Origin of the sequence: Mesorhizobium sp. M0960 (genome assembly GCF_040319055.1) — a bacterium.
In the GTDB taxonomy this organism is placed as follows: Bacteria; Pseudomonadota; Alphaproteobacteria; order Rhizobiales; family Rhizobiaceae; genus Mesorhizobium.
This window is the reverse complement of sequence record NZ_JAMYNN010000014.1, coordinates 55706-161139: the sequence shown is the minus strand read 5'-3', so window position 1 is coordinate 161139 and position 105434 is coordinate 55706. Positions and strand designations below refer to the sequence as shown.

The window sequence follows — 105434 nt, the reverse complement described above, 5'->3', positions numbered from 1 at the left end:
CCGGCAGGCCAGAGGGGGGTGCCTTGGCTCGGCGCTGGCCATTGGAATGGCGCCAATTTCTCAAAGGTCCCTGAATCAATCGCGCCATACGCGCCTATATCAAAATCGCGCGCGCCGTCATTCTCGAAACCCGACAACGCCGCATGCTCGGCGAAGATGTCGGCCGCCGACACATGCGAAAAAGCTTCGGCAAACCCCATCCGCCTGGCGACTTCAGCGATGATCCACCAATCTGGCCTTGCCTCGCCGGGCGTGGCCAAAAAAGCCCGCTGGCGCGAGATGCGGCGCTCCGAATTGGTGACGGTGCCGTCCTTCTCGCCCCATGCCGCCGCCGGCAGCCGGACCTGAGCATGGCGGACCGTGTCGGTCTCGCCCAGCACGTCCGAGACAACGACAAACGGGCAAGCCTTGATCGCCGCCTCGATGGTATCGGCGTCCGGCATCGAATCGACCGGATTGGTCGCCATGATCCACAGCGCCTTGATGCGTCCGTCGGCCACCGCTTGGAACATCTCGACCGCTTTCAGGCCGGGCTTTTCGACGACGGTCGGCGCGTTCCAGAAGCGCTGCACGCGGTTGCGGTGCTCGGGGTTTTCGATCTCCATGTGGGCGGCCAGCATGTTGGCCATGCCGCCGACCTCGCGGCCGCCCATAGCATTGGGCTGGCCGGTCACCGAAAACGGCCCGGCGCCGGGCTTGCCGATGCGGCCGGTGGCGAGATGGCAGTTGATGATGGCGTTGACCTTGTCGGTGCCCGAAGACGACTGGTTTACGCCCTGGCTGTAGACGGTCACCGTCTTCGCCGTCGCGGCAAACAGGCTGTAGAAGCGGGACAGTTCGTCCTCACTGAGACCCGTGGCAGCCGCGATGCCGGCAAGGTCGAGCGCCGAGGCAGCGAAAAGCGCTTGCCCGAATCCGGTCGTGTGCGCCGTGATATAGGTACGGTCCAGCGCGTTATGCTGGCCGAGATAGGCGAGCAGCCCTGTGAACAAAGCGACGTCGCCATCGGGCGCGATCGCCAGATGCATGTCAGCGATATCCGATGTCATGGTGCGGCGTGGGTCGATCAGCACCACCTTCATCTCGGGCCGCTTTTCCCGGGCAGCGGCAATGCGCTGATAGAGCACCGGATGGCACCAGGCGAGATTGGAGCCGACGAGCACGATCAGGTCGGCAAGTTCCAGATCCTCGTAATTTCCCGGAACCGTGTCCGAGCCAAAGGCGCGGCGGTGGCCGGCGACCGACGAGGCCATGCACAGGCGCGAATTGGTGTCGATATTGGCCGAGCCGACAAACCCCTTCATCAGCTTGTTGGCGACGTAGTAGTCCTCGGTCAGCAACTGGCCGGAAACATAAAAGGCGACCGAATCGGGGCCGTGTTCGGCAATGGTTTGCGAGAAGGTCGAAGCGACTAGATTGAGCGCTTGGTCCCAGTCGGTACGGCGACCGTGGATTTCCGGATGAAGCAGCCTGCCGTCGAGATCGATGGTCTCGGCCAGTGCGGAGCCTTTGGAGCAGAGGCGGCCGAAATTCGCCGGGTGGTCCGGGTCGCCACGAACGGTTATTTCACCGTCCGCGGCGACCTTCGCCAGCACGCCGCAACCCACCCCGCAGTAGGGGCAGGTGGTCCTCACCTCGCGCGCTTCATCAATCTGCATGGTTCACGCCGCGCGGCTGGCCAGCGCTTCCAGCGCAATGAACAGCCGCTCGCCGTCGATCCGCACCGGAATGGTGCGCACCACGCCCTCGTCGGCGCCGAGCGCCTTGCCTGTCTCGAGCGAGATCACCCAATTGTGCAAAGGACAGGTCACCGCCGTGCCATGGACGATGCCCTGGCTGAGTGGCCCACCCTTGTGCGGGCAATGGTCGTCGATGGCGAAGACTTGATCGTCGGCCGTGCGAAAGACGGCGATCTTTCCTTCGGGTGTGGCGACGCAGCGCGCACCGCGACGCGGAATGTCCGAGAGCGTGCCGATGGATACCCAATTCATGTGGCTATTCCTCTTTTGCGCGTGTTCTTGTCCGGAAACCGCATTCCACTTTTCGGGAACACGCGCCTACTCCGCCGCCTGCGCAAAGCCGACCGAAGCCATCGGCCGGAATTCATGCTTGTCCTTGCCGGAAGCACGTTCCGACCACGGGTCGACCTGGGCGAATTTCTGCGAGAAGACGAAGCGCGCGAAATAGGCCTTGCGCTTCTCGCCATCGTCCATGATCTGGCGCTTGATCTCGGCGATGCCGACGCGCTTGGCCCATTTGTAGATACGCTCGAGATAGCGGCCCTGCTCGCGATACATCTGCGTCAACGCCACGATATGCTCCAGCGCCTCGTCGTCGGTCTTGACCAGGCCGAGCACTTCGGTGCCCTTGATGTCGAGCCCGGCGGCGCCGGCGAAATGGATCTCGTAGCCGCTATCGACGCAGATCACGCCGACATCCTTGCAGGTCGCCTCGGCACAGTTTCGCGGACAGCCCGATACCGCCATCTTGACCTTGGCAGGGGTCCACGAGCCCCACATGAATTTTTCGATACGGATGCCCAAACCGGTCGAGTCCTGCGTGCCGAAGCGGCACCAGTCGGAACCGACGCAGGTCTTTACGGTGCGCAGCCCCTTGGCATAGGCGTGGCCGGAGACGAAGCCAGCCTGGCCGAGATCGGCCCACACCGCCGGCAGGTCTTCCTTGCGGATGCCGAGCATGTCGATGCGCTGGCCGCCGGTGACCTTGACCATCGGGATCTCGAACTTGTCGACGACGTCGGCGATGGCGCGCAATTCGGCGGCGTTGGTGACGCCGCCCCACATGCGCGGCACCACCGAATAGGTGCCGTCCTTCTGGATGTTGGCGTGAACGCGCTCGTTGATGAAGCGCGACTGGTAGTCGTCGGCGTATTCGTCGGGCCAGTCGCAGACGAGATAATAGTTTAGCGCCGGCCGGCATTTGGCGCAGCCGCAGGAGGTCTTCCATTCCAACTCCTGCATGACGGCGGGAATGGTCTTCAGGCCCTTGGCCTTGATCAGCCGGCGGACCTCGTCATGACCAAGCGCGGTGCAACTGCACATCGGCTGGACCGCCGCGGGGTTGTATTTGTCGCCGATGGTCAGCACCATCAACTTCTCGACCAGTCCGGTGCACGAGCCGCAGGAGGCAGACGCCTTGGTGTGCGCGCGCACGTCGTCGAGCGAGGTCAGGCCCTTGGCCGTGATCGCGCCGGTGATCTTTCCCTTGCATACGCCGTTGCAACCGCAGATTTCCGCATCATCCGGCAAGGCTGCAACGGCCGCCATAGGGTCCAGGGGGGCGCCTCCCTGGTAGGACTGGCCGAAGATGAGCGTATCGCGCATCTCGGATATATCGGTCTGCTTCTTCTTGAGGTCGTTGAACCAGGCGCCGTCGGCCGTCTCGCCGTAGAGCACTGTGCCGATGATGCGGTCGTCCTTGAGCACCAGGCGCTTGTAGACGCCGGCCGCCGCATCGCGCAGCACGATCTCCTGGCGGTCATCGCCCTCGGCGAAGTCGCCGAGCGAGAACAGTTCGATGCCGGTGACCTTGAGCTTGGTCGGCGTGTCCATGTGGACGAAAGCCGCTGCCTCATTGCCGGCCAGATGGCTGGCGGCGACGCGCGCCATCTCGTAGAGCGGCGCGACCAGCCCGTAGACCTGGCCGTTGACCTCGGCGCATTCGCCGATTGCATAGATGTCGGGATCGTTGCTGCGCATGCCGGCGTCGACGACAATGCCGCGATTGACGGCAATGCCGGCTTCCTTCGCCAGGACCGCGTTCGGCCTGATGCCCACGGCCATGACGACGAGCGTTGCGGGAATGACAGTGCCGTCGGCAAGCTCCACCCGCTCGACCTTGCCGTTGCCGGTGATCGCCTGGGTGTTGGCCTTGGTGATGACCTTGATGCCGCGCTGCTCGACGGCGCGCTGCAGGAGATATCCGGCGGCCGGATCGAGCTGACGCTCCATCAGCGTCGGCATGACATGCAGCACGGTGACGTCCATGCCTTGCGCATTTAAGCCCGCTGCTGCCTCGAGCCCGAGCAGGCCGCCGCCAATGACCACAGCCTTGGCCCGCGACTGGGCGGCAAGCATCATGGCCCGGACGTCGTCCAGATCGCGATACGTGAGCACGCCCGGCAGGTCATGGCCCGGCACCGGAATGATAAACGGCACCGAGCCGGTGGCGATGACGAGTTTGTCATAGGGCTCGGTCACGCCATGATCGGAGGTGACGGTCTTTGCCTGCCGGTCGATGGCGACGATCTTGTGGCCCTTGTAGAGGGTGATGCCGTGCTTGATGTACCAGCCGTCGCCATGGATGATGATCTCTTCATAGGCCTTTTCGCCCGACAGAACCGGCGACAGCATGATGCGGTCGTAGTTCACGCGCGGCTCGGCGTTGAAGATGGTGACCTGGTAGCGCCCAGGCGCCTTTTCCAGGAGGTGCTCCAGCATGCGCCCGGGGGCCATGCCGTTGCCAATGATAACGAGTTTCTCGGTCATGTCCTGATCCACTCCGGTCTCACTCAGCCGCGTAGGAAAGGCCTGAAGCTTCGTCAGACGCCGTGCGCTCCATCCGCCTGATGGAAAAATGCATCCAGGCAAAGCAGGTAGCGACGATGACGAAGAGCAGCATGAAGCAGCTCGACCAGACGCCGGTGAGGTCGTTGAGCGCGCCGAAGACGATTGGCAGGATAAAGCCGCCGAGCCCGCCAATCATGCCGACAACGCCGCCGACCGCGCCGACACTCTGCGGATAGTAAGCCGGGATGTGCTTGTAGACGGCAGCCTTGCCAAGGCTCATGAAGAAGCCGAGCACACAGGCAACGGCTATGAAGGCGAGCGGGCCGACCTCGAAATGGAAGGCGATCGGCCCGCTGACACCGCGCACGACGTAGTCTGCCGAGGGGAGAGACAGAACGAGAGTCGCAGCGGCACTGACAGCGAAGGTCCAGTAGAGCACGGTGCGGGCGCCGATCCGGTCGGAAAGCACGCCGCCATAGGCGCGGAAAATACTTGCCGGAATTGAATAGGCCGCGCCGATCATACCGGCGGTCGCAAGCCCGAAGCCGTAGACGCCGATCAGGTAGCGGGGCAGCCACAGCGAGAGCGCCACGAATGCACCGAAGACGAAGAAATAATAGAAGGCGAAGCGCCAGACCTGCAGGTTCTTGAGCGGCGCGAATTCCTGCAAGAAGCTTCTCGCGGGCGCTGCCTTGCCGGCGCGGCGCTCGCGGATGACCGGATCGTCGCCGGTCGTGAACCAGAAGACGGCGGCCATGACGACGAGTGCTGCCGCCCAGATCAGCGCGACCGACTGCCAGCCCCAGGAGAGAAGCACGAACGGTGCCAGGAACTTGGTGACCGCGGCGCCGACATTGCCGACACCGAAAATGCCAAGCGCCGTGCCCTGCTTGCCGGCCGGGAAGAAGCGCGAGACATAGGCGACACCGACGGCGAAGGAACCGCCAGCGAGCCCGACGCCCAGCGCAGCGACCAGCATCTGCCCGTAGGTGTGCGCAAAAGCGAGCAGAAAGGTCGCGACCGCCGCCGCAAGCATGGTCGCGGTGTATACCAGCCGTCCGCCAAAACGGTCGGTCCAGACACCGAGCACCATACGCACGAGCGAGCCGGTGAGGATCGGCGTGCCGACGAGCAGGCCGAACTCCGTCTCGTTCAGCCCCAGCTCCTGCTTTATGCGCACGCCGATGATTGAAAAGATCGTCCACACCGCGAAGCAGACGGTGAAGGCGATGGTGGACATGACAAGCGCCTGCCGGGGAGCACTGTCCTGGCTGGGCGCGGCTGGGAGATTTGCGGTCATTTTCTGGCTCCGGTTTGCGGCGTGGGAAGCACCGCCCTTGTGCTGTTCGTTCGCGACTGTCAGCGGCGCGGCATCGCCCTCAGCGCGCTGACGGCCAGAAAATCGCGGCGCGTGAAGTCCGCGAGGGACGCGCCAGTTCCGATCCGTTTCATCATCGTCGTCTCCGGTTGGGCGCTTGGGACCAGCGCCGTCGATTGCGTCAAAACAAAAAAGCCGCCGGCCAGGTCTTCGCGTCCGGGGTTCCGGGAGCGCGTGTGGACCTGAGCGGCAGCTTTGCCTGTGGCGCCCGCCATTGGACGCCGTGTCACTTGGCCCTTGCGGACCTACATGTTGAAAAGCAGGAAGCGTGCCAATTCGACAGCGCTCTGAATTATCGAATGAAACCAATGTGAACCGCAGCCGCGCGACTTTTGACCAAGCTCGGCAGCGGATCAAAGATTAGTCAGAATGCCTTGCACAGCAGCATAATATTTGTGCAATGCGGTAGATTGCCCATTGCCGATGCAGATTGCCAATGATGATGACGAGTTTTCCGGTTATTGCCTTACTCCGCGGCTTCGACGAAGCGGTGGCGTTCGTAGAGGAATTTCAGCACCGCCTCGCGGCAGCGCAGGAAGGTGCGGTCGGAGGAAAGCTCGATGCGCCGACGCGGCCGGGCCAGCGGCACGGGAAGAACCTCGCCGATGGTGGCCGCCGGGCCGTTGGTCATCATGACGATGCGATCGGACAACAGCACCGCCTCGTCGACATCGTGGGTGATCATGACGGTCGTCGAGCCGAGCCTCGAATGGATATCCATCACCGCGTCCTGAAGATGGGCGCGCGTCAGCGCGTCGAGCGCGCCGAAGGGCTCGTCGAGCAGCAGGATCTTCGGCTCCATGGCCAGCGCCCGGGCGATGCCGACGCGCTGCTTCATGCCACCCGAAATCTCGGCCGGACGTTTGTCCTTGGCATGCGCCATCTGCACGAGATCGAGATTGCGCATGATCCATTCATGCCGCTGGGCCCGGCTCTTGCTCCGGCCAAAGACCTTCGTGACTGCCAAATTGATGTTCTCGTAGACGGTGAGCCAGGGCAGCAGCGAGTGATTCTGGAACACCACGGCGCGTTCCGGGCCAGGGCTGTCGACTTCCGTGTCCTCGAGCAGCACGGCGCCGGCCGAGACCTTGGTCAGGCCAGCGATCAGGTTGAGCAAGGTCGACTTGCCGCAGCCTGAATGGCCGATGATCGAGACGAATTCACCTTTGTCGATGGTCAGCCGGATGTCCTTCAGCACGTCGCTGACCTGGCTGCCGCGGGCGAAGGATTTGTCGATGTGGTCGAGTTTCAGATAGGCCGTCATCGTCCCTCTCCTCACTTTGCCGTTGTGCCGCGGGTGACGAAGACGCCGACCGCCGCGACCAGGCGGTCGAGGCAGAAGCCGGTGACGCCGATATAGGCGAGCGCGACGATGATGTCGGGCAGCCGCGATGAGTTCCACGCGTCCCAGATGAAGAAGCCGATGCCGACGCCGCCGGTCAGCATTTCGGCGGCGACGATGGCGAGCCAGGACAGACCGATGCCGATGCGCAGGCCGGTGAAAATGTAAGGTGCAGCTGCCGGCACCATGATCTTCACGAAGAATTCGAACTGGTTGAGCCTGAGGATGCGGGAGACGTTGCGGTAGTCCTCAGGGATGTTGCGGACGCCGACCGCGGTGTTGATGATGATGGGCCAGATCGAGGTGATGAAGATGACGAAGATCGCCGACGGGCTGGAATCGCGGAACGCCGCCAGCGACAGCGGCAGCCAGGCGAGCGGCGGCACCGTGCGCAGGATCTGGAACACCGGATCGAGGCCGCGCATCGCCCAGATCGACTGACCGACAAGCGCGCCGAGCGCAACGCCGACGATCGCCGCAAGGCCGAAGCCGACGGCGACGCGCTGCAGCGAGATCAGCACCCGCCAGGCGAGCCCGATATCCTGCGGGCCGTTGTCGAAGAACGGATGGGCGATCAGGTCATAGGCCTCGTTCCACACCTGGCTTGGCGGTGGCAGGCTGGCTGTGGGCGACGAACAGGCGACCTGCCAGACGACGAGCATGATGGTGATGACAATGACCGGCGGCACCAGCGTGCTGGCCAGCTTGCCGGCGATCGCGGCCGGGTCGAAGCGGCGCCGCGCCCTGGCGGTGAAAGCGATGACCTCGGCGGGCTTGGCCGGCGCGGGGAACGGCTTCACCTTGCTGTCCTCGATGGCTTGGATAGACATTTCTCGAAAACTCCTTGGCAGCACATGCACAACGGGCGGCGTTGCCAACGCACTGTCGCGCATCTATGTCGGGCTCAGGCCGACGCCTTGATCTTCAGGCTGTCGAGATAGGCCGACGGTTTCTCCGGATCGAAGATCTTGCCGTCGAAGAAGGTTTCGGTGCCGCGCGACGAAGACGCCGGAATATCGGCCGCGGCGACACCAAGATCCTTGGCCGCCTCGCGCCACAGATCCTCACGGTTGACCTGGCCGACCAGTGCTTTGATGTCGGTGGTCGGCGCGAACTTGCCCCAGCGGATGTTCTCGGCGAGGAACCAGCTGTCGTGGCTCTTGAAGGGATAGGACACGCCGCCCTGCCAGAACTTCATGTAGAGATCGGTGCCGTTGGCGACGCGGCCATTGCCGTAGTTGATGTCGCCCTTGAGGCGGCCGATGATGTCGGCGGTCGGCACGTTCATCCACTGCCGCTTGCCGATGATGGCGGCCATCTCGTCCTTGTTTTCTTTTGCCTCGCACCATTGCTGGGCCTCCATCACGGCCATCAGGATCGCCTTGGTGGCGTTCGGATATTTGTCGATGAAGGCGGCGCGCAGGCCGAGCGCCTTTTCCGGATGGCCCTTCCACAGTTCGCCGGTGGTGGCGGCGGTGAAGCCGACGCCCTGATGGACGAGCTGCTCGTTCCATGGCTCGCCGACGCAGAACACATCCATGTTGCCGACCTTCATGTTGGCGACCATCTGCGGCGGCGGCACGACGATGGTCGAGACATCCTTGTCGGGATCGATGCCGCCGGCAGCCAGCCAGTAGCGCAGCCAGAGGTCGTGCGTTCCGCCCGGGAAGGTCATGGCGGCCTTGACCTCCTTGCCCGCGGCCTTCTTGGCGGCGAAGGCTTCCTTCAGCTTTGAGGCATCGAGGCCGACGCCGGTGGCGGCATATTCCTGGGCGACGGAAATGCCCTGGCAGTCGTAGTTGAGCCGGGCCACGATCGCCATCGGCAGCGGCTGTTTGTTCTGCGTCACCTTGCCGGTGTGCATCAAATAGGGCATCGGCGTCAGGATATGGGCACCGTCAATGCCGTTGGCTTCGCCGCCGAGCACCAGATTGTCGCGCGTTGCGCCCCACGAGGCCTGCTTGAGCACCTCGACATCGGGCATGCCGAATTTCTCGAACAGGCCTTTTTCCTTGGCAATCATCAGCGGTGCCGCATCGGTCAGCGCAATGAAGCCGAGCTTGGCGCCGGTGACTTCCGGCGCGGCGGGTGCCGCATAGGCCCCGGAGGGCAGCAGCGCACGCGCCGCCGCCAGCGTTGCCGCGGTGGCCGCGCTGATCCTCAGGAAATCGCGGCGGCTGATCGCCGGTTGGGCGGAATGGCTATTGGTGCGTTTCGTCATCGTCATCTCCGGTTGGGCGCGGCTTGGGATCGGCGCCGTCGATTGCGTGTTCGACCAAAACAAAAAGCCGCCAGCCAGGCCGCGCGCGTCCGTCATCCGGGATCGCGTGTTGACCTGAGCGGCAGCTTTGCCTGTAGCGCCCGCCATTGGACGCGTATTCCGTGACCCCGAGAAGAGTCTGCCTATTGCATTGCAGGAACCGTGCCAGTTTTCGGAATGGATGGCAAACATCAATGAGATCAATGACATACCACAATCGTCGGCGCGCCGGCCCGCTGGGCGCGGAAGCTAAGGATTGTTCATTAGCGCAGTTGCACGCACATTTTTTGTGCAGTGCACAAGAATGGCGCGGAAATGATCAGGCTTCGGCGCGCGCCAATTTCTGGCCGGCAATGTAGGCGTCGATCTCGTCGGGATCGAAGATCTGGCCATCGAAGAACCCGTCGGGACCGAGCACCAGGCTTGCCCCCGCCGAACCAACTGGAGTCGCGGCCTTCAGCGCGCCCTCGACCTTGGCATTAGCACCGGGAAGCGCCACGCCAAGCGGCTTCAACGCCGAGCGGTAGAGATCGGGGCGGTAGCAGTCGCGGGCAACAGCGAGGTTTTCCGGCGTGTGCGCGACATGCCCCCAGCGCACCATCTGCGTGTAGAACCACAGCGCATGGCTCTTCCACGGGAAGTTTGCCGCCTTGTCGAAGGGCAGAAAGAAGTCGCCGACGCTCAGTTCGGCGCCGCCGCCGAGCGCAAGATGACCGCTGAGGATTGGCATCTGCAGCGCTGGCGCGAGGCCGAGGAGGGCCGGCTGCGCCATCAGGGCCGTGAGTTCGCCGCGGTTTGCCGGATCCTGGCACCAGCGCGCCGCATGATGCAGCGCGCGCAGCAGGGCCGAAAGCGCGTCCGGCTGTTTTTCCGCCCATGCCTTGCGCACGCCGATGACTTTCTCCGGGCTGGTCTTCCAGATGGCCGCCTTGACCGTGGCGATATGGCCGGTGCCGGCGACGACAGAGGCGCTGTTCCAGGGTTCGCCGACGCAGTAGCCGTCGATCCTGCCGGCGGCGAGCGCGTCCGCCATGAAGGGGGGCGGCACGATGACGATTTCGATCTCATGCGACGGGTCGATGCCGCAGGCGGCGAGCCAGTAGCGCAGTTCGTAATTGTGCCCGGAGTGCGGATGGACGACGGCGAAGCGAAGCGGATCGCCGCCGGCATTCGCCCGTTTGCGGATCAGCGCCCCCAACGCCCTGCCGGCCCGCGCCGGATCGAGGTCGGGTCGGGCGCCGTGCGCGGCCATGCCCGCCCAGACCGCGTTCGAAACCGTGACGCAATTCCCGCCAAGGCCGAGCGAGAACGGCACGACCGTGTCGGAGGCGAGCGGCGTCAGCCCCAGATTGCAGGCGATCGGCATCGGCCCCAGCATATGCGCGAGATCGAAATGGCCGATGGCGATGCGGTCACGGATGTTGGCCCAGGATGTTTCCCGGTTGAGCGTCAGATCGATGCCTTCGCGCAGCGCGAAGCCGATTTCCTTTGCCGCAACGAGGACAGCGCTGTCGAAGAGCGGCATGAAGCCAGCATTGATCCGGTGCTCGGCCGCCATCGTCAACTCTCCTCGGGATCCAGAAGGCCTGCCGCCGTCACCAGGCTCTGGGCGATTTCGCCGATCTTGCGGTTCTGGTTCATGGCGGTCTTGCGCAGCAGCGTATAGGCCGCGTCCTCCGACAAGCCGCGCGACTTCATCAATATGCCCTTGGCGCGATCGATCACCTTGCGGCTTTCCAATTCGCTGCGGGCCTCCTCCAGTTCGCGCGCCATGCGCGAAAACGCGTTAAAGCGGCTGATCGCCATGTCGAGGATCGGCTTGACCCGCTCCTGGCGCAGGCCGTCGACGACATAGGCTGAGACCCCCGCCTCCACCGCTGCCTCGATCGAAGCCTGATCCGAGCGATCGACGAACATGGCGATCGGCCGCTTCACCACGCGCGACAGCTGGAACATGTTTTCGAGCATGTCGCGGTTGGGATTTTCGAGGTCGATGACGATCACGTCGGGTTCGATCTCGGCGATCCGCCGCGCTATGCCGGCGACGTCATGGATGACCGTGACCTGCTGATGCCCGGCCTCCCGCAGTCCTGCCTCGATTATCGAAGCGCGGATGTGGTTTTCATCGATCACCAGGACAGTGAGGGATTTGCGGATCATGCCGCATTTTGCGCAGGCGAGGCGATTGTGCAATGCGGCATGGCGAGATTCACGCAAACAAAGCCAGCGTTCAGGCGCCGCCTGAGGCATTGGACGCGACGGCCGTGGCGACGAACTTGACGTCGCGGGCTCGGCACCGGCCTTCACCTTGAGCCGCACCGGCTTTGACCGCCTTCTCTATGCCGTCGGCGACAACGAGGCGGATCGCCAGGGAAGCGAGGCAAGCGAGGGAAGGCAGCGTCACGTCGAGCCAGAGATTAAGAAGAACGGAGCCATCGCGGCATAGGCGTCTGCCTCCGTGGGTATGGACGGATTCACTCATGCGCAATATGGATGGGGAGGCCTGCCGTGGCGTTCACATTTTCGCCGCGTCGCTAAGGCAGGTGACGATCGTTCAATGACGCTACGCAGGGCGGGTTGCCGCCCGCAGAAGTGTCGATATCAGGGGATCTGGTCGATGACCGACAACAAGCCAGACGTTACCAAGGATTGGCAAGCGACGCAGGGCCAGAAGTCCTCCGCCACGCGTCTTCGCCTTTTCGCCGCACTCTCGTGGATCGTCGCCATTGGCGGCGAGATCTACGGGGTTATTCTGCTTCGCCAGAACAAGTTCGACCAGGGACACCTGCCGCTGATCATCGGCCTTCTGGTCGGCATCGCGATTTTCGCAATCGCCGGCAACTTGCTGTGGAAGGCGGCCAACAGGCACGATCCGGCCCGTGCATCCGACGCGGCCAGGTTCTTCTTCCAAAACCAGCTCGGCGCAATCATCACGCTGATTGCCTTCCTTCCGCTGGTTTTCCTGATCCTCACCGACAAAAACATGGATCCGCAAACCAAGAAGGTTGCCGGCGGCCTCGGCGCTGCGCTGGCCGTGCTCGCGACGGTCATGGGGATCAGTTTCAAACCCCCATCGGTCGAACAGTACACCCAGGATATGAACGCATGCGCAGCTCAGATCAAGTCGGGGCAGCCCACCACCGCCTGTTCGCCCGATGTCGCCGCTCAGGCGCAGGCGATCGCGACGGACACCGCCGCGGTGGCGGCGGCGACGCGGGACGCGAGCCACCCCGCCGGTCAGGATGTCGTCTACTGGATCGCGCCCGAAAACGGAGCCGCGAAGTCCACCGAGCCGCATGTTTTCCACCTCTGCGCAGGCGTGAGTCCGCTGAAGGACAAGACCGTGAATAGTGGCTCCGTGACGGAGGCCTACGCACAGAACGCCGTCCGCATCACGAAGCAGATCGATATGGAACAGAAGCAGTGCGGGTTCACCCCCACAACCAGCACCAACTGAACCCGCCTGCGCTCGATCGCGTCCAGCCGTTGGTCTTGTCGAGAGGGATGACGCGTAAGCGCAGGCTCAGTATTGACTCGCCGAAGCAACGCTAAATACCGGGATCGCCCCGGCTGGCCATTATTGTCCAGCTGCAAACTTATCCGCTGCGGGCAATGACTGGGCGTCCTTCCGCACGGCAGCTTCCGGCCTGAGCGCTTCGAATGGAGAATGACGTTAATGCGGCGCAAAGCAGACTTCACCCCGGCCTGATCCAGCGGCGCTTTCTCAGCGCGCCTGCCCCGCCGCTTCACCCCACGGCACGCCCCTGCTCCGCCTCCGCCGCATTCGGATCGCCCGGTGCCGTCGCCCAGGCGAGCTCCACCAGCGTCACCGTCCGCCGCCCGACCCCGTCGAGCTGGCACACGATCAGCCCCTGCTCCTCGATGTAGGTCAGCAGGCGCCGGGCGCGGCGTAGCGAGTGCGAGCCGTAGGCACGGGCGATCGCGGCATCGCTTGGGCAGGGCCAGCCCTCCTTGGCGGCGCGGGCGATCATCATGAACACGCCTTGCATGTCCTCGGGCAGCAGCGAGGCGCGCGCCGAGACGTCCTGCCAGGCGTCGTTGCCTGCCATGTCGGAGCCGAGCCCGGCGCGGGCGCGGGTCAGCATGCGGCGAAACTCCGGCAGGTCCGGCACGACCGCGGCGAGGCCCTCGATGCGGCAGCGGACCACGAACTCCTGATAGAGCACGCCGATGACGCGGAAGCCGGCATCGGGTTGCGCCAAGAGGCGGCTGATGGTGTCGGGACTGCGAGCAGCGCGGCATTCGCGGTCGGCTACGAAAGCGGGATGCCGAAGAGGCGAGAGGCAGAACCTTGGCCGCAGCATGAGCAGGCTGTGAGCAGCGATGAAGCCGGCAAAGGTCATCCTCAGGAGGCTAAGCGGTCGGCCGGAAATAGCCGATGTCGCGCTTGCCTTGCCGGAAATATACCGTCCGTCAGGTCCCTCCATAGCGCCAATCATCGCGCACGTCCTCCCGATCAGCGCGAAAATCAGCGTGGAGCGATCTCTGCGACGAGATCGTTCGTCGTCTTGACCCCAGCCATGAAGCCGGCGGCATTGAATTCGTTCATGACGAAGAAAGCGCCGACGCCGCGTGTCGGTGCAATCGCAACATAGAGAAACATCCCTTGCAGGCCGCCGCTCTTCTGGAGGATGAGCGGGCGATGCTCGTTAGGGAGCATGATGACCCATCCGAGACCCATGGCGTCCATCGGCCCGCCGTCATCCAGCCCCATCACCGACGCGAGCCCGTCCCGGTACAAAAAAGCCGCGTGGTTCAAAAGGCGCAACTCGGCGTCGGCCGCGGAAGGCTTGTTGTCGACATGCCAGTTCATCCAGCGCAGCAGGTCGTCCGCGGTCGAGTACAATCCACCGGCGCACTCCATGGCTGTGCTCGTCGGCACGATTGGCATGGGGCTGCCGTCGAAGTTATGGCCCTGCATCAGGGCTCGTCCTCCGGTCTTGGGTTGAAAACCGTGTCTTTCATGCCGAGGGGATCGAGGACACGCTCTCGAAGGACCTCGGCATAAGGCTTTCCAGAGACATTCGCGAGCGCCGCTCCGAGGAGGTCGTATCCGAAGTTCGAATAGAGAACGGCGGCGCCCGGCGCGAACAGCAGCGGATTGTCCTTGAGGGCGGCAATCTGCGCCTCTTTGGTGTTCGTAGAGAAAGGGTCTGAGGGGGGCGCCTCGGCCACTGGCACCTCCCGCGGAAGGCCGGAAGCTTGCGCGACGAGATCGATCAGGCGGAGGGCGCGGCCGTCCTTCTCCGGGAGCGTGACGTCCCAGCCAAGGCGATCCTGCAGCCGGTCGGTGAGTTGTACCTTGCCGTCGATCGCCAGCGAGGAAAGCACACCGCCGCAGAACACTTTGCTCACGGACGCGATGCGGAACATTGTGTCGCCGTCGGGCACTTTTTCACTCCCGTCGGCAATCTTGCCGAAACCGGCCAAGGCCGTCTCGCCGTTGCGCACGGCGCCGAAGATCAGGCCAGGCACCTTGGTGGAGAGATACAGGATCGTACCGTTGAACTGCACCGCTTCCGTCAGCAGCTTGTCCTCGGCATGTCCATAAGAGGGAAGCGTGACGGCTGCGATTGCCGTCAAAGCGATGGCCATAAGTCGGCGCGATCGAGACAAACGCATTGCCAAAATCCTTTGATAAAGCTGCAGAATAAAATCTTCGGAAAAAGGGCCGCCGCGTAGTATCTTACCATCTCTCCAGAAGCAGGAGATGTCAACAGAATGAACCGAAGGGGTAATCGGCGGAGGTAGCGTAGGTTCGGCGGATATTTGCGCTACAGTCCTGCCGTATTTCTTGTCTTCGTCAGTTGATCGGGGCTGATCTCTTCATTGGCAAACCGACCCGCTGGTAGTTTAGAAGATATGTAAAGCGCCGTCGGCAGGAGGGAGTGCTGTAGCGTCGAACAACTTACAATAGCGGATCTGCGTCGCGCCAATCGTCGTCGTATGATGAAGACCGCGCTCGGCCGCCGCCTCACCCCACCGCACTCCGCTGCTCCGCCTCCACCGCATTCGGATCGCCCGGCGCCGTCGCCCAGGCCAGCTCCACGAGCGTCACCGTCCGCCTTCCAACCCCGTCAAGCTGGCAGACGATCAGCCCCTGCTCCTCGATATAGGTCAGCAGGCGCCGGGCGCGGCGCAGCGAGTGCGAGCCGTAGGCGCGGGCGATCGCCGCGTCGCTCGGGCAGGGCCAGCCCTCCTTGGCGGCGCGGGCGATCATCATGAACACGCCTTGCATATCCTCGGGCAGCAGCAAGGCGCGCGCCGAGACATCCTGCCAGGCGTCGTCGCCTGCCATATCGGAGCCGAGCCCGGCGCGGGCGCGCGTCAGCATGCGGCGGAACTCCGGCAGGTCCGGCACGACCGAGGCGAGGCCCTCGATGCGGCAGCGGACGACGAACTCCTGATAGAGCACGCCGATGACACGGAAGCCGGCGTCGGGCTGCGCCAGCACGGCGCGCAGCACCCGGTCGACGCGCTCGCGCCGCTCCGCCAAGTCCTCGGCGCTGATCGGCGGCTCCACCGGTTCGGGGCGGATTTCCAGTGCCGCCGATTTCGCCGCCATCAGCTGGTCGAGCAGGTCCGGCGACGAGCGGCGCTGCGGCCGAATGGTTTCGGGCGGCGGGGCCGCCAGGATGATGGCGCGGGCATCCTCCAACCCAGCTTCCGGCAGCGGCATCAGGCGCGGGGTCGCGTTGCGCGGACTTGTATCGGTCGGGCCGATGCGCAAGCCGAGCGGACGGCGCGACAGCGCCGGGCCGAGCGCCATGAATTGCCCGCGCTCGAGGTCGCGAAAAGCCTCCGCCTGGCGCCGCTCCATGCCGAGAAGATCGGCGGCGCGCGCCATGTCGATGTCCAGAAAAGTCCGGCCCATGAGGAAATTGGAAGCCTCGGCGGCGACGTTCTTGGCGAGCTTGGCCAGCCGCTGGGTGGCGATGATGCCGGCCAGCCCGCGCTTGCGGCCACGGCACATCAAATTGGTCATGGCGCCGAGCGAGAGTTTGCGCGCCTCGTCGGAAACCTCGCCGGCAACCGCCGGCGCGAACAGCTGCGCCTCGTCTACCACCACCAGCATCGGATACCAGTGGTCGCGGGCGACCTCGAACAGCCCGCCGAGAAAGGCGGCGGCGCGCCGCATCTGGTTCTCGGCGTCGAGCCCTTCGAGATTGAGCACCGTGGAGACGCGGTGGATGCGCGCCCGCTCGCCGGCGCTCTGCAGGCCGCGCTCGGTATGCTCCTCGGCATCGATCACCAGATGGCCGAAACGGTCGCCAAGCGTGACGAAGTCGCCTTCGGGATCGATGATGGTCTGCTGTACCCAGGGCGCACTCTGCTCCAAGAGCCGGCGCAGCAGATGGGATTTGCCGGAACCCGAATTGCCCTGCACCAGAAGCCGCGTCGCCAGCAGTTCCTCAAGATCCAGCGCCGCCGGGGCGCCTGCGCTCGTCTGGCCCATCTCGATCGCAACGGTCATATCTTCGACTCTCCTTGGGGAGAGGGCTTATCAACCGCATCACAGCCCGTCGAGCGCGCCATGGCCGGCGCTCCGTGTTGCGCACAGGCTGGATGCTGCTAGGGTCAAAGATACGAAACGTACCGTTTCGATTCGAGACTGCCGCTAAGGAGTGGATTCTTGTCCATCGCATCGGCTACCGGATCGAACCGATCGCCCAAAGCGCTCATTGGCGCGATGGAGATCGAGCGGCCGAAGCCGGTTTTTTGCGGACATTTGCCCGCTCCCCCAGGTCTCGCCAGAAGCCAAGCACTGTCGCCACGATCGCTTCCGGCGCGTCCTCCTGCATAAGATGCTTCGCGTTCGGCACGACATGGAAGGAAGCACTCGAAATGCGGCGCGCGAGCTCGCGACCGTCATCGATGGGAATTCACTGGTCGTCCTCGCCCCACAGGATGGCAACGGGGCAACGAATCTCGCCGTAGCGCCACTCGACCTCTTGCGAGTATTTGTCATCCATCTGAGCGACCTGGCGCCAGAAGGCTTTTTGGCCTTCAGCTCCCAGCCGGTGCGAGGTAGAGCGCCATCTCTTCCTCGCGCAGCGCATTCGCTACGGCGCCGCCGATGTAGGCGCGCAGGATTGTTTCATGAATGTAGTGCGGAAGGCCGGAAAAGACCGCCTCGTGTTTCTTGGCGGCCTGAACAAGTGGTGAGCCTTGCGGGCTGATTGCGACCGGATCGATCAGCACCAGCGACCGATAGTCGAGCCCATTGAGCAAATGACCGCGTAACGCTGTTGAGCCGCCGAAATCATGCGCGACGACATCGGGGGCACGCAGGCCCCAATGATCGTAAAGGGCCGCGAAAAGCTCGTTCTGAATGCCACGAGACACGTCGCTATCGGGTTTATCAGATCGACCATAGCCGAGCATGTCAAAGCAATAGATTCGCCTCTGTTGGCCGAGCAAAGGCGCAATTCTACGCCATGCCGACGATGAGAAAGGCGTGCCATGCAGCAATACCGCGGGTGAGCCCTCGCCCGTCGCGCCCCAGGCGATCGAGTTCCCTTGAAAGGTGAAGCGTTCAGGAAGAGGCCAGTCCGCTGTCGCCATCAGTCTCTCCTCCGATCCTAGCGCAGCCAGAGACCTACCCAACGGCAACCCATGGATCAGGTTCCAATGGTCCGCCTTTCACCGGCTGGCCTGCTTGGCCCTCGGCGATCCGGCGCGCGCAGCCGCTGCAAGAATGCTCTCCATCAGGTCCTTTTCGCGCAGCGGTTTGCCGAGCAGCGGCACGTCGGGGGGCCGGTCGGCGATCGCGTCGGCGTCGGCATATCCGGTTATCATCACCGCCGGCCAATCGGACCGCAGATTGCGGGCGAACCGGATGACCTCGAGCCCCGAGACGAGCGGCATGGCAAAATCGGTGACGATGACATCGAAATCGTACGGCGCCCGCTCGATCATCGCCAGCGCTTCCGCACCGCCCCCGGCGCAGGTAACCGCAAAGCCATGTTGGCGAAGCGATTGCGCCGTCAGTTCCCGCAGTACATTGCTGTCGTCAATCAGCAGGACCGACGGATAGTCCTCGCCGGCATTCACGACGGTGTTGTCGGCATCGGACTTGTCGGCGATTTCCACCGGGCGCTCGATTGAACGCGGCAGCCAGAGCTGGACGGATGTTCCACTGCCGACGGTGCTCTCAATGCGGAGCGTGCCGCCCGATTGCTTGACGAAGCCATGCACCGTGCTCAGACCGAGGCCAGTGCCCTTGCCGACCGGTTTTGTGGTGAAGAACGGTTCGACGACCTTGGCGAGAATGTCGGCCGGTATGCCCGACCCCGTATCCTTGACGGTGACCACGACATAGTCGCCCGCCGAAATATCCTCGGCTGCACTGCCTAGCGTTCGATTTTGCGCCTCCACGATTATCGTGCCGCCGGACGGCATGGCATCGCGCGCGTTGAAGACCAGGTTCATCAGCGCGAGCTCCAGCTGGCTGGCGTCGACATGCGCCAGCCACACAGTGTCGTCGACAAGCCAATCGAAACGGATCAGGCCTCCCAGGACCGGGGCCACCAACCCGTTCATGGTGTCGCCGAGCGCGGCGAGGCGCACGGCTTGCGGCCTTAGTGTCTGGCGGCGCGAGAAGGCAAGCATGCGGTTGACGAGCTCGGCGCCTTGTTTTGCCGACCGGCGCGTCAGTTCCAGAACTTGCCTGGCCTGTCCGTCGAACTCGGCGTGGCGCTCGAGCAATCCCAATCCGCTGAGAATGGCGGCAAGCAGATTGTTGAAATCATGCGCCAGGCCGCCGGTAAGCTTGCCGATCGCGTCGAGGCGCTGCGATTGCAGCAGCTGGTTCTCAAGCTCGCGCCGCTCGGTAATGTCCAGCAATGTGCCGAGGATCTCGGGCTTTGGGCCGTCGGAGCCGTTCGACAGGACGCCCTGGTCGAGAAAAATCCGGTAATTGCCGTCGGCGCATTGCCAGCGGAATTCGCAGGTGTAGGAGCCGGTGGCCTTGGCCGCGAGCAGGGCTTGCCTCACTCTCGGCAGATCGTCGGGATGAACGCGGCTCAGGCCGAAGCCCGGATCGGAGGTCAGCCGTTCGGCAGGAAAGCCGGTCAGGCGTTCGACCCCTTCGGTGACAAAGCTGGCGCCGAACGGCGGCTCCGCCGCCCGCGCATGAAAGCAGACCGGAAGAGAGCTCAAAATTGCATGCTGCCGCTCCTGGGCGCTGCGCAGCGCCCGCTCGGCCTCGAGCTTCCCCTTCTGCGCCTGCAGTGCCTGGGCCAGCAGCCCTTGCTCGGCAGCCGCCTTTTGCTGGATTTCGAGCGTCTTCTCATGAAGTTCGACGAACACGGCGACCTTGGAACGCAGCATGGCCGGGTCGAAGGGCTTGAACACGTAATCCACCGCGCCTGCGTCATAGCCACGCAGCATGTGGGCGTCTTCCTTGTTGATAGCGGTGAGAAAGATTATCGGCGTTCGCCTGGATTGCTCGCGCTGGCGGATCAATCCCGCCGTCTCGTAGCCATCCAGCCGGGGCATCAGCACATCCAGCAGGATGACGGCGAAATCCTCCTTCAGCAGAGCGCGCAGCGCCTCTTCGCCCGACTGCACGCAGACGACATCGCCGATAGGGGCCAGAACCTCGCCGATCGCCAGCAGATTGCGCTCGTCGTCATCCACGGCCAGGATGCGCGCCTTTGCCGGCCCCACGGCCGGGGCCACAACCTCCGGCTTCCTTGCTCCGTGCCTCGACAGTTTCTGCATCGAGCGGCCGTCAGTTCACTGCCATGAGCGTCTTTTCCGGACCATGGACACGGGATCGCGAGCGGCCGATCCAGACACGCAGCAACGCCAGCAGCAGATCGAGGTCGACAGGCTTGGCGATATAGTCGGAGGCGCCGGCGTCGAGGCACTTCTGCCGGTCGCCCTTCATTGCCTTGGCGGTAACCGAGATCAGCGGGATATGGGCGATCGCCGACATGCCGCGGATCTGCCGCATCGTCTCGTAGCCATCCATCTCCGGCATCATGATGTCGATCAATGCGGCGTCGATATCCGGGCTCTGCTCCAGAAGCGCAATACCTTCCCTACCGCGCTCCGCGTGCAGCACCTGGATGTCATAGGTCTCGAGAACGCTGGTGAGCGAATAGATGTTGCGGATGTCGTCGTCGACGATGAGGACCTTTGCGCCGGCGAGGTCGAATTTGTCCGGCTGTTCGGCTGCCGAACTTTCGTGGCCTCGCCCCGGGAGCGTTGCGGATATCAGGAGAGCCAGCTGCGCGAAATTCTCCGCCCGCGGAACATCCGCCAATGCCGGATGCAAGGCGAGCGACTGTTGCAGCGCTTCCGGATGCGGCGCGAAGAACAACAGTCGCGACACGGACTGCCCGAACAGGACGGCAATCTCATCCAGCATCTGGGCGTTGTCTTTGGCCGAGCGGCCAAAGCCGAGCACAACGGCATCATAGCCGGCGATGCCGATGTCGTCGGCATTCGCCGCGACGCGGCCGATCGCGGTGACCGAGGTGACGCCGTCGCGGATCGCCTCGATCAACGAGAGACGGCGCTCGGGATCGGTATCGGCAATGAGGACGCGGCGCTGGACGCGGAGCTTTCTGGAGTGAATGTCCTGGAAGACCTTCATCAGTTCGTCCGACGACACGGGCTTGGTTGAAATGCTGGATGCACCCTTGCGGGCAAGCACCTCGATATCTTCGGCGCCCGAAATGACGTGGACGGGAATGTCCTTGGTTTTCGGGTCATGGCGAAGCAGATCGAACAACACCCAGCCGTCGATATCCGACAGTCCGAGATCCAGCGTGATCGCGTCGGGAACCAGCTTGCGCGCCAAAGCCAGCGTGCCGGAGCCAGCGGTCGACAGGACGCCCTTCAGCCCGGCCGAACGCGCGAGGCCGAGCAGCAAACCGCCGAAGGTCGGGTCGTCCTCGACGATCAGCACGACCCGATCTTCCGGTGAGATCGTATCGCGATCATCGAGCAATTCGGAAGATGGCGGGCTCGGCTGCGCCGTCGATGCGGCCACTTCGGTCGCCGGCAGCAACGCCGATTGCGTTGCCAAGGCCATCCGAGGTCCGTCGAACGGGATGACCAGCGTGAACGTCGAACCCGTGCCCGGCGTGCTCTCGACCCGCAATTCGCCGCCGATCAGCCGGGCGATCTCCCGGCTGATCGAGAGCCCAAGCCCGGTGCCGCCATATTTGCGACTGGTGGTGCCGTCGGCCTGCTGGAAGGCCTCGAAAATCAGCTTCTGCTTGTCTTGCGGAATACCGATGCCCGTATCGGTAACCGCGATCGCGAGCGCTTCCATCGGTTGCACCGAGCCGTTGTGACGGCCAGTCTTTTCGGCCCAGAAATTCAAGCTGACTTCGCCTTCGGAGGTGAATTTGAACGCGTTCGACAAAAGGTTGAGCACGATCTGCTGCAAGCGCTTCTCGTCGGTGCGGACCGTCTCCGGAAGCTCGGGGTCGACATTGATGGTGAAGCCAAGTCCCTTGTCGGTCGCCAGTTGCCGGAAGGTTCGCTCCATATGCTGGCGAAGATGCACCACCGGCATGTCGTTGATGTCGATCGAGACGGTGCCCGATTCGATCTTCGACAGATCGAGGATATCGTTGATGAGGCTCAGAAGGTCGGTGCCGGCCGAGTTGATGGTGCGCGCGAACTCGACCTGCTTGTCGTTGAGATTGCCTTGCTGGTTGGTTGCGAGCAGGTTTGAAAGGATGAGCAGCGAGTTCAGCGGCGTACGCAGTTCGTGGCTCATATTGGCGAGGAATTCCGACTTGTATTTCGAGGTAAGCGCCAGCTGCTCGGCCTTCTCCTCCAGCGCACGGCGCGCCATCTCGATTTCGAGGTTCTTGTTCTCCACCTGCTTCTTTTCGTTCTCGAGCAGCTGCGCCTTTTCCTGCAGCTCCTCGTTGGTGGCGTGCAGCTCTTCCTGCTTTTTGGTCAGCTCGGTCTGACGCGCCTGCAGCTCCGAGGTCAGCAGCTGCGACTGCTTGAGCAGGCCTTCGGTGCGCATGGTGGCGGCGATGGTGTTGAGAACGATGCCGACGGATTCCATCAGCTGGTTGAGGAATGACTGGTGCGTGTCGCGGAATTCGCTGAACGAGGCGAGTTCGATGACGGCCTTCACCTCGTCCTCGAACAGAGCCGGAAGAATGATCACGTTGGCCGGCGCGGCATTGCCAAGGCCCGACGTGACGCGCAGGAAATTCGGCGGCACATTGTCCAGCATGATGGCGCGCTTGTCGGCGGCACTTTGCCCGACAAGGCCTTCGCGCAGATCGAGGCGTTGCTTGATCTCCGCCTTGCTTTCGGCGCCATAGGAGGCGGCGAGTTCCAGATAGAATTCATCCTCGTCGCGGTTGGTCACGTAGAACACGCCATATTGCGCATTCACCAGCGGCGCGAGTTCGGACATGATGAGACGCGAGACCGTGGCCAGGTCGCGCTCGCCCTGCAGCATGCGCGAGAACCGGGCGAGATTGGTCTTCAGCCAGTCCTGCTCGGCATTCTTCAGCGTCTGGTCCTTCAGATTGCGGATCATCTCGTTGATGTTGTCCTTCAGCGCCGCGACCTCGCCGGAGGCCTGGACGCTGATCGAGCGGGTCAAATCGCCCTTGGTCACCGCCGTCGACACCTCGGCAATCGCGCGCACCTGCGTGGTCAGATTGGCGGCGAGCTGATTGACGTTGTCGGTCAGGTCGCGCCAAAGGCCGGCAGCGCCGGGCACACGGGCTTGGCCGCCGAGCTTGCCTTCGATGCCCACTTCGCGGGCGACGTTGGTGACCTGGTCGGCGAAGGTCGCAAGCGTCTCGATCATGCCGTTGATGGTGTCGGCGAGCGAGGCGATCTCGCCCTTGGCATCGACCGTCAGCTTGCGCTTGAGATTGCCTTGCGCGACCGCGGTCACGACATCGGCGATGCCGCGCACCTGGTTGGTCAGGTTCGTCGCCATCAGATTGACGTTGTCGGTCAGGTCCTTCCAGGTGCCGGCGACGCCCTCCACCCGTGCCTGGCCGCCAAGTTTGCCCTCGGTGCCGACCTCGCGGGCGACACGCGTCACTTCGCCGGCAAAGGAGTTCAACTGGTCGACCATGGTGTTGATGGTCGATTTCAGCTCCAGGATCTCGCCCTTGACGTCGACGGTGATCTTCTTCGATAGGTCGCCGCGCGCCACTGCGGTGGTGACCTCGGCGATGTTGCGAACCTGGCCGGTCAGGTTCTCGGCCATCGAATTCACATTGTCGGTCAGATCTTTCCAGGTGCCGGCAACGCCGCGCACCTGCGCCTGGCCGCCGAGCTTGCCCTCGGTGCCGACCTCGCGCGCCACGCGCGTCACTTCCGAGGCAAAGGAATTCAGCTGGTCGACCATCGTATTGATGGTGTCCTTCAGCTCGAGGATCTCGCCGCGCACGTCGACCGTGATCTTCTTCGACAGATCGCCAAGCGCCACCGCAGTCGTCACCTCGGCGATGTTGCGCACCTGCCCGGTCAGGTTGGCGGCCATCGCATTGACGTTGTCGGTCAGGTCCTTCCAGGTGCCGGCAACGCCGCGCACCTGCGCCTGGCCGCCGAGCTTGCCGTCGGAACCGACTTCGCGCGCCACGCGCGTCACCTCGGAGGCGAAGGAATTCAGCTGGTCGACCATCGTGTTGATGACGTCCTTGATCTGCAGGATCTCGCCCAATGCATCGACCGTGATCTTCTGGGTGAGGTCGCCGGTCGCAATTGCCGTCGCCACCTTGGACACGTCGCGCAACTGCACGGTCAGATTGCCGGCCATGGCATTGACGTTGTCGGTCAAATCTTTCCAGGTGCCGCCGACACCCTCGACATGCGCCTGGCCGCCGAGCTTGCCTTCCGATCCCACTTCGCGCGCCACACGCGTCACTTCCGAGGCGAAGGAATTGAGCTGGTCGACCATCGTGTTGACGGTGTCCTTGAGCTCCAGGATTTCGCCCTTGACGTCGACGGTGATCTTCTTCGACAGGTCGCCGCGGGCCACGGCGGTCGTCACCTCGGCAATGTTGCGCACCTGGCCGGTCAGGTTGGCGGCCATCAGGTTGACGTTGTCGGTCAGATCCTTCCAGGTGCCGCCGACGCCCTTCACCTCGGCCTGGCCGCCGAGCTTGCCTTCGGTGCCGACCTCGCGCGCCACACGCGTCACTTCCGAGGCGAAGGAGTTCAATTGGTCGACCATCGTGTTGATGGTGTCCTTGAGCTCGAGGATTTCGCCTTGCACGGCGACGGTAATCTTCTTCGACAAGTCGCCCGAAGCAACCGCGGTCGTCACCTCGGCGATGTTGCGGACCTGGCCGGTCAGGTTCTCGGCCATCGAATTGACGTTGTCGGTCAAGTCCTTCCAGGTGCCGGCAACGCCGCGCACCTGCGCCTGGCCGCCGAGCTTGCCCTCGGTGCCGACTTCGCGGGCGACGCGCGTCACTTCGCCGGCAAATGAGTTCAGCTGGTCGACCATGGTGTTGATGGTTGATTTCAGCTCGAGGATCTCGCCCTTGACGTCGACCGTGATCTTCTTCGACAGGTCGCCAAGCGCCACAGCAGTGGTCACCTCGGCGATATTGCGCACCTGGCCGGTCAGGTTCTCTGCCATCAGGTTGACGTTGTCGGTCAGGTCCTTCCAGGTGCCGCCGACACCTTCGACGCGCGCCTGGCCGCCGAGCTTGCCTTCTGTACCGACCTCGCGCGCAACGCGCGTCACTTCCGAGGCGAAGGAATTGAGCTGGTCGACCATCGTGTTGATGGTGTTCTTGAGCTCGAGGATTTCGCCCTTCACATCGACGGTGATCTTCTTCGACAGGTCGCCGGAAGCGACGGCGGTCGTCACCTCGGCGATGTTGCGCACCTGCCCGGTCAGGTTCGTCGCCATGGCGTTGACGTTGTCGGTCAGGTCCTTCCAGGTCCCGGCCACACCTTTCACGCGGGCCTGGCCGCCGAGCTTGCCTTCGGTGCCGACCTCGCGCGCCACGCGCGTCACCTCCGAGGCGAAGGAGGCCAGTTGCCCGACCATGGTGTTGACGATCTTGCCGATGCGCAGGAATTCGCCGCGCAACTGCCGGCCGTCGATTTCGACCATCATCGTCTGCGACAGGTCGCCTTTGGCGACCGCGCCGATGACGCGCGCCACTTCGGCCGTCGGCTGAACCATGTCCTCGATCAGATCGTTGACGGAACGGACGCTCGATTCCCAACTGCCGGTAGCGTTGCGGACACGGCCGCGTTCGCCGATCCGGCCATCCTTGCCGACGACCTTGCTGAGGCGTTCGAACTCGCGCGTGACCTGATCGTTGAGTTCTACGATTTCGTTGAAGGTGTCGGCGATCTCGGAATCGAGGCCGGTGTAGACATTATCGATGCGAACGGAGAAATCACCGCTCCGAAAAGCCTTCAGCGCGTTCAGTATTTGACGGTGGTCCAATTGCCTTGTGGATGCAAGCACGCTCACAGCGCCCCTCCCAGCTCACGGATTTCTTGAATGTCCTGGTGAAACTGTCCCCTGCGGCCGACACAACTCCCCGCAAGCGCCATAACGCGGCATGCTCGATTTGGTTCCAGACGAAATTGCCGCTATGCGGCAGGAATTTCGCAGCCGCATTCACGAAACGACGAGCAACAAAGATCCATAATGGTTGTATCGATCACTATTTATGCCAAACGGAACATCTCGAAAAAACTCTCGTTGGGTATAGATCGCGATAGAGCGATGCAACTCGATGGAGACACTAAGATGATGAAAATTCTCTCTGCATTCCTACTTGCTATCGGCCTGGCCACATCTGCCATGGCACAATCGATGGGCTCCGGGACCGGTAGCGCCGATGGCAATACCGGCGTCAACACAGGCACTTCCGGCGGCAACATCGGGACCGGCAGCGCAACTACCCCGAACACGATCGATCCGAACGCAACGAACGCCACCACGCCGCAGACAAACGGTATGGAGGACCGCTGCAAGGATACGGCGGGCAGCGATACCGACAACAATACCCCCAGCGGCGCCATGACGTCGGATATGCAGAACTGCAACAAGTAACGGAGTTTTGCTCAGCGGTCATTTCAGCCCGCTGCCTAGTTCAGACCCGGCGCTCGCGGTTCAAACCACAGCCAGAAAAATGCACTGACCGGGCACGGGCTCACTACTTTTGGACCGGCGAGCCCAAGCCGGGCGGCCGACTACACTAGTCTCAGCTAGGTTCCGCGATAGGCGGCGGGCAGCCCGGGAGCGCAAAGAGTGGGGGAGTCATTTCCAAGCCAGTTATATGCGACGATGGCTTAGTCCAATTTAATGGACGATTTCGGTTAAGCGCTGCAACTGATAAAACAGTTAGGAAACAGTTGGCACTCTCGCTGAAAACAGCGGCGGAACAGTGTCCGATGCGCACTGAAAACAGTGAAGGAACAGCGACCCGGGCAAGGGAATTTCATGCCTGAAAACAGACCGGAAACAGACGGGACGCGACCCTGGATTCTGGCGCACTATATCCAGACTCCAATAGCGCGCGACGAATGGGATTCGCGACCAGTACGCGCGCCAGGGGGAGTTAGCTCAAAGAACCTGTATTAGGTGGCAGTTAGATAGTGTCTCAGTTTGAAATTTTGCCGCTCGCCGCTCGCCTGTCGCACCGCGCACGGCGCACGACCGGCCGAACCAAAGAAGAGGCGCGCTCCCTTGTTTCGCGCCGTATCCCCATCTAGCCTGCACTACTTTCAGTTGTGGGGATCGGGTATGAAACAGAATCAGGTTGGCACTCGGCGATCATTCGCAGGCAACGCATTGGCCATCGGGCTTTTGATGTCGAGCATATCTCTGGCAGGGTGCACTACAGTTTCGACTAGCGGCGCGGATGGATGGCTTACGAAGCGAACTGCTTACGGGGTTTCCGACGCAATGGCTAAGAAGGGCATGATGCCCGTAGCCGTCGACTGCCGGTTCGATAGAACAGATCCGGACAATGCGGCCTTTGGATCCAAGGTTACGTGGAAACCTGCCCCACCAAACTTCCTCTGGCAGTGGCATGTCGGCTATCCCGATTACGTTGCGACGAAGGAAGCTAGATCACGCGCAATGGGCCTCCATCGCGTGTTTTCGAAAAGGGTTCGTGATCAGGCAACGGGTCAAGTGGTTCAGTGTTCGATCTGGACGAATTGAAGCCGCTCGGCCTCGGCCCAAAAGGGAATCGATTCCGGCTTGGGGGTGACTACCGATAAACGCGATTATCGCTGGCGTCCGTCACAGCTGAAGAGGGAACCGATGGCAGAAGCTCAGCACATCACGAAGATCGTCGACGGCGTGGCAGCCTACGGCTCGGAGAAAGCGAAATGAGCCACCAAGCTGCAATAATGCGAGCACTTCTCGTTGGCATCCCTTTCCTGATTCTTATGGCGTTTCTGCTTTGGATGGCAAACCGCTCAAGGATCGTCATGGCAAACGCCGCGAAAGAGATCGCCAAAGAAATTCGGGAAAATACGGCAGCGGTGAAGGCTCTTAGCGAGCGTATCGACAAAATGAAGCGTTAGTCCAAAAGACCGATTTTCATGTGGCGATACCGGGCGCCGTCGAGCCACCGCATCCAATTGGCCGGTATAATTAGCGGTATCCCGGTCGACCGCTGCAGCTGAAAACAGTTGGGGAACAGTAGCTTCGGACCTCAGTCTTGGCTCGGCTTACCAGACATGCGGTTGTCGATATCAGTCAACTTGGTCAAGATGCCTTCTTGCGCCTGCACCATCGCTTGCTGAACGTGGATGAGTTTGAACGTGAGCCAGATAGAAACCCAAAGGCTTGCTGCGAGATAAATCAGCATCGGCATCCAGGAGATGAAGATCCCGAGCAGCGAGTTTTCCGATTCCATATTGCCCCCACATACGATGTTGCCGCGATATCCTTGCCGCCGGGCGTGCATGAACGCAAGCTACTGGCGCCAAGATCGATATCTCGTCCACCGCTGTCAGGCATTGCTGCTTCGGACCTGAAAAATGTTTTGTGCGGTGCGCTGGCGGTGCCCCGGACCTTTCCAAGGCAAGGCCCCTGAGGGGGTGGAAACTAATTTTCTGAAAACGTGAAAGAACTTTTGGTGGAGCCAATCGGAATCGAACCGACGACCTCTTGAATGCCATTCAAGCGCTCTCCCAACTGAGCTATGGCCCCACTCCGGCAGTTCGCCGGCGCCGTTTCCGGCGAAGAGATCCGGCGCGGGTTGAGACCGCGTCGTTAGTGCAGGCGGCTTCTAACCCCGCCTTCAGTCAATATCAAGCCTTCAAGAACCGCTTTTTCTAGGCAGCGCCGCGAAAGCCGGCGAATGCGGTTCGCTCAGACTTCGTCGTCGTCTTCGCCGACGCCGATCATGTCGGCAACGTCGTCGTCTTCTTCCTCCTCGTCGGCAAGGAACGTGTCATCCTCGTCATCGCCAAGGTCAACGTCGTCCTCGTCATCGCCGAGATCGGGAAGCTCGTCGGCCTTCGCGTCCTCGTCCGCCTCTTCGAGAGAGACGACCTCGACGCCCTCTTCCTCTTCGGCGTCCACTTCCTTCTCGGCAACTTCCTCTTCCTCCTCGAGGGCGGCTATCTTGCCTTCCTCGAAATAGGAGCGCGGATAGCTCTTGCCCGTGTAAGGCGAGACGATCGGGTCCTTGTTCAAGTCATAGAATTTTCGACCCGTCTCCGGGTCGATGCGTTTGGTGCCAAGTTCGGGTTTTGCCACAGCAAGCCTCGTCGATGAAAGTTTGGTCCCCTTAACCAGAGTTTACGGCGCTGTCAAAGCGAAAAGCCGGCGTCCCAAAAAGCTTGAATTCGAAGGCCTTCGTACCAAGGGGATGACCATCTCGATCCGCCATGATAGGAGACCGCGCAAACCACAAGAAAATGGCCGGCCGCCGGCGTTTCCAGGAAAGAACCATGTCGCACACTGCCGCCCCGAAGCAGGCCACCGCCCGAAAATCATCTGGTCTTTCCGGCGCGGCACGGGTGCCGGGCGACAAGTCGATCTCGCACCGTTCCTTCATGTTTGGCGGGTTGGCCTCCGGCGAAACCCGCATCACCGGACTACTGGAAGGCGAGGACGTGATGCGTACGGGCGCTGCCATGAAGGCGATGGGCGCTCATATCGAGAAGCATGGCACTGAGTGGGTGATCCGCGGAACCGGCAATGGCGCGCTGCTGCAACCGGAGTGCCCGCTCGATTTCGGCAATGCCGGCACGGGCTCCCGCCTCACCATGGGCCTGGTCGGCACCTATGACATGGAAACCACCTTCATCGGCGACGCCTCGCTGTCCGGCCGGCCGATGGGCCGCGTGCTCGAACCGCTTCGCCAGATGGGCGTGCAGGTGCTGAAGGCGACACCCGGCGACCGCATGCCGATCACGCTGCGCGGGCCCAAGCACGCCGCGCCGATCACCTACCGCGTGCCGATGGCCTCGGCGCAGGTCAAGTCGGCGGTGCTGCTGGCCGGGCTGAACACGCCGGGCATCACCACGGTCATCGAGCCGGTGATGACGCGCGACCACACCGAAAAGATGCTCAAGGGATTCGGCGCCAATCTGTCGGTCGAGACCGACGAGCGCGGCGTGCGCCACATTTTCATCGAAGGCCAGGGCAAGCTCACCGGCCAGACCATCGCGGTGCCTGGCGACCCCTCCTCGGCCGGCTTTCCTCTGGTGGCCGCGCTGATCGTGCCGGGCTCGGACATCACCATCGAAAACGTGCTGATGAACCCGACGCGCACGGGCCTTCTTTTGACGCTGCAGGAAATGGGCGCCTGGATCGACATAATCGATCCGCGCAACGAAGGCGGCGAGGACGTCGCCGACCTGCGCGTACGCTATTCCGAACTGAAAGGCGTCACCGTGCCGCCCGAACGGGCGCCGACTATGATCGACGAGTATCCGGTGCTTGCCGTGGCGGCGAGCTTTGCCGAGGGCGAAACGCTCATGCTCGGGCTTGAAGAGCTGCGGGTGAAGGAATCCGACCGGCTGTCGGCGGTCGCCAACGGGCTGAAGCTCAACGGCGTCGATTGCAGCGAGGGCGAGGCCACGCTGGCCGTGCGCGGAAAACCTGGCGGCAAGGGCCTCGGCCAACACCCCAACGGACAGGGCACCATCGTCCAGACCCATCTCGACCACCGCATAGCCATGAGTTTTCTGGTTATGGGGCTGGCGACGGAAAAACCCGTGACCATCGATGATCAAGCGATGATCGCGACAAGTTTTCCGGAATTCATGGGCCTGATGAAGGGGCTCGGTGCGGCGATCGAGTGAGATACTTTTACGTTCATTGGAAACATAGCATACCGGAGGAGCCGTCCCATCTCTGGTATGAAGTTGCCGACGACAATTTCCAGAACCGGACTATAGAGTTCTATGCCGATGGCTCCGTGGGTTTTGCAATTCGCGGCGCTGCCCTCGACGGGTCGGAGGATATTGAGATCGGGGGCACCAGAAATTCCGTATGAGGCTTTCCCGATCTCACAGAAATCAACTCCGACAATCAGTTCGAGGCCTCGGAGGTCAACGCGGTTGACTTCGAGCGCCGATGGAGTGAGGCACTTGCATCGAGGTTTCGAATGACGACAGGCTTCACCATCGCCATCGACGGACCTGCAGGCGCTGGAAAGGGCACCCTTGCCCGACGGCTCGCCGATCACTACCGGCTGAACCTGCTCGACACCGGCCTTACCTATCGCGCGGTAGCGCATTCGCTGCTTCGGCTGGGCCTGCCGCTCGACAATGTCTCGGCCGCTGAAACCGCGGCTCGCCAGGTCGATCTGGCAAAACTCGACCGCGCCGTGCTTTCGGCACATGCCGTTGGCGAGGCGGCGTCGAAAGTGGCTGTCATCCCGTCAGTGCGGCGCATACTGGTCGACAAGCAGCGCGACTTTGCAAAAGCCCCGCCGGGCGCGGTGCTCGACGGTCGCGACATCGGCACCGTCGTCTGTCCCGATGCCGACGTAAAACTCTATGTCACGGCCAGTGCCGAGGTGCGGGCAAAGCGGCGGCTGGATGAAATCGAGAGCATTGGCGGCACTGCCAATTTCGAGGAAATCCTTGCCGATATCGTGCGCCGCGACGAGCGCGACATGGGCCGCATGGACTCGCCCTTGAAACCGGCAGCCGATGCGCACTTGCTCGACACGTCGGAAATGGCTATAGAAGCCGCGTTTCTGGCAGCTCGGGCGATCATCGATGACGTCCTGGCCAAGAGAAACGAAGCCTGAGCCGGGTTTTCCTGCCGCCGCCGATTGCCGGCGACAAAAAGAATTCCCATATCGGGCATGAACCAGCCTGCCAGCATTCTTCATGCGCCGGAATTGCCGCCCAAAGGCGGCCAGGGCTTTTTGCCCGGAACGCCGGCAGGCCAACGCAACGCTAACCCACGGCGCCCGCCCCGCGACAGATTGCGGGGCATTCCAGGAGAAACTATGTCAGTTGCAAATCCCACTCGCGATGATTTCGCGAGCCTGCTCGAAGAATCATTTTCCGCCGGCCATTCCGGCGAAGGCCAGGTCGTCAAGGGCATCATCACTGCCATTGAGAAGGACATGGCCATCATCGACGTCGGCCTCAAGGTCGAAGGCCGCGTGCCGCTGAAGGAATTTGGCGTCAAGGGTAAGGACACGACGCTCAAGGTCGGCGACACGGTCGAGGTCTATGTCGAGCGTATCGAGAACGCGCTTGGCGAAGCCATGCTGTCGCGTGAAAAGGCCCGCCGCGAAGAGAGCTGGGTCCGTCTCGAAGAGAAGTTCACCAAGGGCGAACGCGTCGAAGGCGTCATCTTCAACCAGGTCAAGGGCGGCTTCACCGTCGACCTCGACGGTGCCGTGGCTTTCCTGCCGCGCAGCCAGGTCGATATCCGCCCGATCCGCGACGTCTCGCCGCTGATGCACAACCCGCAGCCCTTCGAGATCCTCAAGATGGATCGCCGCCGCGGCAACATCGTGGTGTCGCGCCGCACCGTACTCGAGGAAAGCCGCGCCGAACAGCGTTCGGAAATCGTGCAGAACCTCGAAGAAGGCCAGGTGGTCGAAGGCGTCGTCAAGAACATCACCGACTATGGTGCGTTCGTCGACCTCGGCGGCATCGACGGCCTGCTGCACGTCACCGACATGGCATGGCGCCGCGTCAACCATCCGACCGAAATCCTCAATATCGGCCAGACGGTCAAGGTGCAGATCATCCGCATCAACCAGGAAACCCACCGCATCTCGCTCGGCATGAAGCAGCTCGAGAGCGATCCGTGGTCCGAGATCGGCACCAAGTTCCCGATCGGCAAGAAGATCAAGGGTACCGTTACCAACATCACCGACTACGGCGCATTCGTCGAGCTGGAGCCGGGCATCGAAGGCCTCATCCACGTTTCGGAAATGTCGTGGACCAAGAAGAACGTGCATCCCGGCAAGATCCTGTCGACGACGCAGGAAGTCGACGTGGTGGTGCTCGAAGTCGATCCGGCCAAGCGCCGCATCTCGCTCGGCCTCAAGCAGACGCTGGAGAACCCGTGGGAGGCCTTCGCGCGCAGCCATCCGGTCGGCAGCCAGGTTGAGGGCGAGGTCAAGAACAAGACCGAGTTCGGCCTGTTCATCGGCCTCGAAGGCGATGTCGACGGCATGGTCCACCTTTCCGACCTCGACTGGACCCGTCCGGGCGAGCAGGTGATCGAGGAGTACAATCGCGGCGACATGGTCAAGGCGCAGGTGCTCGACGTCGACATCGACAAGGAGCGCATCTCGCTCGGCATCAAGCAGCTGGCCAAGGACACGGTCGGCGAAGCGGCGACGTCAGGCGAACTGCGCAAGAACGCAGTCGTCACCTGCGAGGTTATCGGCGTGAAGGATGGCGGTCTGGAAGTGCGGCTGGTCGACAGCGGCATCGAGACCTTCATCAAGCGCTCCGACCTCAGCCGTGACCGCGACGAGCAGCGCCCCGAGCGCTTCACTGTCGGCCAGAAGGTCGACGCCCGCGTCATCGCCTTCGACAAGAAGACCCGCAAGCTGCAGGTCTCGATCAAGGCGCTGGAAATCGCCGAAGAGAAGGAAGCGGTCGCCCAGTACGGTTCGACTGACTCCGGCGCTTCGCTGGGCGACATCCTGGGTGCCGCGCTGAAGAAGCAGGGCAGCTAAGCCAACACTGCGCCTCGCGCAGGTTGTAAACGAAACAAAAAGCCCCGCCGGAGCGATCCGGCGGGGCTTTTTTTGCACCCGACCTGAATTTCAGGCCCTGCCGTAAAGCGGCACCAGCGTGCCGCTCATCGCCAGATTGGCCGGCGAAGCGAGGTAGGCAATGGCCTCCGCGGCTGCTTCCAAGCTGACCCATTTGCTGAAATCGGCGCCCGGCATGTCAGCCCGGGTGGCCGGCGTGTCTAGGGTCGAGGGCGCCACGGCGTTGACCAGTATGCCCTTGCCCTTCAGCTCTTCGGCCATCGCCACGGTCATCGCGGCGACCGCCGCCTTGGCGGCAGCGTAAGCCACCTTGCCGGAGCCGCGCCGCGGATCGAGCCCGGCTCGCGCGGTGACATTGACGATGCGGCCCGATACGGAAGATTCCAGCATCGAGCGTATCGCCGCGCGGCAGCACAGGAAGGTGGTGCGGGCGTTGGTGTCCATCATCTCGGCAAAGGAGGCGGGCTCGATCTTCTCGACCGGTGCGGCGGTGAAGCCGCCGGCCAGATGCACCGATGCCCACAAATCCGGAACGCTAGCATAGAAGGCATCGACCTTGGCAGCGTCGGCGAGGTCGACATTGTGCGCCAGCCTGACGCGGTCATGTGCCGGGAAGGGAAAATGGGCAGGCGCGGCAGCGTGGGCATTGGGCACATGGCAAATCGCGCCCTGCTCCAGCAGTTTCCCTACGACCGCGCCGCCAAGCGCCCCGGTGCCGCCGGTCACCACGATATGTCTGCCGTCCAGTGTTTCCGTCATATTCGACCGCTCCGTCGTTGCGCGCCGCCGATGCGGAAGGTCGCGCCTTTCGCGCGATCACTCAACCGAAATCTCGATGACGTAGGGTCGTCCAGCCGCCCGCGCGCGCCGTAGCGCGTCCGCCAAGCCGCCGGCGCCGGAAATCCGCTCGGCGGCAATGCCATAGGCTTCGGCCAATTTGCAGAAATCCGGCGGTGCCGGGGAGACGCCGACCGGCTCGACGCCGACATCGAGCATCGAGGTTTCGATCTCGCGGTAGCCGCGATTGTTCCAGACGGCGAAGATCACCGGCGCCGCCGCGTCGAGCGCGGCGCCCAGTTCCGGCAGGGTGAACTGGAAGCCGCCGTCGCCGGTGAGACAAACGACCGGCGCCTCAGGCCTGGCAAGGGCAGCACCGATCGCCGCCGGCGGGCCATAGCCGAGCGCGCCGAAGCCGGTAGCGGCGTTGAACCAGCCGCCCGGCCGGTCGTGATCGTAATAGAGGTTGGCGGCGTAGACCGGCTGGGTCGAATCGCCGACGATGATCGAGCCAGGCAGCGCATCACGGATCGTCTCGACGGCGCGCAATTGCGCCTGCATAGCTGGGCCAATCTCGGCAAAGGCCGCTTGCCGCGTCGCGGCCGCGCGAGCGGCGCCGTCGCCTGATTGCGCCTGGCCCATGCCGAGTTCGGCATGCAGCGCCTCGAGCGCTGCGCCACAATCGGCCTGGATCGAAATCCGGGCCGGCCGCCTGGTAAGTTGGTCGGCGCCGATGTCGATGCGGATCAGATTGGCGGGTAGGACAAAACCGCCGTCGCCATAGCCGTCATAATCGGTCGGACCGAATTCGGTACCGGCGGCGATGACCAGGTCGGCATCGGCCATCAGCGCACGCACCGCCTTCAGGCTGGGGCTGGCCGGCACGCCAAGCGGATGGCGATAGAGCAGGCCGCGCGCATTGGCGGTCTGGACGACCGGCGCTCCCAACCTCTCGGCCAGGCGCTGCAACGGCGCTTCGGCAGCTTTGGCGCCGCCGCCGGCCAGGATAAGCGGCCGGCGGGCGGCAGCGCAAAGCCTGGCTGCCTCAGCGATCACCGCGGCGCCCGGCTCGGGCGGGGCCGAATTCCGCAGCAGCGCCACGATGCCGGTGGCGGGCATGGTCATGACATCGGTCGGGATCTCGATATGCACTGGCCCCGGACGCGAGGATGAAAAAAGTGCAAAAGCGCGGGCGAGCACGCCGGGCAATTCGCCGGCCTCGGTGACACGGTGCGAAAACAGCGCCACCTTCTCCATCATGCCGCGCTGGTCCGGCAGTTCATGCAGATGGCCAAGGCCCTTGCCCAGCGTCGGCGTGGCGTTGACGCCCGAGATTACCAGCATCGGCACCGAATCGGCGCGCGCCTGGCCCATGGCGGTGATGGTGTTGGTCAGCCCCGGCCCGGTGATGACGAAGGCGACACCCGGCTTGCCGCTGGCGCGCGCATAGCCGTCAGCCATGAAGCCGGCGCCCTGCTCGTGGCGCGGCGTGACGTGACGGATCTTCGACCGCGCAAGCCCGCGGTAGAGCTCGACCGTGTGCACGCCGGGAATGCCGAAGACGGTGTCGACGCCGTGCGCTTCCAGCAAGGTGATGAGCGCTTCGCCGATCGTCGTCATTGTCTTAGGACCGGGCGCGTGAGGCAGGTTGGGCCGCCCTCGCAGGCAATGCACAGCGCATCGGCCTCGAATGTCGAGACCGTACAGCCGGCGGCCTGCATGGCAGCCGCCGTCTTCGGAAAACCGGCAACGGCGATAACCTGGCGCGGCGCGGTCGGCAGGACGTTCAGGCTGAGCCCGCTCGAGGCGAAGAATTCGTCGGCGTCGCCCTCGACCAGGCGAATGCCATGCGCACGCAGCATCTGGTGGAAGGCGACCGGCAGGAGCGGCCCATAGACCAGCGCCAGATCGTCGGCGAGCGGGCTGATCACCGACATCAGATGCAGGCAGGCGTCCTCGCCTTGCCAGAGCGGCAGGTCGAAGCCATAGACCTGGATGCCTTTGGGTGAAAGCAGGTTGGAGAGCTGCTGGATGCCGTGCTGATTGGTGCGTACGCCGCGGCCGACCGCCAGTGTGTTTGCATCCATCCACACGCAGTCGCCGCCCTCGACCTGGCCGGGAGTCTCGATACGGCCGAGGACAGGTATGCCCATGCGCCCATAAGCTGCCTCGTGCAGGCCGGGCTCGGGCCGGCGCAGCGCCTTGCCCATGGCAAGGATGACCGCGCCATGGTCGGTCATCAGCGAGGGATCGTGGGTAAAGACAGAATCGGCAAGCCCGTCATCGGCGTCGCTCAGCCATTCGATCTCGGCGCCTGAGCCGGAAATCAGCCCGGCCAGCGCTTCATGCTGGGCCGCCGCTTTTTGCGGATCGAAGCCGGGACCGTAGTGCCATTCCAGTGCTTCGGCCCGATGCATGGCGCTGGCGGCGGAGCGCATCAGCACGCGCTGCAGCGGCCCGGCCATCGACTGCGACCCGTATGCTTTGCCCACTAAATTCTCCTGAAACGCGCTCCCTCCTGCCAATAGCCACTCGGCAGGCCGTGATCAATGGTCCAAAAACTGCGGTTGACGGAGGCAAGCGGAACGGTCCATCTTGAGAATCGGAACGCTGTCCAGTGACGGGTAATGGGTAATAAATTCCAGCAAGGACTGCCTCGGCTGCTCCGCGGGGCACCGCGACGATGACAGCGCCGGCCACCGCCCTGAAGCATACGGTGCAGAACGGCGCCGCCGAAGCCATCCACGTCGAGAACCTGCACAAGAATTTCGGCAAGCTGCACGTATTGAAGGGCGTTTCGCTGTCGGCGCGCGATGGCGAGGTGATCGCCATCATCGGCGGCAGCGGCTCGGGCAAGTCGACGCTGCTGCGCTGCATCAATTGCCTGGAGAACCCGACCAGCGGCATCATCCGCGTCAATGGCGAAGAGATAAAGCTGAAGGCCGACAGCCACGGCCACACCGTGCCCGCCGACCGCAAGCAGATCGAACGCATCCGCTCCAAGCTCGGCATGGTCTTCCAGAACTTCAATCTTTGGAGCCACATGACGTTGATCGAGAACGTCATCGAGGTTCCCGTGCATGTGCTCGGCGTCAAGCGCGATGTAGCGATCGGCGAGGCGGAAAAGCTGCTCGCCCGCGTCGGCCTGGCCGAAAAACGCGACGTCTACCCCGCCTATCTGTCGGGTGGCCAACAGCAGCGCGCAGCGATAGCCAGGGCGCTGGCCATCAATCCGCGCGTCATGCTGTTCGATGAGCCGACCTCGGCGCTCGACCCGGAGTTGGTCGGCGAAGTGCTGAAGGTGATCGGCGACCTGGCGCGCGAAGGCCGCACCATGGTGCTGGTCACGCATGAGATGAAGTTTGCCCGCGAGGTGGCGACGCATGTCGTCTATCTCCATAACGGGCTGGTCGAGGAAGAAGGGCCGCCGGAACAGATCTTCGGCGCACCAAAATCCGAAAGGCTGAAGCAGTTTCTGCGCAATGTTGGATGACTTGCGAGAAAAGCAGACGGGAACGTCAAAACCAAAAAACGGGAGAACTGAAAAATGAAACCTTTTCTCAAAACGGCGCTCGCGGCCACGCTGATCGCATTGTCGGGCGCATTTTCGGCAAGCGCCGAACAGATCAAGGTGGGTTTTTCGCCGGAAGCCTATCCGCCGTTTTACTCGCAGGATGCTTCCGGCAAGTGGGGTGGCTGGGAAGTCGACATCGTCAACGCCATTTGCGGCGAAGCCAAGCTGGATTGCGCATTGACGCCAGTCCCGTGGGACGGCCTCATCCCGGCGCTTAAAACCAAGAAGATCGATGCGATCATGAATTCGATGTCCATTACCGACGAGCGCAAGAAGGAAATCGACTTCTCCGACAAATACTATAACACGCCGACTGCGGTGATCGGCGCCAAGGATCAGAAATTCGATGCGACGCCAGAGGGGCTGAAAGCCAAGATAGTCGGCGTTCAGGCGTCTACGGTGCACGCCGCCTACGCCAAGAAGCACTTCACCGACGCTGCGGAAATCAAGGAATACCAGACGCAGGACGAGGCAAATCAGGATCTCGCCGCCGGCCGGATCGATGCCACTCAGGCCGATTCGATCGCGCTCGACGCGTTTTTGAAGTCGGACCAAGGCAAGGCGTGCTGCGACCTCAAGGGTTATGTCGCGCCGGACCTTGAAGTGCTCGGGCCGGGCGTCGGCGCCGGCATGCGCCAAGGCGACACCGAGCTCAAGGACAAGATCAATGCTGCCATCAAGGCCATTCGGGCCAATGGCAAATATGCCGAAATCACCAAGAAGTACTTCGATTTCGACATCTACGGCGAAGCGTCGCAGTCCAACTGACGGCAACGGCGTCAAGCCGGGCATGCCTAGCCGCCGTCGTCGCGGTGGGCATGTCCGGCTTGACGCATCATTGGCGCCTCAACCCGCAAGTCCAGGGGGACATAAGCTGAGCGACGTTCTCGCCACCATGTTCGGAGCCAGTTCGCTGGAATTGCTGTCCTTCGAACCGCCGAACGGCAGGGGTCTCAGCCTTCTGCATGGGCTGGCAAACTCCGTCGGAATTGCTTTCGGTTCCTTTGGGGTTGGTCTTTTGATCGGCGTCGGCGGCGCCTATGGCAAGCTCTATGGCGGGCCGGTGGTCCGTGACCTGCTGGAAGTTTACACCACAGTGGTCCGCGCCGTGCCCGAGCTGGTGCTGATCCTGCTGCTTTATTTCGCTGGTACCGACCTCATCAACCAGTTGCTTACCGCGCTCGGCTATGCCGCGATCGACATCAACGGGGTTGTCGCCGGCATAGGCGTGCTCGGGGTCGTGCAGGGCGCCTACTCCACCGAAGTCTTGCGCGGCGCAATCCGCGCCGTTCCGCAAGGCCAGATCGAAGCCGCGCGGGCCTATGGAATGCCTCCCGGCCTGCTTCTCAGGCGTATAACGCTGCCGGCGATGCTGCCCTTCGCCATTCCGGGGCTGGCAAATTTGTGGCTGATCGCCACCAAGGACACCGCGCTTCTCGCGATCGTCGGCGTCAATGAACTGACCCAAACCACACGGACGGCAGCCGGCGCGACGAAGGCTTATTTCACCTTCTTCATGGCGGCGGGCGCGCTTTATCTCGTTCTGACCCTCGTCTCCAACGTCGTCATCGGGCGGGTTGAGCGCTGGGCGCGACGCGGCATGCCGTCGATCGCGGGATCGCACTGATGGCGACCGAAACCCCGGTCATTGACGCCGTCGCACGGGCCTCGCTCTGGATGCAGCCACACCGCATAGCTCTGATCCTGATCGCGCTGGTTGTCGTACTGGCATCGATTTTCCTCATGCGCTGGGATTGGCTTCCCACCTATCTGCCGCTGGCTTTGCAAGGCATATGGCGGACCATCTGGCTGCTTGTGGTAACGTCGGCTCTGGGCATCGCGCTCGCCATCCCCCTCGGCCTGGCGCAGGTGATCGGCCCGCCGATCTTGAGCGTGCCGGCCAAGATGTTCTGCACGATTGTTCGCGGCACGCCGCTGCTGCTCCAGCTCTGGCTGCTCTACTACGGACTGGGTTCGCTGTTTCCGCAATTTCCGTGGATACGCGAGTCGTTCCTCTGGCCCATTCTAAGGCAGGCATGGCCCTACGCCGTTCTTTCTCTGACGATCTCGTATGTCGGCTATGAAGGTGAAGTGATGCGTGGCGCCTTCGCCGGTGTACCGCACGGCCAACTCGAGGCGGCCCGCGCTTTCGGCATGAGCCGTTGGAAAATCTTCGGGCGAATATGGCTCCCGCAGGCGATCAGCCGGGCGCTGCCGACGCTGGCGGGTGAAACCGTTCTCCAGCTGAAAGCAACACCGCTGGTGGCAACGATAACCATGGTCGACATCTATGCCGTAGCCTCGCGGGTGCGCCAGGATCTCTTCGTCACCTACGAACCCTTGCTGCTTCTGGCGTTGGTCTATATGTCCATCACCGGTATCCTGGTGTTCGGCTTCCGCCGGCTCGAGGCACGGATCCCGAGCAAGCTAGGCTAAAGCTGTTAAAGTCGCGAATTCAGGGCAGCTACCATGCAACTCAGTCTCGACCAGGCGACAGGGCTGTGCCGGATGGCCGCACTTGGCGCCGGCGCCAACGAAGAGGCGGCGCAGTCGCTGGCTGCCTCGATCGTCGCGGCCGAGGCTGAAGGACTATCGACCGTCGGGCTGTCGCATTTCATTGATTATCTCGAAGCGCTGGAAGCCGGCCGTATCGACGGCAATGCCGATCCTGTCATCACCAGGCCAGCGCTCGCGGTTTATCTCTCCGATGCCCGCGGCGGACTGGCGCATACCGGTTTCGACCGCACGATCGATGACCTCGCCAAGGCGGCGCGGCTGTTCGGCGTTGCCATCTTTTCGCAGAAGAATGCCTATACGTGCGGCGCGCTCGGCTATTTCACCGGACGGCTGGCCTCGCAGGGATTGGTATCGTTCGCCGCGACCAACGGCCCGGCCGTGCTTGCCGGCTCGGGCTCGGTCAAGCCGGTCTACTGCACCAACCCGATGTCCTTTGCCGCACCGGCCGCGGACGGGGCGCCGCTGGTCATCGACCAGTCGTCGAGCGCCACCGCCTTCGTCAACATCCGCAAGGCGGCCGAGGACGGCAAGAAGATCCCCGAAGGCTGGGCACTGGACGCCAGCGGCAATCCAACCACGGACCCGGCAGCCGCCATGAAAGGCGCCATGCTTGCCTTCGGCGGCCAGCGCGGCGCCAACATCGCGCTGATGGTCGAGGTGCTGGCTGCCGGCCTGTCGGGCGCCAACTGGTCGCTCGATGCGCCATGGTTCGACGGCGGGCAGGACAGTCCGGGGACCGGCCTGTTCGTGCTCGCCGTCGAGCCCAAGCTGCTCGATCCGGACTTCGAGAAACGGATGAAGGACCAGCTCGACCGGTTGCGGCGGCGCTATGGCGTGCATGTGCCGGGGCGTGCCCGGGCCGAGGCCGCGGAGAAGTCGGCGGCGCGCGGCATAAGCGCGCCGAAAGCTGTGGTGCAACGCATTTCCGAATTCGCCGCGCGCTATTCGTCCTGAAGAAATTCGTTTGTCCGATGAGCGGCTGAGGAGGCCGGCCGATCCGGCAGCGCGAGCCTACTTCCCGCAATAATGATCGTTGATGACGTTCGCCGCATTCGCGTCCGGTCCTACCCTGTTGTAGGAGCAGGGTTCGGCGGCTGTCGTGAACAGGTGGTTGTCATAGTAGCGCGGGCCACCGAACAGGAACTCGATGATGTCGCCGTTGGCGGGAACATAGCGTTCGGGTTGAGCTTGGTGGTGATGCCGGTTTCCGGCGAATGCCGAGGCGCCAATGCTGCAGCCTGCTGCTAATGCCAGAGCGAAGATCGCAACGCGTTTTGTCATTGGCAATATCCTTCATTCGGAATCAAACCATACATCTAAAATCGCCGACCGAACAAAGGTTCCTGTTTCGAATGGAGTTACCGCAAAGCCGGGCCTCGGCGGAGTTTTCTGCCGTTTCGAGCGGATCCGGAAAATCATGCTTCAACAATGCCGGGCGACCTATGGTCGCCCTTTGCCTTTGGCGCGAAACGGACTATGAAACGGCTTCAACCAAGCCATCTGGATAGCCCGCCGGAGCCAGCCATGACCGAAATCCTGCAGACCCCAAAGCTCGTCGTCGTGTTCGGCGGCTCCGGCTTTGTCGGTCGTCATGTCGTGCGGGCGCTGGCCAGGCGCGGCTACCGCATCCGGGTCGCCTGCCGTCGGCCCGATCTCGCCGGCCACCTGCAGCCGCTCGGCAATGTCGGGCAGATCCAGCCGGTGCAGGCCAATGTCCGGGTGCGCTGGTCGGTCGACCGCGCCGTGCAAGGCGCGGACCATGTCGTCAATCTGGTGGCGATCGCGCATGAGGCCGGCCGGCAGAAATTCACTGCCGTCCACGAGTTCGGCGCGCGCGCTGTCGCTGAAGCGGCGCGCGCCGTCGGCGCCGGCCTCACCCACATCTCGGCTCTGGGCGCGGATCTCCACGCACAATCGGACTATGCGCGCACCAAGGCGCTTGGCGAAAAGGCCGTTCTTGAGACGGTCCAGGACGCTGTGATCCTGCGGCCATCGATCAATTTCGGGCCGGAGGACGGTTTCTTCAACCGCTTTGCCAACATGGCCCGCTTTTCCCCAGTCCTGCCGCTGATCGGCGGCGGTCAGACGAAATTCCAGCCGGTCTATGTCGGCGACGTCGCCGAAGCGGTGGCGCACTCGGTCGACGGCAAGGTCCAGGGCGGCCATATCTATGAGCTCGGCGGGCCGCAGGTGCTCACTTTCAAGGAATGCATGCAAGAATTGCTTGTTATCATCGAACGCAAGCGGTTTTTGCTCCCTATGCCGTGGTGGCTGGCGAACCTCCAGGCATCAATTCTCGGGCTGCTGCCCAATCCGTTGTTGACCAAGGACCAGGTCCTGCTGTTGCGCCAGCACAATGTCGTGTCGGATGCCGCCGTCAAGGACAACAGGACGCTCGCCGGCCTCGGAATCCAGCCACGGTCGATCGGAACCATCCTGCCCAGCTATCTCTGGCGCTACCGCGCCGCGGGCCAGTTCCAACGCAAGTCCGCCGCATAATACCGGCGCGAATGGACGTTCAGCCGCTTACGAGGCGCGCCGGGTGACTTGCATCGGCAGCCCGCCTTGCGGTTGCGTCGTCAGCTTCTGCACCGGCCAGGGGCGGGTCTCCGCGGTGGTGTCGAAACGGTAGCGCGACAGCATGATCGCCAACGCAATGATCGCCTCCTGCATGGCGAAGCTGGCACCGATGCAGACGCGGGGGCCGGCGCCGAACGGCAAATACTGGAAACGGTCGATCTTTTCGCGATTCCCCGGATGAAAGCGCTCCGGCATGAAAGCGTCCGGCCGGTCCCATAATTTCCTGTGGCGATGGACGACCCATGGCATCACCAGCACCGCGGCGCGTCGCGGTATATAGAGGCCGTTCCAGGTTTCGGGTTCGATCGGTTCGCGGTTGATCGAGGGCGCCGGCGGATAGAGCCTGAGCGCCTCGTCGAAGGCGGCACGGGTCAGCGGCATGGCGTCGAGCCATTTCGTCGGGTCGGGCTCACGCGCCAGCACAGCATCGATCTCGTGCTCGATCTTTTCGCGCTCCCATGGCGCTTCGGCGAGACAGTAGAGCGTCCAGCCGAGCGCCCTGGCTGTAGTCTCGTGGCCGGCGCCGATGAAGGTGATGATGTTGTCCTCGACCTCGGCCCGGGTCAGCCCGCCCGGTCCTTCCGCCTTCAACAGCAGCGTGAGAAAATCCTGCGGCACCGTGTCCGGAGCGCGCCTCAGCCGCGCCTCGCGCATCTGCACCGTGTCGGTGACGATCTTGCGGAAGTAGGCCATGGTCTTGCGGCCGCGGATGCGGGTCAGGCGCGGCAGCCAATCGGGCGCACGCAAAAGGTCGAGCGGATCGACCCGGCCCATCGTCTCGAACAGGCGGTCGATCTCCTTGGCGAAGCTGCCCGGCTCGCCCGATATCTCGCCCGAAAACAGCGTCTCAGCCAGGATGTCGAAGGTGAGCAGCGTCATGTCGTGGGCGATATCCGACGTGCCACCTTGCTCGTAACGGGTGACGAATTCGAGCGTGCGTTTCAGCATCGGCTCGGCGAAGCCGAAAATGTGACGCGGCGTGAATACCGGCGCCATCGCCTTGCGCGAACGCCGCCACACCTCGCCTTCGGCGGTCAGCAGCCCGTCGCGCAGGATCGGCCGCAGGATCTTCTGGCGCACCGTCGCCATCTTGTAGTTCTTGGCGTTGTCGACCAGCACATGGCGGATGAGGCCGGGATCGTTGGCGATGACCAGCGGCCCACCGACGCCGTTCACCGAAATCCAGGGCTCGTTGTAGGTCGCCTCGCCCCACAGTTCGAGCGGATTGCGATAGACGATGCGGATCATCTCCAGCGTCGAAGGCGGCGCGGTGCGCGGCTTCGGCGCCGGCGGGACGAAGGGGACGGGCTGACTGTCCATGGCTTGCTCCGCTGACCCCTCAATGTAGTGGCTGGCAAGGCAAGCGTCCATGTGGCCGGACGACAAGGCGAAGCATCCGCTCTCTGGAATGTGGCCGGGGCACCGGAAAGTGCCTGCTTGCTGTGTCCGGCTGTGTGTCTTAGGTGGCAGCACCACAGATGCCACTAACCGGCGGGAGCCTGCCTTGAAGCACCAGTTGAACGTCATCATCGGCAGCACGCGGCCAGGCCGCGCCGGACCCGTTTTCGCAAGGTGGTTGGAAAGTTTTGCGCGCGAACACGGCAAATTCGAGCCATTGCTCACCGATATCGCCGCCTTCAACCTGCCGGTGCTGGACGAGCCGCATCATCCTAGACTCGGCAGATACGAAAACAGCCACACGAAAGCCTGGTCGAAAGCAATCGACGCCGCCGACGCGTTCGTCTTCGTAGCGCCGGAATACAATTATTTCGCAGCCCCCGCGATCGTCAACGCGGTCGACTACCTGCTCAGGGAATGGCGATACAAGCCGGCCGCCATCCTCAGCTACGGTGGTGTCTCCGGTGGCTTACGAGCGGCGCAGGCGGTCAAACCGTTGCTGACCGCGGTCGGCGTCATGCCGATTCCGGAAGGCGTGGCGCTCCCGATGTACCAGAAGCTGCTCGACGAGACCGGCGCCTTCCTGCCCAGCGAGCAGGTGCTCGGCGGAGCCAAGACCATGCTGGACGAGCTGTCCCGCTGGAGCGAAGCGCTGAGGCCGATGCGCGCCAGCTAACAACGCGAACGGCCGGGCTTGCCGATGCCATAACTTGCTCATGCCATAAAGAGATGGAATGCTCCGGGAAATGACCGGGCCGGGGCGGTTCGATTTGCGTCTTCTGTTTGCTGTGCTGCTGATCCTCTCGACGGCCTCCGGTGCCATGGCGGAGCGGCGCGTTGCGCTGGTCATCGCCGAGAACGACTACCGGCTGATCCGGCCGCTCGCCAATCCCGTCAATGACGGCGAGGTCATGGAAACGGTGCTGAGGAAGCTCGGTTTCGAGGTCTTCCTCGAAACCAACCGCGACCTGCGGCGCATGCGCCGGGCGCTCGACGATTTCCGCGAGGATGCTAAAGGCGCCGACGTGGCACTGGTGTTCTTCTCCGGCCACGGCGTCGAGATCGCCGGCGAGAATCGGCTCCTGCCGGTGGATGCAGACGCGTCGTCGCTCGCTACGCTGGAAGGGACCAGCCTGCCGCTGGAGGAGATCCGCGCGGCCGTCGCCGCCACCAGCAAGGTCGGACTGATCGTGCTCGATGCCTGCCGCAGCGATCCGTTTGCTGCCACGGGCGGCGAAGGCCGCGGCGCAACGGCGCTGGTAAAAGAGGTCAGCGACAAGGTCCGGCCGGGTCTTGGCCGCATCGGGCGGGCAGAAAACATCCTGTTTGCCTTCTCGGCGGCGCCCGGCGAGACCGCCTCGGATGGGACCGGCCAGAATTCGCCGTTCACCGCGGCGCTGACGAAATACCTCGGCACCGAGGGTCTTGAGATCCGCTCCGTGCTGACGCTCGTGCAGCAGGAGGTCTACGATCTCTCGCGCGGCAGGCAATTGCCCTATGTCGAGAGCGGCCTGCCGCAGTTGTTCTTTGCCACGACAGCCAAGGAGAAACTGCCGGAGCGCGAACGCTTGTTGCTGGCCATGGCCGAGGTGACGCCCGCGACGCGTGGCGAGGTGGAAAAGATCGCCAGCGACGCCGACATGCCGCTGGCACCGCTCTATGGCGCGTTGATCAGTTCCGATGCCGGCCGCCTCTCCGCGGACAGTCTGAACGCCAGGCTGCGTGAGGCAGCCGACGCCTTCGTCAAGGTGCGGAGCGAAATGCAGACGCTTTCCTCCGACGATCTCAGAGTGGCAGCGTTGCGCCGGCAGGCGGAAGAGCAGCTTTCGCTGGGAGCGTTCGATGCCGCGCGGAAAAAGCTTGCCGAAGCAGCCGAGATCGACAATATCTCGCGCAACGCGCTGAAGGCCAATTTCGTCAGTCGCACGCTTTCCGAAGCCGCGACGCGCTATTTGTCCGGCGGGGCAGCGCGCGCCGACCTCGACTACGCCACAGCCATCAAGGATTATGAATCCGTGCTCACGCTTTATGGCGAAGCCGGACAGGTGGTGCTGTCGCTCGACGACGCCGACCGCTTGATCCGCACGCTGGACGAGCTCGGCAAGCTCTATACCACGGTCGGCAACATCGATGCTGCTGGCCGCGCCTTCGAGGCGCTGCAAGCCGATCTCGAGCGGCGGTCGCGCCACGAAACCGATCCCAACGTGAAGCGCGACTTCGCCGTCAGCCACGTCAAGCTCGGCAACGTGCGGATGGCGCAAGGCAATCTGCCGGCAGCGCTGCAAAACTATGAAACGGCCAAGACCATTCTGCAGGACCTGACCGAGGAAGAGCCGGACAATCTGGAGTGGTTCGGCGACCTCGCCATGACCGACGACAAGATCGGTAACGTGCTGGCGACGCAAGGTGATCTGGCCGGCGCCGCACAGGTCTATCAGGAAAGCCTGTCGATCAAGAAACAGCTCGCTGCCGGAGAGCCCGACCGTGCCGAACTGCAGCGCGACCTGACCATCACCTATGATGAGATCGGCCACCTTGCCCATGTCGCAGGTCAACTGGACAACGCACAGGCGGCCTATCAAGAGAGCCTGAAGGTGCGGCTGGCGCTGGCGGCGGACAGACCGGGAGACGCCGATCGGCAGCGTGACGTCTCGGTCAGCCACGATACGATAGGCGACCTGCTGCGCGAACGCGGCGACGCCGCTGGGGCGCTGACGGCCTACAAGGAAGGCCTGGCGATCGTCAAGCAACTGGCGAAACGCGATCCGGACGACACCGAGCTGAAACGCGACCTGTCCGTCGGCAACGCCAAGGTCGGCAACGCGCTGAGCGACCAGCAGAATTGGCCGGCGGCACTTTCGGCTTATCGTCAGGCACTCTCGCAAGCCAGCGCGCTCGCCGCCGGCGACCCGAACAACACCGATTGGCAGCGCGACCTGTCCGTGTGCCTCGAGAAGGTCGCCGGCGTCCTGGCGATACAGGGCGACCACAAAGGCGCACTGAAAGCCTATCTGGACAGCTACGCGATTGCGGAGAGGCTGGCGAAGCTCGATTCCGCCAATTCCGACTGGCAGCGGGACTTGTCGATAACGCTGTCCGAAGTCGCCACGCTCCGCCTCAGGCAGCGCGACGTCAGGGGAGCCCGGCAAGCCCTTCAGGACAGCCTTGCCATTCGCGAGAAACTTGCCCAGTCAGATCCGGACAACGCCACCTGGCAGCGCGACCTGGTGGTTGCCTATATCGACTACGCCCAAGTCGCAAAGGACCCGAAAGCCGTCCTTTCCAAGGCACTCGACATGACGCTGGAGCTCGACCGGACCGGTCGGCTGGCGCCGCGATACAAGTTCATGATCAAGTTTTTGCGTGAGCGGCTGGCCAGGATCGAAGCCAGGCGCCGGTAGCGGGTTCACGCGACGGTCATTCCGTTCGGAAATGCCTGCAAACCTTGGAAAAACCGCCTTTTGCGCCTATATCTACGACACTAGGAATGCGCGATTCGACGCCGATTTTTCGCGCTCTGCACACGGCACCAATCAGACAGGTTTTCATGAGCGACCAGACCGACATCGCCAACGGCGTTGAAGCCGAATACGGCGCCGATTCCATCAAGGTTTTGAAGGGCTTGGACGCCGTTCGCAAGCGGCCGGGCATGTATATCGGCGACACCGACGACGGCTCGGGCCTGCACCACATGGTTTATGAGGTGGTCGACAACGCCATCGACGAAGCACTGGCGGGCCATGCCGACCTGGTGACGGTGACGCTCAATCCGGACGGCTCGGTGACGGTCATCGACAATGGCCGCGGCATTCCGACCGATATCCACACCGGCGAAGGCATTTCGGCGGCCGAAGTGATCATGACGCAGCTGCATGCCGGCGGCAAGTTCGACCAGAACTCCTACAAGGTGTCGGGCGGCCTGCACGGCGTCGGCGTGTCGGTCGTCAACGCACTGTCGGCCTGGCTGAAACTGAAGATCCGCCGCAACGGCCAGATCTACGAGATGAGCTTCACGCATGGCGATGCCGACGCGCCGCTGCGCATCACCGGCAGTTATGAACAAGACAAGGTCCCCGGCACCTATGAAGGGCGCAGCGGCAGCGAAATCACGTTCTTGCCGTCGTCCGAGACCTTCACCATGGTCGAGTTCGACTATGGTACGCTGGAGCACCGGCTGCGCGAGCTCGCCTTCCTGAACTCCGGCGTGCGCATCGTTTTGACCGATGCCCGCCATGCCGACATCGTGCGCCATGAACTGCACTATGATGGCGGGCTGGAAGAGTTCGTCCGATATCTCGACCGAACGAAGAAGCCGTTGCTCGACAAGCCGATTTCGATCCGCGCCGAGCGCGACGGCATCACCGTCGAAGTCGCCATGTGGTGGAACGACAGCTACCACGAGAACGTGCTGGCCTTCACCAACAACATCCCGCAACGTGACGGCGGCACGCATCTCGCCGGTTTCCGGGGTGCGCTGACACGTCAGATAACCGGCTATGGCGACTCCTCGGGCCTGACCAAGAAGGAAAAAGTGTCGCTGATTGGCGACGATTGCCGCGAAGGGCTGACCGCGGTGCTGTCGGTCAAGGTTCCCGACCCGAAATTCTCCTCGCAGACCAAGGACAAGCTGGTGTCGTCCGAGGTTCGCCCGGTGGTGGAAGGCCTCGTCAACGAGGCGCTCGGCACCTGGCTCGAGGAGCACCCGACCGAGGGCAAGGCGGTCATCGAGAAGGTCATCCAGGCCGCTGCCGCGCGCGAGGCCGCGCGCAAGGCACGCGACATCACCCGCAAGAGCTCGCTCGGCGTCACCTCGTTGCCCGGCAAGCTGGCCGATTGCCAGGAGCGCGATCCGGCGAAATCCGAAATCTTCATCGTCGAGGGCGACAGCGCGGGCGGCTCGGCCAAGGGCGGCCGTTCGCGCCAGAACCAGGCCATTCTTCCGCTGCGCGGCAAGATCCTCAATGTCGAGCGCGCCCGCTTCGACCGCATGCTCGGCTCCGACATGATCGGCACGCTGATCACCGCGCTCGGCACCTCGATCGGCAAGGACGAGTTCAATGCCGACAAGCTGCGCTACCACAAGATTATCCTGATGACCGACGCCGATGTCGATGGCGCCCATATCCGCACCTTGCTGCTGACCTTCTTCTTCCGCCAGATGCCGGAACTGATCGAACGCGGTCATCTCTATATCGCGCAGCCGCCGCTCTATAAGGTGACGCGAGGGAAGAGCTCGCAATATATCAAGGATGAAGCCGCCTTCGAGGAATTCCTGATCGGCTCGGGGCTGGAAGAAGCGTCGCTTGCGCTCAGCACGGGCGAGGTGCGGGCCGGACAGGATCTGCGCGGCGCCATCGACGATGCCCTGGCTGTCCGCCAACTCATCAACGGATTGCATACGCGCTATAACAGAGGCGTGGTGGAGCAGGCAGCGATTGCCGGCGCGCTCAACCCCGAAATCTTCACCGACCTCGGTCGCGCCAACGAGATGGCCGAGCGCGTTGCCCGCCGTCTCGACATTATCGCCGAGGACACCGAGCGCGGCTGGACAGGCCGCATGTCGACCTCCAACGAGGGCGTCGGCGGCTATGTATTCGAGCGCACGGTGCGCAGCGTCAAGGAGTTCGCGCATCTCGACCTGGCGCTGATCAATTCCGCCGACGCACGCCAGCTCGACCGCTATGCGCCGCGCCTGGCAGAAATCTATGGCGAGCCGCCGGTGCTGCGCCGCAAGGATGTCTCCGAAACAATTTCGGGGCCGCTGGCACTGCTCAATGCCGTGTTTGCCACCGGCCGCAAGGGTCTGACCATGCAGCGCTACAAGGGCCTTGGCGAAATGAACGCCGAGCAGCTCTGGGAAACGACCCTCGACCCGAATGTGCGCTCGCTCTTACAGGTCAAGGTCAATGACGCGACTGACGCGGACTCACTGTTTTCGCGACTGATGGGCGACGAGGTTGAGCCAAGGCGCGAATTCATCCAGGAAAACGCGCTGTCGGTCGCCAATCTGGACATCTGAGCCGCCATCCAGACTACCCAGCCTGCAGGCATGAAGTGCATTGGTGCATCTTGGCGCACCGACGCCGACTGCTGCACCGCAACAAAGATCACCGAGGATCTCCCGGAACGGAAAGTCTTTCAAGGCATTGTAGTTGATCACAATCGCCGCAGGAGGCATTCATGGGACGTGGCATTTTGCTCTGGCTTCTCGGAGTCCCGATTCCGATCATTATTCTGATTCTGCTTTTTGCAAGGTAGGAGGCTTCCATGCCGTCCACCCTAACGACTACCGAGGTTTCCGCACCGACGGAATCCTCATCCCCCGCCGTCAGCTGGGGACCAATCGTCGCCGGCGCCTTTGCTGCGTCGACGCTTACCTTCATCTTGATGCTGCTCGGCTCCGGGCTTGGACTTAGCATGGTGTCGCCATGGTCCGGCTCGGGTGCGTCAGTCACAACTTTCGCCGTTTCCACCGCCGTCTGGCTGATCGTCGTGCAGTGGCTGTCGTCGGCCCTCGGCGGCTACCTCGCCGGACGCCTGCGCACCAAATGGGTCGGCATCCACACCGATGAAGTCTTCTTCCGCGATACCGCTCACGGCTTCCTGGCCTGGGCGCTGGCGACGCTGCTCGTCGCCGGCGTGCTCGGCACGGCGCTTTCGGCCGCGATAGGTACCGGTGTCCAGGCCGCTTCGACTGTGGCATCCGGCGCGGCAATGGGCGCTTCGGCAGGTGCTGCTGCAAACGCTGGTGGCGCCTCGACTGACAACGCCACATCGTATTTCGTCGATACGCTGTTCCGCCCGGCCGATCCGGCAAGGCTCGCTGCCGCCAATCCGGAGAGCGACGCCGCGGCAACGGCGCAGGCATCGCGCATTCTGATCGCGAGTGCCGCAGCAGGCGAAATATCGGCCGACGACAAGACCTATCTGTCGCGGCTGGTGGCCGCCCGCACAGGCCTGTCCGAAGCCGATGCCACCGCTCGCGTCGATGCGGTAATCGCCAAAGCGCAGGAGGCCAAGGTCAAGGCCCAGCAGGCGGCCGACACCGCCAGAAAGGCAGGCGCCACCTTCTCACTGATTGGCGCGCTGTCGCTGGTCGTCGGGGCTTTCATTGCCAGTGCGGCTGCAGCACTTGGCGGCAGGCAGCGCGACGACGAGGAAGCGATTTTCCTGACCAATCGTTGATCGGCGCCTAAGCGAACTCGGTCCGCTTCGAAGATTACCCCGAAGCGGACCTTGCTTTGAGCTGTCGGCGCAGCATTGTCGTGCGTTGCTCGCCACCGACAGCTCAGTCACCCAGCTTGCGGCCGAGATCGACCGCATCGCGCAGCACGGCAAGGTGCGAGCGCGGCACGCCGGACGGTGCGTTGGCCTCGACGCCGCTCGCCGTCAACGACCAGTAGAGAGTGTGCGTGAAGACGCGGCCGAGCGAGCCGCGCAGCTCGACCTGGATGTTTTCCACGCCCGGACCAAAGTTCTCCGTCATCGGCCCGGAGATCGGGTCGCCGGTCAACCAGCCATTGCCTCTGTCGAAAATGTTGGTCCAGCGCATCGCGGCAAACATCGCGCCATGATGCACCGCCCGCTGTGGCTTGCCCGAATGGCTGCGGCCTTCCTGATAGAGCATAGTCCCGCCCGCCGCCCTGTCGGCGATCGGCGGGCATGCCGAGAACAGCCGCTCGGCGATGCCGCGCCTGAACTCGGCAAGATTGTAGGTCACCAGAAACTCGCTGTGGGTCAGCGGACTGCCCAGCGTGACGAAATCGCTGATCTTCCACGGCAGCGGATGATCGGCGTCACTGTCGCGAAGCTGCCGGTAGAGTTCCCATTGGCCGCGCCGGAATGCGGGGAGGTCATCGAGGCGGTCGGGCCAGGCGGAAGCATCGGCGGCCAGCGTCGCCTTATCGACGGCGTGGATCGCCTTCAGCCTCGCTCTGTCGCGAATGGCTTCCAGCTTTCGAGGCCTGAAATCGGCCCACAATATCTGCAACAGATCATAGGCTATGATCGACCCCAGGCTGTGCGAGACCAGCACGATGCGGTCGTAGGCGTCGTCCACCATAAGGCGCTTCAGCAGCTTGAGGCCACGCTCGCGGACCAGCGCGCGCTTCTCGACCGTCGCCGCTTCGGCCCGCACATAGGCGGCGACATCGCCGAAATAGGGCAGGCCAAACTGGTCCACCGACCAGATAACGAACGACGCCAGGACGGTGACAAGCACGCCGGTCGTCCAGGAGATATAGCCTTGCCAGGCCGACGTTGCGAGCGCCAGCGCCGCGCCAAGGACGACGATGGTGGCCAAAAGCGTGACGACATAGAGTTTGCGCACATCGCGCGGAATATCGGCGGGCTTGCGCCAGAGCAGGGTCGTCACCCAGGCAGCAAGGCGGCTCCGGGTCGTGCCCTGGGTGATGTCGGCCCAGTAAAGCTCGTAGAAATCGGTGCGGCGGCCATCGACATCATACGGTGTGGTGATCCGGCGAAGCTCGTGCGAATTGGTCCGGCTGTCGGGCGTGATCCAGCTCTGGTTGATCTTCGCACCCATTGGGTCGGCCGGATCAGCGACATGGGCATAGAACGGAGCACGGGCCGGATCGTGGCTCCAAACGGCCTGGACAAATCCCCTCAACGTGTCCATGGGCCGCTGTTCGCCCATACCGTGCACGACCACCACCGCCTGGCTGCGCTTGCGCGGCACCTTCTCTGCTGCGGTCAGATCGGCGGCCGGCGACGCGGCAGAACCAGGGTCGGGCACCAGCACCTCCACCGATGACGCCGTTAGACAAGACGACGGGTCGCTATCGTAGCTTCAGAACCGGTAACAGCCAAGAAAAAGCCCGGCGCGGAGCCAGGGCTGTATTTCGACGACCGGCAGTGAGTTGGCAACGACGCCGTTTCAGTGATCAATCGCCTTGACGATCTCCTCGGTCATCTTCTTGGCGTCGCCGAGCAGCATCATGGTGCCGTCCTTGTAGAACAGCGTGTTGTCGATGCCGGCATAGCCGGACCCGAGCGAGCGCTTGACGAACAGGCAGGTGCGCGCCTTGTCGACGTCGAGGATCGGCATGCCATAGATCGGCGACGATTTGTCGTCGCGGGCGGACGGATTGGTGACGTCGTTGGCGCCGATGACATAGGCGACATCGGCCTGCGCGAACTCAGAGTTGATGTCCTCCAGCTCGAACACTTCGTCGTAAGGCACGTTGGCTTCCGCCAAGAGCACATTCATGTGGCCGGGCATGCGGCCGGCCACCGGATGGATGGCGTATTTGACGTCGACGCCGTTGGCCTTGAGCTTGTCGGCCATTTCGCGCAGCGCGTGCTGCGCCTGGGCGACGGCCATGCCGTAACCCGGCACGATGATGACCTTTTGCGCATTCATCATCAGATAGGCGGCATCCTCGGCAGAGCCCTGCTTGACGGTGCGCTCGATGCCGTCGTCGGCAGCGGCTGATGTCTCGCCGCCGAATCCGCCGAGGATGACCGAGATGAAGCTTCGGTTCATGCCTTTGCACATGATGTAGGACAGGATGGCGCCCGATGAGCCGACCAGCGCGCCGGTGATGATCAGCGCCAGATTGCCGAGCGTGAAACCGAGTGCCGCCGCTGCCCAGCCCGAATAGGAATTGAGCATCGATACGACCACCGGCATGTCGGCGCCGCCGATCGGGATGATGAGAAGGACGCCGAGCACGAGCGAGGCGGCAACGATCAGCCAGAACACCAGCTTGGACTCGGTGGTGACGAGCAGCATGATCAGCACAATGAGCGCTATGCCCAGGGCTGCGTTGATGAAGTGACGGCCGCCGATCATGATCGGCTTGCCCGACATGCGGCCGTCGAGCTTCAAGAAGGCGATGACCGAGCCGGTGAAGGTGATGGCGCCGATGGCAACGCCGAGGCTCATCTCGATCAGCGCCTGGGCATGGATATCGGCGACGGTGCCGATGCCGAAACTTTCCGGCGCATAGATGGCGGCGGCCGCCACCATGACCGCGGCAAGACCGACCAGCGAGTGGAAGGCGGCGACCAGCTGCGGCATCGAGGTCATGGCAATGCGCCGTGCCGTGACCGCACCGACCGAGCCGCCGATGGCGAGGCCGAGCACGATCAGCGCAAAGCGGCCGGCGGAAGGGGTGGCCAGCGCCAGCGTCGTGACAATGGCGATGCCCATGCCGATCATGCCGTACATGTTGCCCTGGCGGCTGGTGGTCGGATGCGACAGGCCGCGCAATGCCAGGATGAACAGGATGCCGGAGACCAGATAGAGGAAGGAGGCGAAGTTGGCGTTCATAGCGGCCTACTTTTCCTTCTTCTTGTACATGGCCAGCATGCGCTGGGTGACGAGGAAGCCGCCGAAGATGTTGACCGATACCAGCATCAGCGCAACAAAGCCGAAGCCGGTGGCGATGCCCGAGGCCGAGATGCCGACGGCAAGCAACGCGCCGACGACGATGACGGAGGAAATGGCGTTGGTGACCGCCATTAATGGCGTGTGCAGCGCCGGCGTGACCGACCAGACGACGTAGTAGCCGACGAAGATCGCCAGCACGAAGATGGCGAAGCGGAAGACGAAGGGATCGATCGCGCCGCCGGACAGCGCGTGCGCGGCGTCACCAGCGGCCTCGGTGCCGGGCGCGGTGGCCAGGTTCTGTACCGCAAGGCGGACGGCAGCTGTGGCCTGGTCGAGCTGGTCGAGGGCTTTCTGCAGGGTCTGATCCATCACGCGATCCCTCCGGTGGTCTTGGGCTTCCTCGAAGCGGCCGGCCTCTTCGCAGCCGGCTTCGCCGAAGCCTCGGCAACCATCGTCTTGGCCGGAATGGCCGGCGGTTCGACATGTTGGCCCTTTGGCGGCTCCTGCTCAGCCCTGACGAAGGCGGGATGCACGACCTTGCCGGCATCGGTCAGCATGGTTGCCTTGACCAGCTCGTCGTCGCGGTTGATGGCAAGCGTCTTCGTCGCCTTGTCAACCAGCGTCTCGAGGAAGGCATAGAGGTTTCTCGCATAGAGCAGCGAGGCGGAGGCGGCGACGCGACCGGGAACGTTGAGATGGCCGACGATCTTTACCCCGTTGGCGGTGGTCACCACCTGCCCCGGAACGGCGCCCTCGACGTTGCCGCCACGCTCGACCGCAAGGTCGACGATCACCGAGCCGGGTTTCATCGAGGCGACCATCGCCGCCGAAACCAGCTTCGGCGCTGGCCGGCCGGGGATGAGCGCCGTGGTGATGACGATGTCCTGCTTGGCGATGTGCTCGGCGGTCAGCGCCGCCTGCTTGGCCTGATACTCCTTCGACATTTCCTTGGCGTAGCCGCCGGCCGTCTCGGCCGCCTTGAATTCCTCGTCCTCGACCGCCAGGAACTTTGCGCCGAGCGAAGCAACCTGCTCCTTGGCAGCCGGGCGCACATCGGTGGCGGTGACCACGGCGCCGAGGCGGCGCGCGGTGGCGATGGCCTGCAGACCGGCGACGCCGACGCCCATGATGAAGGCCTTCGCCGCCGGTACCGTGCCAGCCGCCGTCATCATCATCGGCAACGCCCGGTCATATTCGGCAGCCGCGTCGATCACCGCCTGATAGCCGGCGAGGTTCGCCTGGCTGGATAGAACGTCCATCGACTGGGCGCGGGTGATGCGCGGCATGAACTCCATGGAAAAAGCAGTAGCACCGGCCCTGGCCAACGCGGCGACGCCGGCATCGTTGCCATAGGGATCCATGATGGCGATCACGGCAGTGCCCGGCCGATAGACTTTCAGCTCGGCATCGCTCGGCCGGCGCACCTTCAGCACGACATCAGCCCTGGAAACATCGCCGGCCTTGCCGATCGCGGCGCCGGCCTTGGCAAACTCCTCGTCGGGAATGCGCGACGCCGCGCCGGCGCCAGCTTCGACGACCACGTCGAAACCCAGCGCCGCCAGCCGCTTCACCGTGTCGGGCGAGGCCGCGACGCGCGGCTCGTTCGCGTCGAGCTCACGAGGGATGAAAACCGTCTGTCCCACCGCATGATCCTTTCGGCCGCAACCCGTTACCGCAAGACGCCGGCCGGCCCCCGGCGGCGTCCTCGACAAAAATTGGAGGAGTTATCGGAGAATAAAGGCGCCGACGGCCAGGATCAGAACGAACAGGATGGTCCCCGAGAAGAAGCCGCCCACAAAGAAGCCGAACGCCATGGCCAGAAGCACTGCGGCGCAAAACAGCGACCCGTATTTGGCCAGCATCAGGAAGCCGGCATAGGTGCGGTCGTGCTCGGCATAGTCCATCTTCGCGCCCAGTTCGACAGGACCGGTCGGCGTGTGTTCAGCCATAGGAATACCCCTTCGAAGACATCTTTCAGGCACATAGCGAAAAGCCGCGTTAAGGGCAATGGCGCTATTGCCGCATCGCCGCAGCGCCGCAGCCAACAGTCTCAAGCGAAACTTGAAATCGCTGCGTCAATGATGTGCCGCAACGTGCGCAGCGGCTATGACTGACCCAACCCCTGAAACGAGGCGGGTCGGAGCGCGGCGATACCAATCACAATGGATGGCAGGTCCGCTATTGCCGATGTCGTTAGCTGGCGAGATGCGGGAACAGCCCGAGCAGGCCGACAACGATCAGATAAAGGGCGACGATATAATTGAGCAGCCGCGGCATCACCAGGATCAGCACGCCTGCAATCAGCGAGATAAGCGGGGTAAGGGCGAGTGTCGAAATGGTCATATCGGTTCCTTGGATCGGATCGCTATCGAAGCGATGCTTGGCGGATGCCAGCCTACCACCAGCACCTTGCCCAGAACGCCGAAGCTACCGGAAGGCTCCATGGGCTCGTTCAGGCGGCTTCGCGAAAATACTTGGCGGTAGGCAGGATGGTCAGCGGAGCGAGTTCGCCGGCACCGGGCGCATTGAATAACATACGCTGCTCCATTGGCGTCGAACGGAAGAATGGAAAGCGCGACAGCGACCGTTCGCGAATAGCGCCAACATCAGCACGGTAGAGCACGACCTTGTTATAGACGCCAGGATAGGCACGAGGCTCACTGATCTTCTCGGCGTAGTAGATCCGCTTGTAGAAGCCGGCGTGATCCTCGCGGATGGTCGAAAGGCAATAGGGCGCGTTGAAGTGAAAACATGCCATGCCGGCGAGCCGCAGCGTGAGATAGGGTATTTGCGGATAGACGCGCGACCATTCCGGGTCGGAGGCGAACCGACTGGGGCAGACGAAGCTCATGCCCTCCTCGAGCATCGGCATGACGATGTCACCGAAAGCTTTGGTGGAAGGCGATCTTGGCGTCGACAGCGTTACGTGATGAATACGCAGTGTGCTGACGAGTTCCTGGTCGATGTAGACACCGAACCGGAAGACGTTAGGCACCTCGTCGAGTTCGTCGTGAATGGTGTGGTTCTCGTTATCGGGAACCATATCGTTGGAACGGTACGACTTGTAGCGCAGGCGATAGATGTCCTCGAGATCCTCGCCCTTGTCGCAACGGCGGTATTCCGTCCGCTCCAGCATCGCCGAAACATTCCTGGCGAAACTAGACATAGTTTCGGACGAATTTTCACCGCCCGCGCTCGCCGCATGGCCGAGCGAACTCAACTGGGCACACATGAACTCTATTCCCCGCGATTACCGCCACCAGCCGACACTACGGACGGGTCATGAGATGTAAAGATGAAAATAAGTACGAGCTCGTTTACCGCTCGTTAAGGTTAACAATTAATAAAATTATACTAAAATACGCGGTTTTCAGCGCAAATCAGCGCCGCGGCGCCTTCCTTGCGGTCTGGATGTCTTTGGCGAATGGCCAGACGGTGCTTGACATCGTCTCGATGCCGGACGCGCTGAGTGCCGACCCGAACAGAAAGCCCTGGACCAGGTCCGGCTTGACCTGCAATGCTAGGATCTTGAGCTGTTCGAAGGTCTCGACACCTTCGACGGTAACCGAAAGTCCCAGCGGCCGTGACAGGTTGACGATGCCCTTGAGCAATTCGAGCGACCGGCTGTTCTGGGTAACGTCGATCAGGAACGAGCGATCGATCTTGATCTTGTCGAGCGGCAGTTTGTGGAGATAGCTCAGGCTCGAATAACCGGTACCGAAATCGTCGAGCGCGATGCGAACGCCGAGCCGCTTCAATTCCTCGATATATTGGCGTGTCAGCGACTTGTCATCGAGCAGCGCCGTCTCGGTGACCTCGATCTCGAGGCGGTCGGCCGGCAGACCGGAACCGGCCAGCGCATCGCGAACCTTCTGGATGACATCACGATTGCGGAAATCCTTGGCCGAGAGATTGACCGACACGCTGGTCTGGGCCGGCCATTTGGCGCATTCCGTGCAGGCCGCATGCAGGACGAAAGTGCTGATGTCGGAAATGATGCCCATTTCCTCCGCAAGAGGAATGAAGATACCGGGGGAGATCGGCCCGAGGTCGGGATGATCCCAGCGGCACAGCGCCTCGCAACTGGCGATCCGCATCGTGTTCATCGCGACGATCGGCTGGTAGACGACTCGCAGCTCCTTGTTTTCCACCGCACTGCGCAGATCCGCCTTCATCAGCTGGCGGCTGCGGAAGGCAGCGTCCATGGAGGCCTCGAACAGCCGCCAGCCGTTCTTGCCAAGCTCCTTTGCCTTGTAGAGTGCAAGGTCGGCCTTGACGATCATGGCATCGACGTCGGTATCCCTGACCCGCGAGAGCGCCGCACCTCCGCTGGCCTGGATGCGCAATCCGTGGCCGGCGACATCGACCTCGCCCTGTAGATTGACAAAGATCTCATCAACCTGGCCGGTCAGATGGCTTTCATCTTCGATGCGTTCGAAGAAGATCATGAACTCGTCGCCGCCGAAGCGGCTGACGGTGATACCTGGCCCGGCGATCGCGGCCAGCCGCTCAGCGACGGCGTAGATCAAACCGTCACCGACCGGATGGCCGAGCGTATCATTTACGCTCTTGAAATCGTCGAGGTCGAGCACGACCAGCCCGCAGAGACGGTCCGGATCGCCCGAGGCCATGGCCTCCACGACCAGCTCATGGAAATAGGCGCGATTGGGCAGACCGGTGAGACTGTCGTAGCGCGCCATGAAGCGGATCTTGTCCTCCGCCTCGACGCGGGCGGTCACATCCTCGAAAGTGATGACGCCCAGTTCCTGGCTGCCTTCCCGGGCAGAAAATTCATAGTGCTGGCCGTTGGCGAGCGAGACCAGAACCTTGCGGTCGCGGCCCTCGCGCAGGGCGCGCGTCAGTTGGGCTTCGATGTAGCGGCAATCCTTCGGCGCCAGCATGCCGCCGGCAACGCCGCGCATCAGCAGACCGTGGATCGACCGTCCGAGCAAGGCATCCGGCGATTTGAGCGACATCAGGTGCGCGGCTTCGGCATTGGCCACCGCTACCCGGCCGTCCGGACCGAGCATGACAAGACCATGCGACATGGTGTTGAGGGCGCGGTTGAAACGCTGTGCGATGCGGTTCGCCTTTTTTTCCTCCGAGACGGCGGCAAAAAGCACGTCGCGGACCGTGTCGGCGAATTTGCGAATAGCAAACAGGAATGGGGCGGACAGGAGCCCGAGAAGGATGTGGTAGATATCGCCACGCAAAAGGAACCCCAACGAGATCGGCCACGTCAAGGCAAGCGTCAGGATGGTGACCATGCGCGGGGAGCCATAGTTGCGCCCGGCAATGGAGGTGGCCGTGGCCAGCGTCAGGCAGACGGAGGCGATCTCAGCGAAATTGTCGCGCGCAAAATAGATGCCAAGCAGGCAGAAGGCGCCAAGCGTGAGCCCGTGCAAGGAGCCATAGAGGATGTAGTCGTTCTCGCGCTTGTGCGCCTCTTCCCAGGTCGCCGGCGGGGGCAAGCTGTTGTATTTGCGGAAGTTTCTCATACGGAAGATGCCGACGAGAACCATCGCGATCGCGACAAGCAGATAAAGCGGGTCGCCGCTTTTCCACCAGACAAGGCCGATCAGGAAGGTCTGCGCGACAATGCCGATCGAAAGCGTAACGCCGTCGCGAAACAGGGTTTCCACGAACGGAATGTAAACGTCGACCGGAATCTCGTTTTTTCGTCTCAGATTCACGCCTGGATCCCAACCCTGGGGAACCCAGCAGTGTCACATTCGCCTTAAGAAAGGTTTAGAGAGGCGGTTCGAGCCCTGCCGGCGTCCATCGTTGACGCTGCGGAAACAGGGAAACTACAGTTCAGGTAAACAACGGGTATCGCAGCGCTGAATCATTCGGCGGCTTGAAGCTGCGGCCGGAGCGGCGCCGTCGAAAGGCGGTCGAGCAGACGCTGGCGTTCGCCGGCGGCTTTTTCGGCACTGGCCCGCTTGACGTGGCCATAGCCGCGGATGAGCGCCGGCACCGCGACAAGCGCGGCAGCGGCCTCGATCTTGCCCGGTGCCAGCGCGCCGGCGACAAGCTCCAGGTCGGCCTCATAGATGGCAAGAAGCTGCCGCTCCATACGCCTCTCGGCGCTGTAGCCGAACAGGTCGAAAGCGGTGCCGCGCAGGCCCTTCATCGCCGCCAGCAGGCGGAACCCGTTCATCATCCACGGACCAAAGCTCGATTTCTTCGGCTTGCCGTCACTGCCGCGCCTGCCCATGATCGGCGGTGCGAGATGGAATTCGAGCCTGTCGTAACTCTGGAACTGCTTTGCGAGATCTGCGGCAAAGGAGCCGTCGGTATAGAGCCGCGCCACCTCGTATTCGTCCTTGATCGCCATCAGCTTGAACAGGTTCTTTGCGGCAGCTTCGGTCACCACGGTCGAACCGGGCACGAGCTTGGTTTCGGCCTTACGCAGCGCTGCCAGTCTGTCGGCATAGCGCTTACCATAGGCGGCGTTCTGATAGGCGGTCAGGAAGGCGACGCGGCGGGCAATGATGTCGTCCAGCGTCTCGGCAATCGCGGCAGGCTGCGTGGCCTTGCCCGGCTGGGTGAGAAGGCCGCGCACGAAATCCGGCTGGTGGGCGGCGCGGCGACCCCAGCGAAATGCCGCGATATTCATCGCCACCGCCTCGCCGTTGAGCTCGATTGCCTTCTCGACCGCCTCGTCCGACAGCGGCAAGCCGCCGTGCTGGAAGGCGAAGCCGAGCATAAACATGTTGGCGCCGAGCGAACTGCCGAACAGCGCGGTGGCGGTGTGGGTCGCGTCGAAGAAATGCGCCTTGTCGTCGCCCGCGGCAGTTCTTATCGCTTTCTTCAGCCGCTCGATAGGCAGCGAGAAATCGGCCGAACGGGCGAACTCGCCCGGCATGATCTCGGCGGTGTTGGCGAGGAAGATGGTATGGCCTTCGCGCACCGCGGCCAGCACCTTCTTTGCACCCGAAACGACGAGATCGCAGCCAAGCACGAGATCGGCCTTGCCGGCCGATACGCGAATGGCGTGGATGTCGTCCGGCGTGCGGGCAATACGGACATGGGTGAACACCGAGCCGCCCTTCTGGGCGAGGCCGGCCATGTCGATCATGCCGCAGCCCTTGCCTTCGAGGTGGGCTGCCATGCCGAGCACCGCGCCTATGGTGACGACGCCGGTGCCGCCGACACCGTCTATGATCGCCGCCCAGCCTTGTTCACCGAGTGTAAATTGCGCCGGCGCCGGCACCCCAGCGAGCGGGTCGGCCGTGCCGGCTATGCCTTCGGCTTTCCTGATTTTGGCGCCGTGGACGGTGACGAAGGACGGGCAGAAACCATTGACGCAAGAGAAGTCCTTGTTGCAGCTCGACTGGTCGATCTTGCGCTTGCGGCCGAATTCGGTCTCGACCGGCTGGATCGAGACGCAATTCGACTGCACGCCGCAATCGCCGCAACCTTCGCAGACCAGCTCGTTGATGAAGATGCGCTTGTCGGGATCGGGGAAGGTGCCGCGTTTGCGGCGGCGGCGCTTCTCGGCGGCGCAGGTCTGGTCGTAGAGCAGCACCGAGACGCCCTTGACCGAACGCAACTCGCGCTGGACGAGATCGAGGTCGTCGCGGTGGTGGATGGTGGCGCCGGCGGGAAATTCCACCTTGCCGGTATATTTGTCCGGCTCGTCGGTGACGATGGCGATGCGCTCGACGCCCTCGGCGCGCACCTGCCTGGCGATCATGTCCACCGTCAGGCCGCCCTCGTGCGGCTGCCCGCCGGTCATCGCGACGGCGTCATTGTAGAGGATTTTGTAGGTGATGTTGGCGTCGGTCGACAGCGCGAAGCGGATCGCCAGCACACCCGAGTGGTTGTAGGTCCCATCGCCCAGATTCTGGAAGATGTGCTCGCGCTTCGAGAACGGCGCCTGGCCGACCCACTGCGCGCCCTCGCCGCCCATGGCAGTGAAGCCGACGGTGTTGCGGTCCATCCACAGCGCCATGAAATGACACCCGATTCCGGCGGCGGCGAGCGAGCCGTCCGGCACCTTGGTCGAGGAATTGTGTGGGCAGCCGGAGCAGAAGAAGGGCGTGCGCGAGGCGATGTCTGACGTGTCGGCCAGCATCGCCTGGAACTGGCGCAATTTCGCCACCCGCGCGGCAATTTCTTCCGACGGGCCGATCGTTAGCAAGATCCTCTCGCCGAGTGCGATGGCAATGTCGTTGGGGTCGAGCGCGCCCTTGGCCGGGAACAGCCAGTCGCCGCGTTCGTTTTTCTTGCCGACGATGACCGGCTGCGTGGCGGTGCCGTAAAGGTTCTCGCGCAGTTGCACCTCGATCAGCGAGCGTTTCTCCTCGACGACAACGATGGTGTCTAGGCCGCGAGCAAAGTCGGCGATGTGCTGCAGGTCGAGCGGCCACGGGCAGCCGACCTTGAACAGCCTGATACCGATACGATTGGCGGCCACTTCGTCGATGCCTATGTCTTCGAGCGCCTGCCGAACGTCGAGATAACTCTTGCCGATGGTGACGATGCCAAGCTTCGGGCTGCTGCCGCCTGAATAGACGATCCGGTTCAGCCCGTTGGCGTGGATGAAGGCCGAAGCAGCGGCGCGCTTGTATTCATGCAACCGCTCCTCCTGGCCGAGCATGTCGATCTCGTTACGGATGTTGAGGCCGCCGGGCGGCATGTCGAAGTCCGGGATGACGATATCTAGCCGGTCGAGCGCGGCATCGACCGAGGCCGTCGATTCGATGTTGTCCTTGACGCATTTGATCGCCGCCCAGGTGCCGGCAAAACGCGACATGGCAAAGCCGTAGAGGCCGTAGTCGATGATCTCCTGGACACCGGCCGGATTGAGGATCGGCACCATGGTGTCGACAAACAGGAACTCGGTGGCATGCGCGTTGGTCGAGGATTCGGCCATGTGGTCGTCACCCATCAGGGCCAGCACGCCGCCATGTTTCGACGAGCCGGCGAGATTGGCGTGACGGAACACGTCGCCGGAGCGGTCGACGCCCGGACCCTTGCCGTACCAGACCGAAAAAACGCCGTCACGAGTGCCCTCGCCCAGCAATTCGGCCTGCTGCGAGCCCCAGCAGGCGGTGGCGGCGAGCTCCTCGTTGAGACCGGGCTGGAAGACGATGTCCGACTGCGCGAGCTGGTCCCGGGCCTTCCACAGCTGCATGTCGAGGCCGCCGAGCGGCGAGCCGCGATAGCCGGAGACGAAACCGGCGGTGTTCAGGCCAGCCCGGCGGTCGCGCTCGCGTTGCATCAGAAGCATGCGGATGACTGCTTGGGCACCCGACAGGAAGATGCGCTCCTTTGCCAGGTCGAACTTGTCGTCGAGCGCGACATTGTGCAGCGTCATCAGGCATTTCCTGTGCGGAAGCCGCACCTGGAGGGTGCGCGGCCAACGTCGGAGTCAAGTACCTATAGTCTTTCTTCCCTTGCCGGGGAGGTCAAACAAAATCGAAGCCGCCAGGCGGTCCGCAACAAATCATCAACGCCGCGCCCGCCGGCGTAAGAAACCGCGCGTCGGCTGTTTTCGACAGCAATAAAATTCCGCGCCATCCGATGCCGTCGAAAAATGCGTCAGAGACCTTTCGAACAGTCGGGCTTAGGTTCGTTCGGCAACTTGCCGTCCGGGTGGCCGGCAAGGTCCGGATTGGGCGTATAAAGCTGATCGATGACCAGCGGCCGGTCGGGCAGGACGGACTGGTCCTCCGTCGACATCAGAGTGGTGTCGATCTTCTGGAGGATCGTGCCGTCAGCGTCCTTGATGCTGATCGCGATCGCGTAAGGCTTGTCCTTGACGACGCATTGAAGCGCCGGACTCTCCAGCGTCACCTTGTCGAGCTTCGGCCAGATTTTCTGCTCGACGGCCAGCGGCTCGCCGCCGGCCGGGTTTTGGAAGCTGGCGACCGCGACCTGCCCCTCCCCCATCGGCCGCAACGGCCGCAGCGTAACGAGGTAGGTCGCCCTGGCGAGGCGATAGTTGAACACGAATATCTTGCCTGAAATCTCGAACAATTTGCCATCGCCGTTGTCGTCCGTGCCCGTCTCGCGACAGGCGCCGAGCGCTGCAGCCACAATCAGCGCAACCCCGACAACGATCGAGCGCGAAAACAGCCTAGCCATTCTGGGCCTCGCCATTGTGGACCTCGTTCGCCGCCGTCCGGCGGCGATAGTGACGGTTTGCCTTCTGGCGGTTGCCGCATACCGCCATGTCGCACCAAAGGCGGCTGGAATTGCGGCTTCGGTCGACAAACAGCCAGCTGCAGTTGGGACAAATCCTCAGCCTGGCGATGGTGTCGCCGCGCAGCAGCGACAGCGCCGAGACCGCCAATGCCGCCTCAAAGGCGATCGGCGTCGCCGGGTCGCCGAACGGTTTTCCAAGCGTCCCGATTTCGGTGCGGCCATGGGCGAGGCCGTCGGCGCAGGCTTCCAGGAATTCAGGCATGTCGGCGGTGGCGATCGCACCTTTCGACACCGCGCGGCGAAACAGCCGATCGGTGGTTTCGCGGATCGACAGTACCACCGGCGCGATCTTGTCCGGCGACGGGGCCTCCAGCCGCCTGCCGCCGAGCTCGGCGGCGCGAAAGCCGCTGGCGGCTTCGGCAAAGCGGGCAATCTCGGCGGGATCGTCGAAACGGTCGAAGGTCTTCTCCGGATGGTGCCGCAGCACAACGGTGTTCGCCGTGTCGAGCGCAAGCATGCCGCCGGTGAAGCGGTGCGGAGTCCAGGATACCGTCATGCGATGAAATCTAACCGATAAATCGCATTTGACAAGTTAGATTCCGAGTGCAACGCTCTTCACGGCTGCGAGCGCCGCGGCTTGTAGCACTTTGATTTTGTGCATGATCCCAGCGAAAGTCGATTTCCGATTATTCGGAGCCATGCACCGAGGATTTTGCATGCTCTATTTCTTCCAGCAGGTTCTGAACGGGCTGCATTCGGGCGCGCTCTACGCACTGCTTGCCTTCGGCTATGTGCTGACTAACGGCATCCTGCACCGCACCAATCTTGCCTATGGCGCGCTGTTCGCCTTTTGCGGGCAAACGATGATCCTCACCGCGGCATTCGGCTATCAGGCACTGTGGCTGACGCTGCTTGCATCGGTCGCGCTCGGCATAGTTGCGGCGTTTCTCTACGCGGCGCTGATCAGCCACGTTCTGTCACGAAGCATCTTCGAACCCTTGGCCGACCGCTCGCCCAATGCGATCGTGGTGACAACGCTCGGTATATTGCTGGTCTTGTCGGAAGCCAGCCGCATCGCCGCCAACACCCACGATCTGTGGTTGCCACCGATGCTGGCCCAGACCATCGTCTTCGCGCAGAGTGCCAGCTTCAAGGCGACGTTGACGCTGATCCAGTTGCTAGATTGCGCTGCCGTGCTGGCGGCCATTGCGCTGGCTGCGTGGGGCTTCACACATTCGAGCTTCGGCCGCAGTTGGCGCGCCGTTTCCGACGATCCCAAGGCTGCTGCGATGTGCGGTGTCGATGTCCGCGCGGTGTTTCGGCGTGCGGTGCTTTTCGGCGGCCTTTGCGCTGCGCTGACCGGCGTGCTCGCCGGCTTCTACTACGGCAACATCAGCTTCGGCACCGGCCTGGTCTACGGGTTGAAGATCCTGTTCGTGACGGCAGTAGGCGGCTATCTTTCGCCGCTGCGGGCGGCACTGGGCGCCGCCGCTTTCGGCATGGCCGAATCGCTATGGGCCGGCTATTTCCCGCTCGAATGGCGCGATGCCTGGATATACCTGTTCCTCGTCGCCATGCTTGTGCTGATCGGCGCCGGCCGCGACCAACAGAAGATCGCCTGAGCCGCACCCGACTTTGGTTGGTGAAAGAGCCGCATGTCCTTGGACATGCAAAGGACGCGGCAGCTTTTTTGCCGGTCGTCACCTCACAACTGTGTTTATGCGGGCAGGCCCGTGTTGACCCGCCGAACCACGCACTGCATACCGTTGGTCCACAGCGGCGCAACGGACAGGGAACCGCCGCGCTCTGACACAAGGGAGGAATGCATGGCAGGGCTTCTCGCTCTTTCCAGAACCATTGACCGTTTGAACGAATTCATCGGCAAATGGGTATCGTGGCTGATCCTGCTCGCAATTCTGGTAAGCGCCGCTAACGCCGTCATCCGCAAGCTGTTCGACATGTCCTCGAACGCCTGGCTGGAATTGCAGTGGTATCTGTTCGGCGCCGCCTTCATGCTGGCCGCCGCCTACACGCTGAAGCAGAACGACCATATCCGCATCGACATCGTCTACGGCATGTTCTCGCGCCGCGTGCAGCACTGGATCGACCTTTTCGGTCACGTCTTCTTCCTGATGCCGTTCGTGACATTGATGGTGGTCTATTTCGTTCCCTATGTGTCGCTGTCGTATCGCAGCGGCGAGATGTCGAACAATTCCGGCGGGCTGATCATCTGGCCGGCGAAGGCGATCCTGCTGGTCGGCTTTTTCCTGCTTGCGCTGCAGGGCATTTCCGAAATCATCAAGAAAATCGCCATCATGCGCGGTCATATGGACGATCCCACTCCATTCATATCGGTGCATGAACAGGCCGAGCTAGAAGCCAAGGCGCTCGTCGAAGAGGTGCGCTCGTGATCGAGTTCATCGCCCAGAACATGGCGCCGATCATGTTCGCCTCGCTGATCTTCTTCCTGCTGATCGGCTACCCCGTCGCCTTCTCGCTTGCCGCCAACGGCCTGATGTTCTTCTTCATCGGCGTGCTGCTGTCGCCCTATTCGGGCGGCTCGATCAACCTCGCCTGGCCGTTGCTGCACGCGTTGCCGGACAATTTCTACGGCAGCCGGGTGATGTCGAACGACACGCTGCTGGCGATCCCGTTCTTCACCTTCATGGGCATCGTGCTCGAACGATCCGGCATGGCCGAAGACCTGCTCGACACGATCGGCCAGTTGTTCGGACCGGTTCGTGGTGGCCTGGCCTATGCCGTGATTTTCGTCGGCGCGCTGCTGGCCGCGACGACCGGCGTGGTGGCGGCTTCCGTCATTGCCATGGGGCTGATTTCGCTGCCGATCATGCTGCGCTACGGCTACGACCGGCGGCTGGCATCCGGCGTCATCGCAGCATCGGGCACGCTCGCCCAGATCATCCCGCCGTCACTGGTGCTGATCGTGCTGGCCGACCAGCTCGGCCGCTCGGTCGGCGATATGTACAAGGGGGCGCTGATCCCCGGGCTCATTTTGACCGGCATCTACATGCTCTACATCCTGCTCATGTCGATCGTCCGGCCGAAGTCGATGCCGGCACTGCCGCTGGAGGCCCGCACGCTCGGTCACGGTGTGCTGTCGCTGCTGGCGGCGCTGCTGGCGGCGGTGGTGGTTTCCTATGCCGCGTATCGCTACCTCGCGCCAAACCATGGCGGCAATGCCGATATCCTCGGCGCCACCATCGGCGTGATCTTCATCTATGTCGTGGCGATCATCGACCAGCGCCTGAAGATCAACCTGATGTCGAGGTTGGCACAGCAGGTGATCATCGTGCTGATCCCGCCGCTGGCGCTGATCTTCCTGGTGCTGGGTACCATTTTCCTCGGCATCGCCACGCCGACGGAGGGCGGCGCCATGGGCGCCGTCGGCGCGCTGGCGATGGCGGCGATGAAGGGGCGGCTGTCGCTCGACGTGGTCAAGCAGGCGCTGGCCTCAACGACGCGGCTGTCGTCCTTCGTGCTGTTCATCCTGATCGGCGCGCGGGTGTTCTCGCTGACCTTCTACGGCGTCAATGGCCACATCTGGGTCGAGCACCTGTTGACGTCGCTGCCGGGCGGTGAAGTCGGTTTCCTGATTGGCGTCAACATCCTCGTCTTCGTGCTCGCCTTCTTCCTCGATTTCTTCGAGCTCGCCTTCATCATCGTGCCGCTTTTGGCGCCGGCGGCCGACAAGCTCGGCATCGACCTGATCTGGTTCGGCGTGCTGCTCGGGGTTAACATGCAGACCAGCTTCATGCATCCACCGTTCGGCTTCGCGCTGTTTTATCTGCGCTCGGTCGCCGCACGCGTGCCCTATCTCGACCGGCTCACCGGCAAACAGATCGCGCCCGTCACCACCGGGCAGATCTATTGGGGCGCAGTGCCGTTCGTCTGTATCCAGGTGATCATGATCGGCCTGACCATCGCCTTCCCGCAGATGGTGATGCACTACAAAGGCGCCGTCGTCGATCCAGCGACGATCGACATCAAGGTGCCGGAGATGCCCAGCCTGTCGCCGCTCGGCACGCCGCCGGCCGGTGGCAGCACGGCACCCGCTGCGCCCGGCGCGCAGGACCTGTCGCAGCCGCCAAGCTTCGACGAAAAGCCGCCCGCGAAACCGGCGGCACCGGCAACCGATCTGTCGCAACCACCGAGTTTCAATTGACGAAGGCCCGGCAGCCATGAAGGCGGTGCGACTGGAGCGAGTGGGCGGCCTCGCCGTGTGCGAGGTCGAGAAACCGACTGCCGGACCGGACGAGCTGCTGGTGCGGATCGAGGCGTGCGGCGTCTGCGGCACCGACCGGCATCTTTTCCATGGCGAATTCCCGTGCACGCCGCCGGTGACTCTCGGCCATGAATTCTCCGGCATCGTCGAGGCGATCGGACCTGCCGTATCCGGCTTTGCCGTCGGCGACCGCGTCACCGGCGATCCCAACATCGCCTGCGGCCGGTGCGCGCATTGCCAGGCCGGCCGGGTCAACCTCTGCGGCAATCTGCGTGCCATCGGCATCCATCGCGATGGCGGCTTTGCCGAATATCTTGCCCTGCCGCAGAAACAGGCTTTCGTCCTGCCAGGCGATCTGACGCCGACGCATGGTGCGTTCTGCGAGCCGCTCGGCTGCTGCCTGCATGGCGTGGACCTTGCCGCGATCAGACCAGGTTCGTCGGTTGCCGTGCTCGGCGGCGGCGTGATCGGCCTGCTCACCGTTCAACTGGCAAAGCTCGCCGGTGCGACGACCATCATCCTGTCGACGCGCCAGGCCTCGCGGCGCGCCCTTGCCGAGGAACTTGGCGCAACGGCGACGGTCGATCCCAGCGCTTCCGACATCACCGACGCGATCGTCGGCCGGTCGGGTTTGATGCCGGGCGGCGTCGACGTGGTGTTCGAATGCGCCGGCGTGAAAGACACCGTCGAGCAGGCGATGCGGCTGGCCAAGGCGGGCGGCACAATTGTCGTCGTCGGCGTCATGCCGCAAGGCATGAAAGCGGCGTTCGAACCGTTCGACCTGCTGTTCCGCGAGTTGAAGGTCCTGGGCTCCTTCCTCAATCCCTTTACCCATCGCCGGGCCGCCGATCTCATCGCCTCGGGTGCGATCGAGGTAGACCGGCTGATATCCCGACAAGTCGACCTCGACGAGGCGGTGGCGATCATTGCCAACCCGTCGGCACCAGGTGAGGTCAAGGTCCTGGTAGTGCCTCAGGGCTGATCGATCGGGCCAGTTGCCACCGGCGGGGCGACCGGTTACAGAAACTACGCCGAAAAAGACATTGCCGGTTCGGTAGTCCGGCTCTTCCCGTCCTGAGCACGATGCTCGGGGAAGCCTGTTCGCCACATTACTTGTGGGAGAACCCGCGGCCGGCAAGCGAGGCGAAACTCGAGAGCCGGTCGGGTCACGTCCGGATTTTCGGATGTAGCGGTCCCGCCGGTTTGCGCTCTTCGGTCGAAGCCTGTCCGCATTCAACCCGTGGCAGGAGACGCATCATGAAACTGAACCACATAAATCTCGTCACCACCGAAGTTGCCGGCCTTGCCCGCTTCTTCACCAGCCATTTCGGCTTTGAATTTGTCGCCGTGCGCGGCAAGGACGCCTTCGCGGTTCTGCGTGGCATCGATGGCTTCATCCTCAATCTGATGAAGCCGGGGAAAGGCGAGCCCGCCAGCTATCCGGACGGCTTTCACGTTGGCTTCTTCGTCGGCAAGCCGGAGTTTGTGCATGCAAAGCGAGCCGGGCTTGCCGATGCCGGCCTGCAACCGGGCGAGGTCCAGCAGCTAATGCGCGGCCGCATCCAGTCGACGACGTTCTATTGCCATGCGCCGGGTGGAGTACTGGTCGAAGTCAGTGCGTCCGAAGGCTGACAGGGAAGGACCGCGGGGCGTGGCTCGCGGTCCTTTGACGAGATCCATCAAACGCCTGGAGCGGAATGCATTCAAACCAAACGGGACATCCGCTTTGTTTTAGCCCTTTTCTGCGACGCCGAGTGGAGCCACTCGGCGTCGCAGAATATTCTAGAGCTTGCCGTTGCGCTGCTGGACCATCATGAAGGTGTCGTAATTGTACTCGGCCACCTGCGCCCAGAGATAATGCTCCTTGCGGAACGCCTTGATCGAGTCCCAGATCTTCTTGAACGGCGCGTTCGAGGCTTCCATCTCGGCATAGACTTCGTTGGCCTTTTCGAAACAGGCGGCCATGATCTCCTGGCTGAACGGGCTCAACTTGGCGCCGCCGGCAACCAGCCGCTTCACCGCCGCCGGGTTGAGGTAGTCGTATTTCTGCAGCATGTTGGCGTCGGCCGCTTGGGCGGCAGTGTGCACCAGCGACTTGTAAGCCGGCGAAAGTTCGTCGTATTTCGCCTTGTTGAACATCAGATGGACGGTCGGTCCACCTTCCCACCAGCCGGGATAGTAGTAATAGGGCGCAACCTTGTAGAAGCCGAGCTTCTCGTCGTCGTAGGGGCCAACCCATTCGGCGGCGTCGATCGTGCCTTTTTCCAGCGCCGGATAAATGTCGCCACCGGCGATCTGCTGCGGAACTACGCCGAGCCTTTGCACCACTTTGCCGGCAAAACCACCGATACGCATCTTGAGGCCGGAAAGGTCGGCGACCGTTTTGATCTCCTTGCGGAACCAGCCGCCCATCTGCACGCCGGTATTGCCGCCCGGCAGCCCGAACAGACCCTGCGTCGCCAGGAACTCGTTGAACAGATCGATGCCGCCGCCATGATAGTGCCAGGCGTTTATGCCGCGCGCGTTGAGCGAAAACGGAACCGCCGCCCCCAGCGCCCAAGTCGGGTCCTTGCCCCAGTAATAGTATGCCACCGTATGGCAGGCCTCGACGGTGCCGGCAGTGGTGGCGTCGGCGGCCTGCAGGCCGGGAACGAGTTCGCCGGCGGCGAAGACCTGGACCTGGAAGTTGCCGTCGGTCGCCTCCGACAGCATCTTGGAAAACACTTCGGCGCCACCATAGATCGTATCGAGCGACTTCGGGAAGGACGACGCCAGCCGCCAGGTCACTTTCGGGTTGGACTGGGCGATGGCCGGCGCAGCAAGTGTCGCGGCAGCGGCCGCGGCGCCGAAACCGGTGGTGCCGGCCTTGCGGATGAACGAACGACGATCCATGAAGTTCCTCCCTTTTGGATCAACTGACCGACATTCGGGACGCTTCGGGGCCCGGATCGGCTTCGAGCCCGACAATACACAGGCAAGGAGTCGAGTCCAGCGTGGCAGCCCGGTTTGAGTGGCGCATTTCGGGGAAATTCACGGCGTTGGGGCAGATCTTGCAACTATAGTCTAAGGTCGATTAACTGGCCTACGCGACACGCCGAAACTTGCCATGGAAATGCGCCTTCGGATCGCCTATTTTGCAGGCAGATAATTCGTTGCACCCGATGGGATCCGGACCAAATGCACCAGCCGCTCGTCGCCATATCGACCGACGTCCGCCAGTTCGACAATTACATCTGGCATGCCGCGCCACAGCAATATCTTGAAGCGGCGCTTTCGGGTGCAGGCGTGTTCCCGCTGCTGGTACCGTCCTTCGGCGACCGGCTCGACTTCGATGAACTGCTTTCCGCCGTCGACGGCGTCATGGTCACCGGTTCGAAGTCCAACGTTCATCCCTCGCTCTATGGCGGTGACGCCAGCGAAGCCAATGGTCCTTACGACTCCGCCCGCGACGCGACGACGTTGCCACTGATCCGCCGGGCGGTGGAGCGCGGGGTACCGCTGCTCGCCATCTGCCGCGGAATCCAGGAGATGAATGTGGCACTGGGCGGCACGCTGGCGACCGAAATCCAGGAACGCGTCGGTTCGCTCGACCATCGTGCGCCGGCAAGCGACAATCAGGACGAACGCTTCGCCATCCGCCAGAGCGTGTCGATAAAACCCGGCAGCTGCCTGGCCGGGGTCTTCGGCGCCGGCGACATCCTGGTCAATTCGGTGCATCGCCAGGCCATCGATCGGCTTGGCCCGAAGCTGCAGGTCGAAGCGGTCGCCGCCGACGGCACTGTCGAGGCGGTTTCGGTCAAGGACGCCCGCGCCTTCGCTGTTGGCGTGCAGTGGCATCCAGAGTACTGGGTCGAATCTGACAACATCTCGGCAAAGATTTTCCGCGCCTTCGGCGACGCTGTACGTCTGCATCAGGCGGCGAAATCGGGCGCGCGCGCAGCGGCAGAATAGCGCTCGTCAGTTGCCGGCCGACGCCAGCGATAGCAGCGGCAGCGCCGGCGCGTAGGATTCGTAACCGTCGCCATCGGCGACTGAGAACATGACGATTGGATCGGTGCCGTTGGCGCTGAATGTGACCGTGCCGTCATTCTGCTCTCGCCAGAACTTCGCCTGCTCGACACCGGGCAACACCCGGCGGCAATTCGCGGCGACCGTCAACAGCGACAAGCCTTGCGAAATCTCGGCGCCACGGCTGACCGCACAAGACGCCTCGTCACCATGGGCTACCAGCCGGTAGTTGCCGGATGAAGGTGGTGACTCACTGGCTGCACGGCTTTCACCGCTACCGGCATAAAACAGCTGGACGCTGCCGAACAGCACAGCAACCGCCATCAATGCAGGAAGCGTTTTCATCCTGTTTCTCCGCGCATTTCAAGCGCGCCGCGTTCGAAGAGATCAGGAGGCGCGCTTCATCTTGCTGTCATGTGCTGTCAGGCGGACAGACACTAGGAAGGGACCAGAATGATTCCGAAGGGTTAAGCTGAAGTTAATAGATATGGCAGCCCGCTTACGGCCTTGCCTTGACATTTGCCGTCTCCGGCACCGGCGTCAGTGCCTTGCGCTGCGAAAACCACGAGACCAGATTGTCGACGCATAGGTCCGCCATGGCGCGGCGGGTGTGCTGCGAGGCGGAGCCGACATGTGGCAAAAGCGAGGTGTTGGGCGCGGCAAGCAACGCCGCTGGCACATTCGGCTCGTCGGCAAAGACGTCTAGCCCGGCAGCGGCGATGCTGCCGCTGGCAAGTGCGGCGGCAAGGGCTGGCTCGTCGACCGTGCTGCCCCGGCCGATATTGACGAAGACGCCGTTCGGCCCAAGAGCCGAGAGGATTTCGGCATTGACTGCCCTTTCCGTCGCGGCCCCGCCGGGCGCCACCGAGATCAGTGTGTCGACCGCCTCGGCGAGACCTTTCAGCGTCGGGTGATAGTCATAGGACAGGCCTTCGACGCGGCGCCGGTTGTGGTAGGCGATGGGCAGCCCGAAAGCGTCGAGCCGGCGGGCAATGGCGAGGCCGATGCGGCCCATGCCAAAGATACCGACATGGCGCCCGCGCAGGGTCAGCCGGCTCAGCGGATAGTTGCCTTTGCGCAGCCAACTTCCGTCGCGCAGCCAGGCCTCGGCGCGCGGCAGTTCGCGGATGGTGTTGATCAGCAAGCCGAGCGCCGTATCGGCGACCTCTTCGGTCAGCACATCCGGGGTGTTGGTGACCATGATGCCGCGCTGTACGGCGTGGCGGACATCGACAGAATCATAGCCGACGCCGAAATTGGCGATGATCTCGAGCTTTGGCAGCGCGTCCATCAACGCGGCGCTTATGCCGCCGAAGGCGGCTATGCCGCGCACCGTACGGCGCATGTCGTCGGTGACCAGCGACGGATCGGCGCCTTCGATCCGGACGCGGCTGAACGCCCCGTCGATGCGGCCGACCGCATGGTCGTTGAACTGGCCCGGCACCAGAATGGCGACAGCTTGCTGTTCGGTTTTTGTCATGCACGTTCCACCGGTTTGCCGGTCGACTGGCGCACATGCAGTTCCGGCTTGATCAGTTCCTGCGACGGCCGCACCGTCTGTCCGTTGAGTTTGTCGAGCAGCGCGCTGGCGGCGCGGCGGCCAACCTCGCGCTGGCCGTTCCAGACCGTGGTCAGTGCCGGCGTCGCGATCGCCGCTTCCTCGAGGTCGTCATAGCCGGTAACGGAGATGTCGATGCCCGGCACCAGCCCCGCGCGCGCAATGCCGTTCATCAGGCCGATGGCGACGAGGTCGTTCCAGCAGCAGGCCGCGGTAGGCCTGTCTTTCAGCGCCAAGAACTGCCCGGCAGCCTCGAAGCCGGCCTGCTTGGTGCGCGGGCCGGCGATACGCCATGACGGCCTGACCTCGAGCCCTGCCGCCTCCATGGCGTTGACATATCCCTGATAACGGTCGCGGCCGGTCGACGTCTGGTCGGTACCGCCGATCATGGCGATGCGCTTGTGGCCAAGCGAGATCAGATGATTGGTAGCAAGCCCGGTGCCATAGGCATCGTCGCCGCGAAACACCGGCACGTCGGCACCTTCGACGGTGCGTGCAATCAGCACTGCCGGGAGACCGTTCTCCTCGGCCATGATTATGTCTTCGGGCGGCGTGCCGATGGCTGGCGACATGATGACGCCGTCAGCGCCGAGCTGCAGAAGCGTGTCGATGAAGGTGCGCTGTTTCTCGAGTTGGTCGTAGTGGTTCGACAGGATGAAGGTCTGCCGGCTGCGGTCGAGTTCGCTCTCGATCGAACGCAGTATCTCGGCAAAGAACGGGTTCATGATGTCGTGGACGACGACGCCGACAATGCCCGAGCGTGAGGTGCGAAGGCTGGCGGCGCGGCGGTTGTAGATATAGCCGATGGCGCGTGCATGTTCCTTGATACGGTCGCGGGTGCCGCCGGCGACCAGCGGGCTGTCGCGCAAGGCCAGCGAGACCGTGGCCGTGGACACGCCGAGCGCATCCGCGATGGTCGAAAGCTTGATCTTCTGTGCCAGCGCCCTGCGCTCCCGAAGCAATTTAAACTGTTTAAAGGCCGGCTCTTATGCCATCGATCCCGAGCAAATCAAAGTTTTTTTGCCAGCGCTTCCGCCTCCGCGTCCAGCGTCGCGCGGTTGTGCAAGCGAAGCCGGTGCTCGCGGTGGACGATGTAGAGGCCGCTGGCGACGATGACGGTGGCACCGACCAGCGTCCAGCGGTCGGGAAACTGGTTGAAGACGATCAGGCCGGAGATGATCATCCAGATCATCTGCGAATAGGGATAGGGAGCCAGGGCCGTGGTGGTGGCAAGGCGATAGGCCTGCACAAGAAGCCAATGGCCGATGGCGCCGAAGACGCCAAGCATCAGCAATATGAACCAGTGCCAGCCATCCTGCGGCAGCGAAAGCGAAAACGGCAGTGTCGGCAGCAGCAGCACGGCCGGCGCCAGCGCCGAAAACAGGATGAGACTTTCCGAGGTTTCCGTCGCCGACATACGGCGCGTCATGATGACGTAGAAACTGTTCGATAGCATCGAGCCGAGCGCAAAGAGATGGCCGATGCCAAAAACCCCGATGCCCGGCCGCGTGATGATGAGGACGCCGACAAAGCCGCTCATGATCGCCAGCCAGCGCCGCCAGCCGGCCCATTCGCCGAGCAACGGACCGGCAAGCGCGGTGATCACCATCGGGCCGAAGAAGTAGATCGAGGTGGTTTCCGCCAGCTGCAGCGTCCGCAGCGCCAGAATGTTGAACATGGTCGATCCGAACAGGAGCAGACCGCGCGTGAGATGCGCCGGCAGGTTGGCGGGACGAAAACGCAACGGCTCACGCCATCCGCGCAGAAAGACGCCGACAAGCAGGACATGGACCGCGAAGCGGGTCCAGGCGACGATCAGCGCCGAGACGCCAGCCAGCACAAGGTACTTGCTGCTGGTGTCGAGGAAGGTGAAAAACACATAAACGGAAAGCATGCACAGGATCGCCGCCGGCGACGTCGCGCTTTCGTCTTGTCTTGGGGGAGCATTCAATTTCAGGCCGGACGGGAAGCAAGGCAGTCCCTCACCAATGCGGGAATTGTCGCCAGCGGGCAAGCCAAAAGAGGCTAGCACACCGACAGGCGACGACAGGCTCAGTTTTGTTCCTGGTGGCCGGAGAGTCAGGTGTGCATGCGGGCACCCTTGGTGATCTTGTCGACGAGCTTCTTTTCGGCGCGAAGCGCGATGCCGACCACCTTGGCATCCTCCGGCGCAAATTCGGCAAAGACGGCACGGTTGGCCAGATCGTACCCAGTCGAAAACATTTCCTCGACATAGAGCGAAACCGTCACACCACGCTCCAGCGCCCGCCGCTGGATCGTTCCGAGCGCCTGGCCGTCTGCCGAAAGCACGATGACCGGCTGGATCGATAGCGGGTTGTAGATATTGCCGGCGCGGTCACGGTAGGGCTCGCCGATGAGGTCGGGAAACTGCGCGACGATGCCGCTGGTCAGAAAGGCGGTGACGTTGAGCTTCTGCCAGACGGGAAGATCGTCCCTGAGCACGATTGCAAATTTCCTATCGAACATGCGACAGTTTCCAATCCGAAAGGGGGCCAATCCGAGGCTGCGAGTGAAGCGATGCCGCACGGTCTAGACGGGGAAGCCTTTCAGGGTCTTGGACGTTTGTGCGTGGATGCAGCCGAGAACTGCATCGTATCGGCACCCGGTACTGCCGGCATGGAACGCATCGAGGCCCGGTTCCACGGCAACGCCTTCGATCTCCATCGCCACGACACCTATGCAATCGGGGTGACGCTTTATGGCATACAGAGCTTCCGCTATCGCGGCGCGACGCATCAGAGCCTGCCTGGCCAGATCATTATCCTTCATCCCGACGAAATGCACGATGGCGGCGCCGGCACAGAAGACGGATTGCGTTACAGAATGCTGTATTTGGAGCCGTCCCTGATGCTCGATTGCCTCGGCGGCGGGTCACTGCCGTTTGTCGGGGATGCCGTGATGACAGACCGCGATTTCCGCGCGACGCTGCTTTCGGCGCTCGGGCCGCTGGATCAGGAACTGGACGAGCTGTTTGTGGTCGATTTCATGACGCAGCTGATGCAAAGCCTGGCCCGGCACGCCGGTCAGCCGGCGAAACCGATAGCGAAAACTGCGTGGCGTGCCGCCAGTCTGGCGCGCGACTATCTGGAGGAAAATGTCGCGCGGATTGTACGTTCGGATGAATTGGAGGCGATCACCGGATTGGACCGTTATGCCCTGTCGCGGCATTTCCGCGCCACCTTCTCCACCAGCCCGCACCGGTTCTTGTTGATGCGCCGGCTTCAGCGAGCCCGTCGGATGATCGAAGCCGACGAGCCGCTGGCGCAAATCGCCATCGCAGCCGGCTTCAGTGACCAAAGCCATTTCAATCGGCATTTCAAGAAGGCGTTCGGCGTCACACCCGGACGCTGGTCGGCACTGACGCGGCGGCCGTCAGCGGCGAACGCGTGACCTATTCAAGGATCTTGTCCTCGATATCCAGTTCGTCATCGGGGAGCACCATTTCGCCGTTCGAAAGATTCGCTTCGACACGTGCAAGCAGCTTGAACAGCGATTTCTGATCCTTCTTGTCGAGACCCTTCAATGCCTGCTTTTCGGTCTTCTTCACCGATTTCTCGATTGCGTGGATGATTTCGCGGCCGGTGTCGGTGAGGAAAATATGAGCCTGGCGGGCATCGGCGGAGGAGGCGCGCTTTTCCAGAAAACCCTGTGCCTGCAGCCGGTTGATGGTCTTGGTGATGGTCGGCGGACGCACGCCGAGGCGGCCGGCAAGATTGCCGGGCGTCTGCCCGTCCTCGCGATCGAGCGCCAGCATGATCTGGTCCTGGCCGGCATAGAAGCCATGCGCCAGAAGCCGGGCGGCGAGCGCCGTGCGCGCCAGCCGCGCCGCCGAATGCAGCCGGCTCATTGTTGCAGTCTTGTCCGCCTTGGCCATGCTCATTCCCTCCTCGGCCGAACCGGTGCGGACAGCATAGAAGCAGGCCGCCGATTGGCAATGACGATCGAAAACATTCCGGCTCGGAAAATAGCTTTGCCGGCAAGCATCGCGGTGTTCGCCGTGGCTAATGCCAGATGTTTATTTCAGTTAGATGACAAACGACTTTCCGCGACGGCTGGATGGCGACGTGACGAGGTGTCCTCAACCGGCCCTCACCGCGACCACCATCAAGGCCTGATAGGCGTCCGCCATTTCCCGCAGCGCTGCCTGCGACGGCGGCCCGGCCTGCCGCGCAATGCTGTCCCGCATGTTCGATGTATCGCGTTTGCCGGGGCGATCGTTATAGGGCGCGACGGTGGCGAATATCTGCTCGCTCAAGCTGTCGGGGAAGAACATCTGGCCGGTCATTGCCGAGCGGTCGTCGGGGAAGATCTTGAAATGGATGTGGGTGGTGCGGCCGCGATACCAGCCGGGATAGATGGTGGCGAAAGAAGCGATGCCGCTTCCATCGCTTCTCTGCCAGCCGCGCAGAAAGCTCTGGCCGGACGTGTCGATATCCTGCCCGTCGCCCTGTCCGGGATAGCCGGAATAGGCGCCCTGGGCGTCGCAATGCCAGATATCGACGCGTGCGCCGGGAAGCGGCCGGCAGGCGGCGTCGACGATTTGCAGCCGCACATTGAGGGCGACGCCCTTCTTGCCCTCGGTGATATCGGCGCGTTCGAGCTTCGGGTCGAAATAGAACGGTCCTTCGGTGACCTCGGGCGTCATGGTGCAGACGCCGGCACCGGCTTCGAACAAAGCAAGCCCGGCATAGGGCGAGACCTGCCCGGCCCTTGCGCCGGCGGGCAGGAATATGCCGCCCGTGGTGACCGCTACAAGACCGAGAGCCTGCCGCCGGCTTAATGGCAAGGACTTGTCGGACATCTGGCGCCTCCTCAGTGCGAACAACCCCTCGCCCTATCTAGGCCCCACCGCCAGCCCGCGCCAATGAACGTTCGGCAATGTGAGGAAAGTTCGGCAATACCGGCCTCTTTGGCCCATCGGTTTGCCTCGTGCAAAAGCCGAGCACACATCCTATATGGAGCCGACAATCCCTATTCGAGGCACAATATGAGCGACGCACAGACGCAGATCCCCGTTACCGTCCTTACCGGCTATCTCGGCGCCGGCAAGACGACACTGCTCAACCGCATCCTTTCGGAAAACCATGGCAAGCGCTACGCCGTCATCGTCAATGAGTTCGGCGAGATCGGCATCGACAACGAGTTGATCGTGGAATCCGACGAGGAAATCTACGAGATGAACAATGGCTGCATCTGCTGCACCGTGCGCGGCGACCTGATCCGCGTCGTCGAAGGTCTGATGCGCAGGCCCGGCCGCTTCGACGCCATCGTCGTCGAGACCACAGGCCTCGCCGATCCCGTGCCGGTAGCGCAAACCTTCTTCATGGACAACGATGTGCGTTCCAAGACCAGGCTCGATGCGGTGGTGGCGCTGGTCGACGCCAAGCACCTGCCGCTGCGCCTCAAGGATTCCCGCGAGGCCGAGGACCAGATCGCCTTTGCCGATGTCGTCGTGCTCAACAAGACCGACCTGGTCACCCCCGAAGAGCTGAGCAAGGTGGAGGCGACGATCCGCGCCATCAACCCGGCGGCACGCATCCATCGCACCACACGCGCCGGCGTGGCGCTGTCCGAGGTGCTCGATCGCGGTGCGTTCGACCTGTCCCGGGCGCTGGAGAACGATCCGCACTTCCTCGAGGCGCATGACGATCACGACCATCATGATCATGATCACCATGATCACGAGGGCCATGATCATCACGATCATGACGGGCATGACCATCATCACGCGCACCCTTCCGACATCCATGATGTGACGGTGCAGTCGGTGTCGCTGCGCGGCGGCGAGATGGACCCGAAAAAGTTCTTCCCGTGGATCGAGAAGGTCACCCAAATGGAAGGCCCGAACATCCTGCGGCTGAAAGGTATCATCGCGCTGAAAGGCGATGACGAGCGCTATGTCATCCAGGGCGTGCACATGATCATCGAAGGCGACCACCAACGCGCCTGGAAGGACGGCGAGAAGCACGAGAGCCGGCTGGTGTTCATCGGCCGCGAACTCGACGCCGAGCGGCTGAAGACAAGCTTCCAGGCCTGCCACGCCGCTTGATTTAGCTGCCCTTTCCCCCTTCTCCCCTTGTGGGAGAAGGGGCGCCCGCAACGCTGGCGCTCTCTCCTCACGACGATCCGAAGCACGGGTTGAGACCCGCAGCTCAACCCCTTAAGGGTGGGGCAGCAGAAATCTCGAACGGAATGGTCTCTCATGCCGACAGTCGCCCCGCTCGATCTCGAAGGCCACTGCCTCGCCGCCGTGTTCCTTGGCGACGTGCCGCATTTCGCGCTGGCCGACGGCACAATCCATCGGCTCGACCATGGCCACAAGACGGTGCAGGCCAATGACGGGCTGCTCGCCGCCCTTCACGATGGCGCAAACGACCGGCTGATCACCGGCGGTGAGGACGGCAAGATCTTTGCCGTGACCGCAGGCGGCAATACTGCGGAATTGGCGACCGCAGGCAAAAAATGGATCACCAGCGTCGCCGCCGGGCCGCAAGGCGCTGTTGCGTATGCTTCGGGCAAAATTGCCTATGTGCGTTTTGCTGACGGCAAGACCAGGGAATTCTCGCATCCGCGCTCGGTCGAGGGGCTGGCCTTCTCGCCCAAGGGCATGCGCTTCGGCGTTGCCCGCTACAATGGCGCGACGCTGCATTTCCCGGCCGCCGACGGCAAGCCGGTCGAGCTCGAATGGGCCGGCGCCCACACCGGCATCACGTTTTCGCCGGACGGCGGCTTCGTCGTCACCACAATGCAGGAAAACGCGCTGCATGGCTGGAAACTCGCCGACGGCAAGCACATGCGGATGTCCGGCTATCCCGGCAAGGTCAAAAGCCTGTCGTGGAGCGCCAAGGGCAAATGGCTGGCGAGTTCCGGCGCGCCGGCGGCGATCGTCTGGCCGTTTTCGGGCAAGGATGGGCCGATGGGCAAGGCGCCGCTGGAACTCGGCACGCGCGGCAGTGCGATGGTCACCTCCGTCGCCTGCCATCCGAGCCAAGATGTAGTGGCGGTAGGGTATGATGACGGCATGGTGATGGCGGTGCGCTTCGCCGACGCCAGGGAAGTGCTGCTGCGCCGGCCAGGCAAGGGCGCCATCACATCGATGATGTGGGACAAGGAAGAGCGCCGCGTCGCGTTCGGCAGCGCCGCCGGCGATTGCGGCGTCATCGACATTTCCGCCTAGCCCGTTAGTCGGCTCCGCAAGATACTTTGCCGGTCAATTCAGCCGGCTTGCCATCCTTTTCGGCATCGTCCGTTACATCATAGATTGAGAGCAAATAGCGGCCGTCATAGACGCCTTCGTCGCTGGCCTTGGTCAGGATCGCCAGTTCGACATAGCCGTAGGCGTTTTCGACCTGCCGTTCGCGATAGACGAGCAGCCGCAATTCCTTGTTGTCGAGCCAATATTGCGTGAGGTTCTGATCCTCGAACACAGTCTTGCGCAGACTGTCGCCGGCTGGCCTGCCCAGAATTTCGAGCTCGCCGCGAAAATTGAAGGTCGGCCCACCCATGCCTCTGGTGACCCCGGCATCGACCTCAAATTTGACGGCTGCATCCTCGGCGGAACACCAGATGCCGCCGGATGCCAAAGCCGCACCAACCGACGACAGCAGCGTTGCCGCGCAGATGATCGCCCGCACCATCGTGTCCCCTCCAGCCGAAGTGCCATTGGCGCCCGAAGGCGGCTCGCGGTCAAGCGCCTGTTCCATTCAAATGACCGCTGACCCAACACAGGGCAGCCGCCCGGCCAATTGCGGTGGCGGATGCCGATTGTCTAAAGTGCGGCGGAGAGGGCCCGCCATGAACGTCATCAACCATTCAAAGACCTCCATCGGCGGCATCGGCCCGGCCCGGATTGCCGAGTTGCGCCAGACCGAGGCAGAAGCCTTCCGCCAGGCGCGGCCGAAATCGATGGCGAAAATCGGCAATGGCCTGCCCGGCTTCTTCGGCGGCGTGCCGATGCACTGGATGAACGACTGGCCGGCGCCGTTCCCGATCCTCGTTGATAAGGCCAAAGGCGCCACCATCAGAGATATCGACGGCAACCGGCTCGACGATTTCTGCCTCGGCGACACCGGCTCGATGTTCGGTCATTCGCCGCCGCCGGTCGCCCGCGCCATCCGCCGGCAGGCCGGACGCGGTCTGACCTACATGCTGCCTGCCGAGGACGCGCTCGCCATCGGCCCGCTGCTGCAACAGCGCTTCGGTCTGCCGTTGTGGCAGATCGCGACGACGGCAACCGACGCCAACCGCTTCGCGCTGCGGGTTGCCCGTGCCGTTACCGGCCGGGAGAAGATCCTGGTCTTCAACGGCTGCTATCATGGCTCGGTCGACGAGACGATGGTCCGGCTGGTCGACGGCAAAGCGGTGAACCGACCGGGACTGGCCGGCGAATTCCGCGACCTGACGCGGGCAACTGATATCGTCGAGTTCAACGATCTGCCGGCGCTTGAGGCCGCACTTCAGGGCAACGATGTCGCCTGCGTCATCGCCGAGCCGGTGCTGACCAATTCCTGCATGGTGCTGCCCGAAGCCGGCTTTCATGACGGCCTGCGGCGTCTCACCCGTGCGACCGGCACGCTGCTTCTAATCGACGAGACGCATACGATCTCGACCGGTCCCGGCGGCTATACAAGCAAATACGGGCTGGAGCCGGACCTGTTCGTGCTCGGCAAGCCGATTGCCGGCGGCATACCGGCGAGTGTGTGGGGCATGAGCGAAGGCGTTGCGGCGCGCTATGCCGCTTATATCAGCCGGAAAGAGCCCGGCTATTCCGGCATGGGGACAACGCTGTCGGCCAATCCGCTGCAATTCGCGGCGATGCGTGCCACGCTCGAAGACGTCATGACCGACGAGAACTACAGCCATATGGACCATCTGGCGCGGCGGCTCGACGCCGGGCTGACTGCCGTTATCGATCGCTATCGCCTGCCCTGGCATGTTGCTCGGGTCGGCGCCCGCGTCGAGTTCATCTGCGCGCCAGGCCCGCTGAGGAATGGCGGCGAAGCCGAGAGGGCGCATGCGCCGGAGCTCGAAGCGGCGATGCATGTCGCGCTGGTCAATCGCGGCGTGCTGATCGCACCGTTCCACAATATGATGCTGATCTCGCCGGCAACTCGCGCCGCCCAGGTGAACCGGCTGATCACCGCCTTCGGCGCGGTTGCGGCAAAGCTTACGGCATGAGACAAGCTGGCAGCATGAAACAAGCGCCCAAGCAAAGTTTGAACCTGGTCACGGCATCCCCTTCGGGCTCGACGCCCGCCGAGGCGCAGGCCTTTCTCGACGCCCATCCGGAGATCGAAGCGTTCGACATCGTGCTGACCGACGCCAATGGCGTGGGGCGCGGCAAGATCGTGCGCCGACATGAGTTGATGAGCATCTTCGAGGGCGGCCGGCACATGCCGATCTCGATCCTCGGCCTCGACATCACCGGCGAGGATGTTCACGAGACCGGGCTGATCTGGACGACCGGCGACGGCGACCTGCGGGCGTGGCCGATCCCCGGCACGCTGGTGCCGCTGTTCGGCACCCAGCCGCCGCGCGGCCAGGTGTTGATGGCGATGTACCATCTCGATGGCCAGCCGATGTCGTCCGACCCGCGGCTGGCGCTCGCCCGCCAGGTAGATATCCTCGCGGCCAAGGGCCTGCATCCGGCCGGCGCCTTCGAGCTCGAGTTCTTCCTGCTCGCCAATGAGCGCGATGCCGAAGGCAAGGTGCAGCCGGCGCATGCGGTGCTCGACGGCCGCCGCTCGGCCAAGACAGAGGTCTATTCCGTCGACCATCTGCACGGCATGGAGCCGCTGTTTTCCGACATCTATGCCGCGGCCAAGGTGCAAGGCATCCCGGCCGAGACGGTCATCTCGGAATATGCGCCCGGCCAGTACGAACTGACGCTCAATTACCGCAAGGACGTGATGCGGGCGGCCGACGATCTCGTCATGCTCAAGCGGCTGGTGCGGGCGCAGGCACGCCGTCATGGTGTCACCGCTTGCTTCATGGCCAAGCCGATCGAGAAGTATGCCGGCTCTGGCATGCATTTTCATGTCTCGCTGCTGGATGATGCCGGCAAGAACGTCTTTGCCGAAGCCGGCGGCGAAAGCTGGTCGCTTCCGCTGCTGCGCGGTCTCGGCGGACTGATCCAGACGATGGCGGAATCGATGCTGGTGTTCGCGCCGCACGCCAATTCATGGCGGCGCTTCGTATCGCAATCCTATGCGCCGGTGGCGCCGACCTGGGGCGTCAACAACCGTTCGGTGGCGCTGCGTGTGCCAGCCGGCGATGCCAAGAACCGCCGCATCGAGCACCGGCCATCGGGCGTCGACGCCAACCCTTATCTAGTCGCGGCAACGGTGCTGGCCGGCATCACTAGGGGTCTCGACGAAGGTCTTGACCCCGGCCCTGAAACCACCGGCAATGGCTACGAATCCGCCGTCACGCGCACGACGATGCCGGTCGACTGGCGTGCCGCGATCGAGGCGGCAAGGGCGTCGACCTTCCTCAAGGGCGCATTGGGCGAAGACCTGCACCGGACATTCGTGGCGATCAAGCAGTCGGAATATCTGCGCGTGGCGCGCACGGTCAGCGAACTGGATTATCACCTCTATCTGCACGAGGTTTAGGGCTTCACATCGTCGGCCATCTGCCGGTGAAGGCCCATGCGGAATAATTTCAGCGGAACCTTCGGCGGGCTTTGCTCATTGCGTGTCTGATTGCAGGAGCGAACAAGGCCGCCTTAGTCATGATCGCCAGGATGCAGACAACCCCGACGCCGCACCATGCCAAGGTGCAGTCGAGAGGCTTGCCTGCAAGCAAGTCCCCGGACACGACAGAAATCGACGCCAGGACGATTCCTGAACTGCGCGAAACGGCCAAGATCTGCCGCCGCTGTCCGCTATGGCGCGATGCCACGCAGACCGTGTTCGGTGAGGGTCCTGATAAAGCCAAGGTGATCTTCGTCGGCGAACAGCCGGGCGACCAGGAGGACCTGGCGGGCAAGCCTTTCGTCGGTCCGGCCGGGAAGGTGTTCGACGCGATCCTGGATGATGCCGGCGTCGATCGGCTGAAAGTCTACGTCACCAACGCGGTTAAGCATTTCAAGTTCGAGCCGCGCGGCAAGCGGCGCATCCACTCCAAGCCGAATGCCGGCGAGGTGCAGGCTTGCCGCTGGTGGCTGGACAAAGAGATCGATCTGATCAAGCCCAACCTGGCGGTGGCACTCGGCGCCACTGCAGCGCAGGCGCTGCTCGGCAAGGTGGTGCCGATCATGAAGATGCGCGGGGCGGTAGTGGAGCGCGACGATGGCTTGCGTGTCTTCGTCACCATCCACCCGTCCTTCATTCTGCGCATTCGCGAGCCGGCGGACAAGCGGGCCGAACGCGAGCGGTTCCTGCAGGATATGAGAGCGGTGAAAAGGCTGATGGCGGCCTGAGCTATTTGATCAATATCGCCCGGAGATCGTTGATGTTTGTGCCGGTCGGACCGGGTACGAAAAGGTCATCTACGGCATTGAATGCCGTCCAGGCGTTGTTGCCGGCAAGCATGGCCTTGGCATCGACGCCCGCCGCGCGCATCCGCGAAACTGTCGAGCCGTCGGCGAAGGCGCCGGCATTGTCTTCCGAACCGTCAATGCCGTCGGTGTCGGCGGCCAGTGCGTGCACGCCCGCCATGCCGGTGATGCCGATGGCGAAGGCGAGCAGGAATTCCGAGTTACGGCCGCCTTTGCCTTTCGCGCGCAGGGTCACCGTCGTCTCGCCGCCCGACAGGATCAGCACCGGCTTTGCAAATGGCCGGCTGCGCGTCGCCACCTCGCGCGCGATTGCGGCGTGGATGCCACCGACCTCGCGTGCCTCGCCCTCGATGGAATCGGAGAGAATGACGGCCTGAATACCTCGGCGCTTCGCTTCGGCCGCTGCTGCTTCCAGCGAGACGCCGGCCGAAGCGATCAGATGCACCTCGTTGCGGATAAAACGCGGATCGTCCGGACGTGGCGCATCGGCCGCCGGCGACTTGATATGCGCCATGACCGAAGCCGGCAGCTTCATGCCATAGGCAGCGATCGACGCCAGTGCGTCCTCACGGCTGCCTATGTCCGGCACGGTCGGACCAGAAGCGACCAGAGCCGGATTGTCGCCCGGAATGTCTGATACCACCAGCGAGACCACCTTGGCCGGATATGCGGCGGCCGCCAGCCTGCCGCCCTTGATGGTGGAAAGGTGCTTACGGATCGTGTTCATCGCGGTGATCGGCGCACCGGAGGCGAGCAGCGCCTCGTTGACGGCGATCTCATCGGCCAGCGTCAGACCTTCGGCGGGTGACGGCAGCAGCGCCGAGCCGCCGCCGGAAATGAGCGCCACGACAAGGTCGTCCGCAGTCAGTCCCTGGACTTTTTCGAGCAGCCGCCGCGAAGCTTCCAGCCCGGCGGCATCCGGCACCGGATGCGCCGCCTCGATGATCTCGATGCGCCGGCAGACCGCGCCATAGCCGTAGCGGGTGACGACCAGCCCTTCGATCGGCCCGTCCCACGCTTCCTCGAAAGCAGCCGCCATCTGCGCCGAGCCTTTTCCTGCACCGATGACGATCGTGCGGCCCTTCGGCCTTGCCGGCAAATGATTCTTGATCGTCCTCTGGGGATCGGCGGCGGCAACGGCGGCGTTGAAGATGGATATAAGGAAGGATTTCGGGTCGAGAATGGTCATACTGAGCTGCCACCGACGTTCTGCGAACTTCTGCGGCGTCTGCGCTGCCCCTCACCCTTACCCTCTCCCCGTCTAGAGACGGGGAGAGGGGGTCGCCACCCATCTATCAACTGGACACGCCAGCGTTGGAGCGCTTCCCTTCTCCCCGTCGCTACACGGGGAGAAGGTGCCGGCAGGCGGATGAGGGGCGGCGCCAACGTCACGATGTTGCTTCCGGCGGCAGGACCAACTCCTGGCTATCGACGCCCAAGTAGCTACACAGCGCATCGACGACCACGCCATGGTCCTCACGCTCCGGCAGGCCCGAGACGGCGATCACGCCGATGACACCGGCGCCCTTGACAGTGATGGGAAAGCCGCCGCCGGCCAGCACGTAGTCGACAATGTCCAGCCCCTCGCCAGGCTTGAAGCTGCGGTCGGGGCGCTGCTGCTCTAGCACCATGCGGTAGGTGCTTTTCAGGAATCGCCGCACGACGTTGATCTTGCGCCGCGCCCAGTCCGGATTGGAAGCGTTCGAGCCGGGCATTGCCGCATAGAACAGCGGCCGATCGAAGGTTCTGATATCGATGATGATCGGCAGGTTCTCGGTCAAAGCCCGGTCGCGGATCGCCGAGCCGATCTCGAAAGCGACAGCCTCGTCGAAGGCGGAGAAAACAAGCGCGGCTTCCTGTTTCTTGATCAGAGCGATATCGTCCGCAACGGCCATGTCGTTCCCCTGTCAATCTCGCCGCACGCTTTGGCCGATGGCTGCCGTTCGGTCAAGCCGGGACGCCGGGACCAGCTAGGTCGCCATGTCCGCCTTAGCTGCCCGACCGGCGACATAGACCTCGTGCACGGCGCGGTCGTCGCCGAGCGTCTGCAGCAGAAACAATTCCTCGGCGAGCGTGTCCGCCGTCTCCACCCGCAGCCGCATCGCCGGCGTGGCGCGGGCGTCGAGCACGACGATATCGGCGTCGCTGCCTTCCTCCAGAGTGCCGATCTTTTCCACAAGCGACAGCGCCTCAGCATTGCCGCGGGTCAGTTGCCAGAATGACTGAAACGGATTGAGCTTCTCGCCATTCAGCGCGATCACCTTGTAGCCCTCGTCCATGGTGCGCAGCATCGAATAGTTGGTGCCACCGCCGACATCGGTGGCGGCGGCGATGCGGAGCGGCTTCTCGCGGCGGCGATAGCGCTGATAATCGAACAGGCCCGAGCCGAGAAACAGGTTGGAGGTCGGGCAGAACACCGCCACCGAGCCGCTATCGGAAAGCGCATCCGCCTCGCGTTCCGACAGATGGATGCAATGGCCGAACAGGCTTCTGCGCCCGAGCAGCCCGTAATGCTCATAAACATCGGTATAGTCGCGCGCCTGCGGATGAAGCTGCTGCGTGAAGGCGATCTCGGCGTGGTTTTCCGACAGATGCGTCTGCATATGCAATTGCGGATATTCGCGGCAGAGCGCGCCCGCCGTTTCCAATTGCTCGGGTGACGAGGTGATGGCGAAGCGCGGGGTGATGGCATAGTGCTGGCGCCCCTTGCCGTGCCACTCCTCGATCAGCGCCTTGCTGTCGTCATAACCCGATTGCGGCGTGTCGAGCACGCCGTCCGGCGCGTTGCGGTCCATCATCACCTTGCCGGCGATGTTGAGCATGTTGCGGTCATGCGACTCGGCAAAGAACGCCTCGGCCGATTCCTTGTGTACCGAGCAATAGGCGGCGACAGTCGTCGTGCCATGACGCAATACTTCATCCAGGAACAGCCTGGCGATACGGCGGCCATGCTGAGCGTTCCCGAATTTTGTCTCTTCCGGAAAAGTGTAGGTGTTCAGCCAGTCGAGCAGCTCGGCGCCGAAGGAAGCGATGACCTGCATCTGCGGAAAATGCGCGTGCGCATCGATGAACCCGGGCAGCAGCAGATGCGGCCGATGGTCGACCTTTCTTGTTCCCTCGCCCGCCTTTTTCTCGACCTCGGCATAGGCGCCGGCGGCAATGATCCTACCATCGCGGAGCAGCAGGCCGCCATCTTGCTCGTAGCGCCAGGCGGAATGGTCGTCGACGGTTTCGGGCCAGCGCAAAAACGACAGCGTGCGGCCGCGCAGGAGCGTGCTGGTCATTTCCTTGCGCCTTCGAACCATGCCACCAGCAGCGCCCGTTCCTTGTCGGTGATCTGGGTGACGTTGGCGGGCGGCATGGCGTGGCTGCGGCCGGCCTGCAGGTAGATCTCGCCGGCGTGCTCGGCGATGCCGGCATCGGTGTCGAGCATCACGCCCTTCGGCGCGTGGTAGATGCCCTCGTAGGACGGCTCCGCGGCGTGGCACATCGAACAGCGGCCAAGCACCGTATCGCGCACGGCAGGGAAATGCGCCGAGGCAACGTAGACCTGGGCCGCCGCCGACGCCTTCGCCTCGCCGGTCAGCAACTTCGGCACCGTCGACAGCCAGATGATGACCAAGAACAGCACGGCCGCCGCCAGCCAGGTCCAGGTCGGATTGCCTTTGCGCGCATGCCTGGTGTTGAAATAGTGCCGGATCAGCACGCCGATGATGAACACCAGCGAGGCGATGACCCAGTTGAACTCTGTCCCGAACGCCAGCGGATAATGGTTCGACAGCATCAGGAACAAAACGGGCAGCGTCAGGTAGTTGTTGTGCAGCGAGCGCTGCTTGGCGATCTTGCCGTATTTCGGATCGGGCTTACGGCCGGCGATCAGGTCGGCGACGACGATCTTCTGGTTGGGGATGATGACCATGAAGACGTTGGCCGACATGATCGTCGCGGTGATGGCGCCAAGATGCAGGAAGGCGGCGCGGCCGGTGAACAGGTGGGTCAGTCCCCAGGCCATGAATACCAGCACCCCATACAGCACCAGCATCAGGCCGGTGTCGCTGTTGCCGAGCGGCGAACGGCACAGGAGATCGTAGACCACCCAGCCGACGCCGATCGTCGCCAGCGACAGCAAGATGCCTGTAGGCACCGACATGGCAAGCACATTCGGATCGATCAGGAACAGGTCCGCCCCGGCATAATAGACCACGCACAGCATCGCGAAGCCTGACAGCCAGGTGGCGTAGGATTCCCACTTGAACCAGGTCAGGTGCTCGGGCATTTCGGCCGGTGCCACCAGATATTTCTGCACGTGGTAGAAGCCGCCGCCATGCACCTGCCATTCCTCGCCGAAAGCGCCTGCAGGCATGCCCGGGCGTTGGCGCAGGCCGAGGTCGAGCGCGACGAAATAAAAGGACGAGCCGATCCAGGCGATGCCGGTGACGACGTGCAGCCAGCGCACGGCGAAACTCAGCCAATCCCAGAATATCGCGAAATCCATCATGAAAAATCGTCCCTGCCGATCGACTGACTTTACGGACTGGAGCGCAAACGGAAAGGGCTGAGGTGCACGATGACTTTCAAAAAAAATTGGAAAATACTAGGCTGATCATACGCAGCCACATGAGAGCCCCGAAAGCCGCATGGCCTATCTCGATAACATCGCCGTTTTTGTTCGCGTCGTCGAACTCGGCAATTTGTCGGCGGCTGGGCGCGACATGCGCATTTCGCCGGCGGTCGCTTCCAACCGGATCAAGGAGCTCGAGAAGCATCTCGGTGTCAGGCTGTTCAACCGCACGACGCGGCAGTTGATGCCGACCGAGCACGGCACGGTGTTCTATTCCGGCGCCAAGCAGGTGCTCGAGGCGGTCACCGAGGCCGAAGCTGCGGTCAGCGCGTTATCCGGCCAGCCGCGCGGCACCATAAAGGTGACAGCGCCGCTCGGCCTCGGGCGGAGACTGGTGGCATCCGGCATCCCGGATTTCCACGACAGATACCCAGATATCGAGGTGCGGCTCCGGCTTTCCGACCACAATGTCGATATCATGAAGGAAGGCATCGACGTTGCGTTCCGGCTGGGCATCATCGAGGATTCCAGCCTCAGGATGCGCGGCATCATGGACTGCGAGCGAGTGCTGGTGGCGGCTCCGCAATATCTGGAGGCGCGCGGCGAGCCGAGCGAGCCGAGCGAGTTGATCGGCAAGAAGCACGATTGCCTGATGCTGCGCTATTCCGGCGCGCGCGAATATGTCTGGACCCTGCAGACGCGGAACGGGCCGCAAAAGTTCGAAGTGCACGGCCCCTACGATACCGATGACGGCGACGTGCTGACCGGCTGGGCGCTGTCCGGCCGCGGCATCATCAACAAGCCGCGCTTCGAGGTCGAGCCGTTTATCCGCGACCAGCGGCTGAAGGTGATCCTGAGCAAAACGCCGCCGACGCCGGTGCAATTCGCCGCCGTCTACCCGCATAAGAAGCTGCAGGATCCGAAGGTGCGGCTGCTGCTCGACTTCATGGCCGAGCGCTGCCAGCGGCTGATCAGGGATATTCTGGCCGGCAAATGATCGCCGGCTGGCCGGTTGCTTTCCGTCCAGCCGGCGAAGATATTTCTTATGGAATCTCACTCACCAGGGAAGACCGATGGCCAGCGGCGCCACAATGCATCTAGCCGTTTCACTAGCTCCGGAAACTGCTCCCTCCTCTCCGTCCGACGTCGTTCCGGATTTCAGTCTGCTGACGCGGTCCGTGCAAAAAGCCGAAGCGGCCGGCCTGGATATGGTGTTGCTCGCCGATTCCGCGCCGGTTGCAGGCGGACCGAACCGGCAAATGCGCTTCGAAGCAACGACCTTGCTGGCAGCGCTGGCGACGGTGACAAGCAGGATCGGTCTCATCGCCGCGGCGTCAATGGTCGCCCACCAGCCCTATAATCTCGCGCGCCGTTTCGCTTCGCTCGACATTATCAGCCATGGCCGCGCCGGCTGGAACGCCAGCATGATGCCCGACCCGCGCGAGGCGGCCAATTTCAGCCGACCGGAAGGGTTTTCCGGCGACGCATTCCGCCTGCGCGCCGAGGAATTCGTCGGCATCGTGCAAGGCTTGTGGAAAGGCTGGGACGCAGACGCGCTTCTGTTCGACAAAAGTGGCGGCCGCTTCTTCGATCCCGAGAAGATGCACCTTCTCGACCACAGGGGCGAATATTTTTCTGTGCGCGGGCCGCTCAACGTGGCGCGGTCGCCGCAGGACACGCCGGTGCTGGTCATGTCCGGCCTGTCCGAGCCCGACATGGATATCGCCGCCCGCACCGCCGATGTTGTCCTGCTAGACCAGCGATCGATCGACTGGGCTGACGATCTGAAGCGCCGTGCGCTTGCCTTCGGGCGCAGGCCGGAGGGGCTGAAGGTGCTGATGAATGTTGTCACGGATGGCGAGATGGCCGCCATGCCGGATATGTTTGCGGATAGGCTCGAAGAGTGCTTTCGCTCGAAAGCCTGCGACGGTTTCAACATCGCCGTGCCGCTCACGTCGGCGCTCGACGATTTCATCGGTCTCGTGCTGCCGGAGCTTCGCCGCCGCGGCCTTGTCCGGTCCGGCTACAGCGCGGCGACACTGCGGGCCCATCTCGGGCTTGCAGGGGAGGATCGGCAATGAGCGCCGGTCGAGGCCAGATGAAGCTCGGCGCCTTCCTATGGGCGACAGGCCACCACATCGCCGCCTGGCGCCATCCGCAGGCGCATGTCACGGCTGGCATCGACATCGATCATTACATCCAGCTGGCGCGGACGGCGGAAGCGGCGAAGTTCGACATGATCTTCTGCGAGGACGCCGCCGGTGTGCGCGAGGCCAATGTCGACATCGCCAGCCAAACGTCGCGCTCGATTGGCTTCGAGCCGATCAGCCTGCTTGCGGCGCTCGCGGTGCAGACGGAGCGCATCGGCCTCGTCTCCACGGCATCGACGAGTTACAACGAGCCTTACGGGCTGGCGCGGACCTTCCTGTCGCTCGACCATCTGAGCGGCGGGCGTGCCGGCTGGAACCTTGTCACTTCGGCCAGCCAGATCGAGGCCGCCAATTTCGGCTCGACCGGTCTGCGCCCGCATGCGGACCGTTACGGGCGGGCGCGCGAATTCGCTGCCGTGGTTGCCGGCCTTTGGCGAGGCCAGGGTGGACACGAAGGCAGAAGTTTTTCGGTGCGTGACCCGCTCGATCTGCCGCGCTCGCCACAAGGTGCACCGGTCATGGTGCAAGCGGGAGCGTCGGACGAGGGTCGTGACCTCGCCGCCCGGACCGCCGACGTGGTCTTTACGGCGGCGCAGACATTCGAGGAAGCGAAGGCCTTCTACGACGACCTCAAGGGACGGCTGGCTGCCTATGGGCGCAAGCCGGACGACCTCAAGATCATGCCTGGGGTGGCGCCGGTCGTCGCGGCAAGCGAAGCGGAAGCCCGGGCAAAACATGATGAACTGCAGGAGCTGATACCGGACGATGTCGGCGTTGCGCTGCTTTCCAGCTATCTCAGCATATCCGATCTCTCGCGCTATCCCATCGACGGACCGCTGCCGCAGCTGCCGGCCAGCGAAGGCATGCAGAGCCGGCAGGCGCTCGTCATCGAGCAATCGCGCCGCGACAACCTGTCCATTCGCCAGCTTGCCCGTCATTTCGCCGGCGCGCGCGGCCATTGGCGCGTCGTCGGAACTCCGGCCCAGATCGCCGACCAGCTCGCAGCACGCTTCGAGGGCGGCGCGGCAGACGGTTTCAACGTGATGCCATCCTATTTTCCCGGCGAACTCGATGCCTTTGCCACGCTTGTCGTGCCGGAGCTGCAGCGGTGCGGTCTGTTCCGTACGGATTATGACGGCAGCACGCTGCGCGACCATCTGGGCTTGAAAAGGCCGGCGTAAACGACGAGCGGAACGAAAGTCGGAGATCGCCGTTTTGGGATGCTGTGCCGCGGCGATGAGGGCGTCTGCGCGCATGTTCGATTGACCTTCCACAAACTTCGCCCTCTTCAAACCACGCGGACGCAACCGCCACAGGAGCCGATCATGGATGCCATCGCCACCCGCAACGACCTGCAATCCAATGCCAAGAAAGAGTGTATCGATCTTCTCAACGCCCGCCTCGCCGACGCCATAGATCTGGCCTTGATCACCAAGCAGGCGCACTGGAACGTCAAGGGGCCGCAATTCATCGCCATCCATGAGATGCTCGACACGTTCCGCGAGGAGATCGACGGACATGTCGACACCATTGCCGAGCGCGCCGTACAGCTCGGCGGCACGGCGCTCGGCACATCGCAGGAGGTGTCGAAGGCGACTATGCTCGAGGCCTATCCGACCGACATCCACAAGACCCGAGATCATCTGGCGGCGCTGATCGACCGCTATGCCGCGACCGCCAAGCGGGCCCGCGCGGCGATCGACGAAGCGGCGGGAGCGGGCGACGCCGACACCGCCGACATCTTCACCGCCTATTCACGCTCGCTCGACAAATTGCTGTGGTTCCTCGAGGCACACACGCAGGAACAGGAATAGAAGGAAACGTCAGCCCGCCATCGCCTTGCCACGACGTGCTTTGGACGGAGCTGCCGGTTCTATCGCGTGGGCGGCCAACGCCGTCATGATCTCGGCTGCGGCGAGTGCGGCGATCACTTGCGGGCGCTTGTCCTTGACGGCATCGCCGCCGATCGGCGAGACGAGGCGGTCAAATTCCGCCTCGCTTCCGTCCGCCGACTTAAGGAACCAGTTCCGAAACGTCGCCTTCTTGGTTCTGGAGCCTATCATGCCGACATAGGCGGCATCCCGGCGTTTCAGCGCCTCCGCGACGATCAGGAAATCCAGCGCGTGGTCATGGGTAAGGACGACGAAGGCGGATCCAGCCGGGGCTTCGCGCACCATCGCCTCAGGCATCGGCGTCAAACAGGTTTCGACCGTGTCTGGCATGCCCTCCAGCGCTTCGGCTCGCGTCTCGGCAATGACGACATGCACCGGCAGCAAAGCCACCGCCGAGGCCAGCGCATGGCCGACATGGCCGCCGCCGAAGATGTAGACATGCGGCAGCTGCGCCTCCTCGGCTTCCGCCGCCGCGACCAACTTGGCCTCAAGCGCGGCGTCAACCAGCCGGATCAGCACCTCGACCCTGCCGCCGCAGCACTGCCCGATCTCCGGGCCGAGCGCGACGTCGAGCGTCGCGACAGCGTTGCGGCCAGCCCCCTTCTCCCCGTAACTATACGGGGAGAAGGGGCCGGCAGGCGGATGAGGGGCGGCGCCAGCCTCGACAGATTCGCCAGAACCTGAGGCCGATCGACCAAGCATCTGCCGCGCTTTGTCGATCGCCATATATTCGAGCTGGCCGCCGCCGATCGTGCCGAAAGTGGCCGATCCTGAGACGAGCATGAAGGCACCCCTCTCGCGCGGCGTCGAGCCTTTTGTCCCGGCCACCTCAACCAAGGCGACCCGGCAGGCACCGGCAAGAAAGGCTTTCAGGCTCTGCATTTTCGCGTTCATCATTCGCGTTCCCTGTTGGGAAATATAGAGTTTTTCGGCCTGAATTGCACGTTTTCCGGGATTCAAGTGCCGGTCCTGGCTTCTCGCTTCAGCCGTTCGATCGCCATCAGCACCCGTTCCGGCGTGGCAGGCGGGTCAAGGCGCGGGCAGATCTTGTGGCCAGCAACGCTCGCCACCGCATCCGACAGCGCATGCAGCACCGACATTGCGAGCGGAAAGGGCGGCTCGCCGACCGCCTTGGAGCGGTGCACCGTCGGCTCGCCTGCTTCCGCCCAGTCGGCCAACGTGATGTTGAAAATCTTCGGCCGGTCCGAAGCGAGCGGGATCTTGTAGGTCGACGGCGCATGGGTGCGCAGCCGCCCCTTGTCGTCCCACCACAGTTCCTCCGTGGTCAGCCAGCCCATGCCCTGGATGAAGCCGCCCTCGATCTGGCCGAGGTCGATGGCGCGGTTCAGCGAACGCCCGGTTTCGTGCAGAATATCGGTGCGCTCGACGACATATTCGCCGGTCAGCGTGTCGACCGAAACTTCCGAGCAAGCCGCGCCATAGGCGAAATAATAGAAGGGGCGACCCTCGCCCTTGTCGCGGTCCCAATGGATTTTCGGCGTCTTGTAAAAGCCAGCCGCCGAAAGCTGGATGCGCGCCATATAGGCCTGCCTGACGAGATCGGCGAAGGCGATCTCCTGGTTACCGATGCGCACCCGGTTTGGCAGGAATAGCACCTGGTCGCGCGGCACCTGGAATTTCTCGGCGGCGAAATTGGTCAGCCGGTCCTTGATCTGGCGGGCGGCGTTCTGCGCCGCCATGCCGTTGAGGTCGGAGCCGGAAGACGCGGCAGTGGCCGAGGTGTTCGGCACCTTGCCGGTCGTCGTCGCGGTGATCTTGACCTGATCGAGGTCGATCTGGAACTCTTCCGCCACGACCTGCGCCACCTTGACATAGAGGCCCTGCCCCATCTCGGTGCCGCCGTGGTTCAGATGCACCGAACCGTCGGTATAGACATGCACCAGCGCGCCGGCCTGGTTGTAGTGGGTGGCGGTGAACGAGATGCCGAACTTGACTGGCGTCAGCGCCAGTCCGCGCTTGATGAAGCGGCTGTTGGCATTGAAAGCATCGATGGTGCGGCGGCGCCTCGCATAGTCGGAACTCGCCTCCAGCTCGGCGACGATGCGGTGGATGATGTTGTCCTCGACCGTCTGGTGATAGGGCGTGATGTTGCGGTCGCTGGTGCCGTAGAAATTCTTCTTGCGGATTTCGAGCGGGTCCTTGCCGACGGCAAACGCGACTTCGTCGATGACGCGCTCGGCGCCGACCATGCCTTGCGGGCCGCCGAAGCCGCGAAAGGCAGTGTTCGATACCGTGTTGGTGTAGAGCGGCGCCGATTGCGCGTGCACCGCCGGCCAGAAATAGGTGTTGTCACAATGGAACAGCGCGCGGTCAGTGACCGGGCCGGAGAGGTCGGCCGAGAAGCCGCAGCGCGCCGCGAACATGAAATCTACGCCCAGAATATTGCCCTGGTCGTCGAAGCCGACCTCGTAGTCGACGAGGAAATCGTGGCGTTTGCCGGTGGCGATCATGTCGTCGTCGCGGTCGGGCCGGATTTTCACGGCCCGATGATGTTTCTTCGCGGCGATAGCGGCCAATGCCGCAAACTGATTGCCTTGCGTTTCCTTACCGCCGAAAGCGCCGCCCATCCGGCGGATTTCCACCGTCACCGCATGGCTCGGCACACCCAGCGCATGGCTGACCATGTGCTGGATTTCGCTCGGGTGCTGGGTCGAGGAATAGATGGTGACGTCGTGGTCCTCGCCAGGGATGGCCAAGGCGATATGACCCTCGAGATAGAAATGCTCCTGGCCGCCGATGCGCATCTGCCCTTTCAGCCGGCGTGGCGCTGCCTTGATCGCAGCCGCTGCATCACCGCGCTTCAGGGTCAGCGGCGGCGTGACCAGCTTGTCTTTCCGGGGATCGAGCTCGCCAATATCGGCGACGAACGGCAATTCCTTGTATTCGACCTTGGCCAGCCTCGTCGCCCGGCGCGCCTGCTCGCGGGTTTCGGCGATGACGCAGAAGATCGGCTGGCCGAAGAATTGCACCTTGCCGTCGGCCAGCACCGGCTCGTCGTGGCGGCCGGTCGGCGAAATATCGTTTTCGCCGGGCACGTCGCTCGCCGTCAGCACGTCGATGACGCCGGGTGCGGCGCGGACCCCCGACAGGTCCATGCTGGTGACGGTGGCATGCGTCGCCGCCGAAAGCCCAAGACAGCCGTGCAGCGTGCCGGCCGGTTCCGGCATGTCGTCGATATAGACGGCCGTGCCACTGACATGCTTGTGCGCGGAATCATGGCGCTGATCGGTGGCGACGCCGCCGGCGATTTTTTGCGCCTTCAAGTTCGGAGTGGCGTGCTTGTTCATCATGCCGCCTCGTGCCGTGATACCTGGATCGGCGCCCGGGTGCCCATGGTTTCGGCAAAGAAGCGCAGCAGCAGGTTGCGCGCCGCCAGCGCCCGGTATTCGGCGCTTGCCCGCATGTCGGTCAGCGGGGTGAAATCGCCGGCGTACGCGGCCATCGCCGCCTCGACCGTCGCTTCCGTCCAGGGCTTGCCAAGCAATGCCTTTTCTACGCCAAAGGCGCGCTTCGGCGTTGCCGCCATGCCGCCATAGGCGATGCGTATCTCCGCCACCGTGCCGTCCGCGGCCAGCGTCAGGAAAAACGCGCCTAGCGCTGCGGTGATGTCTTCGTCGCGGCGCTTGGTGATCTTGTAGACGGCAAATTTCGTCTCGCTGCCCGGCAGCGGAACATGCACGGCCTCGACGAATTCGCCGGGCTGCCGGTCCTGTCGGCCATAGGCGATGAAAAAATCTTCGAGTGGGATCGTCCGCCGCTTGTGGCCGCGACGCAGCGTCATGCGGGCACCGAGTGCGATCAGCGGCGGCGGCGTGTCGCCAATCGGCGAACCGTTAGCGATATTGCCGCCGATGGTGCCCATGTTGCGCACCTGATCGCCGCCGATGCGATCGAACAGCGGGCCTAGCGCCGGGATGCATTTTGCCAGCGTCGAGAAGGCTTCGCTATAGGTGACACCGGCGCCGATCGAGATGACGCCCTTGTCCTCGGACATCCCGCACAGACCATCGAGATTGCCGATGAAAACCGCCGGCGAAATATCGCGCATGTGCTTGGTCACCCAAAGGCCGACATCGGTCGAACCGGCGACGATAGTGGCGCCCGGCTCCTCGACCAGCACGCTGGCGAGATCGTCGGCATTGGCCGGCACGATCAGCCGCTTGTTGCCGGAGCCGATCTCAATGCGCGAACCGTCCTTCATCGCGTCGAGCTTGGCCGTGACTGCCTTGCGCTCGGCCGCCAACGGATCCTTTGCCGCCTTGCCGTAGCTGGAGATGGCACGTGCGGCGCGCATGATCGCCTCGTAGCCGGTGCAGCGGCAGAGATTGCCTTGCAGTGCCTTTTCGATGGCGGCGTCCGACGGCTCCGGCGACCGCATCCACAGCGCATAAAGCGACATGACGAAACCCGGCGTGCAGAAGCCGCATTGCGAGCCGTGGAAATCGATCATCGCCTGCTGCACGGGGTGCAGTTTTCCTGCGTCGCCGCGCAGATGCTCGATGGTCACGACATGCGTGCCGTCTAGCGAGCCAAGGAAGCGGATACAGGCATTGACGCTTTCATAGACCAGTGTTCCACCGGAGAGCCTGCCGACCAGCACCGTGCAGGCGCCGCAGTCGCCCTCGGCGCAACCTTCCTTGGTGCCGCGCAGCGAGCGGTCGAGCCGCAGCCAGTCGAGCAGTGTCTGGTCGGGTGCAACCGTGCCGAGCGCGACGTCCTCGCCATTGAGGATGAACCGGATTTCGTTGCGTGTCTTGATCCCGGCCATCTCAGCTTCCCCGGTAGGTCGAATAGCCGTACGGCGACAGAAGCAGCGGCACATGATAGTGCATCGGCTCGGCCATACCGAAGCGGATGGGCACATGGTCGAGGAAGGCCGGTTCCGGCAGTTTTGTCCCCTGCCGGCGCAGATAATCGCCGGCCGCAAAGACCAATTCGTATTCGCCGGTACGGAACTCCGCGCCGGCAAGCAACGGAGCATCGCAACGGCCGTCATCATTGGTGACGACCGTTTTCAGATGCGTCCGGGCCTGGCCGTCAAGATGATAGAGCTCAATCGACAGACCGGCCGCCGGTTTGCCGGCCGCGGTGTCGAGGACATGGGTCGTCAGGCGCCCGCCTTCGGCTTTCGACGTTTCCGCCACTGGCTGCTCCATTCCCTGCACAGTCGAACACTATTCATGAATTGTGCGCCAATTAAAGGCGATGCATAAGTCCCGGTCGAGCGGAGCGCGACAAAAACACTTTCAAAAATTTCGGGGGAATGCGCAGGCACTCCTTTCGACTATCCTGATCACAATTTCCGGCAGGAGCGAGAATGCGTTACGAACGAGACATGCGCGGCTACGGAGCCAATCCGCCGGATCCGAAATGGCCCGGCGGGGCGCATGTCGCGGTCCAGTTCGTCGTCAATTACGAAGAGGGCGGCGAGAATTGCGTCCTGCACGGCGACAAGGCCTCGGAGGCTTTCCTGTCGGAGATCGTCGGCGCCGCGCCCTGGCCCGGCCAGCGCCACTGGAACATGGAATCGATCTACGAATACGGCGCCCGCGCCGGCTTCTGGCGATTGCTGCGCCTGTTCAGCGCGGCACAGGTGCCGGTCACCTGCTACGGCGTCGCCACGGCCCTGGCGCGCTCGCCCGACCAGGTCGCAGCGATGCAGGAGGCCGGCTGGGAGATCGCCTCGCACGGGCTGAAATGGATCGACTACCGCGACCACGCGCCAGAAGACGAGCGCCGCGACATGGAAGCGGCGATACGGCTGCATTATGAGGTGACAGGCGCGCGGCCGACCGGCTGGTACACCGGCCGCACGTCGATCAACACGGTGCGTCTGGCGGCGGAAGAAGGCGGCTTCGACTATGTGTCGGACACCTATGACGACGAACTGCCCTACTGGTTCGAGCATGTGACACCGAACGGGTCGGCGAAGCCGCAGCTAGTCATCCCCTATACGCTCGACGCCAACGACATGCGCTTTGCCACGCCGCAGGGCTTCAACTCCGGCGACCAGTTCTTTGCCTATCTCAGGGATAGTTTCGACACGCTCTATGCCGAGGGCAAGGCAGGGCGGCCGCGCATGATGAATATCGGCCTGCACTGCCGCCTGGTTGGGCGGCCGGGCCGGGTCGCGGCACTGAAGCGCTTCATCGACTACGTCAAATCACACGACAAGGTCTGGCTGGCACGGCGCATCGACATTGCAAAACATTGGCAGGAGACGCATCCGTTCCGGTTGCCGGCATTGCGCCCGTCGAAAATGGAATTCGAGGCCTTCGTCCACGCATTCGGCGGCGTCTTCGAACATTCGCCGTGGATTGCCGAGCGCGCCTACGAGTTGGAACTCGGCCCGGCGCATGACAGTGCCGGCGGCCTGCACAACGCGCTCTGCCGCGTCTTTCGCGCGGCCAGCGAGGCCGAGCGGCTTTCCGTGCTCAATGCCCACCCCGACCTTGCCGGAAAACTGGCGCAGGCCAAGCGGCTAACCGCGGAATCCTCCAGGGAACAGGCTTCGGCCGGGCTAGACGCGCTGACCGACAACGAGCGCGAGCTGTTCGCAAAGCTCAATGCCGCCTACGTCACCGGTTTCGGTTTCCCGTTCATCATTGCGGTGAAGGGCAAGACCAAGGAGGACATCCTGGCCGAGTTCGAAACGCGTATCGGCAACAGCCGCGATGTCGAATTCGAAACCGCCTGCAGACAGGTCGAGCGCATCGCGCTGCTTCGTCTCAAGGACATGCTTCCACAATAGGCTTTGGCTGCCGCGATGGGCCCTGGCTTCCGCAACAGGCTTGAATTTATGGATATGATGAAAATGGCCGAGCGAACCTATTATGCGCCGCAGGGCGGACATCCCGGCCAGAGTGAATTGCTGACCGGACGCGCCGTGTTCACACAGGCCTATGCCGTAATCCCCAAAGGCGTGATGCAGGACATCGTCACCAGCGCCTTGCCGTTCTGGGATGGGACACGGGTCTGGGTGCTGTCGCGGCCGCTGTCGGGTTTTGCCGAGACGTTTTCGCAATACATCGTCGAGCTCGCGCCCGGCGGCGGCAGCGACCGGCCAGAACCGGATGATGATGCCGAGGGCGCGATATTCGTGGTTGAAGGCGAGCTGAGCGTGTCGCTAGCCGGAAAGAAGCATGTGCTCAGGCCGGGCGGGTTCGCGTTTCTGCCGCCAGCGAGCGGGTGGACGGTGCGCAACGAAAGCGGCGCTGCCGTCCGCTTCCACTGGATCCGAAAGGCTTACGATGCGGTCGACGGCATCGAGCTGCCGCAAGCGTTCTTCGCCAACGAACAGGATATCGTACCGACGCCGATGCCAGGTACCGAAGGCAGCTGGGCAACAACGCGCTTCGTCGATCCTGAAGACATCCGCCACGACATGCATGTCACCATCGTGACGCTCGAGCCGGGCGCGGTCATTCCCTTCGCCGAGACGCATGTCATGGAGCACGGGCTTTATGTGCTGGAGGGCAAGGCGGTCTACCGTCTCAACCAGGACTGGGTCGAAGTCGAGGCCGGCGACTATATGTGGCTGCGCGCCTTCTGCCCGCAGGCTTGTTATGCCGGCGGGCCAGGCAAATTCCGCTACCTCCTCTACAAGGACGTGAACCGCCACGCCAAGCTCGGCGGTGTGGGCATCGAGGGTCGCGCGCGGTGATCCGCATCGTCGCGCGGCCGCTGACCCGCGAGAATTTCGCCGAATTCGGCGACGTCATCGATATGGGCGGCGACAACCATTATCCGATCAATGGCGGCAAGGCCGAGCGCTATCACGATCTCGCCACCGCTGAAGCACGAGGGCCGAATGCGCACGTGCTGATCTCGATGGTGCGTGGCACGCCCTATGAGCTGCCGTTGAAGCTTACCATGGTCGAGCGCCATCCGTTTGGCAGCCAGGCCTTCATTCCGCTGTCACCACGGCCGTTCCTGGTCATCGTCTGCCATGACGGCGAGGAAGGCCCGGGCGAGCCGCATGCGTTCATCACCGCGCCCGGGCAAGGCGTCAACTATCCGCGCAATTTGTGGCACGGCGTGCTGACGCCGATCGGCGAGCCCCAGGACTTCCTGGTCGTCGACCGGGGCGGCGACGGCTCCAACCTCGAAGAGTGCCACTTCTCGCACGCCTATGAGATTCATCTTCCCGATGGAGCCGGTGATGGCTGACATTTCGCTGATCGACCGCCTGCTCGACGTCATAGAGCACGACATCGTGCCGAAGACGGCGAAGGGTGTCGCGCATGGCAACAAGTTGTTCGGCGCGGCGATCCTGCGCAAGGACGACAGCTCGCTGGTGCTTGCCGAAACCAACAATGAGACGGAAAACCCGCTGTGGCACGGCGAGGTGCATTGCCTGAAGCGCTTCTACGAAATGCCGAAGGCCGAGCGCGTCGACACCGCGGATGCCATCTTTCTCGCCACGCACGAACCTTGCTCGCTCTGCCTGTCGGCGATCACCTGGACCGGCTTCGACAATTTCTACTATCTGTTCAGCCACGAGGATTCGCGCGACAGTTTCGCTATCCCGCACGATTTGAAGATCCTGAAAGAGGTCTTCACCCTCGATCCCGGCGGCTACAATGCCGAGAATGCCTATTGGAAGAGCTTTTCGATCCGCAGACTGGTACGATCGCTGTCGGGGCCTGAGCGCGAGCGGCTGGAAGCGCGGATCAGCGCCATCTCGGCAATCTACGACGAACTGTCCGGCGCTTACCAGGCGAGCAAGGCCGAAAACGACATCCCGTTGAATTGACGCGGATTGACCAGCCGAATTCGTTGGCTGGCCCACGACGACATCCTGCGGACTCCATCATCTGGCGCTCCTGGAGTCTGCTCGCATGAAAATCGTCACTGAATTCCCACGAAAGATCGTCGAATTTCCGGATATGGGGATCGTCATGCCGGACGGCTGCCGGCTGTCGGCGCGGGTGTGGATGCCGGCCGATGCCGCCGACGATCCGGTGCCGGCAATCCTCGAACATCTGCCCTATCGCAAGCGCGACGGCACGATCTATCGTGATCAGCTGACGCATCCCTATTTCGCAGGCCACGGCTACGCCTCGATCCGCGTCGACATGCGCGGCAACGGCGATTCCGAAGGGCTGATGGACGATGAATATTCCGAGCAGGAATTGCAGGACGCTTGCGACGTCATAGCCTGGGCGGCGGCGCAGCCCTGGTGCAACGGCAATGTCGGCATGATGGGCATTTCGTGGGGCGGCTTCAACTGCCTGCAGGTAGCAGCCAAGCAGCCGGCGGCGCTGAAGGCGGTTATCAGTCTCTGTTCGACAGTCGACCGCTACGCCGACGACATCCACTACAAGGGCGGCTGCCTGCTGATCGAGAATTTCGGCTGGGCTTCGACCATGCTGTCCTATTCGTCGCGGCCGCCGGATCCGTTGCTGGCCGGCGACAACAGATGGCGCGAGCTGTGGCTGACCCGGCTGGAGAACCAGCCCTTCCTGGCGCCGCTGTGGTTGAAGCACCAGCATCGCGACGCCTATTGGAAGCGCGGCTCGATCTGCGAGGACTATTCCGCCATTCATGCCGCGGTGCTGTCGATCGGCGGCTGGCATGACGGTTATCGCAATACGATTTCCCATCTCGCCGCCAATATCGAGGCGCCGGTCAAGGGCATCGTCGGCCCGTGGATCCACAAATACCCGCATTACGCCGCGCCCGAACCGCGCATCGGCTTCCTGCAGGAGGCGTTGCGCTGGTGGGACCGCTGGCTGAAGGACCTCGACACCGGCGTAGAGGCCGACCCGGCCTACCGCGCCTATGTGATGGACAGCGTGCGTCCGGCGCGCTGGCATCCCGAGCGGCCGGGCCGCTGGGTCGCTGAAACGGAATGGCCGTCACCCAACATCAAGACGCAAGAGGTTGAGCTTATCGCTGAAGGCAACCACGCTATCGTCACTTCGCCGCAAAGCTGCGGCCTTGCCGGTGGCGAATATTTCCCCTTCACCTTTGGACCGGAACTGCCGGGTGACCAGCGCACCGACGATGCGCTGTCGGTGTGCTTCGACCAGCCGGTGCTGACCGAAGCGGTCGACATCGTCGGTGCTCCCGAAGTTGTGGTCAGGGTCTCGTCGGACCGGCGCCAGGCGAACATCGCGGTTCGGCTGTGCGACGTCCATCCGGACGGAGCGTCGGAGTTGATCTCCTACGGCGTGCTCAACCTGACGCATCGCAACTCGCACGAATTTCCCGAAGCGCTGGTGCCCGGCGAAACCGTCAGCGCCCGGGTGGTCCTCGACCAATGCGCCTATCGCGTGCCGGCCGGCCACCGCTTGCGTGTTGCCATCTCCAACAGCTATTGGCCGATGATCTGGCCGTCGCCGGAGCCGGTCCGGCTGGAATTGTCGGCCGCGACATTGATGCTGCCGCTGCGCCCGCTGGCGCCAGGTGACGAAGTGGTCTTCCCCGCTCCCGAGGGCG

The 105434-nt window shown here is 63.2% G+C and carries 88 protein-coding genes, 1 tRNA gene and 1 pseudogene (1 of these 90 cut by a window edge); 38 read left to right on the top strand and 52 right to left on the bottom strand.

The window, feature by feature from the left end; translation table 11 throughout:
• The 9 genes from NKH63_RS23045 to NKH63_RS23005 all read right to left on the bottom strand — a co-directional run.
• A partial coding sequence (locus NKH63_RS23045) for a molybdopterin-dependent oxidoreductase (protein ID WP_352918866.1) occupies nucleotides 1–1658 on the bottom strand: 1658 nt, incomplete at its 3' end.
• A 3-nt stretch (nucleotides 1659–1661) separates the two neighbouring features.
• A complete protein-coding gene (nirD, locus tag NKH63_RS23040) occupies nucleotides 1662–1991 on the bottom strand; it encodes a nitrite reductase small subunit NirD (RefSeq protein ID WP_352483963.1) in 330 nt (109 codons plus the stop codon).
• Nucleotides 1992–2057: 66 nt separating this feature from the next.
• Complete coding sequence (gene nirB / locus NKH63_RS23035) at nucleotides 2058–4508, bottom strand: nitrite reductase large subunit NirB (RefSeq protein WP_352918864.1); 2451 nt, start codon at nucleotides 4506–4508, stop codon at nucleotides 2058–2060.
• A gap of 19 nt (nucleotides 4509–4527) precedes the next feature.
• Nucleotides 4528–5829, bottom strand: coding sequence for an MFS transporter (locus NKH63_RS23030; RefSeq protein ID WP_352918862.1), 1302 nt, complete (start codon nucleotides 5827–5829; stop codon nucleotides 4528–4530).
• A 544-nt stretch (nucleotides 5830–6373) separates the two neighbouring features.
• Nucleotides 6374–7171 (bottom strand): ABC transporter ATP-binding protein, encoded by a 798-nt coding sequence (locus NKH63_RS23025; protein ID WP_352918860.1) that lies wholly within the window; start codon nucleotides 7169–7171, stop codon nucleotides 6374–6376.
• 11 nt (nucleotides 7172–7182) lie between these two features.
• Nucleotides 7183–8079: a nitrate ABC transporter permease gene (gene ntrB / locus NKH63_RS23020; protein WP_352483959.1), complete on the bottom strand. Its 897-nt coding sequence runs from the start codon at nucleotides 8077–8079 to the stop codon at nucleotides 7183–7185.
• 74 nt (nucleotides 8080–8153) lie between these two features.
• Nucleotides 8154–9470: a CmpA/NrtA family ABC transporter substrate-binding protein gene (locus NKH63_RS23015; RefSeq protein ID WP_352483958.1), complete on the bottom strand. Its 1317-nt coding sequence runs from the start codon at nucleotides 9468–9470 to the stop codon at nucleotides 8154–8156.
• A 358-nt stretch (nucleotides 9471–9828) separates the two neighbouring features.
• The gene (locus NKH63_RS23010) at nucleotides 9829–11067 is read right to left on the bottom strand and encodes a CmpA/NrtA family ABC transporter substrate-binding protein (RefSeq protein ID WP_352483957.1); all 1239 of its coding nucleotides are present in this window, start codon (nucleotides 11065–11067) and stop codon (nucleotides 9829–9831) included.
• A 2-nt stretch (nucleotides 11068–11069) separates the two neighbouring features.
• Nucleotides 11070–11669 (bottom strand): ANTAR domain-containing response regulator, encoded by a 600-nt coding sequence (locus tag NKH63_RS23005; RefSeq protein WP_352483956.1) that lies wholly within the window; start codon nucleotides 11667–11669, stop codon nucleotides 11070–11072.
• A gap of 457 nt (nucleotides 11670–12126) precedes the next feature.
• On the opposite strand from NKH63_RS23005, the gene NKH63_RS23000 reads away from it, so the two are divergent.
• Nucleotides 12127–12966, top strand: coding sequence for a hypothetical protein (locus NKH63_RS23000; protein WP_023718009.1), 840 nt, complete (start codon nucleotides 12127–12129; stop codon nucleotides 12964–12966).
• A gap of 289 nt (nucleotides 12967–13255) precedes the next feature.
• On the opposite strand, the pseudogene NKH63_RS22995 reads toward NKH63_RS23000, so the two are convergent.
• The 7 genes and pseudogenes from NKH63_RS22995 to NKH63_RS22965 form a co-directional block, all read right to left on the bottom strand.
• A pseudogene (locus tag NKH63_RS22995) lies at nucleotides 13256–13732 on the bottom strand (ATP-binding protein); the annotation flags it as partial.
• Nucleotides 13733–13998: 266 nt separating this feature from the next.
• Nucleotides 13999–14451, bottom strand: a complete 453-nt coding sequence (locus tag NKH63_RS22990) for a serine hydrolase (protein WP_352918858.1) — start codon at nucleotides 14449–14451, stop codon at nucleotides 13999–14001.
• The gene (locus NKH63_RS22985; RefSeq protein ID WP_352918856.1) at nucleotides 14451–15152 is read right to left on the bottom strand and encodes a serine hydrolase; all 702 of its coding nucleotides are present in this window, start codon (nucleotides 15150–15152) and stop codon (nucleotides 14451–14453) included. The genes NKH63_RS22990 and NKH63_RS22985 overlap by 1 nt, the downstream gene beginning before the upstream one ends.
• 352 nt (nucleotides 15153–15504) lie before the next feature.
• Entirely contained in the window at nucleotides 15505–17004 is a 1500-nt protein-coding gene (locus NKH63_RS22980) for a helicase HerA domain-containing protein (RefSeq protein WP_352918854.1), read from the bottom strand.
• Nucleotides 17005–17537: 533 nt separating this feature from the next.
• Nucleotides 17538–18095 (bottom strand): alpha/beta fold hydrolase, encoded by a 558-nt coding sequence (locus tag NKH63_RS22975; RefSeq protein ID WP_352918853.1) that lies wholly within the window; start codon nucleotides 18093–18095, stop codon nucleotides 17538–17540.
• Nucleotides 18096–18173: 78 nt separating this feature from the next.
• On the bottom strand, nucleotides 18174–20213 hold the full coding sequence (locus tag NKH63_RS22970; RefSeq protein ID WP_352918851.1) for a PAS domain-containing hybrid sensor histidine kinase/response regulator: 2040 nt from the start codon (nucleotides 20211–20213) through the stop codon (nucleotides 18174–18176).
• 52 nt (nucleotides 20214–20265) lie between these two features.
• On the bottom strand, nucleotides 20266–25971 hold the full coding sequence (locus NKH63_RS22965) for a HAMP domain-containing protein (RefSeq protein WP_352918872.1): 5706 nt from the start codon (nucleotides 25969–25971) through the stop codon (nucleotides 20266–20268).
• Between the two features lie 288 nt (nucleotides 25972–26259).
• Here NKH63_RS22965 and NKH63_RS22960 point away from each other — a divergent pair, with 288 nt between their 5' ends.
• On the top strand, nucleotides 26260–26565 hold the full coding sequence (locus NKH63_RS22960) for a hypothetical protein (protein WP_031193686.1): 306 nt from the start codon (nucleotides 26260–26262) through the stop codon (nucleotides 26563–26565).
• 1286 nt (nucleotides 26566–27851) lie between these two features.
• Nucleotides 27852–28049 carry a hypothetical protein gene (locus NKH63_RS22955; protein ID WP_031193688.1) on the top strand — a complete coding sequence of 66 codons (198 nt, stop codon included), beginning with the start codon at nucleotides 27852–27854 and terminating at the stop codon, nucleotides 28047–28049.
• A gap of 131 nt (nucleotides 28050–28180) precedes the next feature.
• On the opposite strand, the gene NKH63_RS22950 is transcribed toward NKH63_RS22955, so the two are convergent.
• The 3 genes from NKH63_RS22950 to NKH63_RS22940 all read right to left on the bottom strand — a co-directional run bounded on the left by NKH63_RS22950 (nucleotide 28181) and on the right by NKH63_RS22940 (nucleotide 29232).
• The gene (locus tag NKH63_RS22950; RefSeq protein WP_352548929.1) at nucleotides 28181–28384 is read right to left on the bottom strand and encodes a hypothetical protein; all 204 of its coding nucleotides are present in this window, start codon (nucleotides 28382–28384) and stop codon (nucleotides 28181–28183) included.
• 220 nt (nucleotides 28385–28604) lie between these two features.
• Nucleotides 28605–28680: transfer RNA gene (locus tag NKH63_RS22945), tRNA-Ala, on the bottom strand.
• A gap of 162 nt (nucleotides 28681–28842) precedes the next feature.
• Nucleotides 28843–29232, bottom strand: coding sequence for a TIGR02300 family protein (locus NKH63_RS22940; RefSeq protein WP_023676282.1), 390 nt, complete (start codon nucleotides 29230–29232; stop codon nucleotides 28843–28845).
• 194 nt (nucleotides 29233–29426) lie between these two features.
• Between NKH63_RS22940 and aroA the strand changes: the two genes are divergently transcribed.
• The 4 genes from aroA to rpsA all read left to right on the top strand — a co-directional run bounded on the left by aroA (nucleotide 29427) and on the right by rpsA (nucleotide 33643).
• Nucleotides 29427–30785, top strand: a complete 1359-nt coding sequence (gene aroA, locus NKH63_RS22935) for a 3-phosphoshikimate 1-carboxyvinyltransferase (protein ID WP_352483949.1) — start codon at nucleotides 29427–29429, stop codon at nucleotides 30783–30785.
• Nucleotides 30782–30979: a DUF6881 domain-containing protein gene (locus NKH63_RS22930; RefSeq protein ID WP_352495730.1), complete on the top strand. Its 198-nt coding sequence runs from the start codon at nucleotides 30782–30784 to the stop codon at nucleotides 30977–30979. Before aroA ends, NKH63_RS22930 begins: the two co-directional genes overlap by 4 nt.
• 111 nt (nucleotides 30980–31090) lie before the next feature.
• Nucleotides 31091–31741, top strand: a complete 651-nt coding sequence (gene cmk, locus NKH63_RS22925; RefSeq protein WP_352918849.1) for a (d)CMP kinase — start codon at nucleotides 31091–31093, stop codon at nucleotides 31739–31741.
• A gap of 204 nt (nucleotides 31742–31945) precedes the next feature.
• The gene (gene rpsA, locus NKH63_RS22920) at nucleotides 31946–33643 is read left to right on the top strand and encodes a 30S ribosomal protein S1 (protein ID WP_023676278.1); all 1698 of its coding nucleotides are present in this window, start codon (nucleotides 31946–31948) and stop codon (nucleotides 33641–33643) included.
• Between the two features lie 90 nt (nucleotides 33644–33733).
• Here the strand turns inward: rpsA and NKH63_RS22915 are convergent, their stop codons facing one another.
• The 3 genes from NKH63_RS22915 to NKH63_RS22905 are packed head-to-tail and all read right to left on the bottom strand — an operon-like array spanning nucleotide 33734 to nucleotide 36924.
• On the bottom strand, nucleotides 33734–34441 hold the full coding sequence (locus NKH63_RS22915) for an SDR family NAD(P)-dependent oxidoreductase (protein WP_023718023.1): 708 nt from the start codon (nucleotides 34439–34441) through the stop codon (nucleotides 33734–33736).
• Between the two features lie 57 nt (nucleotides 34442–34498).
• The gene (locus tag NKH63_RS22910) at nucleotides 34499–36079 is read right to left on the bottom strand and encodes a 5-guanidino-2-oxopentanoate decarboxylase (RefSeq protein ID WP_023718024.1); all 1581 of its coding nucleotides are present in this window, start codon (nucleotides 36077–36079) and stop codon (nucleotides 34499–34501) included.
• Nucleotides 36076–36924 (bottom strand): dimethylarginine dimethylaminohydrolase family protein, encoded by an 849-nt coding sequence (locus tag NKH63_RS22905; protein WP_031193690.1) that lies wholly within the window; start codon nucleotides 36922–36924, stop codon nucleotides 36076–36078. The genes NKH63_RS22910 and NKH63_RS22905 overlap by 4 nt, the downstream gene beginning before the upstream one ends.
• A gap of 218 nt (nucleotides 36925–37142) precedes the next feature.
• Here NKH63_RS22905 and NKH63_RS22900 point away from each other — a divergent pair, with 218 nt between their 5' ends.
• The 5 genes from NKH63_RS22900 to NKH63_RS22880 all read left to right on the top strand — a co-directional run bounded on the left by NKH63_RS22900 (nucleotide 37143) and on the right by NKH63_RS22880 (nucleotide 41504).
• Nucleotides 37143–37952, top strand: coding sequence for an ABC transporter ATP-binding protein (locus NKH63_RS22900; protein ID WP_023718026.1), 810 nt, complete (start codon nucleotides 37143–37145; stop codon nucleotides 37950–37952).
• Nucleotides 37953–38006: 54 nt separating this feature from the next.
• On the top strand, nucleotides 38007–38801 hold the full coding sequence (locus tag NKH63_RS22895; RefSeq protein ID WP_352483947.1) for a transporter substrate-binding domain-containing protein: 795 nt from the start codon (nucleotides 38007–38009) through the stop codon (nucleotides 38799–38801).
• A gap of 127 nt (nucleotides 38802–38928) precedes the next feature.
• On the top strand, nucleotides 38929–39660 hold the full coding sequence (locus tag NKH63_RS22890) for an ABC transporter permease (protein ID WP_036244431.1): 732 nt from the start codon (nucleotides 38929–38931) through the stop codon (nucleotides 39658–39660).
• Nucleotides 39660–40469, top strand: a complete 810-nt coding sequence (locus NKH63_RS22885) for an ABC transporter permease (RefSeq protein WP_352918847.1) — start codon at nucleotides 39660–39662, stop codon at nucleotides 40467–40469. The genes NKH63_RS22890 and NKH63_RS22885 overlap by 1 nt, the downstream gene beginning before the upstream one ends.
• A gap of 33 nt (nucleotides 40470–40502) precedes the next feature.
• Nucleotides 40503–41504, top strand: a complete 1002-nt coding sequence (locus NKH63_RS22880) for an Ldh family oxidoreductase (protein ID WP_352591783.1) — start codon at nucleotides 40503–40505, stop codon at nucleotides 41502–41504.
• Between the two features lie 57 nt (nucleotides 41505–41561).
• On the opposite strand, the gene NKH63_RS22875 is transcribed toward NKH63_RS22880, so the two are convergent.
• Nucleotides 41562–41831: a hypothetical protein gene (locus tag NKH63_RS22875; protein WP_352484389.1), complete on the bottom strand. Its 270-nt coding sequence runs from the start codon at nucleotides 41829–41831 to the stop codon at nucleotides 41562–41564.
• A gap of 243 nt (nucleotides 41832–42074) precedes the next feature.
• Between NKH63_RS22875 and NKH63_RS22870 the strand changes: the two genes are divergently transcribed.
• Nucleotides 42075–43049 carry a complex I NDUFA9 subunit family protein gene (locus NKH63_RS22870; RefSeq protein WP_023718032.1) on the top strand — a complete coding sequence of 325 codons (975 nt, stop codon included), beginning with the start codon at nucleotides 42075–42077 and terminating at the stop codon, nucleotides 43047–43049.
• A 27-nt stretch (nucleotides 43050–43076) separates the two neighbouring features.
• On the opposite strand, the gene NKH63_RS22865 is transcribed toward NKH63_RS22870, so the two are convergent.
• Complete coding sequence (locus tag NKH63_RS22865; protein WP_023718033.1) at nucleotides 43077–44450, bottom strand: cytochrome P450; 1374 nt, start codon at nucleotides 44448–44450, stop codon at nucleotides 43077–43079.
• Nucleotides 44451–44634: 184 nt separating this feature from the next.
• Between NKH63_RS22865 and NKH63_RS22860 the strand changes: the two genes are divergently transcribed.
• The 4 genes from NKH63_RS22860 to NKH63_RS22845 all read left to right on the top strand — a co-directional run bounded on the left by NKH63_RS22860 (nucleotide 44635) and on the right by NKH63_RS22845 (nucleotide 51713).
• Nucleotides 44635–45204: an NADPH-dependent FMN reductase gene (locus tag NKH63_RS22860; RefSeq protein WP_023718034.1), complete on the top strand. Its 570-nt coding sequence runs from the start codon at nucleotides 44635–44637 to the stop codon at nucleotides 45202–45204.
• A 58-nt stretch (nucleotides 45205–45262) separates the two neighbouring features.
• Entirely contained in the window at nucleotides 45263–47929 is a 2667-nt protein-coding gene (locus NKH63_RS22855) for a caspase family protein (protein ID WP_352918845.1), read from the top strand.
• A gap of 146 nt (nucleotides 47930–48075) precedes the next feature.
• Nucleotides 48076–50547: a DNA topoisomerase (ATP-hydrolyzing) subunit B gene (gene gyrB / locus NKH63_RS22850; protein WP_352918843.1), complete on the top strand. Its 2472-nt coding sequence runs from the start codon at nucleotides 48076–48078 to the stop codon at nucleotides 50545–50547.
• A gap of 248 nt (nucleotides 50548–50795) precedes the next feature.
• Entirely contained in the window at nucleotides 50796–51713 is a 918-nt protein-coding gene (locus NKH63_RS22845; protein ID WP_023718037.1) for a hypothetical protein, read from the top strand.
• Between the two features lie 103 nt (nucleotides 51714–51816).
• On the opposite strand, the gene NKH63_RS22840 is transcribed toward NKH63_RS22845, so the two are convergent.
• From NKH63_RS22840 to NKH63_RS22790, 11 genes are all read right to left on the bottom strand, one after another.
• Nucleotides 51817–53283: a hypothetical protein gene (locus NKH63_RS22840; protein WP_036244458.1), complete on the bottom strand. Its 1467-nt coding sequence runs from the start codon at nucleotides 53281–53283 to the stop codon at nucleotides 51817–51819.
• A gap of 141 nt (nucleotides 53284–53424) precedes the next feature.
• Nucleotides 53425–54822, bottom strand: coding sequence for an NAD(P)(+) transhydrogenase (Re/Si-specific) subunit beta (locus NKH63_RS22835; RefSeq protein ID WP_023718039.1), 1398 nt, complete (start codon nucleotides 54820–54822; stop codon nucleotides 53425–53427).
• A 6-nt stretch (nucleotides 54823–54828) separates the two neighbouring features.
• On the bottom strand, nucleotides 54829–55251 hold the full coding sequence (locus NKH63_RS22830; protein ID WP_036244434.1) for an NAD(P) transhydrogenase subunit alpha part 2: 423 nt from the start codon (nucleotides 55249–55251) through the stop codon (nucleotides 54829–54831).
• Nucleotides 55251–56525 (bottom strand): Re/Si-specific NAD(P)(+) transhydrogenase subunit alpha, encoded by a 1275-nt coding sequence (locus NKH63_RS22825; RefSeq protein ID WP_023718041.1) that lies wholly within the window; start codon nucleotides 56523–56525, stop codon nucleotides 55251–55253. Before NKH63_RS22825 ends, NKH63_RS22830 begins: the two co-directional genes overlap by 1 nt.
• A gap of 81 nt (nucleotides 56526–56606) precedes the next feature.
• Complete coding sequence (locus NKH63_RS22820; protein WP_023718042.1) at nucleotides 56607–56831, bottom strand: aa3-type cytochrome c oxidase subunit IV; 225 nt, start codon at nucleotides 56829–56831, stop codon at nucleotides 56607–56609.
• A 244-nt stretch (nucleotides 56832–57075) separates the two neighbouring features.
• Nucleotides 57076–57225, bottom strand: coding sequence for a DUF3096 domain-containing protein (locus NKH63_RS22815; protein ID WP_023718043.1), 150 nt, complete (start codon nucleotides 57223–57225; stop codon nucleotides 57076–57078).
• Nucleotides 57226–57334: 109 nt separating this feature from the next.
• The gene (locus NKH63_RS22810) at nucleotides 57335–58018 is read right to left on the bottom strand and encodes an N-acyl amino acid synthase FeeM domain-containing protein (RefSeq protein WP_245278538.1); all 684 of its coding nucleotides are present in this window, start codon (nucleotides 58016–58018) and stop codon (nucleotides 57335–57337) included.
• A gap of 244 nt (nucleotides 58019–58262) precedes the next feature.
• The gene (locus NKH63_RS22805) at nucleotides 58263–60575 is read right to left on the bottom strand and encodes a putative bifunctional diguanylate cyclase/phosphodiesterase (protein ID WP_352859850.1); all 2313 of its coding nucleotides are present in this window, start codon (nucleotides 60573–60575) and stop codon (nucleotides 58263–58265) included.
• A 152-nt stretch (nucleotides 60576–60727) separates the two neighbouring features.
• Entirely contained in the window at nucleotides 60728–64207 is a 3480-nt protein-coding gene (locus tag NKH63_RS22800) for an indolepyruvate ferredoxin oxidoreductase family protein (RefSeq protein WP_352918841.1), read from the bottom strand.
• Between the two features lie 224 nt (nucleotides 64208–64431).
• On the bottom strand, nucleotides 64432–64977 hold the full coding sequence (locus tag NKH63_RS22795) for a hypothetical protein (protein WP_023718048.1): 546 nt from the start codon (nucleotides 64975–64977) through the stop codon (nucleotides 64432–64434).
• Nucleotides 64970–65593, bottom strand: coding sequence for a CGNR zinc finger domain-containing protein (locus tag NKH63_RS22790; RefSeq protein WP_352484382.1), 624 nt, complete (start codon nucleotides 65591–65593; stop codon nucleotides 64970–64972). The genes NKH63_RS22795 and NKH63_RS22790 overlap by 8 nt, the downstream gene beginning before the upstream one ends.
• Nucleotides 65594–65753: 160 nt before the next feature.
• Here NKH63_RS22790 and NKH63_RS22785 point away from each other — a divergent pair, with 160 nt between their 5' ends.
• From NKH63_RS22785 to NKH63_RS22765, 5 genes are all read left to right on the top strand, one after another.
• Nucleotides 65754–66659, top strand: coding sequence for a branched-chain amino acid ABC transporter permease (locus NKH63_RS22785; RefSeq protein WP_352918839.1), 906 nt, complete (start codon nucleotides 65754–65756; stop codon nucleotides 66657–66659).
• Between the two features lie 204 nt (nucleotides 66660–66863).
• Complete coding sequence (locus NKH63_RS22780; protein ID WP_023718051.1) at nucleotides 66864–67448, top strand: TRAP transporter small permease subunit; 585 nt, start codon at nucleotides 66864–66866, stop codon at nucleotides 67446–67448.
• Entirely contained in the window at nucleotides 67448–69220 is a 1773-nt protein-coding gene (locus tag NKH63_RS22775; protein WP_031193698.1) for a TRAP transporter large permease, read from the top strand. Before NKH63_RS22780 ends, NKH63_RS22775 begins: the two co-directional genes overlap by 1 nt.
• Before the next feature lie 16 nt (nucleotides 69221–69236).
• On the top strand, nucleotides 69237–70262 hold the full coding sequence (locus NKH63_RS22770; RefSeq protein WP_023718053.1) for a zinc-dependent alcohol dehydrogenase family protein: 1026 nt from the start codon (nucleotides 69237–69239) through the stop codon (nucleotides 70260–70262).
• Nucleotides 70263–70537: 275 nt separating this feature from the next.
• Nucleotides 70538–70912, top strand: a complete 375-nt coding sequence (locus NKH63_RS22765) for a VOC family protein (protein WP_352484380.1) — start codon at nucleotides 70538–70540, stop codon at nucleotides 70910–70912.
• Nucleotides 70913–71062: 150 nt separating this feature from the next.
• Here NKH63_RS22765 and NKH63_RS22760 read toward each other — a convergent pair whose 3' ends face one another.
• On the bottom strand, nucleotides 71063–72172 hold the full coding sequence (locus tag NKH63_RS22760; protein ID WP_023718055.1) for a TRAP transporter substrate-binding protein: 1110 nt from the start codon (nucleotides 72170–72172) through the stop codon (nucleotides 71063–71065).
• Between the two features lie 285 nt (nucleotides 72173–72457).
• Between NKH63_RS22760 and NKH63_RS22755 the strand changes: the two genes are divergently transcribed.
• Nucleotides 72458–73231, top strand: coding sequence for a gamma-glutamyl-gamma-aminobutyrate hydrolase family protein (locus NKH63_RS22755; protein WP_352484379.1), 774 nt, complete (start codon nucleotides 72458–72460; stop codon nucleotides 73229–73231).
• 6 nt (nucleotides 73232–73237) lie between these two features.
• Here the strand turns inward: NKH63_RS22755 and NKH63_RS22750 are convergent, their stop codons facing one another.
• The 5 genes from NKH63_RS22750 to NKH63_RS22730 all read right to left on the bottom strand — a co-directional run bounded on the left by NKH63_RS22750 (nucleotide 73238) and on the right by NKH63_RS22730 (nucleotide 77333).
• Nucleotides 73238–73633 (bottom strand): hypothetical protein, encoded by a 396-nt coding sequence (locus NKH63_RS22750; RefSeq protein ID WP_352484378.1) that lies wholly within the window; start codon nucleotides 73631–73633, stop codon nucleotides 73238–73240.
• Between the two features lie 154 nt (nucleotides 73634–73787).
• Entirely contained in the window at nucleotides 73788–74768 is a 981-nt protein-coding gene (locus NKH63_RS22745) for a 2-hydroxyacid dehydrogenase (protein ID WP_023718057.1), read from the bottom strand.
• The gene (locus NKH63_RS22740; protein ID WP_023676245.1) at nucleotides 74765–75787 is read right to left on the bottom strand and encodes a LacI family DNA-binding transcriptional regulator; all 1023 of its coding nucleotides are present in this window, start codon (nucleotides 75785–75787) and stop codon (nucleotides 74765–74767) included. Before NKH63_RS22740 ends, NKH63_RS22745 begins: the two co-directional genes overlap by 4 nt.
• A gap of 68 nt (nucleotides 75788–75855) precedes the next feature.
• Nucleotides 75856–76740, bottom strand: a complete 885-nt coding sequence (locus NKH63_RS22735; RefSeq protein ID WP_352918837.1) for a DMT family transporter — start codon at nucleotides 76738–76740, stop codon at nucleotides 75856–75858.
• A gap of 185 nt (nucleotides 76741–76925) precedes the next feature.
• The gene (locus NKH63_RS22730; protein ID WP_352918835.1) at nucleotides 76926–77333 is read right to left on the bottom strand and encodes a DUF2000 family protein; all 408 of its coding nucleotides are present in this window, start codon (nucleotides 77331–77333) and stop codon (nucleotides 76926–76928) included.
• Between the two features lie 51 nt (nucleotides 77334–77384).
• Here NKH63_RS22730 and NKH63_RS22725 point away from each other — a divergent pair, with 51 nt between their 5' ends.
• The gene (locus tag NKH63_RS22725; RefSeq protein WP_352918833.1) at nucleotides 77385–78257 is read left to right on the top strand and encodes an AraC family transcriptional regulator; all 873 of its coding nucleotides are present in this window, start codon (nucleotides 77385–77387) and stop codon (nucleotides 78255–78257) included.
• A gap of 1 nt (nucleotide 78258) precedes the next feature.
• On the opposite strand, the gene NKH63_RS22720 is transcribed toward NKH63_RS22725, so the two are convergent.
• Entirely contained in the window at nucleotides 78259–78741 is a 483-nt protein-coding gene (locus NKH63_RS22720; protein WP_023718061.1) for a MarR family winged helix-turn-helix transcriptional regulator, read from the bottom strand.
• A gap of 204 nt (nucleotides 78742–78945) precedes the next feature.
• Nucleotides 78946–79668, bottom strand: a complete 723-nt coding sequence (locus NKH63_RS22715) for an intradiol ring-cleavage dioxygenase (RefSeq protein WP_352918831.1) — start codon at nucleotides 79666–79668, stop codon at nucleotides 78946–78948.
• Between the two features lie 186 nt (nucleotides 79669–79854).
• On the opposite strand from NKH63_RS22715, the gene NKH63_RS22710 reads away from it, so the two are divergent.
• Nucleotides 79855–80916 (top strand): CobW family GTP-binding protein, encoded by a 1062-nt coding sequence (locus NKH63_RS22710; RefSeq protein WP_352918829.1) that lies wholly within the window; start codon nucleotides 79855–79857, stop codon nucleotides 80914–80916.
• A 153-nt stretch (nucleotides 80917–81069) separates the two neighbouring features.
• Complete coding sequence (locus NKH63_RS22705) at nucleotides 81070–82044, top strand: WD40 repeat domain-containing protein (RefSeq protein WP_023718064.1); 975 nt, start codon at nucleotides 81070–81072, stop codon at nucleotides 82042–82044.
• 4 nt (nucleotides 82045–82048) lie between these two features.
• Here NKH63_RS22705 and NKH63_RS22700 read toward each other — a convergent pair whose 3' ends face one another.
• A complete protein-coding gene (locus NKH63_RS22700; protein WP_352918827.1) occupies nucleotides 82049–82570 on the bottom strand; it encodes a hypothetical protein in 522 nt (173 codons plus the stop codon).
• Nucleotides 82571–82661: 91 nt separating this feature from the next.
• Here NKH63_RS22700 and NKH63_RS22695 point away from each other — a divergent pair, with 91 nt between their 5' ends.
• The 3 genes from NKH63_RS22695 to NKH63_RS22685 all read left to right on the top strand — a co-directional run bounded on the left by NKH63_RS22695 (nucleotide 82662) and on the right by NKH63_RS22685 (nucleotide 86289).
• Complete coding sequence (locus NKH63_RS22695) at nucleotides 82662–84044, top strand: aspartate aminotransferase family protein (protein WP_352855780.1); 1383 nt, start codon at nucleotides 82662–82664, stop codon at nucleotides 84042–84044.
• Between the two features lie 14 nt (nucleotides 84045–84058).
• Nucleotides 84059–85480 carry a glutamine synthetase family protein gene (locus NKH63_RS22690; RefSeq protein WP_352547943.1) on the top strand — a complete coding sequence of 474 codons (1422 nt, stop codon included), beginning with the start codon at nucleotides 84059–84061 and terminating at the stop codon, nucleotides 85478–85480.
• Between the two features lie 86 nt (nucleotides 85481–85566).
• Entirely contained in the window at nucleotides 85567–86289 is a 723-nt protein-coding gene (locus tag NKH63_RS22685; protein ID WP_280940411.1) for a UdgX family uracil-DNA binding protein, read from the top strand.
• Between the two features lies 1 nt (nucleotide 86290).
• Here NKH63_RS22685 and NKH63_RS22680 read toward each other — a convergent pair whose 3' ends face one another.
• The 4 genes from NKH63_RS22680 to NKH63_RS22665 all read right to left on the bottom strand — a co-directional run bounded on the left by NKH63_RS22680 (nucleotide 86291) and on the right by NKH63_RS22665 (nucleotide 90865).
• Nucleotides 86291–87556, bottom strand: coding sequence for a glycerate kinase type-2 family protein (locus NKH63_RS22680; RefSeq protein ID WP_352789371.1), 1266 nt, complete (start codon nucleotides 87554–87556; stop codon nucleotides 86291–86293).
• Nucleotides 87557–87755: 199 nt separating this feature from the next.
• A complete protein-coding gene (locus tag NKH63_RS22675) occupies nucleotides 87756–88262 on the bottom strand; it encodes a heme-degrading domain-containing protein (protein WP_352789374.1) in 507 nt (168 codons plus the stop codon).
• A gap of 75 nt (nucleotides 88263–88337) precedes the next feature.
• Complete coding sequence (gene guaD / locus NKH63_RS22670; protein WP_023718071.1) at nucleotides 88338–89651, bottom strand: guanine deaminase; 1314 nt, start codon at nucleotides 89649–89651, stop codon at nucleotides 88338–88340.
• On the bottom strand, nucleotides 89648–90865 hold the full coding sequence (locus NKH63_RS22665; RefSeq protein ID WP_023718072.1) for a urate hydroxylase PuuD: 1218 nt from the start codon (nucleotides 90863–90865) through the stop codon (nucleotides 89648–89650). Before NKH63_RS22665 ends, guaD begins: the two co-directional genes overlap by 4 nt.
• Nucleotides 90866–91004: 139 nt before the next feature.
• Here NKH63_RS22665 and NKH63_RS22660 point away from each other — a divergent pair, with 139 nt between their 5' ends.
• The 4 genes from NKH63_RS22660 (at nucleotide 91005) to dps (ending at nucleotide 94892) form a co-directional block, all read left to right on the top strand.
• Nucleotides 91005–91925, top strand: a complete 921-nt coding sequence (locus NKH63_RS22660) for a LysR family transcriptional regulator (protein WP_023718073.1) — start codon at nucleotides 91005–91007, stop codon at nucleotides 91923–91925.
• 76 nt (nucleotides 91926–92001) lie between these two features.
• Entirely contained in the window at nucleotides 92002–93009 is a 1008-nt protein-coding gene (locus tag NKH63_RS22655; RefSeq protein ID WP_031193704.1) for an LLM class flavin-dependent oxidoreductase, read from the top strand.
• Nucleotides 93006–94259 carry an LLM class flavin-dependent oxidoreductase gene (locus NKH63_RS22650; RefSeq protein ID WP_352895479.1) on the top strand — a complete coding sequence of 418 codons (1254 nt, stop codon included), beginning with the start codon at nucleotides 93006–93008 and terminating at the stop codon, nucleotides 94257–94259. Before NKH63_RS22655 ends, NKH63_RS22650 begins: the two co-directional genes overlap by 4 nt.
• Nucleotides 94260–94403: 144 nt before the next feature.
• Nucleotides 94404–94892: a DNA starvation/stationary phase protection protein Dps gene (dps, locus tag NKH63_RS22645; RefSeq protein WP_023718076.1), complete on the top strand. Its 489-nt coding sequence runs from the start codon at nucleotides 94404–94406 to the stop codon at nucleotides 94890–94892.
• A 9-nt stretch (nucleotides 94893–94901) separates the two neighbouring features.
• Here the strand turns inward: dps and xdhC are convergent, their stop codons facing one another.
• From xdhC to uraH, 4 genes are all read right to left on the bottom strand, one after another.
• Entirely contained in the window at nucleotides 94902–95864 is a 963-nt protein-coding gene (gene xdhC / locus NKH63_RS22640) for a xanthine dehydrogenase accessory protein XdhC (protein ID WP_023718077.1), read from the bottom strand.
• Between the two features lie 62 nt (nucleotides 95865–95926).
• Entirely contained in the window at nucleotides 95927–98278 is a 2352-nt protein-coding gene (xdhB, locus tag NKH63_RS22635; RefSeq protein WP_352918870.1) for a xanthine dehydrogenase molybdopterin binding subunit, read from the bottom strand.
• Nucleotides 98278–99759 (bottom strand): xanthine dehydrogenase small subunit, encoded by a 1482-nt coding sequence (gene xdhA / locus NKH63_RS22630; protein ID WP_352484368.1) that lies wholly within the window; start codon nucleotides 99757–99759, stop codon nucleotides 98278–98280. The genes xdhB and xdhA overlap by 1 nt, the downstream gene beginning before the upstream one ends.
• A 1-nt stretch (nucleotide 99760) precedes the next feature.
• Nucleotides 99761–100135, bottom strand: a complete 375-nt coding sequence (gene uraH, locus NKH63_RS22625; protein WP_023676223.1) for a hydroxyisourate hydrolase — start codon at nucleotides 100133–100135, stop codon at nucleotides 99761–99763.
• Between the two features lie 173 nt (nucleotides 100136–100308).
• Here uraH and puuE point away from each other — a divergent pair, with 173 nt between their 5' ends.
• The 5 genes from puuE to NKH63_RS22600 all read left to right on the top strand — a co-directional run.
• Nucleotides 100309–101742, top strand: a complete 1434-nt coding sequence (gene puuE, locus NKH63_RS22620) for an allantoinase PuuE (protein ID WP_023718080.1) — start codon at nucleotides 100309–100311, stop codon at nucleotides 101740–101742.
• A 63-nt stretch (nucleotides 101743–101805) separates the two neighbouring features.
• A complete protein-coding gene (locus NKH63_RS22615; protein ID WP_502896354.1) occupies nucleotides 101806–102654 on the top strand; it encodes a bifunctional allantoicase/(S)-ureidoglycine aminohydrolase in 849 nt (282 codons plus the stop codon).
• Nucleotides 102651–103160, top strand: a complete 510-nt coding sequence (locus NKH63_RS22610) for an ureidoglycolate lyase (RefSeq protein WP_352918822.1) — start codon at nucleotides 102651–102653, stop codon at nucleotides 103158–103160. The genes NKH63_RS22615 and NKH63_RS22610 overlap by 4 nt, the downstream gene beginning before the upstream one ends.
• Complete coding sequence (locus tag NKH63_RS22605; RefSeq protein ID WP_023718083.1) at nucleotides 103153–103746, top strand: nucleoside deaminase; 594 nt, start codon at nucleotides 103153–103155, stop codon at nucleotides 103744–103746. Before NKH63_RS22610 ends, NKH63_RS22605 begins: the two co-directional genes overlap by 8 nt.
• 85 nt (nucleotides 103747–103831) lie before the next feature.
• Nucleotides 103832–105434, top strand: the 5' portion of a protein-coding gene (locus tag NKH63_RS22600) for a CocE/NonD family hydrolase (RefSeq protein WP_352918820.1). 380 nt of this gene lie beyond the right edge of the window; the window shows 1603 of its 1983 coding nt (coding positions 1–1603); it begins with the start codon at nucleotides 103832–103834; the stop codon falls past the right edge of the window.

What these genes read in the sequence shown, in the direction of transcription:
- nirD (WP_352483963.1), bottom strand. Translation starts at nt 1,991, where the DNA reads ATGAATTGGGTATCCATCGGCACGCTCTCGGACATTCCGCGTCGCGGT.
- nirB (WP_352918864.1), bottom strand. Translation starts at nt 4,508, where the DNA reads ATGACCGAGAAACTCGTTATCATTGGCAACGGCATGGCCCCCGGGCGC.
- NKH63_RS23030 (WP_352918862.1), bottom strand. Translation starts at nt 5,829, where the DNA reads ATGACCGCAAATCTCCCAGCCGCGCCCAGCCAGGACAGTGCTCCCCGG.
- NKH63_RS23025 (WP_352918860.1), bottom strand. Translation starts at nt 7,171, where the DNA reads ATGACGGCCTATCTGAAACTCGACCACATCGACAAATCCTTCGCCCGC.
- ntrB (WP_352483959.1), bottom strand. Translation starts at nt 8,079, where the DNA reads ATGTCTATCCAAGCCATCGAGGACAGCAAGGTGAAGCCGTTCCCCGCG.
- NKH63_RS23015 (WP_352483958.1), bottom strand. Translation starts at nt 9,470, where the DNA reads ATGACGAAACGCACCAATAGCCATTCCGCCCAACCGGCGATCAGCCGC.
- NKH63_RS23010 (WP_352483957.1), bottom strand. Translation starts at nt 11,067, where the DNA reads ATGGCGGCCGAGCACCGGATCAATGCTGGCTTCATGCCGCTCTTCGAC.
- NKH63_RS23005 (WP_352483956.1), bottom strand. Translation starts at nt 11,669, where the DNA reads ATGATCCGCAAATCCCTCACTGTCCTGGTGATCGATGAAAACCACATC.
- NKH63_RS23000 (WP_023718009.1), top strand. Translation starts at nt 12,127, where the DNA reads ATGACCGACAACAAGCCAGACGTTACCAAGGATTGGCAAGCGACGCAG.
- NKH63_RS22990 (WP_352918858.1), bottom strand. Translation starts at nt 14,451, where the DNA reads ATGCAGGGCCATAACTTCGACGGCAGCCCCATGCCAATCGTGCCGACG.
- NKH63_RS22985 (WP_352918856.1), bottom strand. Translation starts at nt 15,152, where the DNA reads ATGCGTTTGTCTCGATCGCGCCGACTTATGGCCATCGCTTTGACGGCA.
- NKH63_RS22980 (WP_352918854.1), bottom strand. Translation starts at nt 17,004, where the DNA reads ATGACCGTTGCGATCGAGATGGGCCAGACGAGCGCAGGCGCCCCGGCG.
- NKH63_RS22975 (WP_352918853.1), bottom strand. Translation starts at nt 18,095, where the DNA reads ATGGCGACAGCGGACTGGCCTCTTCCTGAACGCTTCACCTTTCAAGGG.
- NKH63_RS22960 (WP_031193686.1), top strand. Translation starts at nt 26,260, where the DNA reads ATGATGAAAATTCTCTCTGCATTCCTACTTGCTATCGGCCTGGCCACA.
- NKH63_RS22955 (WP_031193688.1), top strand. Translation starts at nt 27,852, where the DNA reads ATGAGCCACCAAGCTGCAATAATGCGAGCACTTCTCGTTGGCATCCCT.
- NKH63_RS22950 (WP_352548929.1), bottom strand. Translation starts at nt 28,384, where the DNA reads ATGGAATCGGAAAACTCGCTGCTCGGGATCTTCATCTCCTGGATGCCG.
- aroA (WP_352483949.1), top strand. Translation starts at nt 29,427, where the DNA reads ATGTCGCACACTGCCGCCCCGAAGCAGGCCACCGCCCGAAAATCATCT.
- cmk (WP_352918849.1), top strand. Translation starts at nt 31,091, where the DNA reads ATGACGACAGGCTTCACCATCGCCATCGACGGACCTGCAGGCGCTGGA.
- rpsA (WP_023676278.1), top strand. Translation starts at nt 31,946, where the DNA reads ATGTCAGTTGCAAATCCCACTCGCGATGATTTCGCGAGCCTGCTCGAA.
- NKH63_RS22915 (WP_023718023.1), bottom strand. Translation starts at nt 34,441, where the DNA reads ATGACGGAAACACTGGACGGCAGACATATCGTGGTGACCGGCGGCACC.
- NKH63_RS22910 (WP_023718024.1), bottom strand. Translation starts at nt 36,079, where the DNA reads ATGACGACGATCGGCGAAGCGCTCATCACCTTGCTGGAAGCGCACGGC.
- NKH63_RS22905 (WP_031193690.1), bottom strand. Translation starts at nt 36,924, where the DNA reads ATGGCCGGGCCGCTGCAGCGCGTGCTGATGCGCTCCGCCGCCAGCGCC.
- NKH63_RS22900 (WP_023718026.1), top strand. Translation starts at nt 37,143, where the DNA reads ATGACAGCGCCGGCCACCGCCCTGAAGCATACGGTGCAGAACGGCGCC.
- NKH63_RS22895 (WP_352483947.1), top strand. Translation starts at nt 38,007, where the DNA reads ATGAAACCTTTTCTCAAAACGGCGCTCGCGGCCACGCTGATCGCATTG.
- NKH63_RS22890 (WP_036244431.1), top strand. Translation starts at nt 38,929, where the DNA reads ATGTTCGGAGCCAGTTCGCTGGAATTGCTGTCCTTCGAACCGCCGAAC.
- NKH63_RS22885 (WP_352918847.1), top strand. Translation starts at nt 39,660, where the DNA reads ATGGCGACCGAAACCCCGGTCATTGACGCCGTCGCACGGGCCTCGCTC.
- NKH63_RS22880 (WP_352591783.1), top strand. Translation starts at nt 40,503, where the DNA reads ATGCAACTCAGTCTCGACCAGGCGACAGGGCTGTGCCGGATGGCCGCA.
- NKH63_RS22875 (WP_352484389.1), bottom strand. Translation starts at nt 41,831, where the DNA reads ATGACAAAACGCGTTGCGATCTTCGCTCTGGCATTAGCAGCAGGCTGC.
- NKH63_RS22870 (WP_023718032.1), top strand. Translation starts at nt 42,075, where the DNA reads ATGACCGAAATCCTGCAGACCCCAAAGCTCGTCGTCGTGTTCGGCGGC.
- NKH63_RS22865 (WP_023718033.1), bottom strand. Translation starts at nt 44,450, where the DNA reads ATGGACAGTCAGCCCGTCCCCTTCGTCCCGCCGGCGCCGAAGCCGCGC.
- NKH63_RS22855 (WP_352918845.1), top strand. Translation starts at nt 45,263, where the DNA reads ATGCTCCGGGAAATGACCGGGCCGGGGCGGTTCGATTTGCGTCTTCTG.
- gyrB (WP_352918843.1), top strand. Translation starts at nt 48,076, where the DNA reads ATGAGCGACCAGACCGACATCGCCAACGGCGTTGAAGCCGAATACGGC.
- NKH63_RS22845 (WP_023718037.1), top strand. Translation starts at nt 50,796, where the DNA reads ATGCCGTCCACCCTAACGACTACCGAGGTTTCCGCACCGACGGAATCC.
- NKH63_RS22835 (WP_023718039.1), bottom strand. Translation starts at nt 54,822, where the DNA reads ATGAACGCCAACTTCGCCTCCTTCCTCTATCTGGTCTCCGGCATCCTG.
- NKH63_RS22830 (WP_036244434.1), bottom strand. Translation starts at nt 55,251, where the DNA reads ATGGATCAGACCCTGCAGAAAGCCCTCGACCAGCTCGACCAGGCCACA.
- NKH63_RS22820 (WP_023718042.1), bottom strand. Translation starts at nt 56,831, where the DNA reads ATGGCTGAACACACGCCGACCGGTCCTGTCGAACTGGGCGCGAAGATG.
- NKH63_RS22815 (WP_023718043.1), bottom strand. Translation starts at nt 57,225, where the DNA reads ATGACCATTTCGACACTCGCCCTTACCCCGCTTATCTCGCTGATTGCA.
- NKH63_RS22810 (WP_245278538.1), bottom strand. Translation starts at nt 58,018, where the DNA reads ATGCTGGAGCGGACGGAATACCGCCGTTGCGACAAGGGCGAGGATCTC.
- NKH63_RS22800 (WP_352918841.1), bottom strand. Translation starts at nt 64,207, where the DNA reads ATGACGCTGCACAATGTCGCGCTCGACGACAAGTTCGACCTGGCAAAG.
- NKH63_RS22795 (WP_023718048.1), bottom strand. Translation starts at nt 64,977, where the DNA reads ATGGCTAGGCTGTTTTCGCGCTCGATCGTTGTCGGGGTTGCGCTGATT.
- NKH63_RS22790 (WP_352484382.1), bottom strand. Translation starts at nt 65,593, where the DNA reads ATGACGGTATCCTGGACTCCGCACCGCTTCACCGGCGGCATGCTTGCG.
- NKH63_RS22785 (WP_352918839.1), top strand. Translation starts at nt 65,754, where the DNA reads ATGCTCTATTTCTTCCAGCAGGTTCTGAACGGGCTGCATTCGGGCGCG.
- NKH63_RS22780 (WP_023718051.1), top strand. Translation starts at nt 66,864, where the DNA reads ATGGCAGGGCTTCTCGCTCTTTCCAGAACCATTGACCGTTTGAACGAA.
- NKH63_RS22770 (WP_023718053.1), top strand. Translation starts at nt 69,237, where the DNA reads ATGAAGGCGGTGCGACTGGAGCGAGTGGGCGGCCTCGCCGTGTGCGAG.
- NKH63_RS22765 (WP_352484380.1), top strand. Translation starts at nt 70,538, where the DNA reads ATGAAACTGAACCACATAAATCTCGTCACCACCGAAGTTGCCGGCCTT.
- NKH63_RS22760 (WP_023718055.1), bottom strand. Translation starts at nt 72,172, where the DNA reads ATGGATCGTCGTTCGTTCATCCGCAAGGCCGGCACCACCGGTTTCGGC.
- NKH63_RS22755 (WP_352484379.1), top strand. Translation starts at nt 72,458, where the DNA reads ATGCACCAGCCGCTCGTCGCCATATCGACCGACGTCCGCCAGTTCGAC.
- NKH63_RS22750 (WP_352484378.1), bottom strand. Translation starts at nt 73,633, where the DNA reads ATGAAAACGCTTCCTGCATTGATGGCGGTTGCTGTGCTGTTCGGCAGC.
- NKH63_RS22745 (WP_023718057.1), bottom strand. Translation starts at nt 74,768, where the DNA reads ATGACAAAAACCGAACAGCAAGCTGTCGCCATTCTGGTGCCGGGCCAG.
- NKH63_RS22735 (WP_352918837.1), bottom strand. Translation starts at nt 76,740, where the DNA reads ATGCTTTCCGTTTATGTGTTTTTCACCTTCCTCGACACCAGCAGCAAG.
- NKH63_RS22730 (WP_352918835.1), bottom strand. Translation starts at nt 77,333, where the DNA reads ATGTTCGATAGGAAATTTGCAATCGTGCTCAGGGACGATCTTCCCGTC.
- NKH63_RS22725 (WP_352918833.1), top strand. Translation starts at nt 77,385, where the DNA reads ATGCCGCACGGTCTAGACGGGGAAGCCTTTCAGGGTCTTGGACGTTTG.
- NKH63_RS22720 (WP_023718061.1), bottom strand. Translation starts at nt 78,741, where the DNA reads ATGGCCAAGGCGGACAAGACTGCAACAATGAGCCGGCTGCATTCGGCG.
- NKH63_RS22715 (WP_352918831.1), bottom strand. Translation starts at nt 79,668, where the DNA reads ATGTCCGACAAGTCCTTGCCATTAAGCCGGCGGCAGGCTCTCGGTCTT.
- NKH63_RS22710 (WP_352918829.1), top strand. Translation starts at nt 79,855, where the DNA reads ATGAGCGACGCACAGACGCAGATCCCCGTTACCGTCCTTACCGGCTAT.
- NKH63_RS22705 (WP_023718064.1), top strand. Translation starts at nt 81,070, where the DNA reads ATGCCGACAGTCGCCCCGCTCGATCTCGAAGGCCACTGCCTCGCCGCC.
- NKH63_RS22700 (WP_352918827.1), bottom strand. Translation starts at nt 82,570, where the DNA reads ATGGAACAGGCGCTTGACCGCGAGCCGCCTTCGGGCGCCAATGGCACT.
- NKH63_RS22695 (WP_352855780.1), top strand. Translation starts at nt 82,662, where the DNA reads ATGAACGTCATCAACCATTCAAAGACCTCCATCGGCGGCATCGGCCCG.
- NKH63_RS22690 (WP_352547943.1), top strand. Translation starts at nt 84,059, where the DNA reads ATGAAACAAGCGCCCAAGCAAAGTTTGAACCTGGTCACGGCATCCCCT.
- NKH63_RS22680 (WP_352789371.1), bottom strand. Translation starts at nt 87,556, where the DNA reads ATGACCATTCTCGACCCGAAATCCTTCCTTATATCCATCTTCAACGCC.
- NKH63_RS22675 (WP_352789374.1), bottom strand. Translation starts at nt 88,262, where the DNA reads ATGGCCGTTGCGGACGATATCGCTCTGATCAAGAAACAGGAAGCCGCG.
- guaD (WP_023718071.1), bottom strand. Translation starts at nt 89,651, where the DNA reads ATGACCAGCACGCTCCTGCGCGGCCGCACGCTGTCGTTTTTGCGCTGG.
- NKH63_RS22665 (WP_023718072.1), bottom strand. Translation starts at nt 90,865, where the DNA reads ATGATGGATTTCGCGATATTCTGGGATTGGCTGAGTTTCGCCGTGCGC.
- NKH63_RS22660 (WP_023718073.1), top strand. Translation starts at nt 91,005, where the DNA reads ATGGCCTATCTCGATAACATCGCCGTTTTTGTTCGCGTCGTCGAACTC.
- NKH63_RS22655 (WP_031193704.1), top strand. Translation starts at nt 92,002, where the DNA reads ATGGCCAGCGGCGCCACAATGCATCTAGCCGTTTCACTAGCTCCGGAA.
- NKH63_RS22650 (WP_352895479.1), top strand. Translation starts at nt 93,006, where the DNA reads ATGAGCGCCGGTCGAGGCCAGATGAAGCTCGGCGCCTTCCTATGGGCG.
- dps (WP_023718076.1), top strand. Translation starts at nt 94,404, where the DNA reads ATGGATGCCATCGCCACCCGCAACGACCTGCAATCCAATGCCAAGAAA.
- xdhC (WP_023718077.1), bottom strand. Translation starts at nt 95,864, where the DNA reads ATGAACGCGAAAATGCAGAGCCTGAAAGCCTTTCTTGCCGGTGCCTGC.
- xdhB (WP_352918870.1), bottom strand. Translation starts at nt 98,278, where the DNA reads ATGAACAAGCACGCCACTCCGAACTTGAAGGCGCAAAAAATCGCCGGC.
- xdhA (WP_352484368.1), bottom strand. Translation starts at nt 99,759, where the DNA reads ATGGCCGGGATCAAGACACGCAACGAAATCCGGTTCATCCTCAATGGC.
- puuE (WP_023718080.1), top strand. Translation starts at nt 100,309, where the DNA reads ATGCGTTACGAACGAGACATGCGCGGCTACGGAGCCAATCCGCCGGAT.
- NKH63_RS22615 (WP_502896354.1), top strand. Translation starts at nt 101,806, where the DNA reads ATGGCCGAGCGAACCTATTATGCGCCGCAGGGCGGACATCCCGGCCAG.
- NKH63_RS22605 (WP_023718083.1), top strand. Translation starts at nt 103,153, where the DNA reads ATGGCTGACATTTCGCTGATCGACCGCCTGCTCGACGTCATAGAGCAC.